We start from the raw sequence: 113,137 nt of genomic DNA on the forward strand, positions 1-113,137 counted from the left end.
AGAGATTGACGATCATGTCATAGTCGAAGGCACGTGTGCGATTGGTGTATTGCGACGTATCGACATTGCGAACGGCGACGTTGATGCCGATCCTCTTGAGGTTTTGCGTATAGGCCAGGACGACCCGCTCCATTGCGGGCGAATCCACGAGAATCTCGAAATCGAAAGGCTGACCCGTCTTGGCATTCACCATGCGGTTGCCCCGCAACTCGTAGCCAGCCTCTTTCATGAGTTTGACGGCCTCGCGCAAGTTGTCGCGTTGCTTGGCAGGATCACCGCCCTGCGGATTGCGATATTCGGTGGTAAAGACCTCTGGCGGCACCTCATCTTTCACTTCTTCGAGGATTTCCAGCTCTTTGCCTTGCGGCAAGCCGGATGAGGCAAGGTCGCTTCCCATGAAGAAGCTGTTGATCCGCTGATACTGACCGAAAAACAGCGTCTTGTTCATATCCTCAAAGTCGTAGGCGAAGTTTAAGGCCTTGCGGACTTTCGGGTCCTTGAACTTGTCGCGACGCGCATTCGGGACGAAAGCCTGCATGATGCCGACAGAGCGGTAAATGTTAGGTAGCTCCTCGCGCTTGATCCGCCCATCTTTAACGGCTGGAAAGTCATAGCCCGTTGCCCACCGTCCAGCGGAATTCTCCTGCCAGAAATCGGTATTGCCCGCCTTGAAGGCCTGAAACTCAACATCGCGATCAGTGTAGAATGTGTAGCTGATTGTCTTGAAGTTGTTCATACCGACATTGACGTTGAGGTTTTTGCCCCAGTAATCGTCACGCAGCTCGTAAGTGATCGTGGAGCCCGGCGCCACAGAGGCAATCCTGTAGGGCCCGGAACCCATGACCGGCTCCAATGTTCCGCGCGAAATGTCACGCGGCTTTCCATCCGGACCGTTGGCCTCCCACCAGTGTTTGGGAACGACGAGCAATTGCCCGACGATCTGCGGAAGTTCGCGATTGTTCTTCTCGTCAAAGGTGAAGGTCACCTCCCGGTCGCCGGTCTTTTCCGCTTTGGTGACGTGCGTGTAGTAGGTTGCGAGCTGCGGATTGAGGTCTTTCGCCTTTTCGAAGCTGAAAATGACGTCTTCGGGAGTGACGGACTTGCCATCGGCGAACTTCGCTTCTGCACGCAATCTAAACGTCGCCTTCGATATATCGTCCGGATAGGTCAATGCTTCGGCAAGAAGCCCGTAGGACGCCGAAAGCTCCTCTTCGGACGACTTCATCAGCGTATCGAATACGACGCCGAGACCGGTCGCCGCGTCTCCCTTCGCGAGAAGCGGATTAAGGGTGTCATAGGTACCCGCTGTCGACAAACGCAACGTGCCACCCTTCGGTGCATTCGGATTGACATAGTCGAAGCGCTCAAAACCCTTGGGGTGTTTCAATTCCCCCACCGTGGCAATGCCCACGCGCCACTGTCCGGCTTCCTGCGCTTGCGTCCCGCTCGAGGACGCGAAAAGCGACACCCCCATTACTAAGAGCAGGAGGGGTTTTGCGCTTGCCAGAGCCATGGGCGGGTGATCCTTTTATCGTGCTTGTTGCCATGAAGCATAAGCCAAACCATGTCAAAAAATAGGGATGCCGGCTCACAAGGCGGTTATTCACAAACATGCTTTCACCAAATTTACGATCCAGCGTAATATCCCATCACAGAATCAACGGGATCGCAGGCGGCGACGAATGAGGTTGAAGACAATGGCAGCGCGCAGGCTTTCGCTCATCGCTTTTTCGGTCATCTCGATGATCGGCGCAGATCTAGCGCCAGCCTATGCGGATGACCAACCCGCAAAGCAGGTCTTCGGCCATATCGATCTCCCCTCTGCCGGGCCTTCAAAGTCTTATGGTTCCTACGCGAAAGGATGCCAGTCAGGCGCAGTTGCTCTGCCGACAGAAGGTCAAGGCTTCCAGGCGATGCGGCTGTCGCGCAACCGGCGCTGGGGTCAACCGCAACTCATTTCTTTTATCGAGCGCTTCGCTCAGGATTCCCAGAAGATCGGCTGGCCAGGCCTCCTGATCGGCGATATTTCGCAGCCCCGTGGTGGTCCGATGCTGACCGGCCATGCCTCGCATCAGATCGGGCTGGATGTGGACATCTGGTGGCGCAAGATGCCCGACCACATCATGAGCGCGCAGGAGCGCGAAGATACTCCCTTCATCTCCATGCTCGACAAGAGCAAGTTCCTGACAGTGGACGACCGTAAGTGGTCGCCGCTCAATGCACGGCTGGTGATGATGGCAGCAAGCTATCCGCAGGTGGAACGCATCTTCGTCAACCCGGCGATCAAGCAGAAGCTTTGCCAGAGCTGGACGGGTGACCGGACATATATGGGCAAGATCCGGCCCATCTACGGCCATGACGAGCATTTCCATGTTCGTCTCGCCTGCCCCGCCGGTGCCACCGACTGCAAGCCGCAGGCTGCGGTTGGGCCAGGTGACGGCTGCGACAAGTCGCTTGCGTGGTGGTTCACCAAGGAGCCTTGGGCCGCGCCAAAGAAGGATCCGAATGCCAAGCCATCAAAGCCTCCACGGCCGATGATGGTATCGGACCTGCCGAAAGCATGCGCTGCCGTCGCATCCGCTCCCGCCGCCGGCCGGGCACAGCCCGCGCTACAGAATGCCTACATCAATTCCGTCGCGCCAGCGGCAGGTGGCTCCCAGGCACCTGGCGCGCCCGTTCCGCCTGCCGACGTTCCAAGGCCATCTGTCCGCCCGTCGATGAATTGATGGCCGATCTTCGCTTTTCAAACGCGAAAGAGTTGCTATAGAAGGCTTCAAATCGATTTAAACGGGTTCATGGGGCGTGTTTTATGGATAGCAAACGCTGTGTGGCGCTGATCGCGCATGATCAGAAAAAAGATGACATGGCGGAGTTTGCTCGAGAGCACCAGGATGCTCTGTCGGCGTTTCGTATCGTCGCGACGGGAACGACCGGTGGGCGCGTGCAGGATGCCTGTCCAGGTCTGGGCGTGATCCGCCTCAAGAGTGGCCCGCTTGGCGGCGATCAGCAGATTGGCGCGATGATTGCGACCGGCGACGTCGATATGCTGATCTTCTTCGTCGATCCTCTAACCTCGATGCCGCATGACGTCGATGTGAAGGCCTTGACACGACTTGCGACCGTCTACGACATACCCATGGCGCTCAATCGCGCAACGGCCGAACGGCTGATCGATTTCAATATACACGGATAGACTCGCGCCGAACGCGGCGGGTCATGTCTTCAAAATCAGGCGGCTTCAGGAGCAGTGATGCCCAATCAGAACGATCATCTTTCCTTTCCGATCCTCATTGGAGACATCGGTGGCACCAATGCCCGTTTCTGCATCCTTCCCGACGCCCTATCTGAAGCCGTTCATCTGACCACGGTCAAAACCGCGGATTACCCCTCCATCGACGCTGCCATCAAAACGGCAGTGCTGAGCAATAGCGCCATCCGACCCGTTTCGGCGCTTCTCGCCGTGGCTGGGCCGATAGAGTCCGACGAGATACCGCTGACCAACTGTCATTGGGTCGTCAAACCGAAGGAGATGCTCAGCAATCTTGGCTTGAGCGACGTTGTTGTCGTCAATGATTTCGAGGCTCAGGCTCTGGCAATTGCAGCGCTCGGCGATGGTGATCGAGAACTGATCGGACCGGACCGTCCCGACATGATGGCGTCTCGCGTCGTGCTTGGCCCAGGCACCGGTCTGGGCGTAGGTGGCCTTGTCTATGCGCGGAACATGTGGTTCCCCGTGCCTGGCGAGGGCGGCCATGTCGATCTCGGGCCTCGGACCGAGCGGGATCGTCAGATCTTTCCGCACCTCGAAGCGATCGAGGGACGTATCTCCGGCGAACAGATTCTCTGCGGTCGCGGCCTCGTCAATCTCTACCGGGCCATTTGCGCCGCAGATGGCATCACACCGAGCTTTTCCGACCCGGCCGATGTAACTGCACACGGTCTCGCCGCGTCGAACGCCCAGGCCGAGGAAACCCTTTCCCTGTTCAGCACCTATCTTGGTCGGGTCGCTGGAGACATGGCGCTGATCTTCATGGCGCGTGGCGGGGTTTACCTTGCAGGTGGCATCTCCCAGAAGATCATTCCGGCGCTAAAGCGTCCCGAATTCCGCGCAGCCTTCGAAGATAAAGCCCCCCACAGCGCCCTCATGCGCTCCATTCCGACCCATGTGGTGACCCACCCGCAGGCAGCCCTTGCAGGCCTTTCGACCTTTGCAAGAACGCCATCCAATTTCGGCGTTACACTGGAAGGCCGACGCTGGCAGCGCTAGGCCCGGAATTCCAGGCTGGTCAAAACCCGGTCCAATGGATATAGACGCCGGTTGAAAAGGCGGCCCGGCTGCCGGAACATCAAAAGGTGGATGAGCGATTGAAAACCGCCAAGTCACGGGGTCCTGTGGACACCGACACGATTGCTGCAGTTCTGAAACGCGTTTTTGCAGAAAATGCGCGCGATCATATCAAGGGCTATGTGCTCGTCGTTTTTTGCCTGCTCATCGTGGCAGGATCGACCGCGTTCACTGCCTGGATCATGGATTCCATTATCAACGAGGCCTTCGTCAACAGACGCGCTGATCTGGCGTTCATGATCTGCGGCGCCATATTTATGGCTTTCTTCCTTCGGGGACTTGCGAGCTACTTTCAATCCGTTGCGCTCTCGAAAATTGGCAACAACATCGTCGCCCGCTATCAAAAGCGACTTTACTCGCATTTGATGACCCTTTCGGTTGGTTACTTGAGCGAATCCCGGTCCGCGCATCTCGCAGCCCAGGTCAGCCAGAACATTGGTGGCATTCGCGATGTCATGAACTTGACGGTCACGTCCGTGGCCCGGGATATGCTGACTTTCATCGCCCTGGTCGGCGTGATGATTTTCAAAGATCCCTTTCTGTCGATCATCATCGTGTTCATCGTGCCGCCGCTCGTCCTTGGCTTACGCTATATATCCAAACGACTTCGGGAAACGACCAAGGAAGCCATTATCCTCGGCAGTCGTGTGCTGGGGTCTATGCAGGAGACGCTTCAGGGCATCGCGATCGTCAAGGCTTTTACGATGGAAAAGCCGCTGGAAGAGCGCGTCTTCTCGACGATCGATGCCGCCGAAAGACGCTCCAACCGTATCGCCCGGCTGTCCGAGCGAACTGCGCCCCTGACGGAAACCATTGCCGGTATCGCCGTATCGAGCGTACTCGCCTACGCCGCCTACCGCGCAATCTACAACAATGTTCCTCCCGGGGCTTTCTTCGCCTTCGTGACGGCCCTTCTGCTGGCATATGATCCAGCGCGACGTCTCGCCCGTCTTCAGGTGTCGCTGGAGCGAGCCGTTGTGAATGCCAAAATGATCTATGAAATCCTCGACATGGAGCCGGTCCAAAGGGAAAAGCCGAACGCCGCTCCACTGAAGATCACCAATGCAACGGTGGAGTTGCGCGACGTCGTCTTCTCCTACAAGGATTCCGGGCCGATCCTCAAAGGCGTAAGCTTCATCGCCGAAGGCGGAAAAACGACGGCACTCGTCGGACCCTCGGGGGCCGGAAAGTCCACCATCATAAACCTCGTGCCGCGCTTCTACGATCCGACAGGCGGCGAGATCTTGATCGATGGGCAGAACATTGCAGACGTGACGACACGCTCGGTGCGCCTCAACCTCGCTTACGTCTCGCAGCAACCCTATCTCTTCGAAGGTACCATCCGCGACAATATTCGCTATGGCCGCCCGGAAGCGACGGATGCGGAAATCGAAGAAGCAGCGAAGCTCGCCTTCGCGCATGACTTCATCCTGGCCCAGCCACTGGGTTACGATACGTCTGTTGGCGAAAACGGTATGACCCTGTCGGGGGGCCAACGTCAGCGCCTGTCGATTGCCCGCGCGCTGGTGCGCAATGCGCCAATCCTTCTGCTTGATGAAGCGACCTCCGCCCTGGACACCGAATCGGAAGCCGTCGTGCAGAAGGCCCTGGATACAGCCATGACCGGACGCACCGTCATCGTCATCGCTCATCGTCTCTCCACCGTCGTCAAGGCGGACAAGATCGTGGTGATGAATGAAGGGCAAGTTGTCGAAGAAGGAACGCATGAGACGCTTGCGCGGCAGGAAAACGGTCTTTACGCTCGCCTCAATAATCTTCAGGCCACAGGCGTGCGCGGACTTTAAGAGTGTAGGGTGATGAAATGAGCGGCAACGACATGAAATTGGTGGTGGTCGGCGCCGCAGGCCGAATGGGGCAGACGCTGATCCGGCTCATACAAGAGACACCGGGCGTAGTGCTCCATGCTGCCATCGAGCGCGAAGGCTCACCTTTCGTCGGACGCGATGCTGGAGAGCTTGCTGGACTTAGCCCAACCGGTGTTCCCGTCACAAGTGATGCACTCGCAGCCTTCGTCGATGCCGAAGGCGTAGTTGATTTCACCTCACCTGCGGCCAGCGTCGTCTTTTCCGGGCTCGCCGCCCAGGCGCGGATTGTCCATGTCATTGGGACCACCGGCTGTTCAGTCGAGGACGAAGAGAAGTTCAAGGCCGCCGCACGCCACGCTCGCATCGTCAAGTCCGGAAATATGAGCCTCGGCGTTAACCTCCTCTCCGTGCTGACGCGCCAGGCCGCCAAAGCACTCGGCCCACAGCACTGGGACATCGAGGTTCTAGAGATGCACCACAAGCACAAGGTCGACGCGCCATCCGGCACGGCGCTCCTGCTTGGCGAGGCCGCAGCTAAGGGTCGCAACATTGATCTGGCCGAACGCTCAGTCAGAGTGCGTGACGGCCATACGGGCGCGCGGGAAGCTGGCACCATCGGATTTGCGACTTTGCGCGGCGGCTCGGTCGTGGGCGATCACTCCGTGATCTTTGCTGGTGAAGGCGAGCAGTTGACCTTCTCGCACCACGCAGCAGACCGCACGATTTTCGGACGCGGCGCGATTGCGGCCGCCCTTTGGGCTTTCGACAAGAAGCCAGACTTCTATTCCATGCTGGACGTTCTCGGTCTGGCCGACAATCAATAAACAACTGGAGAGTATTTATGAGCGGAACCCTCGTCCTCGTTCGTCACGGTCAAAGTGACTGGAACCTCAAGAACCTCTTCACCGGCTGGCGTGACCCGGATCTGACGGAACTTGGCGTGCAGGAAGCCAATGCGGGCGGCAAGGCACTTGCCGATTACGGCATCAAGTTCGATGTCGCCTATACCTCTTCTCTCATCCGTGCGCAGAAGACCTGCCAGATCGTGCTAGACAATGTCGGCCAGTCCGGTCTTGAAACGATCCGAAACGAGGCGCTCAACGAGCGCGATTATGGCGATCTCTCCGGTCTCAACAAGGATGATGCTCGCGAAAAATGGGGTGAAGAGCAGGTGCATATCTGGCGCCGCTCCTACGACATTCCTCCGCCCGGTGGGGAAAGCCTGCGCGACACCGGCGCACGCGTATGGCCCTATTATCTGACGGAAATCCTTCCGCGCGTTCTACGCGGCGAAAAGGTCCTGGTTGCCGCACACGGTAATTCGCTGCGCTCGCTGGTAATGGTTCTCGACAAGCTGAGCAAGGAGGAGATTCTGAAGCTCAATCTGGCGACCGGCGTACCGATGGTCTACACGCTGAACGCTGATTCCACAGTTGCGTCCAAGGACGTGCTAGGCGACATGTCTGCCGCCCATTGACTGATGCAGCGGGACCTTTGACCGTGGCGTCGAGGGTCTCGTCCCCCACCTTCCCTTCCTTTATATCCAAGATCGAGCGATGAAATTCAGCATAGAGACGGCCGAAGATTTTGTTTCCTCAATCTTCGAAAGGAACAAGGTCTTGCCCAAAAACGCCCAATCGGTCGCGCGGGCGTTGGTCGCAGCGGAAGCCTGCGGCCAAGGCGGGCATGGTTTTCGCCGCATTCCTGTCTACGTCGCCCAACTTCATGTTGGGAAGGTCAACGGACAAGCTGTCCCCAACGCCACAAAGGTCCGGCCCGCCGTCCTGTCGATCGATGCAGGCAATGGTTATGCTTATCCGGCTATTGATCTTGCCGTCGAACAACTTGTGCCCTTAGCGCGTGAACAGGGCATCGGTCTTGCGGCAGTCGGGCGCTCGCATCATGCCGGCGTTATGGCTTTGACCGTTGAGCGACTGGCCGAACAAGGTCTCGTCGCCTTCATGGTGGCCAACGCGCCAGCATCCATGGCGCCTTGGGGTGGCATAAAGCCGCTCTATGGCACCAACCCCATTGCTTTTGCAGCGCCGATCAAGGGCGCAGATCCTCTCGTGATCGACCTCGCCCTGTCGAAAGTCGCACGTGGAAAGATCATGGCCGCCCGCCAGAGAGGCACGACCATCCCCGACGATTGGGCTCGCGATGCGCAAGGCCGCCCCACCACAGATCCGAACGAAGCGATCAACGGCACGATGGTTCCAGCTGGCGAAGCCAAGGGGGCAGCACTTGCGCTGATGGTGGAAGTCATGGCCGCGGGCCTCACCGGCGGCAACTTCGGCTTTCAGGCATCGTCGCTTCTCGACGACACCGGCACCGCGCCCTCGCTCGGCCACACGATCATAGCCATCGACCCGACGATTGCGGGTAACGACGTGCTGGCCGAAAGGGTTTCCCTCATGGCGCACGAGATCGAGACCCAGGATAACGCCCGCCTACCAGGTCGGCGCAGTCAGGGAATTCGAAAGCAGTCACTGGAAAACGGAATCGTCATCGAAGACGACATCCTGCGCCAGATACAAGCGCTCTGACATTATAGAAACCCGGCGACCGATTCACGCTGAGGTTTCCTTGAACAAGACGTTCTGGTCGAGGAGATAGCGGGAAAACAGTGGGAGGCTGGCCCCGCCGATGGCACGCGCCTGACTTCCAACAGCGCCCTCGATAATATCCGGTACTGCTACGCCCTGAAGGTCGTGAGAGGTCAAGGCCGAACGCGTCGCCTGCACGATGCGCGAGCGCACCCAACCCGGAAAGCCGCCATCGATGATGACCGTGGAAAAATCGATGATAGAGGCGGCGGCTATCACCGCCTGCGCCAGCGCAGCGCCAGTGTTGCGAACCCATATTTCGAGCGGTTCGCCGAAATCGATCCACTCATCGGTGGAGAACCAAAGCGGCTTGGGATCGATGCCTCTTGCTCGCAGCAGGTCTTCGAGAACGAAAATGGAGGCAATCTTGAGCAATTGCACCGTCTTCCCATCCTGCCCCTGAACCGGCAGGGGTCCGATCGATCCAGCCGATCCAGTTCGCCCCGAGAACAAGGCAGAATTCAAGACGACGCCGCCGCCAATGAAAGAACCGATGAAGACATAGAGAAAGTCCGGATAGGCCTGGCCGTTACCAAAGACCATTTCGGCACCGCAGGCGCTGGTGGCATCGTTTTGAAGGAAGACAGGATATTCGATGGCATCGGCGACCTCCTGGCGCAGATCGATATCACGCCAGACGTCCATTTCGCCTTCCGGCGCGCCGACCTCCTTGGCCCAACTCCACAGCTCGAATGGCGCAGCTATGCCCACGCCAGCAATTTTGTCGCGCTGCTTCTGGCCCAGTCTCGCCTCCATTTCGGCGATTCCTTCGGTGACGAAGGGTAAAATCCATTCCGGCATCGGATAGGGATAGGTGTTACGCAGCTGCATCCGGATTTGCCCTACGAAATCCATCAGTACCAGATCGACGCTGCGACGGCCGATCTTGACACCGAAGGAATAGACCGAGTCCGGGTTGAGCCGCATCGGCGTCGAGGGCTGTCCTACGCGCCCTCGAAGAACTTCGCCTCTGATGAGCAGACCGTCCTTTTCCAGCGAGCGCATGATGACGGAGACTGTCTGGGCAGAGAGGCCGCTACGTCTTGCAATCTCGGCTTTCGAAAGGGCATTGTGTCGGCGCACCAAAGATAGCACCAACCTTTCATTATAGGCGCGAACCCGGACCTGATTGGCGCCACCGGCCAGATCGGTAATGCCCGCAGATGGCGTCTGCGGGATCTCCAGTGATCGCGACATCTCTCCTCCTCCCAACCGTGCGCAAGCTTTAGCGCGGTCGCTCCATTTTTAAAAGCTTCTACGACAGAGCGTCCGGTCTCCTCCCGTTCACTCCTCCATGACGTTCGGAAGAATGACAGAACGAATTAATAATTCAATTGGATTTATTTATTGACAGGCTGTTAATTTGGTGGTTCGATTGCAGTCAGTGGCGCCTGATCTAGGAGGAGAAGGGCCGCAGACCAGTCATCCAAATGGCTGTTTGTTTTCACTGGGAGGATCATATGAAGACAACCGTTTCCGCCTTTTTGGGCGCGCTCGCGCTCGGCGTTTCTTTTGCTTCGGTCGCATCGGCTGCAGATACTTCGGCCTGCCTTATCACCAAGACCGACACCAACCCATTCTTCGTCAAGATGAAGGAAGGCGCGACCGCCAAGGCTAAGGAACTGGGCGTGACGCTCAAGGCTTACGCTGGCAAAGTGGACGGCGACTCCGAAAGCCAGGTTGCAGCTATCGAGTCCTGCATTGCGGACGGCGCCAAGGGCATTCTGATCACCGCGTCTGACACCAAGGGCATCGTTCCGACGGTCAAGAAGGCACGCGATGCGGGCATCCTGGTGATCGCTCTTGACACGCCTCTCGACCCAATCAACTCTGCCGATGCAACATTCGCGACCGACAACCTGCTGGCTGGCAAACTGATCGGCGAATGGGCCAAGGGCACGATGGGCGACAAAGTCAAGGATGCCAAGGTGGGCTTCCTCGATCTTACGCCTGACCAGCCAAGCGTCGACGTTCTTCGCGACCAGGGCTTCATGATCGGCTTCGGTATCGACCCCAAGGACCCGAACAAGATCGGCGACGAAAACGATCCACGCATCGTTGGCCACGACGTGACGAACGGCAATGAAGAAGGCGGTCGCAAGGCCATGGAAAACCTTCTCCAGAAAGACCCAGGCATCAACGTCATTCACACCATCAACGAGCCGGCTGCTGTCGGCGCCTACCAGGCTCTTAAGGCCGTGGGCATGGAGAAGAACGTTCTGATTGTTTCGGTTGACGGCGGTTGCCCAGGCGTGAAGTCGGTCGAAGAGGGCGTCATCGGAGCGACCTCGCAGCAGTATCCGCTGATGATGGCGGCTCTCGGCGTCGAGGCCATCAAGAAGTTTGCCGACTCCGGTGAAAAGCCGAAGCCAACCGAAGGCAAGTCCTTCTTCGACACCGGCGTTTCGCTGGTTACCGACAAGGCGGTTAAAGGTGTGCCTTCGATCAGCGTCAAGGAAGGCCTGGCGAAGTGCTGGGGCTGATGCCCTCAATCACCATCTGAAGAAGACGGCCGGGATTGCTCCCGGCCAACTTCACCGAAAACCATTCGCTTTCGTAATACCCGTCTGACATTTCGGCGCCGCGCATAGATGTTTGGCGAGCGGGAGGAGGAAACATGAGCGGAATTCAAGAATTCGAGCGCGTGCTGGACGGAAGCGACAAGAACGTCGCCTCTTTCGATCAGCAACGCGTTTCCGCGCTCAAACGCGCCCAGCACTTTCTACACTCGACACCGGCCGCCGTGCCACTCATCGTCCTGATCCTGTCGATTGCCATTTTCGGTCTGACGATTGGCGGACGATTCTTTTCATCTTACACTTTGACCCTTATTCTGCAGCAGATTGCGGTCGTCGGCATTCTCGGCTCGGCACAGACGCTGGTCATTCTCACCGCCGGCATCGATCTTTCAATCGGCGTGGTGATGGTCATCTCCTCGGTCGTTATGGGCAATGTGGCGGTAACATACGGGCTGCCAACAGGAATCGCGGTGCTCGCAGGCTTCGTGGTCGGCGGGCTTTGCGGCCTTCTCAATGGCTTTCTTGTGGCCGTGGTCAAGCTGCCGCCCTTCATCGTCACTCTTGGTTCGTGGAATATCGTCATGGCGACGAATTTCATCTACTCCGCGAACGAGACAATCCGCGATGCTGATGTGCAGCAGGCCGCTCCGCTGCTGCAAATCTTCGCTACCAACTTCCGGATCGGTTCTGCCATTTTCACACTCGGCGTCATTGCCATGGTGGCTCTTGTCGCTCTGCTTTGGTACATATTGAACCATACGGCCTGGGGACGTCATGTCTACGCTGTCGGTGACGATCCAGAAGCAGCAAAATTGTCCGGCATTCAGACCCGTCGCGTTCTTCTCAGTGTTTACACCATCGCTGGCGTGATTGCAGCCTTTGCAGCCTGGGTCGCCATCGGTCGTAACGGCTCTATCTCGCCGTCTGCTGCTGTCACCGACTACAACCTTCAGGCCATTACCGCGACGGTTATCGGTGGTATTTCGCTCTTCGGCGGGCGTGGCTCCATTCTCGGAACTCTGTTTGGCGCTATGCTCGTTGGTGTGGTCTCCATGGGCCTCAACATGCTCGGCGCAGACCCGCAGTGGAAGGTTATGTTGACCGGCTGGTTGATCATCGCCGCCGTCGCAGTGGATCAATGGATCAGAAAGGCAGCCGTCTGATGGCCCAGGATACGAACAGACAACCCATTCTTTCTGGTCATGGTCTCGTCAAGCGTTATGGCCGCGTGACCGCGCTGGACAATGCCGACTTCGATCTCTATCCGGGAGAAATCCTGGCGGTGATCGGTGACAACGGGGCAGGCAAGTCCTCGCTCATCAAGGCGCTCTCGGGAGCGATCCGCCCGGATGAAGGCGAGATCCGCCTGGAAGGCAAACCGGTTCAGTTCAAGACGCCGCTCGAGGCCCGCGATGCCGGTATCGAGACGGTCTATCAGAACCTCGCGCTTTCCCCGGCCCTGTCGATTACCGATAACATGTTCCTGGGACGAGAAATCCGCAAGCCGGGCATTCTCGGCTCGGTGTTGCGCAAGCTCGACAATGCGGCAATGGACAAGTTTGCCCGAGAGAAGCTGTCCGAACTTGGTTTGATGACCATTCAGAACATCAATCAGGCGGTCGAAACGCTCTCCGGCGGTCAGCGTCAGGGTGTGGCAGTGGCCAGAGCCGCAGCCTTCGGCTCCAAGGTCGTCATTCTGGACGAACCGACGGCGGCACTTGGCGTCAAGGAAAGCCGACGCGTTCTGGAACTCATTCTAGAGGTGCGTAGCAGAGGCCTGCCGATCGTGCTCATCTCGCACAACATGCCGCATGTGTTCGAGGTGGCCGACCGTATCCATATCCATCGTCTTGGTAGGCGCCTGTGCGTCATCAATCCGAAGGAACATTCAATGTCGGATGCGGTGGCCTTCATGACGGGCGCCAAGGAACCGCCTCGCCAGGAGATTGCGGCGTAAAACGCCAAACGATGGTCTGGGATAATCTTCCGAGATCCTCCAAGGAATCCCCTCATTCGATCATCAGGATTGCCGACCCCTCGGGGTCGGCAATTTTACGTTTGCACATGGCCAAAACACGCTGAGCGGTCGCGTGTAAGGTCGTCTAGAGCATCTGACAGACAACCGGTCCTGTCGCGAGTCCAACATAACGCACGGCGCTTGAAAGGTCAGAACCCAATCATAAAGGAACAGGTCGGACGGCAATGTCCTAATTTGGATTGACGACCTTGCTTGCCAGCTGGAACGGACTTGAAACCGTCGCTCCGACGGCATCTAGAACGAAGGCTCCTGCACGGCCAAGATCGTTGCCGCCGCCACGCCGCTTTTCGTCGAGCTTCGGCAACAGAGCGGCGAGCGCGGCATACCTATCGTGGTTTAAACCGTCAGAGGAATCGAGTTCCGAGATATCTATGAATTGGACACCCTCGCGTTTCGCTGCCGTTCTGATCTTCGGATCATTCACGTCCAGTGCGCCAACCCGGTCTCTTTCGCCAGCCAGGATGGACGCGGCCATCAAGGCCCGGTCGTCCTTGGACACGAGCACGGCGAGCGGCGGATTAAGACGACCGACGACCTCGATCTGCTTGCGAAACACATCTGTGTCGATATCCGGTGCCGCAAGCACCACCTGAAGCTTGGCGATAACGTCGTTACGGCCTTTAAGGCGAAGCTCGCGCAAGGCCTCCATGACCAGCCACGCCCCCATGCTATGGCCGAAGACGATGACATTCTTGCGTGGCGATTTCTGCGCGAGATCGATCAAGAGGTCTGCCAGGGCATCGCGGGAATAGGTGGCCGCTTCCTTGTCCGCAACATATCCTGTGACATTCGCCATGGATGGCCACGAGAAGACGACAGGTGTGCCGTTGATATCCGCATCCGCCGCCATCTGCGTCGCCCGGAAAAGTGCTTCCTGGTAGCTGTAATTATAGCCGTGGACGAAGAGGCCGACATCTTTACCGGAGGTGAGGATATCGGCAAGATCGCGCTTGAACGCATCTTTCGGCAGCATGTCGCGATCTGTCACGACGAAGTTCTTCTGAGGATCGGACTTTCTGGAAGGCCACTCGATCTTGCCCTTCTGGTGAACCGGCGGAATGGAAATTTCAAAGCGCACATAATTCGGCGTCTCGGCACGCCCGTCACCAAAGGCCAATGTTTTGCCCGGCTCGCGCTCACGCGTACTAACGACATAGGCCGTGATGCTCTTGCCCGATGCCACCCTCGTATTGACGGCTTGCAATACTTCGGCGCCAGGCCGTGCGGCACATGACCCAAGCAGGCAGAGGGTGATAAGCAGAGAAACGAACCTGAGCATGAAAAATATCCGCTAAATTAGACAGGCATCGATAGCGACAATTTTCGTGCCTGGCAATCGGACCGACGCGCACGTAAACGTAAGCGACATTTCTGTCGTAAGTTGCTCTGCAACCGGACGCTCTTTCAGTGAAAGCCGTTCCGAAACCGTTCGCGATACTGTAGGTCGTAGGCATGACGATTCTGGATACGGCATGACGGCCAAGGTTTTCCTGTCACGACTGAAGCTCACGGATTTCCGCAACTACGCGGAGGTATCCTTGCGGCTGGATGAACGCCATGTCGTGCTGACTGGCGATAACGGCTCCGGCAAGACGAACCTGCTGGAAGCCGTCTCGTTTCTCTCTCCAGGTCGGGGTTTGCGCCGCGCCGTTCTTTCCGATGTCACCCGTGTCGGCGCGGAGGGGACTGGCTTCTCGGTCTTTGCCGATGTTTCCGGTATGGATGGGGATGTCGCGATCGGTACAGGCATCGAGGGAGATGACGAAACGCCATCTCGACGTCTGCGCCTCAACGGAACCTCGGTCAGATCCGTCGATGAATTGACCGATCACTTGCGGGTCCTTTGGCTGACCCCATCGATGGACGGGCTTTTCACCGGCTCTTCTTCGGATCGTCGCCGTTTCCTCGATCGCCTTGTTCTATCGCTGGATCCGTCGCATGGCCGGCGCGCCAGCGATTTCGAAAAGGCCATGCGCCAACGCAACCGCCTTCTGTCCGACGGCCGCTTCGATCCTGTTTGGCTGGATGGAATCGAAAAACAGATGGCGGAACTCGGTATCGCCATGGCCGTGGCAAGGTCCGAAATGCTGGGGCTCTTGCGTGCTTTGATCGAAAGCCGCTCCGGCGACACCGGCTTTCCAAAAGCAATGCTGACTTTGTCCGGCTTCCTCGATGATGAGTTCCATCGACCGGCGGTGGATCTGGAGGATGAGTATTTCGCCACCTTGCGTGAGAACCGGTATCGGGACGCCGCAGCCGGGCGCACGCTGGACGGACCGCATCGCGCCGATCTTTTTGTGCGGCACGCTGAAAAGGACATGGACGCAGCACGCTGCTCCACTGGCGAACAGAAGGCCCTCCTCGTCGGTCTTGTTCTCGCGCATGCACAACTGACTGCCAATATGACCGGTCACGCTCCGGTGCTGCTTCTGGACGAGATTGCCGCGCATCTGGATGAAGGCCGTCGTGCCGCGCTTTTCGACCTCATCCACGCGCTTGGCGGCCAGAGTTTCATGACAGGGACGGATGCAGCAATGTTTTCGGCATTGCGGGATCGCGCACAGTTTTTCACCGTGTCGCATGGCAGCGTGTCATGATAGGGCTTCTCCTATTGACGTTCCGGAGACAGGATCATGGATGCTCTTAGCCCCGAGGAAATTGAACGCTACAAGCGACATATTCTTCTGCCAGAGATCGGCGGCATGGGGCAGCAGCGACTGAAGACAGCCAAGGTGCTGGTGATCGGCGCAGGCGGCCTCGGCGCGCCGGTGCTCTACTATCTTGCCGCAGCAGGCATAGGGACACTCGGCATTATCGACGATGATGTTGTCTCTTTGTCGAATCTTCAGAGACAGGTCATTCATGACACCGGCACGATCGGCGAGCTAAAAACCGAAAGCGCACGCCGCAGCATTTCCCGGCTCAATCCGCATGTGCGCACGCTGCATTTCGAAGAACGATTTTCCCGTCTCTGGGCCCATGATCACCTGGCGTCCTTCGATCTCGTCATTGACGGATCCGACAATTTCGATACCCGCTATGCGGCGGCCGATGCAGCCGAAGCGGCAAAGGTGCCGCTGGTGACCGGCGCTGTCGGTCGGTTCGATGGCTCTGTGACGGTGCTGAAGCCCTATGCAGAAGGTCCAGACGGCACGTTGCTGCCACGCTACCGCGATCTTTTTCCTGCGCCACCGCCGGAGGGCCTTGTTCCATCATGCGCGGAAACCGGCATTATCGGCGCTCTGACCGGCGTCATCGGTACGACGATGGCCATGGAAGCTATCAAGATCATTACCGGAGCGGGAGAGCCACTGGTTGGCCGGCTGCTTCTCTATGACGCGCTCGCAGCCCGCTACGACACCATTCGCTACAAGAGGCGCCAGGCAGCATGACAGAGATTGTTCGAATCGACGAAAACTTCAACCGCGTAGAGGAATTGCTGGCGCTGATCATGTCGTCATTCGCCAGTATGGACGGCGTGATCGATCCGCCTTCGTCGGCGCATCGGCTGACACCTGATAATCTGCGTCAAAAGATCGGCCAAGAAAGTGCATTCGTCGCTTTCGACGGGGACCAAATGCTCGGATGCATTTTCTGCAAACCGGAAACAAACTCGCTCTATATCGGCAAGCTTGCCGTGTCTCCCGCCGCCCAAGGTCGCGGCATCGGTCGCGCCTTGCTAAGCGCAGCTCAGGATTTGGCGCGTCAGCTGTCGCTGCCAAGTCTTCGTTTGGAAACCCGCATCGAACTCGTCAACAATCACCGGCAGTTCACGTCATGGGGTTTCAGCAAGACAGCCGAGAATTCGCACGACGGATATGATCGTGTGACGTCAATCGAAATGACGAAGCGTCTGGCTTGATCGCACCCTGCCGGGCAAAAGCACTGGGCGATTTTGCAATTACGACATGCGACAAAACCAAGACCTTAAGCGTAGGGAGCGGATATCAAAGATCGCGCCACGCTTCAGGCCCTGCCCGGCAGCACCCGGTTCGGCGGCCTGTGACCATCATAAAATGCGCGGATGTTGATGATGACCTTGTCGCCCATGTCGATGCGGCCTTCGATCGTGGCCGAACTCATATGCGGCAAGAGCACCACCCTGCCCTCCTTGGCGAGTTTGATGAGCTTTGGGTTGACGGCGGGCTCGTTCTCAAACACGTCGAGACCCGCACCGGCAATCTTTCCCTGACGCAGGCACTCGATCATCGCCGCTTCATCGATGATATCGCCGCGCGCCGTGTTGACGATATAGCTCGTCGGCTGCATCAGCGCGAGGCGCCGAGCCGAGATCAGATGATAGGTGGCAGGCGTCGACGGGCAGTTGACGGAGACGATGTCGACGCGCGCCAGCATCTGGTCGAGACTATCCCAATAGGTCGCTTCAAGCTCCGCTTCGGTCGCCGGGCTGACACGCTTGCGATTGTGATAATGGATCGATAGCCCGAAGGCCTTAGCGCGGCGGGCAACGGCAGTACCGATGCGGCCCATGCCGACGATGCCGATACGCTTGCCCGACAGTCGGCGACCCAGCATCCAGGTCGGCGACCAGCCGCGCCAGTCATCCGATCCGTTGGCAAGCACCCGTGTGCCTTCGACAAGGCGGCGCGGAACGGCAAGCACAAGCGCCATCGTCATGTCCGCGCTGTCTTCCGTCAACACGTTCGGCGTATTGGTAACGGTTATGCCCTTGCGTGCCGCCGCGTCCACGTCGATATGATCGATACCGTTTGAAAAACTCGCGATCAATTTCAGTTGAGGACCAGCCTGCTCTATCATGGACGCGGTGATGCGATCGGTCACCGTCGGAACCAGAACATCAACACGCTGCATGGCCGCCAGAAGCTCCGCCTCTGTGCGAGGCGCATCTCCAATATTCAATTCAGCCTCGAACAGTTCCCGCATGCGGGTCTCGACCAGATCCGGCAGTTTTCGGGTCAAATAGACGGTCGGTCTCTTCTTGTTCGTCATAGTCTGCAGGCACCTTGTTCAGAGGTCGTTAACCAGAAAGAGCGATAATTTGTTCAGCAAGGGCGTTTCTACCAGACCCACCGGCGAAGACAAACAAATCTCGCATGTTGTTCCTTCGGCGACAGGACTGGGGTGCCCCTCAAACGTCATTCTCTTCTTTCATGGAAACGGTCAAACGACATGCGTAGCTTTGTCTCCATCCTCTGCATTGCATTGTCATTGGGTTTTCTTCACGCCACCGTCTCACCAGCACTTGCTCAGGGCGCTGCAAAGGGTGCCAGCGGCCTGCCACTACCGCGTTTTGTCAGCCTGAAATCAAAGCGCGTTAACATGCGCATCGGACCAAGCACGGACTATGCCGTATCCTGGATGTATATGAAGTCCGGCATGCCGGTGGAAATCATTCAGGAATATGAAAACTGGCGCCGCATCCGCGATGCGGACGGCACCGAGGGCTGGGTGAATCAGGCGCTGCTCTCTGGCGAAAGAACCGCTGTCGCCGCTCCATGGATGCGCGGCAAGGGCAAGGACGTTTATGTCAATATGCGCCGTGAACCGCAGTCGAGCGCTTCTGTAGTGGCAAAGCTGGAGCCTGGCGTCCAAATCCGCATCGGCGAATGCAATGGCGATTGGTGCAAGGCAGAAGCCGATCACGTGGGCGGCTGGGTTTCGCAGGGCGAAATCTGGGGCGCCTATCCGGGCGAAGCGTTCAAATAAGCGGCCATCCCCGCGCACCTTGGAACCGGCGCACGGAGATCATTGTCATCGAATAATCAAAGAAGCCCGTGCTTCTCGGCCAGCGCCTTCAGCGACGACATGGGACGCGGTCCGATCTGCTGTATGACGGCAGCGGCTGCAAGGCAGCCGAGCTTGCCGCTATCTTCCAGTGAACGCTCCTGCGTGTAGCCAAAAAGGAACCCGGAGGCGAACAGATCGCCGGCGCCCGTCGTGTCGACGACATCGAAAACCGGATAGGCATCGACCTTCACCCGCTCGGTACCGCGCACAATCACAGCGCCCTCTTCGCTCATCGTCACTGCTGCGATCTTGCAGTCCTGTGCGATCTTGGTCAGCGCCAGATCGAAGTCTTCGGTTTCATAGAGCGACAGCGCTTCCTGCTTGTTGGCAAAGACGATATCGACTGTCCCCGAGCGCATCAGATCGAGGAACTCGTCGCGGTAGCGGCCGACGCAGAAACTATCGGACAGCGTCATGGAGACTTCGCGACCGTTTTCATGGGCGATGCGGGCGCAATCACGGATCGCGTCCTTGGCCCGCGGCGGGTCCCAGAGATAGCCTTCGAAATAGGTGACCTTCGATTGTGCAACGATCTCAGGTTCCACGTCTTCCGGTCCAAGCTCGACGCAGGCGCCAAGATAGGTGTTCATTGAACGCTCACCGTCTTCGGTGACGAAGATCATCGAGCGAGCGGTAGGCGGAAAGGTGCCGCGTGGCTTGGTCTCGAAATAGACGCCCTGGGCGCGGATATCGTGCTGGAAAATTTCGCCGAGCTGATCTTCGGCGACCTTGCCGAAATAGGCTGCGGGTGCTCCGAAATTGGCAATGCCTGCCGCCGTATTGCCTGCACTTCCGCCGGAGGCTTCCAGTGCCGGACCCATGAGCGAGTAGAGCAGTTCCGCGCGCTCGGCATCGATCAGGTTCATCGCGCCCTTGGTGATGGCGTTGTCGATGAGAAAGCTGTCATCGCAGCGGGAAATGATATCCACGATGGCGTTGCCAACGGTCAGTACGTCGAATTTTGTCATGAGCCTCTTGTCCGAGCCGCACCGACCCGGTGCGTTATCCGGAACTCGGTCTTAAAGATTTCTGCCGACAAGAAAAGAGAAAAGGCGACTGCGCCTTGCAAGCTCATCCTCGACCGATCTTCCCGCGTCATTTGCATGTCATAAAGTGCTGGTAGAGCATTCCTCGTTCCCGACACGGATGTACTGCCGGGGATGACAGGCTGAAGCGGGGACGATCCCCGCTTTTTCCGTTTTCATGGGCCCGCTGTGGTTTCCAACCCCGGCCAGAAAACGGTTTCGGACGCCCCCCCTTTCCTGTACAGGGTTGAGACATTCCGCAGAGTGCTCGTGAAAGCCCGTCTCCATGTATGCTGTTGCCCTGAATGTCGCGCCGATCTTTCTGCTTATTCTGATCGGTTGGCTGACGGTAAAGGCAAGGCTGTTCAAGGCCGAGGCGAGCGATGTACTGAGCGACTTCGTCTTCAAGATTGCCGTGCCAACGCTGATCTTCCGTACGCTGGCCGAAGCCGATTTTCATGGCGCTTCGCCTTTCAAGCTCTGGATCACCTACTTCGCCGGCGTAGCCATCACCTGGGCTGCGGGTCAGCTTGTGACGACATACATCTTCAAGCAGGACCTGCGCGTTAGCGTCATTGCCGGCATATCCTCGGCTTTCGCCAACAATATTTTCATTGGCCTGCCGCTCGTCGGGCGTTCCGTCGGCAATGACGGCATTGTTGCAATTTCAATCCTTCTGGTCATCCATCTTCCCATCATGATGATTGCCGGAACGATCCTGATGGAAAACGCGACACACAAGGTGGTGGGCGGTGAAAGGCGAAGTGCGTTCGCGGTCTTGAAGCAGGTGGGGCGAAACCTCGCGACCAACCCTCTGGTCATCGCTCTTCTTCTTGGACTTTGCTTCAATATGATCGGAGCATCAATGCCGGTCGTGTTTACGACGGTCATCGATCAGATCGCCGCCATGGCTGGACCTGCGGCGCTTATTTCTCTTGGCATGGCGCTGACCAAATATCCGGTGCGCGGCAATCTGCACATCTCGGCGACGATTACCGCCTTCAAACTCTTGCTTCTCCCGGCCTGCGTCTGGGCGACGGCGCACCTGCTGGGCCTCAACCCCGCCTGGACGTCGGCATTGGTGCTGACATCCTGCGTCCCGACCGGCATCAATTCCTGGCTGCTCGCAAACCGCTTCGGGATCGGACACAGCATCGCCGCCTCGACCATCAGCATATCGACGCTGTTCGGCGTCCTGACGGTATCGCTCTGGGCGTGGCTGCTAAGCTGAGGCTGCAGCTGAACCGCAGCCTCTTTCTCTTGAATGATTATTTCTGGGCGCTGAGGATCTTGAAGCGCGCGTTGCGGCAGACTTCCTCGCTCTTGCGGAACTCGCTGGCGAGCACCGGCTCGTAGGGCAGGCCGCGATTGGCAACCATCAGCAGTTTGCCGCCGCTGCGCAATGCTATCGCAGCTGCCTTTATCATCGCCTGACCGAGGGCCGGTTCGGCGGCCTGGCCACCCGCATGGAAGGGTGGGTTCATAATGATCAGGTCGTATTTTTCCTTTGGCGGCTCGGCGGCCAGATCCTGCCAGAAGAAGCGTGCGGTCAGCCGCGGGCAGTTTTCCAGAAGATTGGTCTTGGCAAATTCCAGCGCGTTGTAGTCGGCCTCGAAAAGATCGATGCGCGCCGTGCGCGGCGACTTCTCAGCCAGCATGACGGAGAGATAGCCCCATCCGGCACCGAAGTCTGCCGCATTGCCATCGAAGTCCGTCGGCATGCGCGAGACGAGCAGTTCGGAACCGTCATCCACACGGTCATGGGAAAACATGCCAGGCATGGCGGTGAAGCGGTTGTCGATAGTGACCGGCTTCTGCTCCAGCTTCGCGACGGCGGCAGAGACATCATCAGGCCTTGCAAACCAGATTGCGACGCCGTGATATTTCGGCGTGGATTCCGCATCGATACCAAGCTTGGCGAGTGTCTTGCGCAGGGTGACGATCCCGTCTTCCTTGGCGCCAGCAGCCAGGATCAGACCGCCCGCCTTCACACGCTTCAAGGCTTCCGCCATGCGGTTTTCGTTTTCGCCGCGGTGCTTACCGCACAGGATCATGGCGGTGTCGTAATCCTCGCCGGAGATCTCCGGTGTGACCTCGGAGCCATGCGCCTGCAGCGCGCGATAGAGCGGCCGCAGGTTTTGAACCGCGACGATCTCAGCCTCGAAACCCTCCAGGCGCGGTGCTCCCGCTTCTGCACCCAGGAACAGCACGCGTTCACCGGCTTTCGGCGCTGGCAGCATATCGGCAGCGAAGGGATGGAACAGGGTTTTGACTGCGTCACGGCTCATCGGGAGCATCCTCAAGAACATGTGCCGGAAAAGCGCCAAGCGGCTTTGCGTCGGGACAATGCGTTCAACAACAATGGAGCAGCTTCACGTTTTAAACGAAGCAACGCTGCTCGGAAAATAGAAAAAAGGCGCGGGAGAGATCCCGCGCCCCGATAGGAATAAGCGCCTGCGCCTTACTCGGCAGCAGCGTCGCCTTCAGCCTTCTTCTCGGCAACGATTTCCTTGCCGGTTGCCTGGTCAACGATCTTCATCGACAGGCGAACCTTGCCGCGCTCGTCAAAGCCCATCAGCTTGACCCAGACCTTGTCGCCTTCCTTGACGACGTCGGAGGTCTTGGCAACGCGCTCGGAAGCCAGCTGCGAGATGTGAACGAGACCGTCACGTGCGCCGAAGAAGTTGACGAATGCGCCGAAGTCGGCGGTCTTGACGACCGTACCTTCGTAGATCTGTCCAACTTCAGGCTCAGCCACGATGGAGTGGATCCACTTGCGGGCTGCTTCGATTTCCTTGCCGGAAGACGAAGCGATCTTGACGGTGCCGTCATCTTCGATGTTGATCTTCGCGCCGGTCTTTTCGACGATTTCGCGAATGACCTTACCGCCCGAACCGATGACTTCACGGATCTTGTCGACCGGAATGTTCATGACTTCGATGCGTGGAGCAAATTCGCCGAGCTGACCACGGCTTTCGGTGATGGCATTGGCCATCTCGTTGAGGATGTGCTTGCGTCCACCCTGTGCCTGATCAAGCGCGACCTTCATGATCTCTTCGGTGATACCGGCGATCTTGATGTCCATCTGAAGCGAGGTGATGCCGTCTGCAGTACCGGCAACCTTGAAGTCCATGTCGCCGAGGTGATCTTCATCACCAAGGATGTCCGACAGAACGGCAAAACGTTCGCCTTCCAGAATCAGACCCATGGCAATACCGGCAACAGGCTTAGCCAGCGGAACACCGGCATCCATCAGAGCAAGCGACGTGCCGCAAACGGTTGCCATGGAGGACGAACCGTTGGACTCGGTGATTTCCGATACGACGCGCAGCGTGTAGGGGAACTGCTCAGCAGACGGAAGCATCGGACGGATTGCGCGCCATGCGAGCTTGCCGTGACCGATTTCGCGGCGACCCGGGGAGCCCATGCGACCTGTTTCACCGACCGAGTAGGGCGGGAAGTTGTAGTGCAGCAGGAAGCGTTCCTTGTACATGCCGGTCAGGCTGTCGACATACTGCTCATCTTCGCCGGTGCCGAGCGTGGCAACGACGATTGCCTGCGTTTCACCACGGGTGAAGAGTGCCGAACCATGGGTGCGCGGCAGAAGGCCAACTTCCGACACGATCGGGCGAACCGTGGAGAGATCGCGACCGTCGATACGGCTCTTGGTGTCGAGAATGTTCCAACGAACAATCTTGGCCTGCAGGTGCTTGAATACAGCGCCGACTTCTTCAGCCGAATACTTGGCTTCGCCGTCTTCCGGCAGGAAGTGCGCCTTGACCTTCGTCTTGACGGCGTCGACAGCAGCGTAACGGGCAGCCTTTTCGGTGATCTTGTAGGCGTCGCGCAGTTCAGCTTCGGCAAGGCCGAGCATTTCGGTTTCGAGAGCCGAGAAATCTTCCGGCTCGAATTCGCGCGGTTCCTTGGCAGCCACTTCAGCGAGCTTGATGATCGCGTCGATGACTGGCTGGAAGCCACGGTGACCGAACATGACGGCGCCGAGCATGACGTCTTCGTTCAGTTCCTTGGCTTCGGATTCGACCATCAGGACGGCGTCCTGCGTACCGGCAACGACGAGGTCGAGAACCGATTCGTCCATCTCGTCGAGATGCGGGTTCAGAACATATTCGCCGTTGATGTAACCGACGCGCGCGCCGCCGACCGGGCCCATGAAGGGAACGCCGGAAAGCGTCAGCGCAGCAGAGGTCGCGATCATGGACAGGATGTCCGGGTTGTTTTCCAGATCGTGCTGGATAACGGTAACAACGACCTGGGTGTCGTTCTTGTAGCCTTCAGGGAAGAGCGGGCGGATCGGGCGGTCGATCAGGCGGGAAACGAGGGTTTCGTTTTCGCTCGGACGGCCTTCACGCTTGAAGTAGCCACCGGGGATCTTGCCGGCTGCGTAGGTCTTTTCCTGGTAGTTGACCGTCAGCGGGAAGAAGTCCTGACCCGGCTTCGGGGCCTTTGCAGAAACGACGGTCGCGAGAACCATGGTTTCGCCGTAGGTTGCGATGACGGCGCCGTCAGCCTGACGAGCAACCTTGCCCGTTTCCAGCTTCAGCGGGCGGCCTGCCCATTCGATTTCCACGGAGTGTTGATTGAACATATCTTGTCCTTCTTGTCGCCGCGGCTCCACCATTGAAGCAGCGGCTTCGACACATCACGGGCAAGACAGCGGGAAGCTTTGGTGTGAGTGCCGACTATGGTGGCACAAGCGTCCTGCAATCCTGCCCCATGACAGGTCTTCGGTTGGTTCAGACGGTTCCGGCCCATCCGGTCCGTCTTGTTATCCGGGGTTACCGGATGAAAAACCGGCGGGCACCTTCAAAGGAAACCCGCCGGTCAAGATGTTAGCGGCGAATGCCCAAGGTACCGATCAGCTTCGAGTAACGGCCTTCGTCCTTCTTCTTCAGATAGTCGAGAAGCGAACGGCGGCTGGAAACCAGCGTCAGAAGACCACGACGAGAGTGGTTGTCCTTCTTGTGGCCCTTGAAGTGTTCGGTCAGGTTGTTGATCCGCTCGGTCAGGATTGCGACCTGAACTTCAGGCGAACCGGTGTCGCCTTCCTTCGTTGCATATTCCTTGATGAGGGCGGCTTTGCGCTCTGCAGTAATCGACATCGTAAAATCCTTTCTATTTTAAGGAAAAATCGGTCGCCAAGGGCCGGGATGTCGTCCAGCGCTGGCCATTCAATAGCAAAGGCAATGCCTAGCTGGCGCTGCCTATAAACCAATTGGCGGCTAAAGGAAAGGGGCGATGGGGATCTGCGCTAAAGCGCCGTGCGTCCTATTGGACGCGCAAAGGACGCTTTACCTTCTTGAATCTGCGCATCGTGCTTTCCGAAAATCGATTCCGGTTTTCGGGCCGAGGCTGTAAATCATGTCCACGCGTCGGTGAGGACAGTCTGTCCGTCTTAATGCCCGTCTTGCGAACGCACGCTTTCCGAAAGCCACTCAAGAAAATCATGGGCGGCTGGCGCCAGGGTTTCGAAACCGCGCACCACGATAAAGAAGGCGCCAAAGGGGAGCGTCTGCTGGAAGGGGCGAATGAGAAGCCCGGAGGCCAGATACTCCCTTGCAAACCGTTCCTCCAGAAGTGCGACGCCCTGCCCGCGCAAGGCCGCCTGAAGCGTCATGCCTTCGTCGGTGTAGATTGGTCCACGCGGATACACGTCCGAGGAAACGCCTGCCCGCTCGAACCAGCTTCGCCACATGTCCCGGCTGTCCTCATATAGAAGCGGAAAGTCCAGAAGATCGACAGGCCGTTGCGGTACCACCCTTCCCTCCAGCAGTCGCGGCGAGAGGCATGGAGTCATCTGCACATCCATCAAATGCCGGCTCTCCGATCGGGGCCAGTTCGTTCTCGTCAGGCTGTGGCGTATGGCAACGACGTCTTCGTTGTGGCGAAACTCTGCAAGGGCGGACTCCGACTCCACCCGTACGTCGATATCGGGATGACTGCGTTGGAAGTCTGACAGATGCGGGGTGAGGAAGCACGCAGCGAAGGACGGCTCAGCATTGATGTTCACCGTAACGGGGCCTTTGCCGCGCTCTACATCTGCAAGGCCATCGGACATCGCGTCGAAGGAAGCCGTCACGACGTGGAGCAACTTTGCCCCTTCCTGCGTCAGCCTGACGGATCGATGACCCCGATCGAAGAGCGGTCGATCAAGCAGCACTTCCAACTCCCGCACCTGACGGCTGATCGCGGCCTGCGAGATGCACAACTCTTCTGCAGCACGCGTAAAGCTCATGAGCCGCCCCGCTGCTTCAAAACTTCTGAGCGCTGTTAAAGGAAGGCGACTGCGCTTCATGCATAACCTCAAGTCATAGGACGACGACGATAATCTCGTTTGAAGCTAGGACGCAACCCGCGTTTTATGCAGCTCAGGTGTGCCGGGCTTGATTGCGACGGGCGCGCTTTACAGCATCGGCCCGAAAATTGGGATCGCTTTTCGGAAAGCACGATGCGTCGAGTCAAAAAGTAAAGCGGATTGAAACGAGAGGCATGGGCTTGGTCACACAATGACGGCTCCGTGGAGGATGTGTCGTGCTTCGAAAAGTGATTGATATTCTACGGGATTTCTTGCGGCTCACCCTGTTTCAGCCGCATGAAAATGCCGACGACCAGCGCGGCCGTCGGCATGATGATTGAGCGTTCCTCAAGAGAGAAGGTGACGCCGATGTCCCGTCAGCCGAAGACGCGCTTGGGGCGGAATTCGCCCTGGCCGATCTCGCCGATCGCCACCAGCCTGCCGCGCGCGGTGGCGTAGGCTTCCGATTCCTGCGTCGGGGCATCGCGTCCGCGCAGGAGGATGGGATTGCCCATCTTCAGGCGGTGTGCCTGATCATCATTGATGATGAGATGCGGCAGTGACGAAAGCGCTTCGGACGTATCGATGAGATAGGCGTCAAGCGCGGCAAGGCGCTCGTCGCGGTCTTCGATCGTCTCCAGTTCGGTGAGCTTTTCCAGTGGCACCATCGCATCTTCCGCGAAGGGCGCGACCATGGCGCGTCGGAGTTCGGAAATGAAGCCGTAACAGCCAAGATCACGACCCATGTCGCGCGCCAGAGCACGAACATAGGTGCCCTTGCCGCACTCCACTTCGAAATGCGCGGTGTTCTCATCCGGGCAGGCCAGCAATGTCAGGCGATGAACCTCGACTTCACGTGCCGGAATTTCGACGACTTCGCCCTCACGTGCCAAGTCATAGGCGCGCTCGCCGGCGATCTTGATGGCGGAGAACTGTGGTGGCGTCTGCAGGATCGTGCCGGTATATTTGGGCAGCAGATCGCGAATATCCTGCTCGCTCGGACGGTTGCCGGAGGCGTTGAGAACCTCGCCTTCCATGTCGTCGGTGGTGCGTTCTTCACCCCAGCTGACAGTGAATTCATAGATCTTGCGGCCATCCATGACGTAAGGGACGGTCTTGGTGGCGTCGCCCAGCGCAATCGGCAGCATGCCCGAGGCGAGCGGGTCGAGCGTACCGGCGTGGCCAGCCTTCTGCGCGTTAAAAAGCCATTTGATCTTGGAGACGGCCTCGGTGGAGCCGAAATCGAACGGCTTGTCGAGGATGAGCCAGCCGGAAACCGGGCGACCCTTGGGTTTGCGTGGTTTGGACATTCTTCAGTTCTGTTCGTCGTCTTTTTCGTTGGAAGATCCAAGATCGCGCTGCACTTCGGGAGAGCGCAGCAGGGCGTCGATCTTCTGATAATTGTCGAAGCTGGTGTCATCGCGGAAGCGCACTTCCGGAACGTATTTCATCTGGCGCAGGTGTGGTCCGAGCCTGCCGCGGATGAACTTCGCATGCCGGTTCAAGGCATCGATGCTCTCGGTATGATCGGCAACGCCAAGCGGTGTTACATAGGCGGTCGCGATCTTGAGATCGGGAGACATGCGCACTTCCGAAATGGAAATGACCGTCTTCTCCAGAAGATCGTCACGCACTTCGCCGCGCTGCAGGATTTGCGTCAAAGCCGCACGAACCTGCTCGCCGACGCGCAGCATGCGTTGTGAAGGGGCTGATGAAGTTGCTTTTGCCATTGTTATTCTTGCCTCAGCAAATTGGAAGAAGATTGTCGGGCGGCTTTGCAGCTTCCCAATTTCTCATTCCAGCACTCTCGGCGGAAGGCCATGTTGGACCCTCTTGTCGGAGTATCTTAAAATTCAGCGAGCGCCGGTTAGCCAGCGCTCGCTCTTAAAATCATACAATCAGGCAGAGCGCTTAGAGCGTTCTGGTAATATGCTCCACGCGGAAGCACTCGATCGTGTCGCCAGCGCGAATGTCTTCGTAGTTCTCGAAGGCCATACCGCATTCCTGACCGACCGGCACTTCGCTGACTTCGTCCTTGAAGCGCTTGAGCGTCTTGAGCTTGCCTTCATGGATGACGACGTTGTCGCGAACCAGACGGACGCCTGCACCACGTTCCACCTTGCCTTCGACGACACGGCAACCGGCAACCTTGCCGACCTTGGTGATGTTGAAGACTTCGAGGATTTCGGCATTTCCGAGGAAGGTCTCGCGACGTTCCGGCGAAAGAAGACCGGACATGGCCGCCTTCACGTCATCCACCAGATCGTAGATGATGTTGTAATAGCGGATCTCGATGCCGGCGCGCTCAGACGCTGTACGGGCCTGGGCATTGGCACGGACGTTGAAGCCGATGATCGCGGCGTTGGATGCTTCTGCCAGAGAAATATCCGATTCCGTGATGGCGCCTGCGCCCGAGTGGACAATGCGTGCGCGGACTTCGTCGGTACCGAGCTTTTCGAGCGATGCGATGATCGCCTCCACGGAACCCTGCACGTCGGCCTTGATGACCAGCGGGAACTCCTTCATGCCGGAGGTCTGTAGCTGGCTCATCATCTGCTCGAGAGAACCGCGCTGGCCAGTTTGGCGAGCAACGGCCTTGTCGCGGGCAAGACGCTGACGGTACTCGGAAATCTCGCGAGCGCGGCTTTCGCTTTCGACGACGGCGAAACGGTCACCGGCAGACGGTGTGCCGGACAGGCCGAGAATTTCGACCGGCATGGCAGGACCCGCTTCCTTGACGTGGTCGCCCTTGTCGTTGACGAGTGCGCGGACGCGGCCCCACTGATCACCAGCAACGATGATCTGGCCAGGCTTCAGCGTACCCTTCTGAACGAGAACGGTCGCTACTGCACCACGACCACGGTCGAGTTCGGCTTCGATGACCGTGCCCTCTGCAGTACGGCTTGGGTCTGCCTTGAGATCGAGGATTTCGGCCTGCAGCAGGATGGCTTCGAGCAGCTTGTCGAGGCCCTGCTTCTTCTTGGCCGAGACTTCGACGTCAAGCACTTCACCGCCCATGGATTCCACGAAGACTTCGTGCTGGAGCAGCTGCTGGCGAACCTTTTCAGGGTTTGCCTCATGCTTGTCGATCTTGTTGATCGCCACGATGATCGGCACGCCGGCTGCCTTGGCGTGATTGATCGATTCGATCGTCTGCGGCATCACGCTGTCGTCAGCCGCAACCACGAGGATCGCGATGTCGGTTGCCTGCGCACCACGGGCACGCATGGCCGTGAAGGCGGCGTGGCCTGGGGTGTCGATGAAGGTGATCTTCTGGCCGTTCTGCTCGACCTGATAGGCACCGATATGCTGGGTGATGCCACCGGCTTCGCCAGCAACCACGTTTGCCTGACGGATGGCGTCGAGCAGCGAGGTCTTGCCGTGGTCGACGTGACCCATGATGGTGACGACCGGAGGACGCGAAACCATGTCGCCTTCGACGTCGGCAACATTGAAGATACCTTCTTCAATGTCGGATTCCGACACGCGCTTGACGGTGTGGCCGAATTCGCCGGCAATCAGTTCGGCCAGATCGGCGTCGATGACGTCGCCCGGCTTCATCATCTGGCCTTCCTTCATCAGGTACTTGATGACGTCCACCGCACGTTCGGACATGCGCTGCGACAGTTCCTGAATGGTGATGGTCTCGGGCAGGACAACTTCGCGGGAAATCTTCTCGCGGGTTTCCTGCATCTGGCTGCGGCGGAACTTCTCCTGGCGACGGCGCATGGAGGCCAGCGAACGGCCGCGCTGCGCACCCTCTTCGTCGAGGTTCGATGTGACGGTGAGCTTGCCGCGACGACGCTCTTCTTCCGTCTTCAGACGGGCAGCGGGCTTTGCGGGCGCAGGGGCTGGCGCCTTGCCGCGCATTGGCATGCCGGTGCGGCGTGCGCCACGATCGTCCTCGTCATCCTTGTCGGTGCGGCGAACGCCCGGAGCGCCACGACCGGGCATCTCCGGCGCAGGTGCAGGCGCCGCTGCTGCGGGCGAGGGACGCGTGGACTGCGGGCGAACGTCACGGCGCACAGGCTGCGCTGTTGCGGCCGTCGGACGAACTGCGGCCTGCTCTTCTCTGGCAGGTGGCTCGTTCTCAGCAGCCTTGGCAGCGGCAGCCTCTTCAGCGGCGCGACGCGCTGCCTCTTCCTTCTCGGCGGCAATGCGGCGCTCTTCTTCCACCTTGCGGCGCGCTTCGTCTTCGGCGCGTTGCTTGGCTTCGACCACGTCGCGAGCCTGAGCTTCCATCAGCGCCCGACGGCGTGCTTCCATCTCACCGGCAGAGAGGTCGTGCAGAACGTTGCCGCGCGGACGATCCTGCTGGCGCGGTTGAGCCGACGGCTGCGGACGCTGCTGGTTGTTGGTCTGTTGGACGCGAGGTGCCGGATGAGCTGGCTGCGGACGCGGTGGAACCGGCGCCGCAGGCGCTGCTGCGCGTGGCTGCTGGGCAACAGGAGCTGCAGCTGCACCACCTTGCTTCTCGTCTTCAGGACGCATGGGGCGACGCTTGCGTGTTTCCACGACAACTGCGTTGGTGCGACCACGACCCATGTCCTGACGCACGGTACCCTGGTTCAACCCGCCCGGCTTGAGGGTGAGAGTCTTCTTGGGTTGTGCGTTGAGTGTCTTGTCGTCGTTGTTATCGGTCATTCCGTTCCCGTTCCTACAGACGAGAGCCGGATGACACCATCAGGCCCTGTCTTTCAATAGCTGCATCCGAACGCGGCGGCCGGTGTTGTCCGATAACCGCGTCATTGTCGTTCTGTCCGGGCAGCGCCAATGTCCGCTGGAGCTTTTTCGCCATGGCGATATCGCTCAAGCATCTTTGCGCGCTTCACTACACCCTCACCCGCCTGTCCTGCAAGCGCGCAGGCATGGATAAAAGCATTCTGGCCCAATAGTTCGTCCATTTCGGCCCCGGTAAAGAGCTTCAAGGACGGTATTTCATCGGCACCCGTACCGAGTGCCCAGGCCTTGCGGGCCTGATCCAGTTTCCGAACGCCATCAGCGGCGGCATCGGTTGCGTGGAAGACCGCCAGCGCCTGTCCGGAACGGACGGCCGCATCGACCTTCATGGCGCCGCTGATGAACTGGCCAGCTTTGCGCGCCATGTTCATCATGCCCGTTACCTGCTGCGTCATCAGCCGGTCCAGCATCTCAAGAAGATCCGGTCCAGCCTTGACGTCCGTTTTCAAGGCGCGCGCAAAGAGCTTCTTTGCGATCGCCTTTTCCACCAGCGCTCGGTCGGCTGTCACCCAGCAACCGCGCCCCGGCAATTGGCGCTTCAGGTCCGGCACGATTTGACCGTCCGGGCCTGCGACGAAGCGGATCAACTCATCTGGCGATCCACTCTGTCGTGTAACAATGCACATACGTCCGTTGACGTTGCCTTCTGCCAGATCCTCATCGGACCCGGCATCCGGTTCATGCGCCTGCGATATCATTCCTCAACGGCGGTATCCGCCTCCTCGGCAGCCTGCTGTTCAGCAGCCAGTTCTTCTTCGGTGATCCAGCCAGCCAGAAGACGAGCCTGCAGAACCATGTTTTCGGCCTCGACGCGAGAGACGTCGAGCTTGGAGAAGATGCCGTCGAACTTCTTGGTCTCGCCATCCTTGCGCTCGGTCCAGCCGACGAGATCGTCCGCTGCGCAGCCGGCAAAGTCTTCGACCGTCTTGATGCCGTCTTCGCCGAGAGCCACCATCATCTGCGATGTCAGGCCGTCGATCTGGCGCAGTTCGTCGGCAACGCCGAGTTCCTTGCGCTTGGCATCCATTTCCGCTTCAACGCGGTCGAGATATTCCTTGGCGCGCGTCTGGATTTCGACAGCGGTGTCTTCATCGAAGCCGTCGATAGAGGAGATTTCATCCAGCTCGACATAGGCCAGTTCCTCGACCTGGGCGAAGCCTTCGGATGCCAGAACCTGGCCGACCATTTCGTCGACGTCCAGCGCTTCCATGAAGAGGTTGGTACGCTCGTTGAATTCCTTCTGACGACGCTCGGACTCTTCCTGCTCCGTCATGATGTCGATATCCCAGCCGGTCAGCTGCGAAGCGAGGCGAACGTTCTGACCGCGACGGCCAATCGCAAGCGACAGCTGCTCGTCGGGAACGACCACTTCGATACGCTCGGACTCTTCATCCAGAACGACCTTGGCCACTTCCGCAGGCTGAAGCGCATTGACGATGAAGCTCGCAGGCTCCTGGCTCCACGGAATGATGTCGATCTTTTCGCCCTGAAGCTCGCCGACGACGGCCTGAACGCGCGAACCGCGCATACCGACGCAAGCACCGACCGGATCGATCGAGCTGTCATTGGAAATCACGGCGATCTTGGCGCGCGAACCCGGATCACGGGCAACCGACTTGATCTGAATGATGCCGTCGTAGATTTCCGGCACTTCCATGGTGAAGAGCTTGACCATGAACTGCGGATGGGTACGCGACAGGAAAATCTGCGGGCCGCGCTGCTCGCGACGAACGTCATAAACATAGGCGCGGACGCGATCGCCGTAGCGCAAGTTTTCGCGCGGGATCATCTCATCACGGCGGATAATGCCTTCGCCACGGCCGAGATCGACAATGACGTTGCCATATTCGACGCGCTTGACCGTGCCGTTGATGATTTCGCCGATACGATCCTTGAACTCGTCGAACTGACGGTCACGCTCGGCTTCGCGAACCTTCTGCACGATGACCTGCTTGGCGGACTGGGCAGCGATACGGCCGAAATCCATCGGCGGCAGCGGATCGGCAATGAAGTCACCGAGCTTGGCATCGGGGTTGCGGTCGCGTGCCAGCTCCAGCGGAATCTGGGTGGAGTAATCTTCGGCCTTGTCTACCACTTCCAGAAGACGCTGAAGGCGGATTTCGCCGGTCTTGGAGTTGATGTCGGCGCGAATATTGGTCTCGGAACCGTAACGCGAACGGGCGGCCTTCTGGATGGCATCGGCCATTGCGGCAAGCACGATCTCGCGGTCGATGACCTTTTCGCGCGCCACAGCATCGGCGATCTGCAGAAGCTCAAGCCGGTTAGCACTCACTGCCATTTTTTTGTCTCCGTAAGTCGCATGTTTGCGTTGGAAGAGCCCCGCAGGGTCTCTCAAAAAATCAATCTTCGTCTGCTTCTTCGTTCTGGTTGGCAGCAGCGGCCTTGGCCTGCTTATCCGCCTTCAGCGCGTCACGAATAAGGTCATCCGTCAAAACCAGTTTGGCATCAGACAGCGTGTTGAACGGGATTGTCACGACCGGCTCTTCGCCATAGCCGATCTGGTCGCGCTCGAGCTTAAAGCTGTCAGCATCAACTTCCGCGATCTTGCCACGGAAGCGCTTGCGATTATCCACCAGGATCGAGGTCTCGACCTTGACGAGATGCCCCTGCCAGCGAACAAAATCGGACTTGCGAACCATCGGACGGTCGATGCCAGGCGAGGACACTTCCAGATGATACGCCTTTTCGACGGGATCTTCCACATCAAGAACCGGCGAAATGGCCATCGAGACGGCTTCGCAATCCTGAACGGTCATGGTCCCGTCTTCACGTTCGGCCATGATCTGCAATGTCGAGCCATTCTGGCTGGAAAGCCGGACCCTGACAAGCACGAAACCCATTCCGGTCAAAATCGGCTCGATGATCTCGGCGATCCGCTGGTCGATGCCTGTTTCGGTTATCAGTCTCGGTTCGGCTGCTGCCATTATGCTCTTCCGGTGTTCTTTGCGCGGAACATCTGCTCCGGTTTGACGATCCGCCTAACGAAAAAGAGCGGGGCCTTGGGGACCCCACTCTTCATCAGACGATCAAGAATTTGAACGGGGATATAAACCCTTCTGTCCGGAAATGCAAGGTTTGCGGCGCAAATCCGAATATTCGATTTTTTCTGCCACAATTTCACCTTTGCAGCGTTTGAATGGGTGGTGTCACCGCCATCGACCTTTATAGTGCCTGCTGCCAGAACAGCAGTTGAAATCAATTGGATCGCTCGTGCCCGACCGTCAATCGCCACTCGCGCCACTCCGGCACCCGACCTACAAACGCATCTGGTTCGCCAGCATCGCGTCCAACTTCGGCGGGCTCATCCAGGCCGTGGGTGCCGCATGGATGATGACGGCACTTTCGACGTCCGAGAACATGATCGCGCTGGTGCAGGCCTCTACCTCGCTGCCGATCATGCTGTTCTCGCTGATTTCCGGCGCGCTTGCCGACAGTTTCGATCGGCGTCGGATCATGCTGTCCGCGCAGTTCCTGATGCTTGCCGCGTCGATCCTGCTGACAGTCTTTGCCTGGGCGAATCTTCTGACCCCATGGCTGCTTCTGTTCTTCACCTTCATGATCGGCTGCGGTACGGCGCTGAACAATCCGTCTTGGCAGGCATCGGTCGGTGAGATGGTGCCGCGGGAGGACCTGCCTGCGGCGGTGACGCTCAACAGCGTCGGTTTCAACATCACCCGTAGCGTCGGCCCTGCCATCGGTGGTGTCATCGTCGCGGCAGCCGGTGCCGCGGCAGCCTTTCTTGTCAATGCGCTTAGCTACTTCACGCTGATCTATGCACTGTTCAAATGGCAACCGCCAAAGAACAATTCGACGCTCCCGCGTGAGCAGTTGCTGGCCGCGATCTCCGCCGGTATGCGCTATGTCGCGATGTCGCCCAATATCGGCAAAGTTCTGGTGCGCGGCTTTCTCTTCGGCCTTTCCGCCAGCGCTATCCTGGCGCTGATGCCGCTCGTGGCGCGCGATCTCGTCGAAGGCGGACCGCTGACCTACGGCATCATGCTCGGCGCCTTCGGCGTTGGCGCTATCGGTGGGGCGCTGATGAGCGCCAGGCTTCGCGAGATGATGAGCAGCGAGTGGATCGTGCGGGTCGCCTTTCTCGGCTTCGCCTTGAGCGCCGGCGTTACCGCCATCAGCACCAATGCGATCATCACCAGCCTGTTTCTGACGATTTCAGGTGCCAGTTGGGTTCTGGCGCTCTCGCTTTTCAACACCATCGTGCAGCTCTCCACCCCCCGGTGGGTCGTTGGGCGTGCGCTCTCGCTCTACCAGACGCTGACCTTCGGCGGCATCGCGGTCGGCAGTTGGCTCTGGGGCTCTCTGGCGGAAGATCATGGCCTGACCTTCTCGCTCCTTTGTTCCTGTGTGCTGATGCTGCTTGGCGTCGTCGTCGGCTTCAAGCTCACCATGCCGGCCTTCGCCTCACTGAACCTCGATCCGCTGAATCGCTTCGTCGAGCCGCCTCTGCGACTGGATGTTAAACCCCGCAGCGGCCCGATTGCGATCATGGTGGATTACGAGATCGACGATGCCGATCTGCCGGAGTTCATGGCGATCATGGCAGAGCGCCGTCGCATCCGCATCCGCGATGGCGCGCGCAACTGGAGCCTGATGCGGGATCTGGAAAACCCGGATGTCTGGACGGAGATCTACCACGTCCCGACCTGGGTCGAATATGTCCGCCACAATCACCGACGGACCCAGGCCGACGCGGAAAGCTGGGATCGCATCCTGACGCTACACAAGGGCAAGACACGCCCCCGCGTCCACCGGATGATCGAGCGCCAGGCGATCCCGCCGCAGGACGATATTTTCCATAAGGCCCATATCGATCCGCATTGAGCGGATCGACAAACTGACCTCGCGTTCAGACGGTTTACCTGAGCTTTGTTTTCAGGGAAGCATCAGGAAAGCAGGTCGGCTTCAAGCCGTTCTTTGCCTGCCAATCACCCAGCGATCGGCGGGTCTTGAAGCCGGCCAGGCCATCGGCCTTGCCGACATCATAGCCCTTGGCGACCAGTGCCTTCTGCATGGCAAGCACGTCGGAGCGGAGCATGGAGCCGACATTGCCCCATTCCGCCTTGAACGGGCCCCCACCATAGGCAATGCGATCAGCGAGATTGCCGATGAAAAGCGCGTAGAGATCGGAGTTGTTATACTCCTTGATGACGTAGAAATTCGGCGTCACGACGAATTCCGGGCCGTGGCGACCGGCGGGAACCAGCATCATGCCATCGGCGCTCAAGTCGTTGGACGGAAAGCCTTTTCCAGAAACGCGGGTGATGCCCATCTTGGCCCATTGAGACACCGGCTTCGCCAGATCCGGACCTTCCTGCGCGCAGGAAACATCGCCTGGTATGGAAACCTCAAAACCCCAGTCGCGGTCGCGCTGCCAGCCGCGTTTCGATAGATAGTTGGCGATGGATGCCAGCGCGTCGGGTACCGAATTCCAGATATCGCGATGGCCGTCTCCGTCGAAATCGACGGCATATTTGAGGTAACTCGACGGCATGAACTGCGGTTGCCCGAGCGCGCCAGCCCAGGATCCCATCATCCGCGAGGGTGGCACGTCGCCGCTTTCGGCAATCTTCAGCGCATCGATCAGCTCGGCCCGGAACATGTCCTTGCGGGTGGAGGCATAGGCCTTGGTCGCCAATACGTCGATGACGGAATTGGGAAGCTTCGCACGACCGAAACCAGACTCACGGCCCCAAATGGCGATAACGATATTGCCAGGAACGCCATAGGTCGCTTCGATACGCTTGAGGGTGGCAGCATGGGTGGCGGCAAGCGAGCGCCCCGTTGCCGCAAGACCCTGAAGCCGCTTTTCGGAAAAATACGCTCCGGGAGAGGAGAACTCGGCCTGGCTTTGCGCCTGCTCCTTGGGTGGCTTCTGGCCCGGCACGAGAACGTCCGGCAGTTTCCAGTTGATCGTCAAACCCGTCAGTGCGGCTTCAAGCGTCTTTTGCGACACCCCGGCCTTTTTCGCTTCCGGCCAGATTTCCCGCTTCAGCCAGGCGTTGAATTCCGCATCGTATTTTGCGGCCGCCGCTCCCGTCGGGATAGACTGGGCAAGTGCTGCGCCTGAAGAGAGAAGAGAAACTGCGGCGGCAACTGCAAGGCCGATGGTGTGAGCGCGCATTCGGTCTCCTTATCGTATGCTATTTAAATCGCGGTGCGGGCGCGAAGGGCTGCGGTCAGCGTTCCTTCGTCGAGATAATCCAACTCGCCACCGACCGGAACGCCATGGGCAAGACGGGTAATCTTGACGTCGAGATCGGTCAGTCGATCGGTGATGTAATGCGCAGTCGCCTGGCCCTCGACGGTGGCGTTGACGGCGATGATCAACTCGCGAATGCCGCCGACACTCACGCGGTCGATCAGGCCCTTGATGTTCAAATCCTCAGGGCCGACCCCATCCAGCGGGGAGAGCGTGCCGCCCAGCACGTGATAGGCTGTGTTCATCGCCCCTGCCCGTTCCAGCGCCCAGAGATCGGACACGTCTTCCACAACGATGATGACCGACTGGTCGCGCTGCACATCGGTACAGACAGTGCAGGGATCGATCGTATCGACATTGCCGCAACAGGAGCAGATCTTGACCTTGTCATAGGCTTCGCCCATGGCGCTCCCAAGCGGGCCGAGTAACTGCTCCTTCTTCTTGATGAGGTGCAGCGCCGCGCGGCGCGCAGAGCGAGGCCCAAGTCCCGGCACCTTTGCCAGAAGCTGGATCAGTTTTTCGATTTCGGGACCGGTGACTCGTTTTGCCATGGAGCGTTTCTACTGCATTAATCGTTGAACGGGAATCGGTAAGGGCAAAAGGCATCTCATGAAAATTCAGGCTATTTGTCGCGCCGATGCACGGGCGCTACCCGGCAAGACATCCAAGACCGGCGTCTTCAAGCACGCTGTAAATGGCCCCGTGATGGTGGACGTACAAGGCATCGTTGGTGACGCAGTCTGTAACCGCAAGCACCATGGAGGACCGGACCAGGCGATCTATGCCATGGGCTCGGGCGACCTCGACTTCTGGACCGGAGACCGCGGTCACCCAATCGAGCCCGGATTCTTCGGCGAAAACCTTGTGATCGAAGGCATGGACAGTGCCGCGCTTTGCGTCGGGGATCGGCTTGAGCTTCAACAGGTGACGCTGGAAGTCACCGCCGCGCGCATCCCCTGCGCCACACTCACTGCCCGTGTCGGCGACCCGCATTTTGCCAAGCGCTTTCGTGAAGCGGGTCATCCCGGGGTTTACTGCCGTGTCCTTCAAACCGGCATGATAGAGGCCGGGGAGAGTGTGACCCTCATACCGTATGCCGGGACGAAACTCCCGATCCCCGTCATCCTCCAGCGTTTTCGGCCCAACCGCTTGACGCAGGAAGAGTGCGCCGCTTTTCTCGGCACGCCCCTTGCCATTCGCTTTCGCGAGATGATCGCCTAAGTCTTGGCGGTCCATGCCGCCAAATAGCGTCGGATCTTAGAATGGAAACTTCATGCCTGGCGGGATCGGCAGGCCAGCCGTAATACCGGCCATCTTCTCCTGAGCCTGGGCCTCACCCTTTTCCTTCGCATCCTTATGGGCTGCAACAATCAGGTCTTCGAGGATTTCGACTTCGTCTTCCTTGAAGAGTGACGGGTCGATCTTCAGGCCGCGCATTTCGCCCTTGCCATTGAGGGTAACGGTCACGAGGCCGCCGCCGGAGCTGCCGTGGACTTCGAGTGCGGCAATTTCTTCCTGCACCTTCTCCATCTTGGCCTGCATTTCCTTGACCTTGCCCATCATGCCCATAATGTCACGCATGGCTGAAACTCCTGTTTTTGTTGTTGGGGCGGTTGATCCGAACACGGCTACGGTCGTCAACTCTGCCGTTTTCTCAAAACTCGATATCGTCGCCGGGAAGAATATCGCCTTCACTCGATTCGGCAACGGAAGGCGGGCTTACGTCTTCGACCTCTTCCTGAACGGCTGCACGAATGCGCACATCGGTGATCTTTGCGCCGGGGAACTGCGAGAGGATGGCTGCAACATCCGGATCCTGTCGCGCATCGACCAGACGCGCGTCACGCGCATTGCCTTCCGCTTCGACGAGAGTCGGCTCACCCTCGTCCTTGCTGAGGCTGACGATCCAGTGGATGCCTGTCCATTCCTTTAGCTTGACGCCAAGTTCGCCGGGGAGCGAGCCTGGCGCGCCTTCGCCAAGACGCATATCAAGACGGCCAGGCTCGATCTTCACCAGACGCACGAAATTGCGGACTTTAGCCCGTATTACGGGATCTCGATTCTTCTGCGCCAGATCGGCAATATCCTGCACCGATTTGACCGGCACTTTCGATTCAGGCCGTTCCTCGGTACGCGGTGCCGCGACCTGCATGTCCTGCGGGCGGCTATCCGGCACGGCGCGCAGCATGGCAGTCGGCTGGGGCGCGGATTGCATCTGCGGCGATGTCTGAGCTGAGGCGACGGCCTGCGTCGAGCCATAGGCGCGTGCGCCTCCACCATGACCATTGCCCCCACTGCCAGCGGAACCGCCAGTTGGCATCGCGCCAGCGCCATTCGCGAGTTCCTCGAGACGGCGGGCCGCATCTTCCGGCGCCGGCAGGTTGGCGGCGTGCGCCAGGCGGATCAATACCATCTCGGCGGCACCGGCAGGGCGCGAAGCGTTCTCCGTTTCGGGAATTCCCTTCAACAGCATCTGCCAGATGCGCGACAGGGTGGAGACCGCAACACTATCGGCAAATTCTGTACCGCGAAGGCGCTCGACCTCCGACAATGACGGATCTTCCGAAGCGTCCGGCACGTATTTCATGCGGGTGACCAGATGAGTAAAGTCAGCCAGATCGTTCAGGACAACAACGGGATTGGCGCCCGCTTCATACTGCGCATTGAATTCGGACAGTGCCGCCGCGACATCGCCCTTGATGATGTGCTGGAAGAGATCGACGATGCGCGCACGATCGGCAAGACCGAGCATGCCGCGCACCGCATCGGCCTCTACGCGTCCGCTGCCATGAGCAATTGCCTGATCCAGCAGCGACAGACCGTCACGCGCCGAACCTTCTGCCGCACGCGCAATCATCGACAGCGCCTGCGGCTCGGCTTCGAAACCTTCCTTGGATGCGATTGCCGTAAACAGGCCGACAAGGTCCGCGGCACTGATGCGGCGAAGATCGAAACGCTGGCAGCGCGATAGAACGGTGATCGGAACTTTGCGGATTTCGGTGGTGGCGAAGATGAATTTCACATGCTCGGGCGGCTCTTCGAGCGTCTTCAGCAGGCCGTTGAAAGCCTGTGTCGAGAGCATGTGCACTTCGTCGATGATGTAGACTTTGTAGCGCGCCGATACAGGGCGATAGCGCACCTGCTCGATGATCTCGCGAATGTCGTCGATGCCGGTGTGCGAGGCGGCGTCCATCTCGATCACATCGACATGACGGCCTTCCATGATCGCCTGGCAATGCTCGCCCGGAACGCGCAGGTCGATGGTGGGCTTGTCGATCTCAGGCGTCTTGTAGTTCAGCGCCCGCGCCAGAATACGAGCCGTGGTGGTTTTTCCCACGCCGCGAACGCCGGTCAGCATATAGGCCTGGGCAATACGGCCGGTTTCGAACGCGTTGGTCAGCGTGCGAACCATCGGCTCCTGCCCGACCATCAGATCGGAGAAATCCTTCGGGCGGTATTTACGCGCCAATACCCGGTAACCCGTACCCTGCTCTTTTGTCTGGGGCATGTTGGTTCCGGTGTCGCTCATCGCCTCGCCAGTTTTCGAAGTGGGGCCCGCTTCAGGCTGAACTGGCCCGGCGAAGCAGAGCGTGTCTTAAGAAGAAAAGGTGGGAGGCTGGCACGGCGACCCGTGCCTGGCTCGTTAGGGCTGCTTCCTTCCGGACCTGACCCGGTTGGCGAGTGGCTCGTCCACCACCAACCTCCCGGCGCCACATATCGGCAATAATAGAAGCAAATGCAAGTCAGGCCTTGAAAAAACTGCTATCTCTGTGAAAACAGGTCACTATTGAGCGCGAACTGCGGCGCAAGACCGCAGATTATTTTAGGGAGGATGCCTTGGGCCCATTCCACCTGGACGAAAGACTGGCGCGCGACAGCGTGCTGATCACCACACTTGGCCTGTGCCAGTTGCGTCTGCAAAACGATTGCCGCTGGCCATGGGTCGTGCTGGTTCCGCAGCGAAACGATGTCAGCGAATTGTTCGATCTAACGCCGCTCGACCAGGCAGTGCTGACGTTTGAGACCAACCTCGTCGCCTCGGCGCTGAAAGAGGTGACGGGAGCGGTCAAAATCAATGTCGGCGCTCTTGGAAACATCGTTCGCCAGCTCCATGTCCATATCATCGCTCGCAACGAGGGCGACCCCTGCTGGCCGGGACCGATCTGGGGACAAGGAACCCCTGTCCCTTATGCGGAACGTGACAAGCAGGATTTCATCAAGAAACTGGCTGGCGCACTCTGATGACTTCACATCGCATTTTCGAGACCACCTCGCCGCATCCCGAACCGTCCGCTCTCACCGCATTCGCCCAGAACGATCTTGAGCGGCTTGCCGAAAACCGCAACGAGACCTGCGTGGCCGACGCCCTCAAGGTAGAGGGGATGCATCTTCTTGCCTTTGCCGGTAACAAGCTGATCCTCAAGCATGACGATCAGGTTCTCGACCCGTTGTTTGCCGCTTACGAGCTGGCAGAACTGGAGCCCGATTTCGAGCAGGCGATCCTGCTCGGCTACAAGCAGAATGGCGAGCCGCGTATCGCTGTCCCGGTCAAGGTGGCAGAAGACACGCTTGCCAGCCATTACAAGGCAGCAGACGCGCGTACGCTGTACCGTGATCAGCTGATCGGCGAAGAACTCTTGGGCGAGGTGGCGCAAGCCGTCAGCCTGGTGAACTGGAACGCCGACAATCGCTTCTGCGGTCGATGCGCCGGTCAGATGGAGCTTCGCATCGGCGGCTACAAGCGAATCTGTTCCGGCTGCGGACATACCATCTTTCCGCGCACCGATCCCGTCGTCATCATGTTGACGATCGATCTGGAGCGGGATCTCTGCCTGCTCGGTCGCGGCGCGCATTTTCCGCCGGGCATGTATTCCTGCCTGGCAGGCTTCGTGGAGCCGGGGGAGACGATCGAAAACGCCGTGCGTCGCGAGACGCGGGAAGAATCCGCCATTCAGGTGGGACGCGTTCGCTACCATGCCTCACAGCCATGGCCGATGCCACACACGCTGATGATCGGCTGCTTTGCCGAAGCGCTGTCCTTCGATATCAGCCGGGACGACGCCGAATTGGAGGATTGCCGCTGGTTTACCCGCGCGGAAGTGGCGGAACTTCTGCAGATGACAGGGGCAAATGGCCAGTTGCCGCCTCCGAAAGGCGCCATCGCCCATCGGCTGATGCGCGATTGGATCGAGTGGGACGGGGCGGCCTAAGCCTCCCCGCCCGCCCACGCAAAAGTCAGACGGTGTTGAATTTTCCGCGCATCGCATGGCCCTTGTAAACGCCGAGAATGCGGACCTTCTCAGAGAAGAACCTTAGCTCTTCCAGTGCATGGCGCACGGCTTCGTCTTCCGGATGCCCTTCGATATCCGCATAGAACTGTGTTGCGACGAATTTGCCACCGATCTGGTAACTTTCGAGCTTCGTCATGTTGATTCCGTTGGTGGCAAAGCCGCCCATGGCCTTGTAGAGCGCTGCCGGAATATTGCGCACATTGAAGACGAAGGTGGTGACAATCAAATCCTGCGCAGACGTCCGCTTCACCCATTGCTCATCGCGCGAGAGCACGACGAAACGGGTGACATTGTTTTCCGAATCCTCGACGTTTTCGGCGATGATATCGAGACCGTAGAGCGAGGAGGCCAAACGCGGCGCAAGGGCCGCCATGGTCCGATCACCCTTTTCCGACACCAGTTTCGCGGCACCGGCGGTATCGCCTGCGACAATCGCCTTCCAGCCATTGGAGCGAATGATCTTGCGGCACTGCCCAAGCGCGTGGATGTGGCTGTGAACCGTCTTGATCTCGTCCTTTTCGACACCAGGCAGCACCATCAGCTGAAAACGGATCGGCATGAAATATTCGCCAATGATATGAAGGCGCGATTCCGGCAGGAGGTGGTGGATATCTGCCACGCGTCCGGCCAGCGTGTTCTCGATCGGGATCATGGCGAGATCGGCTTCACCATTTTCAAGCGCGTTGAACGCATCTTCAAAGGTCGGGCAAGGCAGCGGATCCATATCCGGAAAGACATCCCGGCAGGCCATGTCGGAATTTGCGCCGTAGTCGCCCTGAAAGGCAATGCGATTGCTGCTGGTCATGGTGCGATCTTCAATTCTATCTGTTGGCAAGGATTTTGCGGGCCATTTCGAGCTGCGGCTGCGTGTCGACACCAAGCGGAACCGAATGGACGATTTCCACGTCGATGCGCATTCCCGCTTCCAGCGCGCGCAATTGTTCAAGGCTTTCACGAAGCTCAAGAACAGACGGCTTCATCGACACGAATTTCTCCAGCGCCGCACGCCTGTAGGTGTAAAGCCCGATGTGGTGATAGAGCGGACCGTTGCCGTAAGGTGCGGTCGCCCGGGTGAAATAAAGAGCACGAAGACGGGTCTCGGAAACAGGGCTACCGACGATCTTGACGATGCTCGGATTGGTCTTTTCATCCTCGTCGGTGATCGGCACGGTCAGCGTGGCGATATCGACATCCGGATCGTCCATGGGCAGAAGCGAGGCGCGAATCGTTTCCGGCTCGATGGTCGGAAGGTCGCCTTGAACATTGATGACGAACTCGGCGCGACCGTCCGGATCGGCTTTCTGCAAGGCTTCATAGATGCGATCGGAACCGGATTGATGATCATGACGCGTCATGATGACATCGAAACCGGCATCGTTGACGGCCTGAAAAACGCGCTCATCATCGACCGCAACGACGATGCGTTCGGCACCGGCTTCGCGGGCGCGCATGGCAACCTGAACGATCATCGGCTTGCCGTTTATATCGGCCAGAGGTTTGCCCGGAAGGCGGGTCGAGGCCATTCGCGCGGGAATAAGCACGATGGCTTTTTCGAAATTTCGATTATTCATCCGACACCCTTCAAATTCCGCCGGAAAAGTGGCAATACGTCACGGGGCGGAGAGCATATTCAAGTTGCGCAGGCTGTGCAAAAGCCATAGCTTTCACGCAATTTCAAGATGCCCGTTTCAAGCAAACGGTTGTGAGGGAGCGCAAATCAATGAATTCACGGGTTAACATGGCGGTCGGTGCCCTTCTTGGCACGGTCTTCGTCCTTATGACGGTATCGATAGCGTCGGACGGGATTTTTCATTCCGCTGCCCCGGAAAAGGAAGGCTATACGATCGTTGCGGAGACATCCGGTGGCGAGGCCGCTGGGGGCGCTGCCGAGGCACCTGCAACGCCGATTGCCAAGCTTCTTGCAACTGCAGACGCCGCCAAGGGCGAAACCGTTTTCAAGAAATGCACGAGCTGTCACACCGGGGACAAGGGTGGCCCCAACAAAGTCGGCCCTAACCTTTACGACGTCGTCAACCGCCCGATCGCAAGCCATGAAGGCTTCAGCTATTCCGCGGGCATGAAAGACTTCTCCAAGGGCAGCTCCGAGAAGTGGGATTACGACCACCTCAGCTACTTCATTGAAGCGCCCAAGAAGCATGTGCCGGGCACCGCGATGGGCTTTGCCGGCATCAAGAAGGAAACCGAGCGTGCCGACCTGATCGCCTATCTGCGCACCCTTTCCGACAATCCGGCCCCGCTGCCCGATCCCAATGCACCGGCAGCACCGATGCCAACGAACTGAGCACGTCCGATTTCTTAAAAGCCTGGGAAACCGGGCTTTTTTTGTCTCTACTGATCTGCATCATCACGCAGCCGCTTTGTTTGGCTTGCTATGGATTTCAGTATTGACCTCATGCGCAACCTTGTGACGCCTTGAGAACAGCCGACCGACACCCCGGCCTGCCCGCTCCATCTCGACGAAAATGACGGGGGTGATGAAGAGCGTCAGAACCTGCGACACCAGCAGGCCACCAACCACGGCAATGCCGAGCGGCTGGCGCAGCTCCGAACTGGCACCGGAGCCGAGTGCGATCGGCAGCGCACCGAGAAGCGCGCAGAAGGTCGTCATCATAATCGGGCGGAAACGGCGCACGCAGGCCTCGTGGATGGCAACCGCCGCCTCTTCCCCCTTGCAGCGCATATTGTCGACCGCCACATCGATCATCATGATCGCGTTCTTCTTGACGATACCGATCAGCATCAAGAGACCGATAAGGGCGATGATGGAGAAATCCATCCCCATGATTTCCAGCGCCAGCAGCGCGCCAAAGGCCGCTGCCGGCAGGCCCGACAGAATGGTGAGCGGGTGGATGAAGCTTTCATAGAGAACGCCAAGCACCACATAGATCGTCAGCACCGCCGCCAGGATCAGCAGCCCGGTATTGCCCTGAGACTGCTGGAAGATCGCTGCCGTACCGCCATAGGTGGTGAAGACGTCCGCAGGCAGATCGATCTGCGTCTTGATCTGGTCGATCCGTTGCATGGCCTGGCTGAGCGAAACGCCGTCCGGCAGGTTGAACGAAATGGTGGTCGAGACAAGCTGCCCGGTCTGGTTGATGGTGACGGGTGCCGGCTTGCGCTCCACTGAGGCAAAGTTCGACAGCGGCACCAGGGTGTTCGTCTTGGTGGAGAGGATATTGATGTCGCGCAGGAAATCATCCGTCCAAGGCTTGGAGCGATCGAACTCAACGATCACGTTGTAGCTGTTGCCGGTCGATTGAATCTGCGCGGCGTCATATCCGCCAAAGGCCATCTCCAGCGTCTTGCGCAGCTGATCATTGGTGATGCCGTAGGCCGCAGCCTTTTCCGAATCGACCACGATGGTTGCGGCAATCGCGCCGTTCTGCGCGTCGGATGTAACGGATGTGAAGGTCGGATCCTTGCGCATCTGGTCCATCAGTTTGCCCGACCAGGTGCTCGTGGCATCGGCGCTCAAGCCCTGCACCACAAGCTGATACTGCGAGGCGGAGCTGCGTCCACCGAAGCGCAGGCTCTGTTGAGGCGTAATGTAGGTCCTGATGCCCGGGATCTTGGCGGTCGCCTTCGTCAGCTCCGCCAACGTCTGCGATAGCGGCTCTCTGATTTCCTTCGCCTTCAACTGCACGAACATGGAGCCGTTATTGAGCGGGCTGCGAGAGTTACCGCCGACGATGGAGGTTAGGTGCAGAACTGCGGGATTGGCGCGGATCGCCGCCGCCACCTGATTCTGCAGATCGTTCATGGCCGCATAGGAGATATCCTCACGGGCGCGGGTCGAGACCGATAGCTGGCCAATGTCTTCCTGAGGGAAGAAGCTGGACGGCAGGGTCCAGAACAGCAGGCCGGATGCGGCTACAGAGCCGAGGAAGCACAGAAGAACAAAGCCGCGATGACGCAGGCACCACCCGACGGACCGGTCATAGACGGCAAGTGTGCGATCAAAGCCGGCATTGAACCAGCGGATTATCGCTGGCGGCCTCGACGAATGCGACGACAGGCGCGAGGCGAGCATGGGCGTGACCGTCAAGGACACCAACGTCGATGCCATGATTGCAAGCGTCACGACCATGCCGAATTCGTTGAACAGGCGACCGACCACCCCACCCATCAGGAGAATAGGGATGAACACTGCAACAAGCGAAATCGACATCGATAGAATCGTCGAGCTGACTTCCTCGGCACCTTTCAGCGCCGCCTCGCGCATGGGAAGGCCCTCTTCATGCAGGCGCAGAATGTTCTCCAGCATGACGATCGCATCATCCACCACCAGGCCGACCGACAATGTCAGCCCGAGAAGCGAAATATTGTCGATACTATAACCGAGGACATACATGGCGCCGAAAGCGGCAATCAGCGACAGGGGAACGGCAAGGCCGGGAATGATGGTCGCCGTCAGGTGGCCGGTAAAGAGATAGATGACCAGAACGACAAGAGCGATCGTCAGGAGGAGCGTGAACTGAACGTCGGATACTGCATCCTTGATGGCAACCGACGTGTCGTTCATCACATGAATGTTGATCGAGGGCGGCAATTGCTCGCGTAGCGCCGGCAGCTTGTCCTGAATGGCTTTCACCACATCGACGGTGTTGGCATCCGACTGGCGCTGGACCGCGAGAATGATGGCAGGCTCGCCATCGAACGAGCTGCCCGAATCCGGGTTATCCACGCCATCCTGCACATTGGCGACATCGCCCAAATGGACCGGCGCGCCGTTTGCGGTCGCGATGACCAGCGACTTGAACTCGTCCGCGTTGGTTCTTTGCGTATCGGCATCGATCGTCAGGCGCTGGCTCTGATTTTGTAGCGCACCGACAGGCACCTGATTATTGGCTTGGGCGATCGCTGTCGTGACCGTATCGACACCGATGTTACGCGCTTGCAAGAGAGAGGGCTCAAGACCCACCCGTACCGCATAGGTCTTGGCACCATAGATGCTGACCTGCGCTACGCCTGAAATGGTGGACAGCAGCGGCGAAATCACGTTCTCCGCAATATCGTCCACTTTGCTGGCCGGCATCTCCTTGCTGTTGACGGCAAGAAGCAGAACCGGCGCATCCGCCGGGTTGGTTTTCCGATAACTCGGCGCTGTCGTCATATTGCTCGGCAACTGGCGCTGCGCGCGCGAAATAGCCGCCTGCACGTCCGCAGCCGCGGCATCAATATCGCGATTCAGATCGAACTGGATGACGATGGAGGTGTTGCCGAGGGTATTGCTCGCGCTGATTTCGCTGATGCCGGGGATCGTTTCGAACTGCTTGACGAGCGGCGTCGTGACCGACGTCGCCATGGTTTCCGGCGAAGCGCCGGACAGCGACGCCGATACGTTGATCGTCGGAAAATCCACCTTCGGGAGGGCGGCCACAGGCAGAAGCCTGTAACCCGCAAAGCCAGCGAGCGTCAGTCCGATTGCAAGGAGAATGGTAGCAACGGGCCGATGAATACAAAAGCGCGCAATCACTGGGCATTCTCCGCGGCAGGAGCAATCTGGGCGACTTTGTTTGCCTGATCGGCCGTGGCTCTCGGCGTGTCGACCACCGTCTGCCCGTCCGTCAGCTCCGACTGACCTTCCACGATGATTTTTTGACCGACCGAGATACCGCCGGCAATGGCGGTCATGTCACCGTTCGAGCGGGCGACCTCGACGGGCGTGACGTGAACCTTATGATTGTCATCTACCGTGTAGACGAACGACCCACTTGCGCCTGCTCTCAAGGCGACCGTCGGGATGACGATCTGCCTCTGATTGGACTGGAAGTGGACGGTGACATTGGCAGACTGGCCTGGCCAGACCAGACCCTTGTCGTTCTTGAACTCGGCCTTGACGAGCACTGTACCTGAGGCCTGATCGACAGAGTTGTCGAACAGTGCAAGCTTGCCCAAGACGGGCGTTCCGCCTGTCGCAACCGGATCGATATCAACCGTCGCTCCATTTTTCAGCCCTTCATGGAGTTGCGTCAAATAGCGTTGCGGCAGCCGGAACTGCATGAAGATCGGGTCGTAGCGGGTGATGCTGACAATCGTCACGCCAGCACTGAGATAGGCGCCGGGGCTGATAGTGATGATCCCGAGACGGCCATTATAGGGCGCACGGATTTCCGTATCCTCAAGGATCGCCTGGTCTGATTGGAGGGTCGCCTTGTCGGCATCGACCTTGGCTGCAGCGGAATCGCGTGTCGCACGGGCCTGCTCCAGCACCTGTTGGGATTCAGCACTCTGCCTGGCAAGCGCGGAAGCGCGATCGAAGGCAGCTTGCGCCTGGGCGACGCTTGCCAGATCGGCGGCGATATTGGCCTTGTCCTTGGCAACGGCGGCGCTGGCGGATCGATCGTCCATCTTGACGATGAGATCGCCAGCCTTCACCTCCTGGCCGCTTGTGGCTGCGACCGAGGACACCGTGCCTTGCTCGCGTGGGGCAATATTGGTGGAATCCGCTGCCACGGCCCAGCCTGTCGCCTCGACATCCATCGGCAGTGTCGCTTCTTCTACAGCGATGGTGGAGACCGCCGGTGGCCCGCCATTGCGACGACCGCCACCTTGGACCCTGGAATGATCACGCCCACCACCAGGCTGCGCTTCGGCACCCTTACCCTCGGGCTTGCCGTCTGCGTTGGAAGCAATGCGCGTCGCCTGCCCATGCGACGCAACGAAGGGCAGCGATTTCACATAGGGAATGGAGTCGCGGAACGGCCAAGCGGCCACAGCGGCGACAACGACAATGCTGACGAGTATCCAGAGCTTTTTCATGCGGGCGATCCGACTAGGAGAGAAGGCCGCGACACGCCACCGTACCGGAGAGACCTTGCAGGATCAGGAAACATCATCTCACGGCAAAATCACCTTAAGTTTTGGTAATATGGACAAAGTTTAATTTTGGGGAATCGGGATCAGATCACACTCTTGGGCTGACTTGATGGGGCGCTGAGCAACGATACCGGAGAGCAGCGGGCTTCCAGATGTCAGATCTAAAATGGTCGGAAAATTATTGTTGTGAGATGGCGGACAGGGTGGGATTCGAACCCACGGTACGCTTTCACGCACACACGCGTTCCAGGCGTGCGCCTTAAACCACTCGGCCACCTGTCCTTCATTACAATCTGCATGTTTTGGGAAATGCAAATCACTGGAACGGCGCGATATATACCGATGAATTCGCCGCGATCAACCCGATTCTGACAGTTTTTTAAAATGTCTGTGAAAAGGCTGGTTACGGGGAGATTGCAAACCACGCTCGCGGACCTTATCCAGAACCTAGAGAATGTCGTCTCAAAGGCGGCTGTCCCGTTTTAACGTGTGCCGGGGAGTCCTGCCATGAAAGCATTGTTGCGGTTTTTCAGCTTCCTGCTTCTTCTATGCGCCATCGCTGTCGGCGTCTTCGATTCCATCCGTTCGGTTTCGACTTCGTCCATCGATCTTTTAAGCTTTCGCGAAGGCTGGGCTGAGGTTTTTCCTTCCTCGCTCGCCATGGCAGAAAGCATGACGGCACACTATATTCATCCGGAAGCGTGGCGCTGGATCGAAAACGGCTTGGATGCCGTCCCTGCCTTCGCGGTTCTCCTTGGTCTCTCTCTGCTGTCATGGATGGCGGGTTACAGGAAGCCAAGACCGCATGGTCGTTTTGCGGCCTGACGATACCAGCATCCCGCACGGCAAATGACCGGAGCGCGGCGCCGATCGCCGCAGGGAGACTGCAATGTTTGGATTCGACACTCTTTCCAAGAAGACCGTTATGCCAACACCTGAAACCGCGATTGCGGGTCGCGACGAGGCGGTCGCTGTCCCAGAGCATCATTTCGTCAATGGCAGAAGCCTGAAAGGGCCATACCCCGAAGGCCTGGAGACGATCTATCTGGGGATGGGCTGTTTCTGGGGCGCGGAGCGGCTGTTCTGGAAGACACCCGGCGTCTACGTGACGGCTGTCGGCTACTCCGGCGGCATTACCCGCAACCCCCTTTATCAGGAAACGACAACAGGCCTGACCGGCCACGCGGAAGTGGTCAAGGTCGTCTACGATCCCTCGCAAGTGACGCTTGCCCAGCTTCTGAAGATATTCTTCGAGGAACATGACCCGACGCAGGGCATGCGCCAGGGCAACGATGTCGGCACCACATATCGTTCGGTGATCTATACGACGAATGATGCGCAACTTGCCGAGGCCAAGGCGGCCCGCGATGTCTTCCAGCAGTCGTTGGAGGCTGCGGGGCATCGTCCGAAGATCACCACCGAAATCGAGCCGCTGGATATCTTCTATTACGCCGAGGACTATCATCAGCAATATCTGGCCAAAAACCCTGGCGGCTATTGCGGGTTGAGGGGTACCGGAGTGACCTGCAACATCGCCTAGTTGTGCAGCAACTGCCCGGCGGAAGAGATTAAAAAACCACCAGAAAAGAGGTTTTCCACCGGGCAAAAAAAACGGGTGAATTTTTCTTACAGCCGTGCAAGGATACTCCCCACGCTCAGCCTTATGGGCTGGCTTTTCCGCAGAACATGCCCAGCATAAGGGCTTGCGGGAGGACCCTTTTTATAAAATTAAACTGCAACAACAGGGCTGCAAAATGAAAAAATCCCTTCTGACGCTTTTCGCGCTTGCTGCGATGTCGGCTTCCGCTTTGGCTGCGGATATCAAGCCTGCACTGGTCTACGGAACGGGCGGCAAGTTCGACAAGTCGTTCAACGAGGCTGCCGCTGCAGGTGCCGAGAAGTTCAAGGCTGAAACAGGCACAGAGTTCCGCGATTTCGAGCCGACCAGCGATACGCAGGGCGAGCAGGCGATCCGTAACTTTGCAAGCCGCGGCTTCAACCCGGTTGTTGCCGTGTCGTTTGCATGGACCTCCGCCATGGAGAAAGTGGCTGCTGAGTTTCCCGACACCAAGTTCGTGATCGTCGACTCCGTTGTCGACCTGCCGAACGTCCGCTCGGTCGTCTACAAGGAAGAAGAAGGCTCCTACCTCGTCGGGCTTCTTGCTGGCATGGCTTCCAAGACCGGCAAGGTCGGCTTCATCGGCGGCATGGACATTCCTCTAATCCGCAAGTTCGCCTGCGGTTATGCCCAGGGCGCCAAGGCAGCCAACGACAAGATCGAAGTCTTCCAGAACATGACCGGCACGACGGGTGCAGCATGGAACGACCCGGTGCGTGGCGGTGAGCTCACCAAGAACCAGATCGACCAGGGCGCGGACGTGATTTACGCGGCAGCCGGTGCGACGGGTCTTGGCGTTCTGCAGACTGCAGCCGACAACAAGAAGTTCTCGATCGGCGTCGATTCCAACCAGAACCATCTTCATCCGGGCTCCGTTCTGACCTCGATGGTCAAGCGCGTCGATCTCGCCGTCTACAATGCGTTCAAGGACGTCAAGGACGACAAGTTCACCGCTGGCGTCAACGCGCTCGGCGTCAAGGAAGATGGCGTGGCTTATGCTGTCGATGACAACAACAAGGCTCTGATCACGCCTGAAATGGCGGCTGCAGCCGATAAGGCGAAGGCCGATATCATTTCCGGCGCCGTCAAGGTTCACGACTACATGTCGGACAATTCCTGCCCGAAATGATATGATATTTGACTGGGGCGCATGATGTTTTCATCTTGCGCCCTTTTCATATCCAGCCTTCGGAGAGGTTTCGGTTTGAGTATGAACCCTGCAATCGAGCTCGTGGGCATCGACAAGAAATTCGGTGCCGTTCACGCCAATAAAAATATCAATCTGACCGTTGCCAAGGGTACGATCCACGGGATCATCGGGGAAAACGGTGCTGGCAAGTCGACCCTGATGTCGATCCTCTACGGCTTCTACCAGGCCGATTCCGGTGAAATCCGCGTCAACGGCAAGCCCGTTGCCATCAAGGACAGCCAGGCAGCCATCGACGCCGGTATCGGCATGGTGCATCAGCACTTCATGCTGGTCGAGAATTTCTCCGTGCTGGAAAATGTCATGCTCGGTGCGGAAGGCGGTGCGCTTCTGTCCAAGGGCACGGCCGCTGTGCGCAAAGAGCTGAAGCGTCTGGAAGATGAGTATGGCCTAGAGGTCAACCCGGATGCAATCATCGAGGATTTGCCGGTCGGTCTTCAACAGCGCGTGGAAATCCTGAAAGCGATGTATCGCGGCGCCGAGATCCTGATCCTCGACGAGCCAACGGGCGTTTTGACGCCTGCGGAGGCCGACCATCTGTTCAAAATTCTGAGCGTGTTGCGCGACCAGGGCAAGACGGTCATCCTCATTACCCACAAGCTGCGGGAAATCATGGCGATCACCGACGAGGTATCCGTCATGCGCCGCGGAGAGATGGTAGCGACGCGCAAGACGTCTGAAACCACGGTCGAGGAACTAGCCGAGTTGATGGTCGGTCGCCGGGTTTTGCTTCGGGTGGAAAAGGGCGAAGCCAACCCTGGCGATGTTCTTTTCTCGGTTCGTAACCTGACGGTTAAAGACAGCCGTGGCGTGACGATGGTGGACAATGTGTCCTTCGATGTCCGCGCTGGCGAGATCGTCGGCATTGCAGGTGTTGCCGGAAACGGCCAGTCCGAACTCCTGGAAGCCATCGCCGGTATCCGAAAGCCGCATTCAGGTGATATTCTGATCAATGGCAAGCAGGTGGAGAAGGTCGACCCGGCTATCCTGCGTCAGCTCGGTCTAGCCCACATTCCCGAAGACCGGCACCATATGGGCCTGGTTCTAAAATTCGAGGAATATGAGAACTCCATTCTCGGCTACCATCGTGATGAACGATACGGCAAAGGTCCATTTCTCGATCCGGAAGCGATCCGCAAGGATGCTGCCGAAAAGATCGAGAAATACGATATACGCCCGCCGAACGCCCGGCTGAAGACCGCGAATTTTTCCGGCGGCAATCAGCAGAAAATCGTGGTTGCGCGTGAGATCGAGCGCGATCCGAGCATGCTGATTATCGGTCAGCCGACGCGTGGCGTCGATATCGGTGCCATCGAATTCATTCATCGTCGCATCATCGACATGCGCGATGCTGGCAAGGCGATCCTGCTTGTGTCCGTCGAGCTGGATGAGATCCGTTCGCTTTCGGATCGCATTCTAGTCATGTTCGCGGGTCGGGTTGTCGGAGAAAAGACGGCGGAAGCCGAAGAACAGACGCTTGGCCTGATGATGGCCGGCATTGCCGCATAAGGCCAAATACATATGAGTACAGCTTCCGTACCCCTTCCCGGTTGGATCAATTACGGCCTCCTGCCGTTTCTGAACCTCCTGACCGCCTTTTTCATCTCGGGCCTCGTCGTCTGGTCGATCGGCGAAGATCCCTTCGCTGCTCTTCGTCTGCTGATCGAAGGTGCGCTTGGACGCGGTGACGCCATCGGCTTCACCCTGTTCTACACGACGAGCTTCATCTTCACCGGCCTATCGGTCGCTGTCGCCTTCCATGCCGGGCTGTTCAACATCGGCTCGGAAGGCCAGGCCTATATCGGCGGTCTGGGTGCTGCACTCGTAGCGCTGACGCTCGATCGTTACGTTCCCTGGTATGTGACGATGCCGTTTGCCGTGATCGGCGCGGCACTCTTCGGCGCGGCATGGGCGTTCATCCCCGGCTGGCTGCAGGCCAAACGCGGCAGCCACGTGGTTATCACCACCATCATGTTCAACTTCATCGCTGCAGCCCTGATGGTGTATCTCCTCGTCAACGTGCTGATCGTGCCGGGCAAGATGGCGCCGGAGACACGCACCTTTCTTCCGGGCGGGCAGTTGCCGAAGCTCGACTGGCTGATGGCACTCTTCGGGCTCAAGCTCGGTCCTGCGCCTTTCAACGTGTCTTTTATCATCGCGCTCGTCATGGCGTTTCTGGTGTGGGTGCTGATCTGGCGCACTAAGCTAGGCTATGAGATGCGCACACTCGGCATCAGCCCTTCGGCTGCCGTCTACGCCGGTATTCCCTATTCACGCACGGTCATCATCGCCATGCTGATCTCCGGCGGTCTGGCAGGCATGATGGCACTGAACCCGGTCATGGGGGCGTCCGCGCGCCTTCAGGTGGAGTTCGTGGCCGGTGCCGGTTTCGTCGGGATTGCCGTGTCGCTGATGGGCAGAAGCCATCCGCTCGGGATCGTCTTTGCGGCACTACTCTTCGGCATTCTCTATCAGGGCGGCGCGGACCTTTCGTTCGAAATGCCCAACATTACCCGCGAGATGATCGTCGTCATCCAGGGTCTGGTGATCCTGTTTGCCGGTGCCCTCGAATATATGTATCGCCCCGCGCTTGTGCGCATCTACCAAAACTTTGTGAAGAGGTAAGGCCATGGAAACCTTCGACATGCTGGTCAGCATTCTCGGTTCGACCGTGCGCCTGACCATTCCGCTGTTGTTTACCGCGCTTGCCGGCCTGTTTTCCGAACGCGCCGGCGTGTTCGATATTGGCCTGGAAGGCAAGATGCTGGCGGCCGCCTTCGCATCCGCTTGCGTTGCCTATCTGACCAAAGACCCGTGGGCGGGGCTTGCCGCCGGTGTCGGCATCTCGATCTTCTTCTCGCTGGTGCATGGCTTTGCCGTCATTACCAATCGCGGCAACCAGATCGTCTCCGGCGTCGCCCTGAACTTCGTCGCTGCCGGTCTCACCGTCGTTCTCGGCCAGGCCTGGTTCGGCCAGGGTGGGCGCACGCCGCAGATCACCGGCGAAGGCCGCTTCACGCCGATCATTCTGCCAGGTGCGGACATGATGCGCGACGTGCCCTTCATCGGTCCGCTTTATGCCAACGTGATTTCCGGCAACAATATCCTGACCTATCTCGCCTTCCTCGCGGTGCCGATTTCCTGGTGGGTGCTTTACCGCACGCGCTTCGGTCTTCGCCTGCGTGCTGTCGGTGAGAACCCGGGTGCCGTCGATACGGCTGGCATTTCGGTGGCATGGATGCGCTTCCGCGCCGTCATCGTCGCCGGTTTCCTGTGCGGCTTCGCCGGTACCTACCTTGCCGTGGCCCAATCGGCCGCCTTCATCGCCAACATGTCCGCCGGCAAGGGCTATATCGCACTGGCAGCGCTCATCTTCGCCAAGTGGAAACCCGTCCCGGTCATGTTCGCCTGCCTGCTGTTCGGCTTTCTCGATGCGATGGCGAACTTCATGCAAGGTAAGGCAATCCCCGGTATTGGCGAAGTGCCGGTGCAGATCTTCCAGGCGCTGCCATATATCCTCACCTGCATTCTGCTTGCCGGTTTCATCGGCGTCGCAAAACCGCCGAAGGCCGGTGGCGTTGCCTACTCCAAGGAGCGTTGATTGATGCTGAACGAACCGACGACACATGCGCTCTTCGAAGCCGCCCGTGAGGCCATGGGCTTTGCCCACGCGCCCTACTCGAAGTTTCCGGTAGGCGCTGCCATCCGTGCCGAAGATGGCAAGGTCTATAAGGGTGCCAATATCGAGAACCTGTCCTTCCCACAGGGTTGGTGCGCGGAGCCTACCGCCATCAGTGCCATGGTGATGGGCGGCGCAAGGCAGATCAAGGAGATCGCCGTCATCGCCGAGAAGCTGGCGCTTTGCCCGCCCTGCGGTGGTTGTCGCCAGAAGATCGCCGAATTCGCAAGCGCCGACACGAAGGTCTATCTCTGCGACGAGACCGGCGTGCAGAAGGTGATGACCATGGACGAGCTCCTGCCCTTCAGCTTCAAGACCGAGTTGTAAGATGGATCACGCGATCATCGACGTACTGGTCGAACGGCTGAATGGCCTTGTACCACGCACCGCCATCGTGCTCGGTTCAGGCCTCGGTGCGCTGGTGGACGAAGTGACCGACCCGATCCGCATTCCCTATGGGGATATTCCAGGCTTTCCGGAAAGTGCCGTCTCCGGCCATGCAGGTGAGTTGGTCGCGGGTTATCTTGGTGGCCAGCCGGTCATCATGCTGTCAGGGCGCGTTCATTATTATGAAAAGGGCGATGCGTCCGCCATGCGCCCGGCAATCGAGGCACTGGCCGGCATCGGCGTCCAGTCGCTGATCCTCACCAATTCGGCGGGCTCGGTCCGACAGGACATGCCGCCCGGCTCGGTGATGCAGATTACCGATCACATCAACTATTCGGGCATGAACCCGCTGATCGGCGAGGAGAGCGACAAGCGCTTCGTCGGCATGACCAGCGCTTACGATGCGGATTTGACGCTTGCCATGCGCAATGCGGCGATCCGTGCAACCGTCCCGCTGTTTTCCGGCGTCTATATGTGGTTTTCCGGCCCAAGCTTCGAAACGCCCGCCGAAATTCGCATGGCGCGCACGCTTGGTGCCGATGCTGTGGGCATGTCCACCGTACCGGAAGTGATCCTTGCGCGCTTTTTCGGGATGCGCGTTGCCGCTGCTTCCGTTATTACCAATTACGGTGCCGGAATGACCGGCGCCGAACTGAGCCATGACGAGACCAAGGATATGGCTCCGATCGGCGGCAAACGTCTTGCCGCTGTTTTAACGGAAATGATTTCGGGAGGAAACTGAGCATGGAACTTCAGCGCCCGCGCGAAGCAGCCAGCCTCGCCTTGTCCTTGCTAGACCTGACCAATCTGAAAGACGATTGCACGCCAGGGCAGATTGCAAGCCTCTGCCAGAGAGCCCATACCCAGTTTGGCAACACGGCGGCCATCTGCATCTGGCCGCGCTTCGTCGCCCAGGCGCGTGCGGCCTTCGGCAACAACCATTCGATCCGCATCGCGACCGTCGTGAATTTTCCGTCCGGCGATCTTGATGTCGCCACCGTCGTCGCGGAAACCGAGCGCGCCATCGCCGACGGTGCAGATGAAATCGATCTGGTCATTCCCTATCGCAAGTTCATCGCAGGCGATGAAGCCGCGGTGACGGAGATGGTGGCGGCAGTTCGCCAAGCTTGCCCCGAGCCGATCCTGCTGAAAGTCATCCTTGAAACCGGCGAGTTGAAGGACAAGACCCTTATCCGTCGCGGCAGCGAGATTGCCATCGCCGAAGGCGCTGATTTCATCAAGACTTCCACCGGCAAGGTGGCCGTCAACGCCACGCTTGAGGCGGCAGACATCATGCTGCAGGTGATCCGCGATAGCAGGAAGAAGGTTGGCTTCAAGCCTGCTGGGGGGATCGGCACGGTTGCCGATGCGACGCTTTATCTGCGTCTGGCAGAAACCATCATGCAGCCCAACTGGGCGATGCCCTCCACCTTCCGCTTCGGCGCCTCCAGCCTGCTGGATGATGTTTTGAATGTGCTAGCGGGTGGAGAGCCAGCCAAAGCTGCCACCGGATATTGACGCCTCATGATCCCGCAAGAGATCATCCGCCGCAAGCGTGATGGCGAGACGCTGGCCGCTACCGAGATCGCGGATTTTATCGCGGCACTATCCAACGGGTCTATTTCGGAGGGACAGGCAGCAGCCTTTGCCATGGCGGTGTTCTTTCGCGGCATGACGCGCGAGGAGACGGTTGCGCTGACACTTGCGATGCGCGACAGCGGCGATGTGCTGTCCTGGGCCGACATCGGCAAACCGATCTCGGACAAGCATTCGACCGGGGGCGTCGGAGACAATGTCTCGCTGATGCTGGCACCCATCGTGGCAGCGTGCGGGCTGGCCGTGCCGATGATATCCGGACGCGGTCTTGGTCATACCGGTGGGACGCTGGACAAGCTCGAAGCCATTCCGGGCTATGATGTGATGCCAGATGAGGCCCTGTTTCGCCACACGGTCAGGCACGTCGGCTGCGCCATTATCGGCCAGACGGGAGATTTGGCGCCTGCCGACAAGCGGCTCTACGCCGTTCGCGATGTGACGGCGACAGTCGATTCGATCCCGCTGATCACGGCCTCGATCCTCTCCAAGAAACTCGCCGCCGGGCTTGAAACGCTGGTGCTCGACGTCAAATTCGGCAGCGGCGCTTTCATGCTAAGCGCCGAAGAGGCTGAACTACTCGCCTCCGCCCTGGTTCAGGTGGCGAATGGCGCAGGTGTCAAAACCTGCGCGCTGATCACCGACATGAATGAGCCTCTGGCGGACGCCGCCGGCAACATGCTTGAAATCATCCACTGTCTCGATTTCCTGAATGGCAGGAAAACCGGCACGCGCATTGAAACACTGATTCTCGCTTTTGCCGCGGAAATGCTGGTTCAGGGTGGCGTGGCGGCGACGCTCGCAGGGGCCGAAACAATGGCGCGTGATGCGCTCTCTTCAGGTCGCGCACTTGAACGCTTCGGGCAAATGGTGTCGGCGCTCGGCGGTCCGGTAGATTTTGTGGAGCGTCCTGAGCAGTATCTGACAACAGCCCCGCATGTCGTCCCAGTGCCCGCGCCCAAAAGCGGCTGGCTCTCAACCTGTCAGGCGCGCGATCTAGGCATGGCGGTTGTCGAACTCGGCGGCGGTCGTCGTCATCCAAGCGACAAGATCGATCATCGCGTTGGCCTGTCGGCGATTTTGCCCTTGGGAACGAAGGTGGAAGCGGGCCAGCCGATTGCCCTTGTGCATGCGGCGAGCCGCGAAGACGCCGCGCGCATTGTGGCGTCGGTGCAGCAAGCCTACACGATCTCAGAGGTGCCCGGCACATCTGCAGCCGTGATCGCCAAGCGTGTCGAGTGAGGCTGCGCGGCATCTACCGCCGCGCGCTCGCTACTGTGATTAGAGCATTTCCAGCAAAAGTTTGATCGGTTCTGCGTACCGAAACGAAGAGTTAGAGTAGTGTAGGTGAATCCGTGTTCAGCGGAACTGCTCTAAAGGCCAAGTCCTTCGAACAGTGCCGTGGAAAGATAGCGTTCGGCAAAGGACGGGATGATCACCACGATTGTCTTGCCAGCATTTTCTTCACGCGCACCGATCTTGATGGCGGCGGCAAGCGCTCCACCGGATGAAATGCCCACCGGTACACCTTCCAGCCGCGCAGCAAGACGGGCTGTTTCAAAGGCATCGTCATTGCTGACGGTGACGATCTCGTCATAAATCTTGGTATCGAGAATGGCGGGAGCAAAACCTGCCCCGATACCCTGAATCTTGTGTGGGCCGGGCGTGCCACCAGACAGCACGGGGCTGTCCGTCGGTTCGACAGCCACGACCTTGAGGTCTGGCTTGCGGCCCTTCAGCACCTGGCCGACGCCTGTGATGGTGCCGCCGGTACCGATGCCCGCGACGAAGATATCGACGCTGCCGTTGGTATCGTTCCAGATTTCCTCTGCCGTCGTCTTGCGGTGAATTTCTGGGTTGGCCGGGTTTTCAAACTGCTGCGGAATGATGGCATCGGGCAGCGTTTCGGCCAGTTCGTGCGCCTTGGCAATCGCGCCCTTCATGCCCTTTGGACCTTCGGTCAGAACCAGTTCGGCACCCAGCAATGCGAGCATCTTGCGGCGCTCCACCGACATAGTTTCCGGCATGGTGAGAATGAGCTTGTAGCCCTTGGCGGCGGCGGCGAAGGCAAGCGCAATGCCGGTATTGCCAGACGTCGGCTCGACCAGCGTCGTCTTGCCGGGTGTGATCTTGCCCTGCGCTTCAAGCGATTCGATCATGGCAACACCGATGCGATCCTTGACGGACGCGATGGGGTTGAAGAATTCAAGCTTTGCCAGAATCGTCGCGTGCACGCCCTTTTCGCGCGCCAGCTTGTCCAGACGCACCAGGGGCGTGTCACCGATGGTTTCGGTGATCGAGGAATAGATCCGTCCGCGCCCGGGCTTTTTCACTTCCGACATGCCTGCTCTCCTGCCTTATATCCTCATGCAATTGCGCGCAGGATAGGGCGATCCCGGCGAGGAAGCCAGAGAACAAACGTGCTTATAGGGTGAGGTGCTTGGGATAGATCACCAATCTCAGCGCCGTGCGTGGAAGACTGTTCTCAACTGGTGCGGGTCGCAATCATTGCTGCCGTGCCTGCCAGAATGCCCGCCGCAGTGCGGTTGAGGATCGTCAAGGCGCTCGGACGCTTCAGCAGTGCCCGCGCTTTGGAGGCCAGCAGAATATAGGGCAGCAGCACCGCCATCAGCACGACGAAGGTAACGCCGATCAGTATCGCGTATTCGGATACGCCGATCAGACGGATATCGATAAGTGTCGGCACCAGCGCCACGTAGAAGAGCATGGTCTTGGGGTTTCCGAGTGTGATGAACAGGCCGGAGAGAAACGACATTCCGATACTGGTGCTCTTTTTCGCCTGCAAATCCTGCGGAAGAAGGCCAGCGGTCCAAAGCTTCCAGGCGATGTACAACAGATAGGCGGCACCGGCGAATTTCAGCAGCATGAAGGCTTCCTGAAAAGTCTGCGCCACGAAGGCGAGACCCAGCACGACTGCGGTGAGGTAGACCATATCGCCGAGCACGAGACCAAGCCCCATGAAAAACGTCTCGCGAAAGCCTGAGCCAAGAGCACGGGCCACGATCGCCGTCATGCCAGGACCTGGAATGGCGGCGGCAATAAAAAGGGCCATCGCGTAGGCAAGGATTGTCGTGATCGTCATGGAGATGTCCCTTCCCGTCAGTCTTTGAGACATACTCCAGAACGCGTCGGCTCACAACGTCGTGGTCAGACGCCGGTAGAGCCGAAGCCGCCCGCGCCACGCTCGGTTTCACTGAATTCACTGACCTCCGTCACCGTCATCTGGGTGATCGGTGCGATGACCATCTGGGCGATGCGCATGCCGCGCTCGATGACGAAATCCGCTTGCCCGAGATTGGCGAGGATGACCTTTACCTCGCCGCGATAATCGCTATCCACCGTGCCAGGGGAGTTGAGGCAGGTGATGCCATTCTTGATCGCCAAGCCGGAGCGCGGGCGGATCTGCGCCTCATAGCCAAAAGGTACTTCGAAGATGAAGCCGGTTGGCACCAGCGCCCGTTCACCGGGACGCAGCGTCATCGGTTCGCCTTGCGCAACGGCGGCGCGAAGGTCCATGCCTGCGGCACCTGCCGTCTCATAGGAAGGGAGCTCTATGCCGCCACCATGGGGAAGGCGAATGAGTTTCAGGCCGGGAGACTGGGCGTTTTGCGTGTTCATGCGGCATTAGTTTGCCCTTCATGGGTCAAGGTCAATTGCAAAAGCGGGCTCGAAACGCTAGATAGCCCGCAATTCCACAGGATTTGTTAGATGGCCGAAACACTTGCCGAGGCGGTCTCCCGCCGCCGCACCTTTGCTATTATCGCGCACCCGGATGCGGGTAAGACGACGCTGACCGAAAAGCTCTTGCTGTTCGGCGGTGCGATTCAGCTTGCCGGTGAAGTCAAGGCCAAGAAGGATCGTATCCAGACCCGTTCGGACTGGATGAAGATCGAGCGCGAGCGCGGCATCTCTGTCGTGACCTCGGTCATGACTTTCGAATACAATGATCGCGTCTTCAACATTCTCGATACACCGGGCCACGAAGACTTCGCCGACGATACCTACCGCACGCTGACGGCCGTCGATGCGGCCATCATGGTGATCGATGCCGCCAAGGGTATCGAGCCGCGTACGCTGAAGCTCTTCGAAGTTTGCCGCATGCGCGACATTCCGATCATCACCTTCATCAACAAGATGGACCGCGAAAGCCGCGACGCTTTCGAAATCCTCGACGAGGTGGAAGAGAAGCTGGCGCTCGATACCGCGCCGATCACTTGGCCTGTCGGACGCTCCAAGACCTTCTGCGGCGCCTATAATCTTGCCGAAAACACCTTCCGCGGCAACGATACGCAGGTCGACGGCCTGCCCGTAAACGGCCCACAGGCCGTGGCTGATCGCCTGCCGGAGAACGAGCGTGACGCCTTTATCGAGGAAACGGAACTGGCCATGGAGGCCTGCCGTCCCTTCGACCGTCAGGCGTTTCTCGAAGGCCATATGACGCCGGTTTTCTTCGGCTCGGCGCTTCGCAATTTCGGTGTGCGCGATCTGATCAATGCGCTCGGCGATTTCGCCCCGCCGCCGCGTGACCAAGTGGCCGATACCCGCCTCGTCCATGCCGCTGAAGAAAAGATGACGGCCTTCGTCTTCAAGATCCAGGCCAATATGGACCCGAACCACCGCGACCGCATTGCCTTTGCGCGCATCTGCTCCGGCAAGCTGGAGCGCGGCATGAAGGCGCGTCTTGCCCGTACCGGTAAGCAGATGGGCCTCACTGCGCCGCAATTCTTCTTCGCCTCGCAGCGCCAGTTGGCGGACACGGCCTATGCCGGTGATGTGGTCGGCATTCCCAATCACGGCACGCTTCGTATCGGTGACACGCTGACGGAAGGCGAAAACCTCGTCTTCCAGGGCGTGCCGAACTTCTCGCCGGAAATTCTGCGCCGTGTCCGGCTTGAGGATGCGATGAAGGCGAAGAAGCTGAAGGAGGCGCTGCAGCAGATGGCCGAAGAAGGCGTCGTGCAGCTGTTTTCGCCAGAAGACGGTTCGCCAGCCATCGTCGGCGTCGTCGGCGCACTGCAACTCGACGTCTTGAAGGAACGGCTTATGGGCGAATATGGCCTGCCGGTGTCCTTCGAGATGTCGCGCTTCTCCGTGTGCCGCTGGATTTCGTCCGATCAGCCTGCCGAGTTCGAGAAGTTCTTGAACGTCAAGCGCGGCGATATCGCCCGCGACCTCGACGGCGATCCGGTGTTTCTGGCGCAGGATGCCTTTTCGCTGCGCTATGAAGCCGAGCGTTTCCCGGCGATCAAGATGGTCGCCATCAAGGAATATCACGTCGCCAAGGCGGCGTGATTGCACTTTGCCTACTGACCGCTTAGTTTCCCGATTAAACGGGAAACTGGTCTTTGCGCATGGCTCTGTCAAACAAGCATATTCTGCTCATCATCTCCGGCGGTATTGCCGCTTATAAGAGCCTCGATCTAATCCGCCGCCTGAAAGAGCGCGGCGCGACGGTGACGCCGGTGATGACCAGGGGCGCGCAGGAATTCGTCACGCCGCTTGCCGTCGGGGCGCTGTCCGCCACGCATGTGTTTACCGAACTTTTTTCCCGCCAGGATGAGCAGGATGTCGGCCATATCCGGCTGGCGCGCGGCTGCGACCTCGTTGTGGTGGCACCCGCGACTGCCGATCTTCTGGCGAAGATGGCAAACGGGCTGGCGGACGATCTGGCGTCCACCGTTTTGCTGGCGACCGATCGTCCCGTGCTGGTGGCGCCTGCAATGAACCCGAAAATGTGGGAGGCCAAGGCCACCAAGCGAAACATCGCAACGCTGAAAGGCGATGGCATCAGCTTTATCGGTCCGATGGCGGGCGAGATGGCGGAAAAGGGTGAAGCCGGTGTTGGCCGCATGGCCGAGCCGTTGCAGATCACTGAAGCCGTCGAACGATTGCTGGACGATGCTCCGAAGCCGCTCAGGGGCAAAACGGCCATCGTCACCTCCGGTCCGACGCATGAGCCAATCGATCCCGTAAGATATATCGCCAACCGTTCATCCGGCCAGCAGGGCCACGCCATTGCCTCCGCTCTTGCCAAGCTTGGCGCGGAGGTGACGCTCGTCTCCGGTCCGGTGACTATCCCCGATCCGGCGGGTGTGAACACCATCCATGTGGAACGCGCCGAGGAGATGCGTGACGCCGTGCTTGGCAAGCTGCCCTCGGATATCGCCGTCTTCGTCGCCGCGGTTGCGGACTGGCGGGTGGCGAGTTTGTCGGACCAAAAAATCAAGAAGCAGCCGGGTGACGCGCCGCCAGCGCTGCAACTGACCGAAAACCCGGACATTCTCAAAACCGTCGGCCACCACGAAAAGCGGCCCAAGCTGGTGATCGGCTTTGCGGCGGAAACGCAGAATGTCGAGGAGAATGGTCGCGCCAAGCTTCAGCGAAAGGGTGCCGACTTGATCGTTGCCAATGATGTTTCGCCTGAAACCGGCATCATGGGCGGAGTGCGCAATCAGGTGAAGATCATCTCCAACAGCGGTGTCGATGCCTGGCCCGATCTCTCGAAGGGCGAGGTTGCCGAACGGCTGGCGGCGCTGATCGCGGAACGGCTGCAATGAGCCTCTTCGAGCGAAAAACGTTCGATGCAATGCTTGGTGCCTGGCCGGGTGTGCGCTTCGTCGATCAGTGGGATTCGCATGTTGCCAAGGTCGGCGACAAAGTGTTTGCGGTGCTTGGCGAGCGGGATGACTGGCGGCTTGTCGTCAAATGCTCGGAAGAGAGTTTCGAAATCCTCACATCGATGGAGGGCATCGCCCAGGCACCCTATTTCGCCAAGCGCAAATGGGTATCGATCAGCGATCATGCTCCGCTGGAAGACGAAGAGTTGGAGCACTACGTCCGCCGCTCCTACGAACTCGTGGCGGCGGGGCTGACGAAGAAGCTGCGCACAGAACTTGGCATCGTGCTGGAGACGTGAGGGCAACGGACGCGCGCGACCACGCCCTTCTCAGACGTTATCCTCGCCCTAGAGGCGAGGATCCACGGCAACAACTGAGGCTCTCAGCCCTTACGCGCCAACCTGCGCGATCCAGTCATTGAGATTGTAGTAGTTGGTCACCCGCGCGACCTTGCCATCTTTCAATTCGAAGAAGGCACCGGCTGGCAGGACATAGGTCTGGCCATTGGCTTCCGGCAGGCCTTCATCAGTCTTGAGATATTCGCCGTTGACGATAAACTCCGCGGAAGCGCGCTTGCCGTCTTCGCTCGCCATGATCACCATGTCGGTGAGGTTTTCCTTATAGCAGTGGTTCATGTGCTGCATGAATTTGGCGAAGATGTCCTTTCCGACCTGCCGCTCGCCCTGATTGATGTCATGCACCACATCGTCGGTTAGAAGCGCCAAAAAGGCATCCATATCCTGGCGGTTGAAGGCATCGTAATAGGCGCGGATGGTTTCGAGTGCGGACATGATCCAATCTCCGTGTTCAAGGCTTGCACAGCTTTTCCCTGACGGTATAACCAAGGAAAATCCATGTGAACATGCCCATGACCGTCGAAATCCGTTCCCTTTCCGGCATTGATGCTGCACCGTTCTTCGACGATCTGTCGCGGCTGCGCATCACCATCTTTCGCGCCTTTCCGTACCTCTATGACGGATCGTTCGATTACGAGCACACCTATCTCTCGACCTATGCGAAAGCCGAGGGCGCGGTGTTCGTGCTCGCAATCGATGGCGACAAGATCGTGGGCATGTCGACGGGCATGCCGATGATGGCGGAAACGGATGAGGTGAAGACGCCCTTCATCAATGCCGGATACGAGCTTGAGCAAATCTTCTATTTCGGCGAGAGCGTGCTTTTGCCTGAATACCGTGGCCATGGCCTGGGCGTGCGCTTCTTCGAGGAACGGGAAGCGCATGCGAAGCGCCTTGGCGGTTTAGAATGGTGTACCTTCTGCGCTGTCGAGCGCCCGGTTGATCATCCCCGCCGTCCCGCCGACTATGTGCCATTGAACGATTTCTGGGCAAAGCGTGGCTACACGCACCACCCGGAGCTTCGCACCAGTTTCACATGGCAGGATCTGGATGAAGATGAGCAGAGCGCAAAGCCTCTATCCTTCTGGACGAAGAGGATCGCTGAATGACCCGGCTTGCCGCCTGCCAGTACGCCATGGAGCTGATCGAAACCTGGGAGGACTATGCCCGGCATCTAAGCTCCATCGTTGCGGAGGCCAAGCAAAAGGGCGCGGAACTCCTTCTGCTGCCGGAATATTCCGCCATGGTGCTGACCGGGCAATTGGCCCCGGATATCCGCTCCGATCTGCACGGCTCGATCGAGGCGATGCAAAGCCTGATCCCGCCCTGGGTGGAACTCTGCGAAGAGCTGGCGCGGCAGCATCAGGTTCTTTTTCAGCCGGGCAGCGCGCCGGTGAAGGATGCTGATGGCAAGTTCCGCAACCGCGCCTGGCTTTTCGGTCCTGACGGACTGATCGGTTATCAGGACAAGCAGATCATGACGCGTTTCGAGCGCGAACAATGGTTCATCGATCCAGGCGTGGAAGGTCTCAAAGCCTTTGAGACGAGCATTGGCAAGCTCGGCATCCTGATCTGCTACGATAATGAGTTCCCAATGCTGGGCCGCAGGCTTGCCGAAATGGGTGTGGAACTGGTGCTGGCGCCAAGCTGCACGGACACGCTGGCAGGCTCCTATCGTGTAAGGATCGGCGCGCAGGCGCGAGCGCTGGAAAACCAGTTTGCGGTCTTATCCTCCCCCACCGCCGGGGAAGCGCCGTGGTCGCCAGCGGTCGACGAAAATCGCGGGCGCGCGGCACTTTACGTGCCCTCAGATTATGGCATGCCAGCCAATGGCATCGTGGCGGAAAGCGACAGCGACGCGGTGAGCCACAGCACGCTTCTCATCGTCGATATCGACTTGGCCGATGTGGCGCGTCTGCGCACCGAGGGACAGGTTGCAACGCGGCGTGACTGGAGCGAGCAGTTCCCCGGCTGAAAAGCCGATTTCGCCGCCTCTTGCCACCATAGAACAGCTTCCATTTGGGAGCGAAACCCTCTATAGCGCGGGGCATGAGCACCAATTCGACCCGTACGCCCCTCGACCATATCCGCAACTTCTCCATCGTCGCCCATATCGACCATGGCAAATCTACCCTTGCCGACCGGTTGATCCAGTCGACAGGCGGCCTTGCCGAGCGCGATATGTCCGAGCAGGTGCTGGACAACATGGATATCGAGCGCGAGCGCGGTATTACCATCAAGGCACAGACCGTGCGCCTGCATTACAAGGCGAATAACGGCGAAACCTATGTGCTGAACCTCATCGACACGCCCGGCCACGTTGACTTCGCCTATGAAGTCTCGCGTTCGCTGTCTGCCTGTGAAGGCTCGCTTCTGGTGGTGGATGCCTCTCAGGGCGTCGAAGCGCAGACACTTGCGAATGTCTATCAGGCGATCGACAACAACCACGAGCTGGTGACGGTTCTCAACAAGATCGACCTGCCAGCGGCCGAGCCCGACCGCATCAAGGAACAGATCGAGGAAGTCATCGGTATCGATGCCTCCGAAGCCGTGTTGATTTCGGCAAAGACCGGCCTCGGCATTCCCGACGTATTGGAAGCCATTGTTCATAAGCTCCCACCTCCGAAGAGCGAAGCCGGTGAGAAGGGTGCGTTGAAAGCCCTGCTCGTCGACAGCTGGTACGACACCTATCTCGGCGTCATGGTTCTGGTGCGCATCATCGACGGCGTGTTAACCAAGGGCCAGCAGATCCGGATGATGGGCTCCGGCGCCAAGTACACCATCGAGCGTGTCGGCGTTCTGACCCCGAAGATGGTCACGGTCGATAGTCTCGGCCCAGGTGAAATCGGCTTCATTACCGCCTCGATCAAGGAAGTGGCCGACACGCGCGTGGGCGACACGATCACCGACGACAAGCGCCCGACGGAAAAGGCGCTGCCCGGCTTCAAGCCGGCGCAGCCTGTGGTTTTCTGCGGTCTCTTCCCGGTCGATGCGGCGGATTTCGAAGACCTGCGCGCAGCCGTCGGCAAGCTTCGCCTGAACGACGCTTCCTTCTCCTTCGAAATGGAAAGCTCGGCAGCGCTCGGCTTCGGCTTCCGTTGCGGCTTCCTTGGCCTGTTGCATCTGGAAATCATCCAGGAGCGTCTGGAGCGCGAGTTCAATCTCGATCTCGTCGCCACCGCACCCTCGGTCGTCTACGAAATGACGCTGACGGACGGCACCGAGAAAGAGCTTCACAACCCGGCGGACATGCCGGATGTGGTGAAGATCGATGAAATCCGCGAGCCGTGGATCAAAGCGACGATTTTGACGCCGGACGAATATCTCGGCGGCATTCTCAAGCTTTGCCAGGACCGTCGCGGTATCCAGACGGAGCTGACCTATGTCGGCAACCGCGCCATGATCACTTATGAGCTGCCGCTCAACGAAGTGGTATTCGATTTCTACGACCGCCTGAAGTCGATCTCCAAGGGCTACGCCTCCTTTGACTACACCATCATGGATTACCGTGAAGGCGATCTGGTCAAGATGTCGATCCTCGTCAATGGCGATCCGGTCGATGCGCTTTCCATGCTGGTTCACCGCTCGGCAGCAGACCGTCGTGGACGCGGCATGTGCGAGAAGCTGAAGGAACTTATTCCGCCGCACATGTTCCAGATCCCGATCCAGGCTGCCATCGGCGGCAAGGTCATTGCCCGCGAAACCGTTCGCGCGCTGCGCAAGGACGTAACCGCCAAGTGCTACGGCGGCGACGCCACACGTAAGCGCAAACTGCTGGACAAGCAGAAGGAAGGCAAGAAGCGCATGCGCCAGTTCGGCAAGGTGGAGATTCCACAGGAAGCCTTCATCGCAGCGCTTAAAATGAACGACGAATAGGCGCTTCATCATCTCTGTTTTGAAAATCCCGGCCAATGGTCGGGATTTTCATTTTCATCGGTGGCTATAGATCGGGAAACATCAGCGACCGGTGTGCAGCCGTGCCAGCCATCGCGCCGTCTCCCACCGCGAGCGCCACCGACCCCGCCGGACGAGCGATATCGCCACACGCAAAGACGCCGCGCTTCGTCGTCTGCTTCATTACATCGGTAGGAATGGTGGCACCCATCGGCGTTTCTTCCAGCGTACAACCCAATTCGGCAATCCACGGCGCCGATATTCTCAGAGTTGGCTGGGCGAAAAGCCCGTCCATGACGAGTGTTCGACCATCCGCAAGGACGACGTCTGCTTTGCCGGTGATCTCGTGGATCGCTACCTCCTCCACTACGGTTCCGCGTGCCTCCAATTGAGCGCGCTCGCGCTGATCGGGAGTGAAGGCACCGTTGGTGAAGAGCGTCGTTGCTCCCCAGTCTGGCAGCATCAATCCATGGTGCATGGCAAGCGCGGATGCCGCGATGACCCCGATCTGCCCCTGGTTCAGTTCATAGCCATGGCAATAGGGGCAATGAAACACACTTCTGCCCCAGCGCTCGCTCAAGCCAGGTACTGACGGCAGATCATCCGTCACGCCGGCAGCGAGGATGAGCCTTCGACCCTCATTGCGTCCATCCCCTTCAATCTCGACTTCGAATGCGTCAACCGAGCCGCTGACATTCGTTGCGAGGCCATCGATCCAGTCGATCGTATTATATCTCTCGATTTGGCGGCGGGCCTCGGCCACGATCTCGTCTGGCGCTCTGCCATCCTGGCCAAGAAAGCCATGTGAGTGGCTGGCAAAGCGGTTGCGGCGCGTGCCGGCATCGATGACGAGCACTGACCGTCTTGCCCGCCCGAGCTGAAGCGCTGCGGAGAGACCGGCATAGCTTCCTCCGATAATGATGACGTCGTAGGTCATGAGACGATCCTTCCTCCAACTGACAAGTTTTCGTAACTTATATTGTTACGTGAAAGCGCAAATCAAGATCATGTAACTCATATTGTTACATGCGAGGCGTGGTGATAGGAGGAGAAAACCAGAGAGACCAAATGAGACAAGACACCCGCCTCTCGAGAGTGCTGCACGTGCTGATCCACATGGAAAAGCATGAAAAACCAGCGACATCCGATGCCATCGCCGCCATGCTGCAGACCAACCCAGTGGTCGTCAGGCGCACCATGGCGGGCCTGCGCGACGCCGGTTATGTCACATCGGAAAAGGGTCACGGTGGTGGCTGGGTGCTGGCGAGACCGCTTTCAGACATCACGCTTCTCGATATCTACAAAGCTCTCGGCACCCCTGGACTGTTTTCGATCGGTCTTTCGGGGGACAATCCGGCCTGCGTCATCGAGCAGTCGGTCAATATGGCTTTGGCGGACGGTATGAAAGAGGCGGAGGCAATCCTGCTCGCACGCTTCGCCAAAATTACGCTTGCCGATCTCGCACAAGAATCCTTCAAGCGCTGGGCTCAATCCGGCCATAAGGCATCAGCGATGGAAAATTTTTAACATAGAAAAACCGCCTGACTTCATGACAGGCGGCTCTCTTTCACGACATCACTGCCGATTAAGGCTGGGTCGATGTGCCATTGGTGTTCGGCGAAGCCGGTGCAGCGCCATTAGCCGGCTCGGTTGCCGGGGCCGTCGGCGTCATTGGTGCAGGGGCTGGCGCCTGATCGCTCACAGCTGGCGGCGTCGTAGACGACGTTGTGGTCGGATCCGTCGTGGACGGGCTGCTCATCTGCATCCAGATGAAACCGCCAACCAGCAGAACGACGATGATGGCTGCCCACGGTGCCCAGCCAGCGGACTTGCGATGGGTTTCGGGCGTTGTGCGCAGTTCAGGGCGGTCCGGACGAAGGTTCGGGTCGCGGGGCATGTTTGGATCAAAAGTCATGGTGTTTTCTCCTCTTCCAATGGGGAGAAAATGCACATCTGCGTGAATTGTTCCTAAAATGCCAACGAAGGTGGAGTTCAGCGGCTCGCCTCGGTCATCGCGCGTCTTAGAATCGACGCAAATTGCGGCTGATCGCATTGCGATACATTAAAGCGCATGTAAGTCGACGCCGTATCCGATTGAGAGAAAACGTTGCCGGGTGCCAAGACCATATTCTCGGTCAGAGCATTGCGCGCCATGTGCGCGGCATCAACACCCGAAGGGAGGCGGCACCACAGAAAGATACCCGCCTGGGGATCGGTCCAAGGCTCGATTCCGAGCGAGCGCAGTGTCTGGACCACGTCCGCTTTCGCCTTTGCGAGACGCGCCTTCAGGGCTTCCATGTGCCTGCGGTAGCTACCGTCTTTCAGCACCTCAAGCACCACCGCCTCGGAAATTTGGCTTCCGGCAAAATTCGAGGCAATCTTCATATCCACCAGAGGGTCGAGCCATTCCTTGCGCGTGACGATGTAGCCGCATCGGGCCGAGGCGGAGAGAGTCTTGGAGAAGCTTCCGATCTGAATCACACGGTTCAGAGCATCGAAGGCAGCAAGCCGCGGTGCCTTGGTTATCTCGAAATCGGCAAAGATATCGTCTTCGATGATCGTCAGCCCCGAACGTTCCGAAAGCATCAAGAGGCGGTGAGCTTTAACCGGAGAGAGGACGGCGCCTGTCGGATTGTGGATGGCCGAATTGGTGATGTACAGCCTCGGACGATGCTCCTCCAGGGCCTGCTCAAACAGCTCAATGTCAGGCCCGTCCGCCGTGTAAGGCACGCCGATAACTTTGACCCGATGGGCGCGCAACAGCGCATGAAAGTTGAAATAGCAGGGGTCGTCTACGAGTACGGTCTGACCGGGTTCCAGCAGGAAACGGCAAATCATGTCGATCGCCTGCGTTCCTGAATCCACCAGCAGGATCTGATCGGCCCCGACCATCAGGCCGGACTCCGCCAAACGTCTCGCCAGCAATTGGCGAAGCGCAGGTAGTCCCAGTGGCATGGCATAGCCCGTCAGCACGTCGGCATTGGCGCGCGCGAGCGCGCGCAGTGCCTTGCGCAAGGCGTCCTCCGGCATCCATGATGGCGGCAGCCATCCGCAGCCGGGCATGGCAAGCCCCCGCCCGCCCTCCAATGCCAGGCGCGATACCCAGAAGGGGTCAACTTGCCTGTCGAGCTTTGGGCCAATATCCGCCAGCGAAAGCGGGGCCAGCGCACTGGCAACAAAAAAGCCCGAGCCAGGACGCGACCGTATTGCCCCCTCGGCAACCAGCCTCTCATAGGCTTCGACGACGGTGGAGGTTGAAACAGCCTGCGCCTTTGCCAAGGCTCTGACGGAGGGAAGCTTTGCGCCGGGCGTCAAAACCCGCGCGGCAATGCGGCGTCTTATCTCCATCATCACCGCATCGATGCGTGGGGAGGCGCTCGTCCGTGCGCTATGACCTAGGTCCATCTGTGGTGCTCAATCTACCATAACAGTTTCGCACAACTGTACGTCACCGTTTCTGGCAGAGCCAGGCTTTTCCGGACATAAAAACTGAGAAGGAGCGCCATGCATGAACAAATTATCGAGCGGTTGGTTGAGCGGTTTTATCGGGATCATAATCTTCAGCGGATCTCTGCCGGCCACGCGCCTGGCGGTAACAGGTTTCGATCCACTGTTCCTGACACTTGCCCGCGCCAGTATTGCAGGGATGTTGGGGGCTGCCCTTCTCCTCACCTTTCGGCAGGCGAAACCGGCGCGAGGCGATCTGTCCTCGCTCATCATCGTCTCGCTCGGCGTGGTCGTAGGCTTTCCGCTATTGACTGCGCTGGCCCTGAAGCAGGTCACCTCTGCTCACTCCACAGTGTTCATCGGGCTTTTGCCGCTGTCTACCGCCCTTTTTGCCGTTCTGCGCGGCGGAGAGCGCCCTCGCCTCGCCTTCTGGATATTCTCCGGCCTCGGTAGCCTGCTCGTCGCAGGCTTTGCTCTGAGCCTCAATGGCGAGGGCAATCTTACCGGCGATCTTTTGATGGTGGCAGCGATCCTCGTCTGCGGGCTAGGCTATGCGGAAGGCGCCGCGCTCTCCCGGCGGCTTGGCGGGTGGCAGGTCATTTCCTGGGCGCTTGTTATTTCGCTGCCGATCATGCTTCCACTCGCGCTCTTCTCCATGCCCTCCACATGGAGTGGCATCGCCGCATCGGCCTGGGGTGGGCTTGCGTACGTCTCGCTGTTCAGCATGCTGATCGGCTTCATTTTCTGGTATCGCGGACTAGCTTTGGGTGGCATTGCAGCCGTTGGCCAGCTGCAACTGCTGCAACCGTTTTTTGCGCTGCTGCTTGCCGCCACGTTACTGGGCGAGCCCATCAGCTTCACCATGCTGGTAGTTACGCTCGGCGTGGTGGCCTGCGTTGCAGGTGCGCGGAGATTTGCAAGATAGGCGTCAGCCGTTCCCGCCGCGGCCGATCCAACGGTGCCAGTCTTCTTCTCTGCCGTTAAAGACATTGAGATCGATCTTGCCTTCGACGCCATGGGACAGGCCTGAGCCGGAATACTGCCAGAACAGCCACTTGCGGTCAGGGTAGACCCGCGAGGGATGCTGGGCGACGGCACGCAGCCAGAAGGGATAGTCGCGCAACTCGCCGGACAGGTGATCCTTGTAGAAATCCGGCGCGGTATAGATGATCGGGCGCTTGCCATAATGGCGCTCGAGCCTGTCCATGAAGACCTGCATCTTTTCCAGAACCTGGGCGCGGGAGAGGCGCATCTTGCAGGAGGACTCGCCGTTATATTCCACGTCGATTACCGGCGGCAGCGCATCTGGATCTCTCGGCACGTTGCGAATGAACCAGTCTGCCTGATGGCTTGCCGGGCGGCACCAGTAGAAGAAGTGGTATGCGCCACGGCGAACGCCTGCGGCCTTGGCCCGCTCCCAGTTGGTGCGGAACATCGGGTCCAGATGATCACCGCCATCGGTCGCCTTGATGAAGGCGAAGTTGGCGCCGCGTGTTCTCAAACGTTCCCAGTCGATATTCGCCTGCCAACGCGAGACATCGACACCGTGAACTTCAAAGTGCTTCGGCTGTACCCTGCCAAAATTGATTGGCTTTGCATCCGAGAAGGCCGGACGAAACACGCGTGAGCGCGCCGAAGATCCCGCACTCATGGCAACACTGCCTGCCATGGCAAGCTGGACCGGTCTGTCTTGTGGAAGATTCACACGAGCTTGGGGAACGACCGGTGGCGCGATGACAGGTGCTGCACGCTGCTGCGTCGACATCTGCTTGTCGACGGCTGCAAAGGCGGGTGAACCACTTGGCATCGGCCCGCCCCAGGCGAGCACCTCTTGATGCGGCTGCCTGTTCAAAGCGACTTTCTGGCTGGCTTCACCGACACTTGCCTGCGGAACCGGTGCGGATGGTGTGACGGAACTCGTTATTTCCTTCGAAGGCAAACCCGCCATGAGGGCATCCGGCCCGGAACTGGAGGTACAGCCTGTGAGAGATAGGCAGGCGAGAACAAAAGCTGGCACTGTCGATCGAAGCATGTGAACCCGTACGCAAAACAAAATCGGGACATGCGCAAAACTGGCCCGTCCTGATAACCAAAAGGTATGACTAACAGGACATTATCAAAAAAGACTGAATCCAATCTTTACGACGGGATTGGGCTTATGCAGGTAAAAAAGCGTCATGGCTCAATTATCCGTGAGAAGCCCGCTCATCAGACTCGAGCCAAACTGGCGACGAACGGCTGCCCCGGCGTCAATTGCCCATCAGAATATCGAGAAGGGTCGTCTGCTTCGGTCCACCTTGTCGTGGCTGAGCACCGCCGCCGATATCTGCAGGCGGGACCGGCCCACCGGATTGCTGTGGTGGATAGGCTTGTTGCGGATATTCGGAGGGCGGCGCCGGGACCGTGCCTGCGGTCTGTTCAGCACCAACGGGTGCGGGCGGATACTCCGCCGGCGTGGGCGCAGAGCCACCGCCCAACGCATTGGAGATAATGTCGCCGATCGTCGCGGGTGCTTGCGGGCTTTGCGCCATGGGCTGACCGATTTCCTGGCCGCCATAAGCGCCAAGCCCAAAGAGTGGCGATGGCGACAGGCCGCTATGGGCTGCCGTCATGAATTCCTTCCAGGCTTTGGCCGGCAGACCACCACCCGTTACCTTCTTCATCGACGTGCCGTCATCATTGCCGAACCAGACACCGGTGGTTAGCTGGCTGGTGTAGCCGACAAAAAGCGCATCGCGGAAAGACTGGGTCGTGCCAGATTTACCGGCTGCCTGCCAACCTTTAAGACGCGCAGCCTTGCCGGTACCCTCATTGATGACGCCCGTCAGCATGCCGTTCATCGTTGCGGCGATGCCCTCATCCAGAACGCGGGGCGGGTTGTCGTATTTGTTTTCGTAGAGAACCTTGCCATCGGCATCGGTGATACGCTTGACGATATGAGGCGTTGCCTTGAAACCGCCATTCATCATCGGCGCATAGGCAGACGTCAGTTCCAGCAGCGAAACTTCGGACGTGCCGAGCGCAATCGAGGCATTGGCCTGAAGGTCGGATTCGATACCCATGCGATGCGCCACCTGCGTAACCTTGTTGGGTCCGACCTCCATGACGAGCTGCGCGGCAATCGTGTTGAGCGAATTGGCAATTGCGGTCGCAAGCGTCACTTCGCCACGATATTTCTGATCGTAATTTTCCGGCGTCCAGTTTCCGATCCTGACCGGCGCGTCGTTGCGCACGGAGTTCGGTGTCAGCCCGGATTCAAGCGCGGCGATATAGACGAAGGGCTTGAAGGCGGAGCCTGGCTGGCGTTTGGCCTTGGTGGCACGATTGAACTGGCTTTCGGCATAATCTGCACCGCCGACGACGGCGCGCACGGCACCTGCCCCGTCCATCGAGACGAGCGCCGCCTGCGAAGCACCGAGCTTCTTGCCTTCGCTCTTCAGTACATCGTTCAGCGCCTTCTCGGCATCCTTCTCAAGATTGAGATCGATGGTCGTATCAATCGTCAGATCCTGCTTCACGTCGCCGATCAGGCTTTTGACCTCATCCATGACCATATCGGCCGCATAGTGCTCGGCACCCGACCAGAAGCGCTTGGCCTTGGTGGGTGGCTGCGACATGGCGGTCTTGATCTCGTCTTCGGAGATGAAACCGACATCGCGCATGGATTGCAGCACCACCTGCGCCCGTTCTTCCGCCGCCTGCGGATCACGCGCAGGAGACAGGCGCGAGGGCGCTTTCAACAATCCCGCTAGCATCGCCGCTTCGCCGAGGTTCACGTCACGCGCCGATTTGTTGAAGTATCGGCGCGAGGCGGCCTCGACGCCATAGGCGTTCGAACCGAAATAGACGCGGTTCAGATACATCGCCAGAATCTGATCCTTGGTGTATTTCTGCTCCAGCCAGATGGCGAGAAGCGCTTCCTGGATCTTGCGCTCCAGCGTCTGCTCCGGAGAGAGGAAGAGGTTCTTGGCCAATTGCTGCGTCAGGGTCGAGCCGCCCTGAACCGTGCGACCATGCAGAAGATTGGTGACCACTGCGCGCCCGAGGCCGAGCGGATCGACACCGAAGTGCGAGTAGAATCGGCGATCTTCGATCGCAATCACCGCCTGCGGGATATAGGGCGACATATCTTCGAGCGCCAAAGCCTCGCCGCCTGTCGTGCCTCTGTTGGCCAGGATTGTGCCGTCAACCGCGACAATTTTCAGGTTCGGCGGGCGCTCTGGAATGGCCCAAGTGCTGGCGTTCGGCATGCGTGCGCCATAATAAATGACGACACCGGCGACCGCGATACCGCCCCAGATTCCGAGCACGATGCACCAATAGATGATCCGCCGGAAAAAGCCGGTGATCCCGCCGCGCTCACGCGTTTCTCGCCTCGATTTCGATTTCGATTTCGACGGCTTCGTTCCGCGCTTTTTAGGCGGCGGCGCATCGGAGGGACCTGACTTTCGGCTACCCGCATTGGTGCCGGCAACCCGATCACTGGCATCGAGACGCAGATCATCGCCGGAATCATGAAAATCCCCAAAAGAAGGTTCGACTCTCTGGCGTGATTTTCCGCTACCGGCCATCTGTGAGAAACTGCTCCATGATAACTAATGTCGCGCCGGACATCGCGTGACACCGAAGGTGAATCCCGTTGAAGCTTAAATGCGGCGATTTAAGGTGGCGTTAAGGCGCAACCGGCTTCACTTTGGCGTCACCGCGAACGGGGGTCACTGGCAGACGTCGACCCACTCGGCCTTGGTCAAGCTCACCAGGCGCTCTGGCGAAATCCGCACCGCCGCGTTAATCGCACCTGCCGCAGGCACGACCTCGGCATAATCCTTCAGTGACACATCGCAATAGACCGGTAAATCGGAAGGCAAGCCAAAAGGACAAACGCCACCGACTGGATGGCTCGTTACCTCGACCACCTCTTGCGCATCCGGCATGCGAGGCTTGGCGGAGAAGCGATCCCTGAATTTCCGGTTGTCCAGACGCTTCATACCAGCGGTGACGACGAGGAGAATGGTTTCTCCCGCCCTAACGCAGATCGTCTTGGCTATCTGATCCGGATCGACGCCATGCGCTTCCGAGGCAAGTGCCACGGTGGCAGAACTGGCTTCGGTCTCCAGAACCTCAATATCTGGAGCATGGGTCGCGAAATAGTCTTGGACGGAACGAAGGCTCATGCGCAATCTTTAGGCGCACCCGGCCATGGAGGCAAGAGGACGCCTCATAGCTATGCGCAAAACGCAATGCTGCGCTGCAATGATATGTCTGTTTTCGGACGGGAACTCCTGTATCTTACAAGCATCGAAGCGACGCACTCCTCCTCCCAGCGTCGCCCGATTGGACTGACAGCACTCCTCCTCCCAGTTGTCAGTCAGTTTTAAAAACCCGGCGCACCTCCTCCCGCGCCGGGTTTTTTATTGCCTTGATGGCAGAAGCTCCCTTCATTTCATCATCTCAGTATCCGGGGTATGCTCGCAGATCCCTCGGCCTCACAACAACCGCGAGCGCGATGCCTTTTGATGCAGGACAACGCGACGCGCTCTATTGAAATTTGCCCGTGAGATTTGTCGTGAAACGGTGTTGAGGGGAAACTTGACTTATTCGTTCACCCGCCCTACTTCTCTCGCATCGATATTTGTTTGACGACCAGAGCTTCGGCGTCCCAAAGACGCTCAGACGATCTTTCTTTCCTTCAAATTCGACCAAAACCGCGCTGGCTTTCAGTGCAAAAGTAATACGCCAACGGAAGGAACTCGTTATGGCTACTGGTACAGTTAAGTGGTTCAACGCAACCAAGGGCTACGGCTTCATTCAGCCTGACGACGGCGCACAGGACGTGTTCGTACACATCTCTGCAGTCGAGCGCGCTGGCATGAGCGGTCTGAAGGACGGTCAGAAGATCTCCTACGAACTCGTTCAGGACCGTCGTTCTGGCAAGATGTCTGCAGACAGCCTCGTCGCTGCCTGATCATGATTTGGCTGGTTTGACCAGTCTGTCAGTTGAAAAGCCGAGATCTCGCGTCTCGGCTTTTTGCGTTTTAAAGGCATCTGACGAATAATGGGCCCTTGTCCTTGTAAAAGAGATCATGCCAACCAATATAAGGTACATCAGTGTTTCGGCAGTTCCCGATGAGGCTTTGATGAGCCGCCGCGTTGCAGCCCGTTAATGAAAAATTAACCAAAGCGCGCAATGATGAAAGGGAAGACATGAGCGACAGTAAATATGCTGGCGCCGTGCTGAGACACAAAACCGTTTTTGCACTTTGACCACGGATGTACTGGCACTGATCGCATAAACGGAAATGAAAGGTCGGGCTTGCCCGGCCTTTTTGCTTTTCTGGGTCTACCCCCCGAGGATCAGTGCCGCCAAAGGCGGCACTGTCTGTCTCCCATTCGATTATTTGGCGCTTAATGCCGATAGGATCCGCACCCATGAGCGCGTTCCCTTGTGGAAAGACTTGAGCTCGTACTTCTCATTGGGCGAGTGAATGCGGTCGTCGGTGAGGCCGAAGCCAATCATCAGCGAATCCATGCCGAGCATCTTCTGGAAGTCGCCAACAATCGGGATCGATCCACCCATGCCGATGACCACGGCAGGCTTTGCCCATTCATCCGACAGCGCCGACTTCGCCTTGGTCAAGGCTGGCGAGTCGTACGAGAGATGGATGGCTGGCGAGCCGCCATGTTCGTGGAATTCGACCGAGCAATCTGCCGGAATCTTAGAACGTACATAGGCGCGGAAGCTCTCGCGGATTGCGGCTGGATCCTGATGGCCGACAAGGCGGAAGGACACCTTTGCAGAGGATTTTGCGGCGATAACGGTCTTGAAGCCTTCGCCTGTATAACCGCCAGTGATGCCGTTCACTTCCGCCGTCGGGCGCGCCCAAGTCAGCTCGAGGACAGAACGTCCTTTTTCTCCAGCCGGAACGGAAAGACCAACTTCGCCGAGGAAGGATTCTGCCGTGCGGCCGAGACTGTCCCACGAAGCCTTGATGTTGGCAGGGGTTTCCTCCACGCCATCATAAAAGCCGGGCAATGTCACGCGACCCGTTTCATCATGCAGCCCGGCGAGAATGTCGGTCAGAATATGGATCGGGTTGGCGGCAGCACCGCCGAAGAGGCCGGAATGCAGGTCGCGATCGGCAGCGGTGATGACGATTTCCTCGCCGACGAGCCCACGAAGGGCCGCAGCAATTGCGGGCGTTTCGTGGTCCCACATGCTGGTATCGCAGACCAGAGCGTAATCGGCTTTCAGCTCGCCTGAGTTGGCGTCCAGAAACGGTTTTAGCGAGGGCGAGCCGGATTCCTCTTCGCCTTCGAAGAGAATGGTGACGCGGATCGGCAGCGAACCGCTGGTCTGCTTATAGGCGCGACACGCTTCGACAAAGGTCATCAACTGGCCCTTGTCGTCTGATGTGCCGCGACCCGAAATCACCTGACGACCGCCGCCGATATCCTTCAACTTGGCATCGAAGGGATCATCCTGCCATAGATCGATCGGATCGACAGGCTGAACATCGTAGTGGCCGTAAAACAGCACATGCGGCGCGTCGGCTGTTGCTCCATCATGATGCGCGACGACCATGGGATGGCCTGCGGTGTCACGAATGGAAGCGTCGAAGCCGATGCTGGTCAGATCGCGCACCAGCCATTCGGCCGCCTTGCGGCACTCCGCCTTGTAGGCCGGATCGGTGGAGATGGACTTGATGCGAACGAGTTCGAAAAGTCTCTCAAGGCTGGAGGGAAGATTGTCGTCAACTGCCGAGAGAACGGGGGAAATATCTGTCATTGCATGATCCTGTCATGTCGGGCGCGCCATAGGTCTTCCAACTGCGCTCCACCTTCTGGAAATCTGCGCATCTGGCGTCGCGATCATCCAAGTCAGATCATGGCGCCCATGCACAAGATGGCGGCACGATAGAGCAATTGACCAGCAGTTTCGAGCCGGAAAATATCATCTTTCGGATTTGGCCGCCTCAATGGCCCGCGACATATATTCGAGCAGCAATTGCCGCTCGAACTTCAAAAGGTCCTTGAGCAGCGCCTCTTCCGTTTCGTTCGAAGCGGCGATCGCCGCCTCTTCCAAAGCGGCCCCCGCTTGCGTCAGCATGATGATCTGCGAGCGGCGATCAGTGGGATGGGGCTTTCGCTCGACAAGGCCATCGCGCTGCATGCGCGCGAGAGTATTGGCCAGCGTCGCCTGCTCTATGTCGACCCGGTCGAGCAACTGGCGCTGCGTCAACCTGTCCTCCTTCCACAGTTCCAGCAGAACGGGAAACTGGCCAGGCGAGAACCCAAGCTCTGCTGTGCGTCTTTGCAGCGCAAGCGAAAAACCTTTTGCCAGTTGCGCCGCAAGATAGGCTACCGAGTCCTGTCGAGAAAATCCCATCGGGCAGATCGTCCGGATCATTTACATATCGTACGATGTACAGCGGCATGCTTTCGCGAGGCATGCGCGAGCCAGGAGGACGCGCAAAAGAAAACCGCCATGACCGGGAGGGGACGGTCATGGCGGCCATATTGAGGGACAAAGGCCCGGAGAGGGGGAAAGGCCTTTGTCCGGTCTGACGCGGCGGGGGACGAGCCAGCTATCAGACTACGGCGTGATCAGTCGCCGTCCTCTAAGAAATGAGGCGGCAAATGCGGCTTTTCAAGGGAAGAACGGATTACAAATCGGTAACGTTCCGGTGAGATTATTTGGCGTTATTTCTGGGCTTTTGCTGAAGCCAGGTGATGCCTGTCAGCGCACCACCAATCAGAGCCGTGATCCAAATAAAATCCATCACCATGCGGGCCGCGGCACTATCGGCACGAGCGACGATGATGACGACAAAGCCGGCCAGGAGTGCTGCGTCTGCGAACTGAAACTTTGCCACTTCCCACATATTTGTATTCACTTCGGGATTATCGGGAAAATACGTGCGCAGACCTTTGGTCGCCAGCAGGTAAAGGGGAACGATGGCCGTCTTTGCCACTGTCAATGAGGCGGCATCACCCAAGAACCAGGATGTTGCAGCAACACCCGCCATCAGGACGATCGAAACGAGCAAGGCCGTTGTGGTAGATGTTGTATGCATCAAGAACCTCGCGAGACCGTGGAAGAAACTTGCTGGGTACTTGAGGGCGACGATAGACCTTTTTGCCGTCTCGCGCTATCCATGCTTCCCATGAAAAAAGGCGATCATCTCTTCCTCGTGGACGGCTCCGGTTTCATTTTCCGCGCTTTCCATGCCATCCCCCCGCTCAACCGCAAGTCCGATGGATTGCCGGTCAATGCTGTATCCGGCTTCTGCAACATGCTGTGGAAGCTGTTGAAGGATGCGCGCAACACCGATGTGGGGGTGACGCCAACGCATTTCGCGGTGATCTTCGATTACTCGTCCAAGACCTTCCGCAATGAGCTCTACGACCTCTACAAGGCCAATCGCTCAGCACCGCCGGAAGATCTCGTTCCGCAATTCGGCCTGATCCGCCATGCGACCCGCGCCTTCAACCTGCCCTGCATCGAGACCGAAGGTTTCGAGGCCGATGATATCATCGCCACCTATGCCCGCCAGGCGGAAGCGATCGGTGCGGATGTCACCATCATTTCCTCCGATAAGGACCTGATGCAGCTCGTCACGCCCAATGTGCATATGTACGACGCGATGAAGGACAAGCAGATCGGCGTGCCGGACGTCATCGAAAAATGGGGCGTGGCCCCGGAAAAGATGATCGACTTGCAGGCGATGACCGGCGATTCCACCGATAATATTCCGGGCATTCCCGGCATCGGGCCGAAGACGGCGGCGCAATTGCTGGAGGAATATGGCAACCTCGATACGCTGCTGGAGCGCGCGGGCGAAATCAAGCAACAAAAGCGCCGGGAAAACATCATCGCCAATGCGGAACTGGCCCGCCTCTCCCGTCAGCTCGTTTCGCTCAGGACCGACGTGCCGCTGGAGCTTGCGCTGGATGCGCTGACCCTTGAGCCGCAGGATGGCCCGAAGCTCATCGCCTTTCTGAAGGCGATGGAGTTTACCACGCTGACACGCCGCGTGGCGGAAGCGACCGGCGCCGATGCCGCCGCGATAGAACCCGCGCATGTTCCGGTGGAGCGCGGCGCGGAGGCCCATGGTCCTGATCTCGATGCTATCACGGATGCGCCGGATGCTGCATCCGTTCCGCTTGGCGAAGAGTCCGTGTCCGATGTCGGCGCCGTTCTCTCCAAAGCAGAAGGCGATACGCCGCAGGCGCTTGCCTCGGCGCGCGAAACCATATTCGCCGCCGCCAAGATCGATACGACCGCTTACCAGACCATCCGCAGCATCGAGGAACTGGATCGATGGGTCGCCATGGCGCGAGAGACGGGCGTGGTTGCCTTCGATACCGAGACGACCTCGCTTGATCCGATGATGGCGGAGTTGGTCGGCTTCTCGCTTGCGATTGCCGATAACAGCAAGAATGCCAGCGGTACGGACATCATCGCAGCCTATGTTCCCTTGACCCACAAGACGGGCTCCGGCGGCGATCTCTTCAGCGACGGCATCAAGCTGGCCCCCGACCAAATCCCTTTCGACCTGGCGCTTTCACGGCTGAAAGACCTGCTCGAAGATCCGGCGGTTCTGAAGGTCGCGCAAAACCTCAAATATGATTACCTGCTCGTCAAGCGCCTCGGCATCGTGATGCAGAGCTACGACGATACTATGCTGCTCTCCTACGTCTTGGAGGCTGGCAAGGGCGCGCATGGCATGGATGCGCTTTCCGAGCGCTGGCTGGGCCACAAGCCGATTGCCTACAAGGACGTTGCAGGTTCCGGGAAATCCGGCGTGACTTTCGACTTCGTCGATATCGACAAGGCCACCGCCTATGCTGCCGAAGATGCCGACGTAACGCTCAGGCTCTGGATGGTGCTGAAACCCCGCCTCGTCGCTGATCGTCTAACGAGCGTCTACGAGCGGCTGGAGCGACCGCTGGTGCCGGTTCTGGCCCATATGGAAGAGCGCGGCATTTCTGTTGACCGACAGATCCTGTCGCGGCTTTCCGGCGAACTGGCCCAGAAGGCCGCTGCCTTCGAGGAAGACGTTTACGAGCTTGCCGGCGAGAAATTCAATATCGGTTCGCCCAAGCAGCTTGGCGATATCCTGTTCGGCAAGATGGGTCTGCCCGGCGGTTCCAAGACCAAGACCGGGCAATGGTCTACCTCCGCCTCCGTGCTGGAAGACCTCGCCGCCGAAGGTATGGAACTGCCGCGCAAGATCGTCGACTGGCGCCAGCTGACCAAGCTCAAATCCACCTATACGGATGCGCTGCCGGGTTACATTCATGCCGATACCAAACGGGTGCATACCTCCTATTCTCTGGCATCAACGACGACTGGGCGTCTATCCTCTTCGGAACCCAACCTTCAGAACATTCCGGTACGCACCGCCGAGGGCCGCAAGATCAGGACGGCCTTCGTTTCCACGCCCGGCAACAAGCTTCTTTCGGCCGACTATAGTCAGATCGAATTGCGCGTGCTCGCGCATGTCGCCGATATCCCGCAGTTGAGAAATGCCTTCGAGAACGGCATCGATATTCATGCTATGACGGCATCGGAAATGTTCGGTGTCCCGGTGGAAGGCATGCCGTCTGAGGTGCGTCGCCGCGCCAAGGCGATCAATTTCGGCATCATTTATGGCATTTCTTCCTTCGGTCTTGCCAATCAGCTCAGCATCGGTCGCTCGGAGGCGGGTGAGTACATCAAGAAGTATTTCGAGCGTTTCCCCGGCATTCGCGACTACATGGAAAACACCAAGGCCTATGCCCGCGAGCATGGCTATGTTGAAACCATCTTCGGTCGTCGTATCCATTATCCGGAAATCAAGTCTTCAAACCCCTCGGTCAGAGCGTTCAACGAACGGGCCGCAATCAATGCGCCAATCCAGGGCTCTGCTGCCGATATCATTCGCCGCGCAATGATCCGCATGGAGCCCGCGCTGGAACAGGCGAAGCTTTCGGCCCGCATGCTGCTTCAGGTGCATGACGAACTGATCTTCGAGGTTGAAGACGGCGAGATCGAAAAAACGCTGCCGGTTGTGGTGTCCATAATGGAAAACGCCGCAATGCCCGCCATCGATATGAAGGTGCCGTTGCAGGTGGACGCACGCGCTGCCGATAACTGGGATGAGGCGCACTAAAGCATGATCCGCGTAAAAGTGTGCAGCGGTTCGGATGTCACGCGCCTGTCGCGCATGAAGCGTAGGTGAAGGCTTCTAACAAGGAGCCTTCCCATGCACGCCCCGCTCGTTTCACCAACGCTTGCCAAGTTCTCGACAACCTATCAGACGACACCACCCCGCCATCTGGGAACGCGCTATTCTCCGGAAGGAGAATTTCTGCCCGAGCCGGGCAACACGGTTGTCTGCCATCTGGTCGAAGGGTCGCAATCTCAAAAGGCGATCATTGCCGCCCGTCAGCGGCTTCTCGATATGCCGAAAGCTGACACACACCTTGCCTTCACGCCCGTCTCCAGCCTGCATATGACGGTGTTTCAGGGCATCATCGAGCATCGCCGCTCCTGGCCTTACTGGCCCAAGGAGATGCCGCAAGACAGCGCGATCGACGCGATGACGGCTTTTTATCTGGAGCGCCTTGCAGACTTTCCAAAGCTGCCAGCCTTCCACATGCAGGCAACCTGCGTCACGCCGCTTGGTTTGCGGCTGACAGGTGCGAGCGTTGAAGACGACAGGATAATCGCCACATGGCGGGATGCATTTGCCGATGCCTTTGGTTATCGTCACCCAGACCACGAGACTTACGAATTCCACATCACATTCGCCTATACTCGCCGCTGGTTTGAGCCGGATAGCCTGCCCCGGTGGCAGGTAATGCTGGATGACTGCCTCGACGAATTGCGAGCGGCGGCACCGGTCATCGAAATGCGTCCACCAGCCTTCTGTGCATTTGCCGACATGAACCACTTTGAGGAGTTGCTTGTCTTCAATCCCGTCTGATAAGGATGTCGCCCAAGGATGCCGATTTTCGATTGCATATCGGTATCTCTCGAAAAAATGCGTGTCAGGGCTGGTCAAAGCCCCATGAGGCATGTATAAGCGCGCCAAATTTCCGATATCGAGACATGCGACATTCGGCCTAAGGTTTGGCTGGTTCCCGTGTTTCGCCGCTTCAGTGGAGTAACACAAATGGCAGTTCCTAAAAGAAAAACGAGCCCGTCCAAGCGCGGTATGCGCCGTTCGGCAGACGCCCTCAAGGCAGCAACATACGTCGAAGACAAGAACTCCGGCGAACTGCGTCGCCCGCACCACATCGACCTGAAGACAGGCATGTACCGCGGCCGTCAGGTTTTGACGCCGAAGGAAAGCGCATAATCAGCGCTTCCTGATACACTTGCATGACGAACGAGCCGGCCTTTGGGTCGGCTTTTTTGTTACCTTGTCGTGTCTTCGCAATGCCGCTTGGAAAATAGTTCACCCACACATACTATCCTCAATAGGAGGGCAGATTTTCGGGATGTGCCATGTGGAGGGGTTTGAGTGAGATATCGGCGGGTTGGCATCCTTCTGCTTTGCCTGGCTCTGTGCGGCTTCGCCTTCACCAAGGGACGCGAACTGCTGGCGGAAAGCTACCTCAACGAGGCTGCCGAACAGGGCGGAACAACTTTACGCCTCGCCGTCTCCGCCCTTGGCGGGCATCTCAACCGGTACGAGCCGTTGCCGGCATTGATGGCCGATCACGATGACATCGAAGAGCTGGTTGCGCATCCCGAAGACCAGCGTCTCAGAGAGCGCGCCAATATCTATCTGAAGTCGATCAACGACCTTCTTAAATCCTCCGACATCTACATCATGACGCTGGACGGTGAAACAATCGCCGCCAGCAACTATGACGGCCCCGCGAGCTTCATCGGGCAAAATTTCAGCTATCGACCGTATTTCCAGGATGCCGCCAAGGGCCTGCAATCGCGCTTCTTTGCACTTGGCACCACGTCGCACAAGCGCGGCTATTATTTTGCCTCGCCCATTCTGTTCAACGATGTCATCAAAGGCGTCATTGTCTTCAAGGTGGATATCGAAGGCATTGAAGCCTCCTTCGGCACCGGCGAAAACCGCATCGTCGTCACCGATCCGGAAGGCATCATCTTCATGACCGGGGTGCCGCAGTGGCTCTATTCGGCAATCTTGCCGCTGACGCCGGACAGAATTGCCCGAACCGAAGCCTCCCGCCGCTATGCGGACGCCAAGCTCAGCCAGCTGCCGGTGACTGAAGGGACTTTCGGCAGTCATCGCTTGATGGCGGTCCGCGAAGGGCAGCAGGACCGGGAATATCTCGTTCTCTCCCAGCCCATGCCGGAAGCAGGCTGGACCGTAAATGTGCTGATGGATACCGGTTCGGTGCGGACACAGGTGCAGACTATGCTGCTGGCCGCCCTGCTTTGCCTTGGCCTCGCCGGCGCTTTGCTCGCGGCCATGCTGCAAAGACGAAGGCGCTTGCAGGACCGCCTCGTGCATCAGGCGGAGGCCCAGGCCGAGCTGGAGCGTCGCGTGGAGGAACGCACTGCCGATCTGGCGCGGATGAACTGCGACATCAAGCGCGAGATCGCCGAGCGTCGACAGACCGAAAAGCAATTGCGCAAGACCCAGAAGGATCTGATCCAGGCGGGCAAGCTTGCAGCCCTTGGTCAGATGTCGGCGGCCCTCTCGCACGAATTCAACCAGCCGCTCGCGGCAGCAAAGACCTATGCCGAAAGCGCCTCGCTCTTGATCGAACGCGGACGCGTGGAGGAGGCAAGCTCCAACCTGTCGCGTATCTCCGCCCTGATCGACAGGATGGCTTCGATCAGCAAGCATTTGCGCAACTTCGCCCGCAAACCCAACGAGCATGTGGGACCTGTTCCGCTGGATATGGTGGTGGCTGATACGCTGGAAATCGTCAGCGCCCGGCTAAAGGCGGCAGATGCGCAATTGCATGTGTCCCTTGGACCGGAGACACTCTTCGTCAAGGCCGGGCCGGTGCGCCTGCAGCAGGTGCTGGTCAACATCATCTCCAATGCCGCCGATGCGGTCGAGGGTCTAGACGACAGACGTATCGATCTCACCGCACACAAGAGCGAGGGCAAGGTCATCGTTTCCGTGCGCGATCACGGTCCCGGCGTGCCGCCTGCGATCATGGAGCGTATCTTCGACCCGTTCTTTTCCACCAAAGGCGTCGGCAAGGGTCTCGGTCTCGGCTTGTCGATCTCCTATAATATCGTCAAGGATTTCGGCGGACGGCTGATCGTCACCAACCTTGAGAACGGCGGCGCGCGTTTCGATATTGAACTCGACGCCGAAACACCGATGGAGATTGCCGCGGAATGAGCCTGTCCCGCGTATTGCTGATTGACGATGAAGAGGATTTGCGCCTTTCCACTGCTCAGGCGCTGGAACTTGCGGGGCTGGATGTCATCACCATCGACAATGCCGATCATGTCTTCGAACTGATCGGCTATAGCTTCGATGGCGTGATCGTCAGCGACATCCGCATGCCGGGTATCGATGGCATGAGCCTGTTGCAAAAGGTTCGGGAGTTGGATGCCGAAATTCCCGTCATCCTCGTCACCGGTCACGGCGACGTGCAGCTTGCGGTGAGCGCCATGCGCAACGGCGCCTATGACTTTATCGAAAAGCCCTTCAGTATCCAGTATCTCGCCAGCATCATCAAACGCGCCATGGATCGGCGCTCGCTTGTGCTGGAAAATCGCCGCCTGCGCGCCGTTGCAGGAAAGCGCGACGACCTGGAAACGCGCCTGCCCGGACGCACTCAAGCCATGGTTGATCTGCGCTACCGCATCCGCGCCATAGGAGCTGCCGATGCCGATACTTTGATCATTGGCGATACCGGTGCGGGCAAGGAGGTCGTGGCGCGGGCGCTGCACGATATCAGTGCGCGTGCCGACCGTCCCTTCGTTGCCATCAACTGCGCGGCTCTGCCGCAGCATTTGATCGAAAGCGAACTCTTCGGTCATGAAGCGGGTGCCTTTCCAGGGGCACTCAGAGCCCGCTACGGCAAGTTCGAGCATGCGCGTGGTGGCACCATACTTCTCGACGAGATTGGCTCCATGCCGTCCGATATGCAGGGCAAGCTGCTGCGCGTCCTTCAGGAGCGCACCATCACACGCCTCGGCTCCAACGAGACAGTAGAGCTCGATGTCCGCTTCATAGCCACCAGCAAGACGGACCTTGCGCAGGAAGCACTTGCCGGGCGCTTCCGGCAGGATTTGCTTTATCGGTTGAATGTCGCGACCATCCATGTCCCGTCACTGGCGCAACGGCAAAGCGATATTCCCCTGCTTTTCCTACACTTGGTGAGAGAAGCCGCCGCGCGCTACGGGCGCGACGACATGGAGGTCCCGTCCACCATCATTTCATCGCTTCCTATGCGTGAGTGGCCGGGCAATGTCCGTGAGCTGAGAAACGAAGCTGACCGGTTCGTTCTTGGCCTTGATGGTCGTTCCGGCGAAGGATCGCAAAGCGATCCACTTGGGGGTCACGGTCTTTCCGCCAAGGTAGCAGAATTCGAAAAGGGCATCATCGCAAGAACAATCGCGACCCATAAAGGCAATCTGAAAGCCGTCTATGAGACGCTCGGAATATCGCGCAAGACGCTCTATGAAAAGATGCAGAAATACGCTTTGACCAAGAACGCTCCCATCGACGAAGACATGACGAACTCCTGAGTTTACTCTCTTCTTATCGTCATGGGTAGAAATCCACCCACGTCACGACACCAATGTTTCGGATTCCACCCATTCGGACCGTTAGCCGACACTCTTTTAAAGATTTGTTTTCCTCCCTCAATTGCGTGACGCGCGATCTCGACTGCAAATGAACCTACCCCGGCGAGCGCAGAGGAGTGCGTTTCGTTGCTGAGGCCATATTCATCGGGAGGAAAAGATGAAACTTCTGAAATCCGTCACGGGTGCAGTTGCTGCCGCCGCCGTATCGCTCTTTGCGCTTTCCGCAGCCGCACAGGATTATCCTGGCCGCAACATCACCATGGTCGTGCCATTCTCCGCGGGTGGTCCGACGGATACCGTGGCACGCCTCGTTGCTGAATCCATGTCCAAGGATCTCGGCCAGCAGATCATCGTCGAAAATGTCGGCGGCGCAGGCGGAACGCTCGGTGCAGGTCGCGTGGCATCCGCTGATCCGGACGGCTACACCATCCTTCTGCATCACATTGGTATGGCGACCAGCGACACGCTTTATCGCAAGCTGGCCTACAAGACACTCGACGCCTTCGACTATGTCGGCCTCGTGACCGAAGTCCCGATGACGATCCTCTCGCGCAAGAACCTTGAGACCAAGGACCTGAAGGGCCTGATCGATTACGCCAAGGCAAACAAGGATACGGTTACCGTCGCCAATGCCGGCATCGGCGCTGCCTCTCATCTGTGCGGCATGCTGTTCATGAGCGCAATTCAAACGCCGCTTGTGACTGTTCCCTACAAGGGTACGGGCCCGGCAATGACCGACCTTCTTGGCGGCCAGGTCGACATCATGTGCGACCAGACCACCAACACCACAAAGCAGATCCAGGGCGGCACCGTGAAGGCTTACGCGGTCACGACACCGGCGCGCCTCAGCGTTCTGCCAGACGTCCCGACGGCAACGGAAGCGGGCCTGCCCAACTTCGAAGTTGGCATCTGGCACGGCATCTACACGCCGAAGGGCACGCCTGCCGCTGTGAATGAGCGTCTCTCCAAGTCGCTTCAGGTGGCACTGAAGGATCAGAATGTTGCCGCACGCTTTGCCGAGCTTGGTACAACGCCTTCTCCAGAAACGGATGCAACGCCTGCCGCGCTAAAGGCAAAGCTCGAAAGCGAAATCGCACGCTGGAAGCCGGTCATCGAATCCGCTGGCCAATACGCCGACTAATCCTGCCTGAGGCCGGGGATGACCGATGTCCTCCCCGGCATCCGCTTGAAAACGACATCGATCCTTAAAGACCTCATCGAACTCTACAGACATCGGGCCAAAGACGGCACTGATGCACAGGCGGGGACGGCCATGAAATCAGTCAGTTTCGATGCCACAGAAGCCATCTGCGGCGCAATTTTCATCTGCCTCGGCATCTTCTTTGCCTGGCAAGCCTATGATCTTGATCTGGGAACGACATTCCGCATGGGGCCGGGCTATTTCCCGCTTGCCCTGTCCTTGATCCTCATATTGCTCGGCGGCGTCATTTTTCTTCGCGCCGGCAAGGTTGCAAACGAGCCGATGACCTCCATTGCTTGGCGCGGCATCTTTTTCATCCTGCCAGCACCGATCTTCTTCGGCCTGACGGTGCGTGGGCTGGGTTTCGTGCCGTCGCTGTTCCTCAGCGCTCTAATCGCCTCGTTTGCATCGCACAAGATGAAACCAATGATGGCCGTCCTGCTCTCCGCTGCGATCACGGTCTTTTCGGTTCTCGTCTTCGATTACGGTCTTGGCCTGCCTTTCCAGCGCTTCGGCCCTTGGCTCAACTTCTGAGGTCGCGTCATGGAACTCTTCGATAATCTGGCGCTTGGCTTTTACACGGCCTCAACGCTTCATAACCTGTTCTTCTGCCTGATCGGCGTACTGCTCGGAACGCTCATCGGCGTTCTGCCGGGTATCGGCGCCACCGCAACAATCGCCATGCTGCTGCCGATCACTTTCCAGCTGGAGCCCGTTTCCTCGCTGATCATGCTCGCCGGCATCTATTACGGCGCGCAATATGGCGGCTCGACCACGGCTATCCTGATCAACATGCCGGGTGAATCTTCCTCCGCCGTGACGGCCATCGACGGCTACCAGATGGCGCGCAAGGGAAAGGCGGGCGCAGCTCTTGCAATTGCTGCCATCGGCTCCTTCTTTGCCGGCACGGTCGCGACCTTTCTCGTCGCAGTCTTCGCTCCACCCCTGACGGCGATCGCGCTCGAATTCGGTGCGGCGGAATATTTCTCGCTGATGGTCGTCGGTCTCGTGTCATCTATTGCGCTGGCGCACGGCTCCATCGTCAAGGCGCTTGCCATGGTCGTCCTCGGCCTGCTGCTAGGCCTCGTCGGTACCGACATCTATAGCGGCACGCCGCGCTTCACGCTTGGCATTCGCGAATATGCCGATGGCCTGAACTTCGTTGCGGTTGCCGTCGGTGTCTTCGGTATTGCCGAAATCCTGCGTAATCTGGAAGACGAAAAGACCCGTACCGTGCTGATGGCCAAGGTTTCCGGCCTTCTGCCCACCAAGGATGACTTCAAGAAGATGGTTGCGCCCGTCCTGCGCGGAACTGTTATCGGCTCGGCGCTGGGCATCCTGCCGGGCGGTGGTGCCATTCTCGCGGCCTTCGCCTCCTATACGGTGGAAAAGCGCGTCTCGAAGAACCCGGAAGAATTCGGCCACGGCGCAATCGCCGGTGTCGCAGGTCCGGAATCGGCCAACAATGCCGGTGCTCAGACCTCCTTCATCCCGCTCCTGACACTTGGCATTCCTGCCAACCCGGTCATGGCGCTGATGGTCGGCGCGATGATCATCCAGGGCATCGTTCCCGGTCCGAATGTTGCGACCGAGCAGCCGGCGCTCTTCTGGGGCATCATCGCCTCCATGTGGATCGGCAACCTGATGCTGGTGGTGTTGAACCTCCCGCTCATCGGGCTCTGGGTGAAGCTTCTGACGATCCCTTACTACGTGCTCTTCCCGATCATCATGGCCTTCTGCGCCATCGGGGTTTACAGCGTCAACTCCAACGTCTTCGATCTCTATGCCGTCGCCTTCTTCGGCTTCATCGGGTACGCCTTGGTAAAACTGCGCTGCGAGCCTGCACCGCTGCTGCTCGGCTTCGTGCTTGGGCCGCTCCTGGAAGAGAACCTGCGGCGTGCGATGATCCTGTCGCGTGGCGATCCAAGCACCTTCGTCACCAGGCCGATCAGCGCCACGCTGCTTCTGATCGCCCTTCTGGTCCTCGTTGTCGTCTTTCTGCCGAGCGTCAAGAAGAAGCGCGAAGAGGTTTTCCAGGACGAAGGCTGATATAGTCTCACGCTTTACAGCATACCATCACTGGCCGGGCACCATGTGTCCGGCCTTTGTCTTGTTTATCCTTTATAAAACTGCGAAAGCAGCGTGAGTGAAAACGGAGGTCTTCATGGCAGATCACAACGAAGCGCGGATCATCGCTTTGGAAGAGACGGTGGCATACCAGGCCAAGACGATCGAGGAACTGTCCGATCAGTTGGCTGAGCAGTGGAAGGTCGTCGAGCAGACCCGTGCGAAGCTCGATCGTCTCACCGAGCGGTTCTTGAGCCTTGAGGAGCAGTCGCTCGACGCGCCAGCCATAACCAAGCCGCCGCACTACTGATAGCGTAGATGCGCGCCAGCAGAGACCGAGACATTGAGGAACTGAGATGACAGAAATCGCGATACCCACACCAGCCGCCGAAGTCCTGTCCTTCTGGAACGAGGCCGGCCCGGAAAAATGGTTTGAGAAGAACGCCCATTTCGACAGTTCCTTCCACGCCCGCTTTCACGATCTGCACTTTGCGGCGGCCCGTCAGGAATTGACCGACTGGCTAGATGCGCCGGAAAGCAGCCTTGCGCTGCTGCTTCTCCTCGATCAGTTTCCCCGCAACTGCTTCCGCGATACGGCGCATATGTATGCGACCGATCCGCTGGCGCTGCATTATGCCCGCGATGCCATTTCGCGCGGTCATGATGTGGCGATCGATCCCGAATTACGGATCTTCTTCTACCTGCCTTTCATGCATTCGGAAGACCTGGCCGATCAGGAGCTTTGTTGTAAAATGTGCGAGCCTCTGGGCGAACGCTACGTGCCCTTTGCCATTGAACATCGCGACATTGTCCAGCGTTTCGGCCGCTTCCCACATCGCAACGACATCCTGCTTCGCAAGACGACAGCTGAAGAACGTGTCTTTCTCGATGAAGGCGGCTTCGCTGGCTAAGACAAACAAAAACGCCGCCAACCTCTGTGGGTGGCGGCGTCCGAACCATTTGAGCGGCCAAAGGCGTCAGCCGTCGAAAAATTCCTTCATCCGGGCAAAGAAGCCAGTCGATTCCGGATTGTTGTCCTTCGAAGAGATTTCCTCGAATTCCTGCAACAATTCGCGCTGACGTTTGGTCAGCTTTTGCGGCGTTTCGATCTGGATCTGGATGTAGAGGTCACCCGTCTGTGCCGAACGCAGCACTGGCATGCCTTTGCCCTTCAGGCGGAACTGCTTGCCTGGCTGCGTGCCTTCCGGCACCGTCACGCGGGACTTCGTTCCATCCAGTGTCGTCACATCGAATGTGCCGCCGAGCGCTGCCGTCGTCATAGAGATCGGTACTGCGCAATAGAGATCCGCGCCATCGCGCTGGAAGAACTCATGCGGACGCACCGACAGGAAAATGTAAAGGTCTCCCGAGGGGCCTCCGCGCATTCCTGCTTCGCCTTCGCCTTGCAGGCGGATGCGGGTTCCGTCCTCAATACCGGCTGGAATGTTAACAGAGAGCGAGCGCTCCTCCGTCACACGGCCCTGACCGTGGCACTTTGTGCAAGGATCGGTGATCGTCTGGCCGCGACCATGGCAGGTCGGGCAGGTACGCTCCACCGAGAAGAAGCCCTGTGCTGCACGCACACGGCCTGAACCCTGGCAGGTGCCACAGGTCTTTGGACTTGTACCGGGCTTTGCGCCGGAGCCGGAACAGACATCGCAGGTTATGGATGTTGGCACCCTGATCTGCGCCGTCTTTCCGGTGAAAGCCTCTTCCAGCGAGATTTCCATGTTATAGCGCAGATCGGCGCCACGCTCGCGACCGCCGGATGAACGGCGCGCACGGCCACCGCCCATCATCTCGCCGAAAATGTCTTCGAAAATGTCGGAGAAACCACCGTTGGCAAACCCGCCACCGCCGAAGCCCCCGCCGCCGCCCATGCCGCCCTGCTCGAAGGCTGCGTGGCCAAAGCGATCATAAGCTGCGCGCTTTTGCGGATCTTTCAGCGTTTCATAGGCTTCGTTGATTTCCTTGAACTTCTTCTCGGATTCAGCGTCATCGGGATTTTTGTCCGGATGATACTTCATCGCAAGTTTGCGGAAGGCGCTCTTCAGCTCCTTTTCATCGGCGGATCTGCTCACGCCCAATGTCTCGTAAAAGTCTGCTTTCGCCATGAAGATAACACACCCCGAAATGGATTTCCGGCTGCACGAGGCAGCCGGAGTCAGTCTCATTTACCCAAGTTCAAGAGCAAGAACCACAATTAAGCGGACTTCTTGTCGTCCTTGATTTCCTCATAGTCGGCGTCGACCACACCATCGTCCTTGCCGCCTGCTGCGCCTTCACCGGCTTCCGCCTGCTGGGCTTCGTAGATGGCCTGACCGAGCTTCATGGACACTTCCATGAGGGTCTGGGTCTTCGCCTGGATGTCGTCTGCATCCGGCTCGGATGCTTCGACAGCCGTCTTGAGGGCAGCGATGGCATCTTCAATTGCCTTGCGGTCGGTTTCGGAAACCTTGTCACCATACTCCTGAACCGACTTCTCGGTGGAGTGGATCAGGCTTTCCGCCTGGTTCTTGGCTTCTACGCCCGCACGGCGCTTCTTGTCTGCTTCAGCATTGGCTTCAGCATCCTTGACCATCTTCTCGATGTCGGCGTCGGAGAGACCACCGGAGGCCTGGATACGGATCTGCTGTTCCTTGCCGGTGCCCTTGTCCTTGGCCGAAACCTGGACAATGCCGTTCGCGTCGATATCGAAGGTCACTTCGATCTGCGGAACGCCACGGGGAGATGGCGGCAGGCCAACGAGGTCGAACTGGCCGAGCAGCTTGTTGTCGGCTGCCATTTCGCGCTCACCCTGCGAGACGCGGATTGTCACGGCAGACTGGTTGTCTTCGGCGGTCGAGAAGGTCTGGCTTTTCTTCGTCGGGATCGTCGTGTTACGGTCGATCAGACGGGTGAAGACGCCGCCCAGCGTTTCGATGCCGAGAGACAGCGGGGTTACGTCGAGAAGCAGAACGTCCTTGACGTCGCCCTGCAGAACGCCTGCTTGGATGGCAGCGCCCATGGCAACCACTTCGTCCGGGTTCACGCCCTTGTGGGGCTCCTTGCCGAACAGCTGCTTGACGACTTCCTGCACCTTCGGCATGCGGCTCATACCACCGACCAGAACGACTTCGTCGATCTCGGAAGCAGACACGCCGGCATCCTTCAACGCTGCCTTGCACGGCGCGACAGTGCGCTGAACCAGGTCGTCGACCAGGCTTTCGAACTTGGCGCGCGTCAGCTTCAGAGTCAGGTGCTTCGGACCGGAGGCGTCTGCCGTAATGAATGGCAGGTTGATTTCGGTCTGCTGCGAAGACGACAGCTCGATCTTTGCCTTTTCGGCAGCTTCCTTGAGGCGCTGCAAAGCCAGCTTGTCGGACTTCAGGTCGATGCCGTTGTCCTTCTTGAACTCGGCTGCAAGATACTCGACCAGACGCATGTCGAAGTCTTCACCACCGAGGAAGGTATCACCATTGGTGGACTTCACTTCGAAGACGCCGTCGCCGATTTCCAGGATGGAGATATCGAAGGTACCACCGCCAAGGTCGTATACGGCAATCGTCTTGCCGTCCTTCTTGTCCAGACCGTAAGCGAGAGCGGCAGCCGTCGGCTCGTTGATGATGCGCAGCACTTCGAGACCAGCGATGCGGCCGGCATCCTTAGTGGCCTGACGCTGGGCGTCGTTGAAGTAGGCCGGAACGGTGATGACGGCCTTTTCGACCTTTTCACCAAGATAGGATTCAGCCGTTTCCTTCATCTTCTGAAGGATCATCGCGGAAATCTGCGAAGGGGAGTAACCCTTGCCCTGCGCTTGTACCCATGCGTCGCCATTGTCGCCCTTGACGATCTCGAAGGGAACGAGGCCCTTGTCCTTTTCGACGGTCGGGTCGTCATAGCGACGGCCGATGAGGCGCTTGACTGCGAAAAGCGTGTTGGTCGGGTTGGTCACGGCCTGACGCTTTGCAGGCTGACCGACCAGACGCTCGCCATCGTCGCTGAATGCGACCATGGAAGGGGTCGTGCGCGCACCTTCCGCGTTTTCGATCACTTTGGTGTCCTTGCCGTCCATCACTGCGACGCAGGAATTGGTCGTGCCAAGGTCGATACCGATTACTTTTGCCATTTTCTTCTCTCCTTGAAGCGAGTCATCGGAACCCCGGGAGGCATTCCACTGACGACTCCTTGACTTGGATGGTCTTGCCGTTTTGTCAGCATTTCTGCTGGTATGCGGCGTATATAAGGAGCGATTTTTCTGGCTGCAAGGCGAATGGCGCCAGCGAAGGCAGCAAAAAGAAAGATTTGCTGCACTTCTTCATCATGCTTCTAAGGCTTGTGTGACGGACCAGCAAACGACACAACAGGTCGTGTATCGCTTCAAGTCGGCACCTTACCTTTGCGGCTTAATGAGACTTTTGACCCTCTGGGCAAAGACATCAAGTTGGAAGGGCTTCGTCATCACGTGCATGCCATGTTCAAGGTGGCCGTGATTGAGCACCGCATTTTCGGCATATCCGGTGATGAACAGCACCTCAAGATCCGGTCGACTAACGCGTGCCGCATCCGCCAGCTGACGTCCATTCATGCCGCCAGGCAGTCCCACATCGGTGATCAGAAGGCTGATCTGTCTGCGGGAATTGAGCAGCCGCAAGGCCGATGGCCCATCTTCGGCTTCGATGACCGCGTAACCCAGATCTTGAAGTTCCTCCACGGCCAGCATTCTGACCAGGGGCTCGTCATCGACCACCAGGATCGTTTCGCCGCCCTCGGCGCGCGGTGCATCCATCTGGACTTGCACTTCCGGATCCTCAGCGTCTATGTCACCAGCGTAACGTGGCAGATAGATGCAGATCATCGTGCCTTTACCGATCTCGGAGTAAATCCGGGCCGCGCCGCCGGACTGGCCGGCAAAACCATAGACCATGGAAAGGCCGAGCCCGGTGCCTTGACCGATAGGTTTCGTGGTGAAGAACGGGTCGAAAGCGCGCTCGATAATGTCCTGCGACATTCCCGTTCCCGTGTCGGAAACGCAAAGCGACACATATTGCCCTGGTTCCAGCCCGCGCATGCGGGCGGCCCGCTCATCCATCCAGCGATTTCCTGTCTCGATGGTGAGACTTCCACCATTCGGCATGGCATCTCGCGCATTGATGCACAGGTTGAGAAGCGCGTTTTCCAGCTGGCCAGCGTCGACAAATGTCGGCCATAGGCCCGCAGCGCCAACCGTTTCCACCTTGATCCCTGGGCCAACGCTGCGGACCACAAGTTCCAGCATGCTGTCGACGAGGGTATTGATATTGAGTGGTTTGGGATCGAGTGTCTGGCGGCGCGAGAAGGCCAGAAGACGTTGCGTCAGTGCAGACGCCCGCTTGGTGGCACCCATGGCACCATTGATGTAGCGCGAAAGGTCGCCCACCCGGCCCTGCGCCAGCCGGGTATTCATCATCTCCAGACTGCCGCTGATACCAGCGAGAATGTTGTTGAAGTCGTGTGCAAGCCCGCCCGTCAACTGGCCGACGGCTTCCATCTTCTGGGCCTGGCGCAGAGCCTCCTCCGCGACCATCAATTCGGCAGTGCGCTCCTCAACCTGTTGCTCAAGAGTTGCGTTCAGGGTTTCGAGCGCGAGTTCGGCTCGTCTGCGTGCCGTAATATCTTGAAAAAGAACGGCAACCTGGCGGCGCTCTTTGGGCTCGATGCGAACGGCGGCAAGCTCCAGATAGCGCCCGGTCGCAACCAGTTCCTGTTGAAAGCGAATGGGCTCGCCGGTTTTCAAAACCGCGCCATATCGTGCGATCCAGGCATCAGCTTCATCCGGTACCATTTCACGCAATTTCTGGCCGACCACGTTCGGTATTCCGGCATGTCGCGCATATGCGTCGTTTGCCTGGATATGCACATAGTCGCTATCCGGCCCGTGTGGCCCATCCAAGAATTCGATAATGCAAAAGCCTTCGTCGATCGCATCGAAGAGGCCTTTGTAGAGGTCTTCGCTGTCGCGTCTTGCACGGTCTGAGAGAGTGCGTTCCGTGACGTCCGAGCCTTCGACGAAAATAGCGCAGACCTCGCCGTTCTCATCGCGGATCGGCTGATAGAGAAAGTCGAGATAACATTCCCTGCCAGATCCATCCTCATCGGCATGGATGACGAAAAGAGCACCGAGAGCTTTATAGGGTCTGCCCGTTGTGTAGACCTCATCGAGAATGTTGACGAAGCCTTGCTCTGCAGCCTCAGGAAGCGCTTCCGCGACCGTTCGTCCAACAATATCGTGACGTCCGACGAGATTCATATAGCTCGGATTGGCAAGCTCGAAGCGGTGGTTTGGACCCCGCAAAAGCGCAATGAAGGTCGGCGCCTGCTCAAAAAGCTGAGTCAGGATCGGACCGATATTCCCAGGATCGTTATTCACAGTCATCGCACTTAAGACGTCGTTGTTAGCGGCATGATCAGGTTCGGCGGCACGACAAGCCCATCCTTGCCGCTGATCATGGCGTCCAGATAGCCAAGTGCGTTTTGCAAGCCATTGACGGTGTAAGGCTTTTCGATAGCGCCGACAGCGCCGGCAAAATCGGGCGGAATGCGTTTGATATTGCCGCTGACAAAGACATAGGGGACATTTTTGCTGGCGAGAAACCTGCCGACGTCCACGCCGGTCGGACCATCGAGAAGATGAATATCGACAAAAGCAAAGTCGGCACTTTCCTTTTCAATCAGAGCAATGGCCGATGCGCTATCGGCTGCGACGCCGACAACGCTATGCCCTGCTGCCTCAACTTCGCTTTCCAGTTCGAGTGCCAGAAGTGCCTCATCCTCCACGATGATAATGCGCAATTCATGATTCCTTCTTATGTCCAACCAACAGCGTCACGCTTACAATCGTCTGCCGGCCATTCTGTTCTCGTTTAATATCTGCGCTGACCTGACGCGCACAGGTTTCCAGCAACATCTGACTGAAGCGCTGCTCCTCTTCATCGACCTTCACAGGATCGACCGTGTCGGCGACCTGGATGAGGAAATGTCCGTTCAGCCTCTTTACGGTCACCTTGATGTCACCGCCACCATCGCCCAGCCCGCGTCTGACGACATCGCCCACCAACTCGTTGACGATAAGCGACAGAGGCGATGCCTTGTCTGCAGGGACGTAAACCGGCGACAGGTCCAGTGTGACATTGATATCGGTGCGCTTCAGTTGACTTGTCAGGTTGACCACGAGGTCTTCTGCGAAGTCGGCCACGTCGAAACGGGCGATGTTATCGAGCGTGAACAGCTTGCGGTGAACGGTGCTGAGCGCCTCGATGCGGTTAAGCACCGATTTCAGTGTTGCACTCGCCGTCTCATTCTTCGTCATCCGCTCTTGCAGCTTCACGATGGACGCCATCGTCATAAGGTTATTCTTGACGCGATGATCGACTTCGTGAACCAGCACGGTCTTGGCGTCTAAGGCATCGCGCAGGTCTTTGGTGCGGCGACCGACTTCTTCCTCGGCAAGATTGCGGGCTTCGGCAAGCTCGGCCTCCTTATCCTTTATGCGGGTAAAGTCCAGCTGGGACGCGAAGTAGTAGATCACCTCTCCCTTGTCGTCTCTTACGGGGCTGACGAACAAGGCATTCCAGAACTCGGCACCATCCTTTCGATAGTTCAGAATGTCGACGGATACGGACATCCCTGCACTGATCGCCTCACGTATCTTAGCGACAGCGTTGCGGTCGGTCTTCTCCCCTTGAAGAAGGCGACAATTGCGCCCAATCAGCTCGTCACTGGAATAGCCGGTGAGGTCGTTGAAGGCCTTGTTGCAAAAGATAATCGGGTTATCGTCTTGCTTTGGATCGGTGATGATCATCGGCATACGGGTTGCCTTGAAGGCTGCCGCAAAAGGGTCGCCCGAGGCGTGATCGGCAAGCAAACGCTCACCCGCCTTACGCGCTTCCGAGGGCAATAAGTAATCAACCATGAATTTTCCCGCATTCCACCTCATGCGTAATTGTTCTGCGGTGAAAAGGTTCCAGAGGGAAGCGCTTTTCGATATATGGTCGTCGATGCAGCTGCGAGAAACTTTTGTTCTGCGAAGGCGTTCGAACGCAACGTCTGCAGTGGCCATTTGCAAAATGCGAATTCTCTGCAAGATGCTGTTCTCACAATACGGGCCGCCGCTGCGAGCTTGAACGAGGATCACCGAAATGGATGAAACCGCAAAGCCCCGAATCGCGATTACCTATTGCACGCAGTGTAACTGGCTGTTGCGGTCGGCGTGGATGGCGCAAGAGCTGCTCAGCACGTTTGCCGACAGCCTCGGCGAGGTCGCGCTCATCCCCGCAACAGGCGGACGCTTCGACATCACCGTGGATGGGAAGCTTCTATGGGAACGTAAACGCGATGGTGGCTTTCCGGGTCCGAAGGAACTGAAGCAGCGCCTGCGCGATATGATCGACCCTGATCGCGATCTCGGCCATCTCGACAGGCAAAAGAACGAAGGATTGGATACGTAGAGCCTGCCCCTTGCGACCAAAACAAAGGTGCCAGCCCGATGATGTCCTGTCGGTGTAACGGACAGGTCCGCCCGCTTGGCGCATGACGATGCTTGAAGACCAGTTGGCAACAGGTGAAAGCATGTTTTTTGATGAAAAAACAAGGATCGTCATAAAACTTCAAAATCCCTGTTGACACCAGCCGCTCGCCCCCGTACATGGCTCCTCGTCGCCCAGATGGCGGAATTGGTAGACGCGCCAGCTTCAGGTGCTGGTACTCGAAAGGGTGTGGAGGTTCGAGTCCTCTTCTGGGCACCATTCCTTATTTGATCCTAGCCAGATCAATAGTTTAGCCGAAAAACTTGGATTATTGCTCCCCTCCTGGGGTAGACGATTTTCTTGCTTCGCAGCACCGATCCTCGGCATGTTATGCCAAGAGCGCTGGCTCCACTGCCAAGTGTCGAGAACACAGGATTTCAGTGGCAAGATGGGCTCAGGACGAATCTTTAACACCTCGATTTCACGTCAAGCCTAGACGCAGGGCGGAGCCGGCGTTTGATGCTTGGTGTCGAAAATCATGATCAGGGATTGGTTAGCGACGACAGATTGCAATCGTCACACGGTTCAGTTCTGCGAATTTGCTTCACATGCTGGCGTACAGGACAAAACGCTTCTGTCAGTCTGGCGGAACACCCGCACCGTATTGCCTTCGTCGATCGAAACCAGCACCCGTTCATCGACGATCGCGTTGCCCTGCGCATCCAGCAGGACGAGATTGGTCGTGCCGAAGCTGCGGCCGGTTAACACTATGGTCGTCGCATCGGCAACGGTCGCATCGGCGACTTTCGAATTGCCGACGATAACCTTGCTGACAGCGCGATCCAGCTTCAGGACGCGAGCCTGATTCATCGATACGCGCAATACGTCCTCGTCCGCTGACAGTGCGAAAGCGGGAGCAATGCCCAGTACCGCCGCAGCGACTGCGAATCTTTTGATACGGGAAGACAGCATGAGCGGCAAAGACCTTCATTTGCGCTTGGCGCATTTCATCACGCTCAACATGAATGGGAATGGTAAATGAAGATTTAAAAGGCGCGGTACAACAAAGAATACGACCTGGGTAATCAGCGACGACGTTCTGGCGTAATGTCGCATAATCAAAGGACTTCGGCGCCGCGAAAGCACGGTGATCGCATCACTTTATTAAAGAAACAGCTGATATGCCAAAGCACGTAATATAGGTCAAATTTTAAATAATAAACTTACGCGTTATTTCTAAACAACTCCGCATTACTCATTTAACGTTACGTTAAGCGCATTCTTTAATTCACTGGAAAGCGGCATCTTCTAAGGTGGCCTCAACCGAACAACGAAAAACAGTTGTCGGCGTGCTGACCAAAACAACGACCCAGGAGAAACCGCATGACAACGATTTTCGCTCGCTTCCTGAAAGACGAATCCGGTGCGACCGCTATTGAATATGGCCTGATCGCTGGCCTGATCTCTGTTGCAATCATTACATCTGCAACCAATCTCGGAGCAAAACTGACGAGCGTCTTCACGAACATCAATACAAAGCTCGACCCAGCTACGAAGTGATTGGATAGCATTTGCGAATGCCGCCCTACAGGGCGGCATTTTTATTGCAAGAACAGCAGCCCCCGGAAACAGAGGTGAGATATGATCATTGCTTCAATCTTTCTTGTATTTCCGCTATGCCTCGCGCTTGCAGCCCTGACTGACCTCTTCACGATGACGATTCCCAACCGCGTTTCTGTCATTCTCCTGGCCACATTCATCATCGTGGCTCCCCTGTCGGGCATGGATTGGCAAAGTTTTGTCATGAGCCTTGCGGCAGGACTTGTCGTGCTCTTCGCTTGCTTCATCCTGTTTGCCTTCAACACCATGGGCGGAGGCGATGCGAAACTTCTGGCGGCATGCGCCGTATGGTTCGGCTTCAATGGTTCACTCGCTGCTTTTTTACTTGTAGTGGCTTTTTCCGGCGGGGCTTTGACTCTGTTCATTCTGCTCTTGCGCTCCAGATCGCAGCAGATCATGGCCACGGGTCTTCCTATCCCAGACTCATTGCTTGTCGCCAAAAAGGTTCCCTATGGTATTGCCATTGCAACTGCGGGTTTGCTGACCTATCCAGAGGCGCCGATCGTACAGGCTGCCATGCGCGCTCTTCTCTAATCAACATGCGCAAAGCGAATTTGAACCTGCCAATCCAGCAGATTAATTTCTGATTAACCCTAAGCGCACAGTTTTTATTAACCATAATTACACGAATGGCGGGCCATCTTCAGGAGAAGAGATTCTATCCTTCTCAAAGGCCCAGCATGAAGTCCTCACGTGTCGTTATCCTTTCCGTCGCCGTCGTGGCCGCTGGTCTAGCGGGCCTGCTCGCCATGCAATTGTCTGCTCCGCAGATGGTAGTGGAGAAGGCGGAAGCCATCATCGAGAAAGAGCCGACCGTCAACGTACTCGTTTCGGCTGCCAATCTACCAGTGGGAAGCCGGCTCGATTCGAACTCCGTACGCTGGGCACGATGGCCGCAAGGCAGCATCAATGAGAACTATATCACCGAAGACAAACGTCCTGATGCGGTCAACGAGCTGAACGGGACCATCGTTCGACTTCCGCTTTTCGAAGGCGAACCCGTTCGTTCCGAGAAGGTCGTTGATTCCAGTACACGCATCATGTCCTCGCTTCTGCCGGCGGGAAAACGCGCGGTTGCGACTGAGATTTCTGTGGCGACAGGCGCTGGCGGCTTTGTTCTTCCCAATGACCGCGTGGATGTGATCATGGTCCGCAAGAACGGCGGTGGCGGCTTTCTGACCGAGAATGTGCTCAACAATGTGCGCGTTCTGGCGATCGACCAACAGATCAAGGAAGGGCCTGACGGTACGTCATCGGTTATCGGCGCCACCGCTACGCTGGAGCTTACCCCCGAACAGGCAAAGATCATCACCGTCGCCCATCAAATGGCCGATCGCCTGACCCTTTCCCTGCGATCAATTGCCGATGTGCAGGATAGCGACACGGCGTCGGCCGATTACCTGCTCAACGGCGAATCCGGCAGACCGGCGATCCAAGTGATCAAGTCTGGCTCGATCGTGCGTGAAAATGAAGGAACCGCACAATGAGCAAGATGACACCGATCCGCCACGCGCTCAAAACATCGCTTCTCGGCGGACTGGCTTTCAGCATCAGCTTCGCCGGTGTCCCCGGCGCATCGCCATTTGGCGTGGGGATGGCGCAAGCGCAGGCCCAGAACGCAAGTATTCTGCGGATCAGCGAAAGCGGTACGGGCGTTCGCAAACGCGTCAAGCTTGGTCTGAACAAGGCTCTGGTCATCGACCTTCCACAGGACGCACACGATATTCTCGTTGCCGACCCAAGCATGGCCGATGCCGTGACGCGAACGTCGCGCCGCATTTACCTGTTCGGCAAGTCGGTTGGCCAAACCAACATCTTCATCTTCGGAGCGGGTGGCGAGGAAATCGTCAGCCTCGACCTGGAAGTCGAACGCGATATCACTGGTCTTGAGGCCAATCTGCGCCGTTTCATTCCGGAATCGGACATCCGGGTGGAAATCGTATCGGACAACATCGTGCTCTCCGGCTCAGTTCGCACACCGCAGGATTCGGCGCGCGCGGTTCAGCTTGCCACGGCCTTTCTTCAGGGCGGCGAAGCCACGACCCGCAACATCACCGCCACCAGCCAGAGCAACGGCGATGGCGCCGTCGCGATCTTTGCGGAAAACCGGCAGCGGTCGTCCATCGTCAATATGCTGACGATCGAAGGAGAAGATCAGGTCACGCTGAAGGTGACCGTTGCGGAAGTCAGCCGTCAGGTCCTCAAGCAGCTTGGTTTCAACGGCTCTATTAGCGGTGGCGGTTCCGACTTTGGTGGGTCGGTTGCGTTTTCCAACCCCGCCAACCTTGGCAATGCGCTCGCCATCGGGGGCACCGGCAATCTGGCCGGCACCATCGGTAAGGTAGCGCTGTCCAGCTACTTCAACGCCATGGAGCAGGCGGGCGTAATGCGCACGCTTGCCGAACCGAGCCTGACTGCAATCTCCGGCGAGCAGGCAAAATTCTATGTGGGTGGCGACTTCCGTCTCGCCGGCGTTCAGAACGTCACCTTCGACGATAAGAATGTTCCAACGGTCACGCGGCAAACCGACACCGTCGAATACGGTATCGAACTGAATTTCCGCCCGGTCGTCCTGTCTCCCGGGCGTATCAGCCTGAAGATCGAGACGAACGTTTCGGAGCCCACCTATGAGGGCAACGTGGTGTCGGGCAATGGCAATACCACCCGATTGCCCGGCAGCACCTATCTCTCCATCCGCAAGCGCGAGGCATCGACGAGCGTCGAGTTGCCCTCGGGCGGCTCCATCGTCATTGCCGGTCTGGTGCAGGATAATGTTCGTCAGGCCATGTCCGGCTTGCCCGGCGCTTCGAAGGTTCCGATCCTCGGCACGCTCTTCCGCAGCAAGGACTTCATCCGCAACGAAACCGAGCTCGTCATCATCGCGACCCCCTATCTGGTGAGACCTGTGGCGCGCAACCAGATCGCCCGGCCGGATGACAATTTCAATCCGGAAAGCGATGCCGCGACGTTCTTCATGAACCGGGTGAACAAGGTTTACGGAAACAACAGGCAGCAGGTACAGGCGCAGCCGTATCAGGGCTCGGTAGGATTTATCTACAAATGACAAAAACGCACCCGATCACCCATTCCGGTTCCGCCTGGCGCATTGCCAGGCTGGCGCTGACCTTTGCAGCAGTGGCAGCCCTTTCTCAAGGGTGCGCTCGCGATCCGCAGACGACGGGGGCCGTCCCCGATGACTATCGCACACGCCATCCGATCACCCTTTCGGAAGCGCAACATTCGCTCGATATCCCTGTGTCTGCCGCAGACAACCGGTTGACAATCGCAATGGCGGACAACGTGAAAGGTTTTGCACAGAACTATGCGGCGACATCGTCCAGCGTCGTTCAGATCCAGGTGCCGTCCGGCTCTGCCAATGCCGCCTCCGCATCAATCCTAAAACGCCAGATACGCTCTGTTCTGACATCCTCCGGTATTCCCGCCGGAAAGATCGTCGAGGTACCCTATGGTGCGGCTCCTAGCGGGGACGCCGCGCCGATCAGGCTGTCATATGTGGCCATCACCGCCATGACGGGCCAATGTGGCCAGTGGCCGGAAGATCTCAACGCCAACACCTACTCGAACAAGAACTGGTACAATTTCGGCTGCGCCTCGCAAAATAATCTTGCTGCCCAGATCGCCAATCCCATGGATCTGGTCGGACCGCGCGGTATGAGCCCGATCGATGCGGAACGCCGATCCGTGGTGCTCGGCAATTATCGCGCCGGCAAGAATACTGCCGCGGCGGATTAGACGAGCTTTCCAGCTTGAACGACAGGACCTGACATGAACCCGGTGAATTACGATATTCGGCCCAACAATTCAGACGCGATCAGCGGCGCGGAAACGTTGCGGCCTGGAGAGCTGGAAAGCGTCAGGCCCCTGCCGCGTATCTCCATCCATGCGTTTTGCGAAAGCGAAACCATGCAGCAGATCATGGAGCGTCTGGCCAGCGACCGGCGGATGAACAAGGTCAGCATGCGGGTGACGAATGGCGAGATCGAAGCTGCGGCGAGAACGTTCTCATCCATGGCAACGCCAAACCTCGTCATTCTCGAGACCCACCGCGAGCCGTCCACTCTGCTCAACGACCTGAGGCCGCTTGCGGAGGTTTGCGATCCGACGACACGTGTCATCATCATCGGACGTCATAACGACATCTCCCTCTATCGCGACCTCATGCGCAACGGCATCTCGGAATATCTGGTCGCGCCGATCAAGGTAGCCGACCTGATGACATCCATCGCGGCAATCTTCGTTGACCCCGAAGCCGAGCCGCTTGGTCGCAGCATCGCCTTCATTGGCGCCAAGGGCGGCGTGGGCTCTTCCACGATCGCGCATAATTGTGCCTTCGGGATTTCAAATCTTTTTTCAACCGAAACCGTTCTTGCGGATATGGACCTGCCTTTCGGTACGGCCAATATCGATTTCGACCAAGATCCTGCGCAGGGAATAGCCGAAGCCATATTCGCACCGGAGCGGCTCGATGAGGTTTTTCTCGATCGTCTGCTCACCAAATGTTCTGACCATCTGTCGATTCTGGCTGCACCGTCACTTCTCGACAGAGCCTATGACTTCGATGGAGCCGCCTTCCAACCTTTGACGGAACTGCTGCAACGAAGCGCGCCCGTGGCCGTACTGGACGTACCCCATGTCTGGTCGCACTGGACGCAGTCGGTGCTGTCGGATGCCGATGAAGTGGTGATCACCGCAGTTCCCGATCTTGCCAATTTGAGAAACACGAAGAACATCCTGGATGCGCTCAAGCGTCTGCGCCCGAACGACAAGGCGCCTCATCTCATTCTCAACCAGGTCGGCATGGTCAAACGACCGGAGATCGAGCCCTCGGATTTCTTCGAGCCGCTGGAGATCGAACCGCTCGCCATCATTCCCTTCGATGCCCAGCTGTTCGGGTCTGCCGCCAATAGCGGACGCATGATCAGCGAAATCGATGCGAAATCACCGATTGCAGAAACGTTTTCACAGCTCTCGCATGTGCTGACGGGACGCTCGTCGGCACGCAAGGCGAAAAAACCTGGAATCGGCAAGTTCATGGATCTCCTGAAACGCAAATAAACGTGGACCTTCCACGAAAAGACAGACCGGAAGACAAGAGATGTTTGGAAAACGTGGCAGCGACAGCTTCGGACGAAGCGGAACCATCGGGCGAGTGGCTTCACCGCCGCCCGCGCCGTTGCCTGCCATGAGTTCGCCTCCGCTCATGGATGACATGGAGCCTGCGGAGCTCACGGTGCTTCAACCACCTGCCCCGCGGCCATCCCCAGTACCGAAGGATAACGGCCCGCAGCGCAAACGTGCCCGCACGGATGACTATTATCAGACGAAGTCGCAGGTGTTTTCAGCGCTGATCGACACGATCGATCTGTCGCAGCTTTCCAAACTCGATACGGAAAGCGCTCGAGAAGAAATTCGTGATATCGTCAACGATATCATCACAATCAAGAACTTTGCGATGTCGATCTCCGAGCAGGAAGAACTGCTGGAAGATATTTGCAACGACGTGCTCGGCTATGGACCACTGGAGCCGCTTCTGGCGCGCGACGACATTGCCGATATCATGGTCAACGGTGCGGGCCAGACCTTCATCGAAGTGAACGGCAAGACGATCGAATCCGACATCCGTTTCCGCGACAACGCGCAGCTTCTTTCGATTTGCCAGCGCATCGTCAGCCAGGTCGGCCGCCGCGTCGATGAATCCAGTCCGATCTGCGATGCGCGCCTGCCGGACGGGTCGCGTGTGAACGTGATTGCGCCGCCCCTGTCGATCGATGGTCCGGCGCTGACGATCCGAAAGTTCAAGAAAGACAAGCTGACGCTCGATCAGCTGGTGCGCTTCGGTGCCATCACGCCTGAGGGCGCTGTCCTGTTGCAGATCATCGGACGTGTTCGCTGCAACGTCGTCATTTCGGGAGGAACCGGTTCGGGTAAAACGACGCTGCTCAACTGCCTGACGAGCTATATCGAAAAGGACGAGCGCGTCATTACCTGCGAGGACACCGCCGAACTCCAACTGCAGCAGCCGCATGTCGTCCGCCTGGAAACCCGCCCGCCCAATATCGAGGGCGAGGGCGAAATCACAATGCGCGATCTGATCAAGAACTGCTTGCGCATGCGTCCCGAGCGCATCATCGTCGGCGAAGTACGCGGACCCGAAGTGTTCGACCTGCTTCAGGCGATGAATACCGGCCATGACGGGTCCATGGGCACGATCCATGCCAATACGCCCCGGGAATGCCTCAGCCGTATGGAGTCGATGATCGCAATGGGCGGCTTCACCCTGCCGGCGAGAACCGTCCGGGAAATCATCTCCACATCCGTCGATATCATCATCCAGGCAGCCCGCCTTCGCGATGGCTCAAGGCGCATCACCCAGGTGACGGAGGTCGTCGGCATGGAAGGTGACGTGATTATTACGCAGGACCTGATCAAGTACGAAATCGAAGGGGAGGATGCCAATGGACGGCTGATCGGGCGCCACGTCTCTACCGGCATCACCAAGCCCCACTTTTTCGATCGCGTCCGCTACTACAACGAAGGCGGACGTCTTGTCGCGGCGCTTGAGGCGATGGAGCGTAGCAGCCAATGAACATAACTGTAGTGCTTCTTGTCGTTCTGGTCGCCATATCGGCAGGGGCGCTGGCCTATGTCTTCCTGTTCCCGCAGATCGAAACGGAGAAGAAGACGGCAAGCCGCGTTACCCGCGTCAAGGCAGCCGAAACGGACAGGGTCAAGATCAAAGCTGCGCGTGATCGCGTTCAGGAACTCAGCAAGCGTCGCAAATCGACGCAGGAAATGCTGAAAGACCTGGAGAAAAAGCAGAACGAAAAGACGAAGAAACGCAACAATGCCAGCATTCAAAGTCTCATTCTCCAGGCCGACCTTCCAATTTCGGTAAAGCGGTTCCATCTCTTCAGCATTGGCATCGCAGTTTTCGTCGCCCTTATGTCCCTGCTCTATGGCATGCCTTTTCTCGTGGGGATCGGCATCGCTTTCGTCGGTATTCTGGGCGCGCCACGTTGGGTGCTGCGCTATCTGGTCAAACGGCGTCAAACCAAATTCCTGGAAGAATTTCCAAACGCGCTCGATGTGATGTGTCGTTCGATACGAGCCGGGCTCCCTCTCAATGAGGCGGTGCGGCTGATCGCGTCCGATGGACAGGAACCGGTTAAAAGAGAGTTCCAGCGCATTGTCGAATCGCAGCAGGTGGGCATGTCCCTTGCCGAAGCCATTGAACGCATGGCATTGACGATGCCTCTGCCGGAGGTAAATTTCTTCGGCATTGTCATTTCGATGCAGGCTCAGGCAGGTGGCAACCTGTCGGAAACGCTTGGCAACGTTTCCAAGGTTCTGCGCGACCGGCGCAAGATGAAGGCTAAAGTCAACGCATTGTCGATGGAAGCGAAGGCGTCCGCCGTCATCATCGGCTCCCTGCCTTTCATCGTCTCGCTTCTGGTCTATTTCACGGCGCCGGACTATCTGATGGTCCTGTTTACCGATCAGCGCGGGCATATCATTCTCGGTTGCTCTGCAGTTTGGATGTCGATCGGTATCGTTATCATGCGCAATATGATCAACTTCGAGATCTGAGGCGGTCCCATGCTCGATACGCTCATGCAACGCCTCCTCGATCCGCATTTCCTTATCGCGGTTCTTGTCGCTGTGGCGGCCTTTTCCACCGTCTACACCGTCGCCACGCCCTATCTTACTCGTGCAGATCTCAACAGGCGCACACGAGCCGTTTCGACAGAGCGGGAGCGCCTGAGGAGCCGCAATCAGGAGCGCTTGAACGCACCCAGTCCAACGGGCAAGGCTTCGCTTCGCGCCAACCATAGCAAATCGGCCACCAAGATCGTCGAACGCTTCAACCTGCGCGAGGCGCTGGTGGATGCCAATACGGTGAACAAGCTGAAGTCTGCGGGCTTTCGCTCCCAAAACGCGCTCAACACCTTCCTGGCTGCGCGTTTCATCCTGCCATTCGTGTTTCTGCTTGTCGGGGGCCTGTGGGTCTTCGGTCTTAACAACTTCCCCAATTACAGCTTCATGACCCGTCTCGTGGGAGTGCTGGTGTTCGGTTATCTGGGCTTCTACGCTCCCAATATCTATGTCTCCAATCGCATTACCAAGCGGCAGAAGTCGATCAAACGCAACTGGCCGGATGCGCTGGACCTCATGCTCATCTGCGTGGAATCCGGCACCTCCATGGAGGTTGCCATGCGACGCGTGGCCGAGGAAATGACGGAGCAATCGCCGGAGCTTGCCGAAGAAATGGTGCTGACGGTGGCCGAGCTGTCGTTTTTGCAGGATCGCCGCGTGGCGCTGGAAAATTTAGGGCTTCGCACTCAGCTGGATAATGTGAAAAATGTCGTCCAGGCGCTGATCCAGGCGGAACGCTATGGCACACCGCTCTCGCAGGCTTTGCGCGTGATGTCGCAGGAAGGTCGCGACGAGCGCATGAACGAAGCAGAAAAAAAAGCAGCTGCGCTGCCGCCCAAGCTGACTGTACCGATGATCCTGTTTTTCCTGCCGGTGCTCGTCGCTGTCATTCTGGGACCTGCGGGCATTCGGGTCGCCGATACGTTTTGACCATGCAGCCATGAGGTTGGAGAGCAGCCTTACGTCGGCCTAGACGAACAGGGCGCACTGGCCGGCCAGCACGGTTATGAAGCGATTGGTCGGAAGAGACGCGGGTAGATCCAAGGAGATCGAGCGTCCTCACTGCGCCCAACGGGACGCACGGCGCTCTAGATGAAGGTCCTAACGAACTTCGGTCTTCTTGTTCTTGTCGGCAAGTTGTGACCACGCGTTCTGCTGAGACAGCATGCCGCGCAGATAAGCGAGATTGGCCTGCGCCTGCTGGGGAGACAACTCCTGCATGGCAATGCGTTGCGCTTCATCGAAGCGCCCCTGAAGGCCGACGACCAGTGCGAGGTTCTGGCGGATGCGGCTGTCGGCACCGGGTTGCGATGCCGCCGAGCGAAGATAGGTTTCTGCCGTGCGCGGATCATTTTGCAGCACGTAGGACATTCCGAGGTTTGACAGGATGCTCGGATCGTTGGGTTTGAGATCGAGCGCTTGACGATACTTCGCTCTGGCTTCGTTGGAGCGTCCCAACTGATCCAGAACCGCGCCTTCTGCGGAGTAAAGACGCCAATCCGGCCTATCGGGGGTTTGCGCTCGCTGGATGGTATTGAGCGCCTGCTCAAGCTGGCCGGCAGCAGCCTGAGACTTGCCGTAGGCCGCCAGCACTTCACGATCAGATGGATAGGCAATCGCAACCTGCTGCATGACCGCCAGTGCCTGCGTGTTCTTGCCTGTCATCATCAGGATGTTGGCGTAGTTCATCCCCGTGTTGCGGTCTTTGGGATTGCGCGCATAAGCTGCCCCGACCGATGCTTCGGCCTGGCGCAGTTGGTCCATGTTCATCTGATCGTAGGAATGCGAGACAGCAGGAGAAATCGATCCCGTCGACATTCGGTCCGGGCGATCCGTACGGTTTGTGGAGCAGGCCGCGAGGCTTAAAGCCACAGCAGCGACGCATGCACCCCGAAGAAGGATGCGTTTGCTGGCATGACGTGAGGAAATCGCAATCATGATGTCGCCCCGGGCCTATGTTCGGATATTTCGTTGACGCGGCGTGCGCCACGCAACTTTCGCTCCAGCAATAATCTGTTAACCCTAACAGAGTGTTAATTTGGCCGGTTCAGGCGTTTACGAAAGCAGACAATGGTCCCCTATCAGTTCATAGAGCGCGCCTCGCCCTTCAGTTCGAAGTCTGGCGCAACGCTTCCCGTCTTTGCAGTGACGCCTGCCCATATAGAACAGGGGGCTATCGATCCTGTGGCGCTCGATTGGGCGCGCAAGGCAGGCTTCAAGGCAGAGGCTGGCGCCATTCTGCTCATTCCCTCTGCGGAAGGTGCCCTGGGCGGCGCCCTCCTCGGCCTTGGGACGAATCCATCCGAAATTCCCTTCATTACCGGAAAGCTGGCACATGAGCTTCCCGAGGGCGACTGGCATATCGAAACCGCGCCACTGACTGTAAACCGGCTGACGCTCGGATTCGGTCTCGGCGCCTATCGCTTCGACAAGTACCGCGCCACGAAGAACAACGGGCCGAAGCTTCTCATTCCTCGCGATGCCGAGGACGCCGAAATCAAGCGTATTCTCGCCGGTGTCTATCTGGCCCGTGACCTCATCAACGTCCCGGCCAACAACATGGGACCGGATGAGCTGGAAATTGCCTTTCGCAGTCTCGGTGCGCATTACAAGGCGCAAGTCTCGGTCGTGGCCGGCGACGATCTCCTGAAGGAAAATTTTCCTCTGGTCCATGCTGTGGGTCGCGCCAGCGCCAGCGCACCACGCCTTCTGGAAATGTCGTGGGGCAAGAAGAACCATCCGCGACTGACCCTGGTCGGCAAGGGTGTATGCTTTGATACCGGTGGGCTCGACATCAAGCCATCCTCATCAATGGCGCTGATGAAAAAGGATATGGGCGGGGCAGCGAATGTGCTTGGTCTTGCGCTGATGATCATGGATGCGCGTCTGCCGATCAATCTGCGCGTCATCGTTCCAGCAGTGGAGAACTCCATTTCCGCCAGCGCCTTCCGACCCGGTGACATTTACAAG

At 58.4% G+C, this 113,137-nt stretch carries 105 protein-coding genes, 2 tRNA genes and 1 other RNA gene (2 of these 108 cut by a window edge); 61 read left to right on the top strand and 47 right to left on the bottom strand.

Going from position 1 to position 113,137, the window contains the following annotated elements:
• A protein-coding gene (locus ACQZ5M_RS06920; RefSeq protein ID WP_296078690.1) for an extracellular solute-binding protein crosses the window boundary here: on the bottom strand, window positions 1-1,513 show its 5' portion. The gene continues 332 nt to the left of window position 1, outside the view; the window shows 1,513 of its 1,845 coding nt (coding positions 1-1,513); its start codon is at window positions 1,511-1,513; its stop codon lies off the left edge, out of view.
• A gap of 169 nt (window positions 1,514-1,682) precedes the next feature.
• On the opposite strand from ACQZ5M_RS06920, the gene mepA reads away from it, so the two are divergent.
• From mepA to ACQZ5M_RS06955, 7 genes are all read left to right on the top strand, one after another.
• Entirely contained in the window at window positions 1,683-2,726 is a 1,044-nt protein-coding gene (gene mepA / locus ACQZ5M_RS06925; RefSeq protein WP_296078691.1) for a penicillin-insensitive murein endopeptidase, read from the top strand.
• 83 nt (window positions 2,727-2,809) lie between these two features.
• Window positions 2,810-3,193, top strand: coding sequence for a methylglyoxal synthase (locus tag ACQZ5M_RS06930; protein WP_296078692.1), 384 nt, complete (start codon window positions 2,810-2,812; stop codon window positions 3,191-3,193).
• A gap of 57 nt (window positions 3,194-3,250) precedes the next feature.
• Window positions 3,251-4,267 (top strand): glucokinase, encoded by a 1,017-nt coding sequence (locus ACQZ5M_RS06935; RefSeq protein ID WP_449079309.1) that lies wholly within the window; start codon window positions 3,251-3,253, stop codon window positions 4,265-4,267.
• A 98-nt stretch (window positions 4,268-4,365) separates the two neighbouring features.
• Entirely contained in the window at window positions 4,366-6,150 is a 1,785-nt protein-coding gene (locus ACQZ5M_RS06940; RefSeq protein ID WP_296015946.1) for an ABC transporter ATP-binding protein, read from the top strand.
• 17 nt (window positions 6,151-6,167) lie between these two features.
• Window positions 6,168-6,995: a 4-hydroxy-tetrahydrodipicolinate reductase gene (gene dapB, locus ACQZ5M_RS06945; RefSeq protein WP_449079310.1), complete on the top strand. Its 828-nt coding sequence runs from the start codon at window positions 6,168-6,170 to the stop codon at window positions 6,993-6,995.
• A 17-nt stretch (window positions 6,996-7,012) separates the two neighbouring features.
• Window positions 7,013-7,648, top strand: coding sequence for a 2,3-bisphosphoglycerate-dependent phosphoglycerate mutase (locus tag ACQZ5M_RS06950; protein WP_296015941.1), 636 nt, complete (start codon window positions 7,013-7,015; stop codon window positions 7,646-7,648).
• Window positions 7,649-7,727: 79 nt separating this feature from the next.
• A complete protein-coding gene (locus ACQZ5M_RS06955; RefSeq protein WP_449079311.1) occupies window positions 7,728-8,717 on the top strand; it encodes an Ldh family oxidoreductase in 990 nt (329 codons plus the stop codon).
• 24 nt (window positions 8,718-8,741) lie between these two features.
• Here the strand turns inward: ACQZ5M_RS06955 and ACQZ5M_RS06960 are convergent, their stop codons facing one another.
• Window positions 8,742-9,974 carry an ROK family transcriptional regulator gene (locus ACQZ5M_RS06960; RefSeq protein ID WP_449079312.1) on the bottom strand — a complete coding sequence of 411 codons (1,233 nt, stop codon included), beginning with the start codon at window positions 9,972-9,974 and terminating at the stop codon, window positions 8,742-8,744.
• A 263-nt stretch (window positions 9,975-10,237) separates the two neighbouring features.
• Here ACQZ5M_RS06960 and ACQZ5M_RS06965 point away from each other — a divergent pair, with 263 nt between their 5' ends.
• From ACQZ5M_RS06965 to ACQZ5M_RS06975, 3 genes are all read left to right on the top strand, one after another.
• Window positions 10,238-11,260 carry a substrate-binding domain-containing protein gene (locus ACQZ5M_RS06965; protein WP_449079313.1) on the top strand — a complete coding sequence of 341 codons (1,023 nt, stop codon included), beginning with the start codon at window positions 10,238-10,240 and terminating at the stop codon, window positions 11,258-11,260.
• A gap of 134 nt (window positions 11,261-11,394) precedes the next feature.
• On the top strand, window positions 11,395-12,459 hold the full coding sequence (locus ACQZ5M_RS06970) for an ABC transporter permease (RefSeq protein ID WP_296015932.1): 1,065 nt from the start codon (window positions 11,395-11,397) through the stop codon (window positions 12,457-12,459).
• Window positions 12,435-13,253 (top strand): ATP-binding cassette domain-containing protein, encoded by an 819-nt coding sequence (locus ACQZ5M_RS06975; RefSeq protein WP_449079314.1) that lies wholly within the window; start codon window positions 12,435-12,437, stop codon window positions 13,251-13,253. Before ACQZ5M_RS06970 ends, ACQZ5M_RS06975 begins: the two co-directional genes overlap by 25 nt.
• 250 nt (window positions 13,254-13,503) lie before the next feature.
• On the opposite strand, the gene ACQZ5M_RS06980 is transcribed toward ACQZ5M_RS06975, so the two are convergent.
• Window positions 13,504-14,613, bottom strand: a complete 1,110-nt coding sequence (locus ACQZ5M_RS06980; protein ID WP_449079315.1) for an alpha/beta hydrolase — start codon at window positions 14,611-14,613, stop codon at window positions 13,504-13,506.
• 193 nt (window positions 14,614-14,806) lie between these two features.
• Here ACQZ5M_RS06980 and recF point away from each other — a divergent pair, with 193 nt between their 5' ends.
• The 3 genes from recF to ACQZ5M_RS06995 are packed head-to-tail and all read left to right on the top strand — an operon-like array spanning window position 14,807 to window position 17,196.
• Window positions 14,807-15,931 (top strand): DNA replication/repair protein RecF, encoded by a 1,125-nt coding sequence (recF, locus tag ACQZ5M_RS06985; protein WP_296040920.1) that lies wholly within the window; start codon window positions 14,807-14,809, stop codon window positions 15,929-15,931.
• 36 nt (window positions 15,932-15,967) lie between these two features.
• Window positions 15,968-16,726, top strand: a complete 759-nt coding sequence (locus ACQZ5M_RS06990; protein ID WP_296078698.1) for a molybdopterin-synthase adenylyltransferase MoeB — start codon at window positions 15,968-15,970, stop codon at window positions 16,724-16,726.
• Window positions 16,723-17,196: a GNAT family N-acetyltransferase gene (locus ACQZ5M_RS06995; RefSeq protein ID WP_449079316.1), complete on the top strand. Its 474-nt coding sequence runs from the start codon at window positions 16,723-16,725 to the stop codon at window positions 17,194-17,196. Before ACQZ5M_RS06990 ends, ACQZ5M_RS06995 begins: the two co-directional genes overlap by 4 nt.
• A gap of 104 nt (window positions 17,197-17,300) precedes the next feature.
• Here the strand turns inward: ACQZ5M_RS06995 and ACQZ5M_RS07000 are convergent, their stop codons facing one another.
• Window positions 17,301-18,305: a 2-hydroxyacid dehydrogenase gene (locus tag ACQZ5M_RS07000; protein ID WP_296040928.1), complete on the bottom strand. Its 1,005-nt coding sequence runs from the start codon at window positions 18,303-18,305 to the stop codon at window positions 17,301-17,303.
• 180 nt (window positions 18,306-18,485) lie between these two features.
• On the opposite strand from ACQZ5M_RS07000, the gene ACQZ5M_RS07005 reads away from it, so the two are divergent.
• Window positions 18,486-19,022, top strand: coding sequence for an SH3 domain-containing protein (locus ACQZ5M_RS07005; RefSeq protein WP_296040930.1), 537 nt, complete (start codon window positions 18,486-18,488; stop codon window positions 19,020-19,022).
• Window positions 19,023-19,078: 56 nt separating this feature from the next.
• Here the strand turns inward: ACQZ5M_RS07005 and ACQZ5M_RS07010 are convergent, their stop codons facing one another.
• Window positions 19,079-20,071 carry an adenosine kinase gene (locus ACQZ5M_RS07010; RefSeq protein WP_449079317.1) on the bottom strand — a complete coding sequence of 331 codons (993 nt, stop codon included), beginning with the start codon at window positions 20,069-20,071 and terminating at the stop codon, window positions 19,079-19,081.
• Window positions 20,072-20,414: 343 nt separating this feature from the next.
• On the opposite strand from ACQZ5M_RS07010, the gene ACQZ5M_RS07015 reads away from it, so the two are divergent.
• A complete protein-coding gene (locus ACQZ5M_RS07015) occupies window positions 20,415-21,359 on the top strand; it encodes an AEC family transporter (protein WP_449079318.1) in 945 nt (314 codons plus the stop codon).
• Window positions 21,360-21,396: 37 nt separating this feature from the next.
• Here ACQZ5M_RS07015 and ACQZ5M_RS07020 read toward each other — a convergent pair whose 3' ends face one another.
• From ACQZ5M_RS07020 to ACQZ5M_RS07070, 11 genes are all read right to left on the bottom strand, one after another.
• Window positions 21,397-22,416, bottom strand: coding sequence for a class I SAM-dependent methyltransferase (locus tag ACQZ5M_RS07020; RefSeq protein WP_449079319.1), 1,020 nt, complete (start codon window positions 22,414-22,416; stop codon window positions 21,397-21,399).
• Window positions 22,417-22,589: 173 nt separating this feature from the next.
• Window positions 22,590-24,734, bottom strand: a complete 2,145-nt coding sequence (pnp, locus tag ACQZ5M_RS07025) for a polyribonucleotide nucleotidyltransferase (protein WP_296015911.1) — start codon at window positions 24,732-24,734, stop codon at window positions 22,590-22,592.
• Window positions 24,735-24,978: 244 nt separating this feature from the next.
• Window positions 24,979-25,248 carry a 30S ribosomal protein S15 gene (rpsO, locus tag ACQZ5M_RS07030; protein ID WP_062427177.1) on the bottom strand — a complete coding sequence of 90 codons (270 nt, stop codon included), beginning with the start codon at window positions 25,246-25,248 and terminating at the stop codon, window positions 24,979-24,981.
• A gap of 293 nt (window positions 25,249-25,541) precedes the next feature.
• Window positions 25,542-26,441 (bottom strand): LysR substrate-binding domain-containing protein, encoded by a 900-nt coding sequence (locus tag ACQZ5M_RS07035; protein ID WP_296040942.1) that lies wholly within the window; start codon window positions 26,439-26,441, stop codon window positions 25,542-25,544.
• Between the two features lie 377 nt (window positions 26,442-26,818).
• The gene (gene truB, locus ACQZ5M_RS07040) at window positions 26,819-27,751 is read right to left on the bottom strand and encodes a tRNA pseudouridine(55) synthase TruB (protein WP_296040944.1); all 933 of its coding nucleotides are present in this window, start codon (window positions 27,749-27,751) and stop codon (window positions 26,819-26,821) included.
• Window positions 27,752-27,754: 3 nt separating this feature from the next.
• The gene (gene rbfA / locus ACQZ5M_RS07045) at window positions 27,755-28,171 is read right to left on the bottom strand and encodes a 30S ribosome-binding factor RbfA (RefSeq protein WP_440598381.1); all 417 of its coding nucleotides are present in this window, start codon (window positions 28,169-28,171) and stop codon (window positions 27,755-27,757) included.
• A 181-nt stretch (window positions 28,172-28,352) separates the two neighbouring features.
• Window positions 28,353-31,085 (bottom strand): translation initiation factor IF-2, encoded by a 2,733-nt coding sequence (infB, locus tag ACQZ5M_RS07050; RefSeq protein WP_296076833.1) that lies wholly within the window; start codon window positions 31,083-31,085, stop codon window positions 28,353-28,355.
• Window positions 31,086-31,186: 101 nt separating this feature from the next.
• Window positions 31,187-31,879 (bottom strand): RNA-binding protein, encoded by a 693-nt coding sequence (locus tag ACQZ5M_RS07055; RefSeq protein ID WP_296015899.1) that lies wholly within the window; start codon window positions 31,877-31,879, stop codon window positions 31,187-31,189.
• Window positions 31,876-33,480 carry a transcription termination factor NusA gene (nusA, locus tag ACQZ5M_RS07060; RefSeq protein WP_296015896.1) on the bottom strand — a complete coding sequence of 535 codons (1,605 nt, stop codon included), beginning with the start codon at window positions 33,478-33,480 and terminating at the stop codon, window positions 31,876-31,878. Before nusA ends, ACQZ5M_RS07055 begins: the two co-directional genes overlap by 4 nt.
• Window positions 33,481-33,541: 61 nt before the next feature.
• Window positions 33,542-34,126 (bottom strand): ribosome maturation factor RimP, encoded by a 585-nt coding sequence (gene rimP / locus ACQZ5M_RS07065; protein WP_062443144.1) that lies wholly within the window; start codon window positions 34,124-34,126, stop codon window positions 33,542-33,544.
• A complete protein-coding gene (locus ACQZ5M_RS07070) occupies window positions 34,126-34,434 on the bottom strand; it encodes a hypothetical protein (protein WP_296015892.1) in 309 nt (102 codons plus the stop codon). Before ACQZ5M_RS07070 ends, rimP begins: the two co-directional genes overlap by 1 nt.
• On the opposite strand from ACQZ5M_RS07070, the gene ACQZ5M_RS07075 reads away from it, so the two are divergent.
• Window positions 34,413-36,041: an MFS transporter gene (locus ACQZ5M_RS07075; protein WP_296015890.1), complete on the top strand. Its 1,629-nt coding sequence runs from the start codon at window positions 34,413-34,415 to the stop codon at window positions 36,039-36,041. The two genes, ACQZ5M_RS07070 and ACQZ5M_RS07075, sit on opposite strands and share 22 nt — an antisense overlap.
• Before the next feature lie 34 nt (window positions 36,042-36,075).
• Here ACQZ5M_RS07075 and ACQZ5M_RS07080 read toward each other — a convergent pair whose 3' ends face one another.
• Window positions 36,076-37,341: a lytic murein transglycosylase gene (locus ACQZ5M_RS07080; protein ID WP_449079320.1), complete on the bottom strand. Its 1,266-nt coding sequence runs from the start codon at window positions 37,339-37,341 to the stop codon at window positions 36,076-36,078.
• 23 nt (window positions 37,342-37,364) lie between these two features.
• Window positions 37,365-37,970, bottom strand: coding sequence for a recombination mediator RecR (gene recR / locus ACQZ5M_RS07085; protein WP_296015888.1), 606 nt, complete (start codon window positions 37,968-37,970; stop codon window positions 37,365-37,367).
• A gap of 58 nt (window positions 37,971-38,028) precedes the next feature.
• On the opposite strand from recR, the gene ACQZ5M_RS07090 reads away from it, so the two are divergent.
• Entirely contained in the window at window positions 38,029-38,640 is a 612-nt protein-coding gene (locus tag ACQZ5M_RS07090; RefSeq protein WP_449079321.1) for an MOSC domain-containing protein, read from the top strand.
• 36 nt (window positions 38,641-38,676) lie between these two features.
• Here the strand turns inward: ACQZ5M_RS07090 and ACQZ5M_RS07095 are convergent, their stop codons facing one another.
• The 3 genes from ACQZ5M_RS07095 to ffs form a co-directional block, all read right to left on the bottom strand.
• Window positions 38,677-39,000, bottom strand: a complete 324-nt coding sequence (locus ACQZ5M_RS07095) for a YbaB/EbfC family nucleoid-associated protein (protein ID WP_296015885.1) — start codon at window positions 38,998-39,000, stop codon at window positions 38,677-38,679.
• 73 nt (window positions 39,001-39,073) lie between these two features.
• Window positions 39,074-40,948: a DNA polymerase III subunit gamma/tau gene (locus tag ACQZ5M_RS07100; protein ID WP_449079322.1), complete on the bottom strand. Its 1,875-nt coding sequence runs from the start codon at window positions 40,946-40,948 to the stop codon at window positions 39,074-39,076.
• Between the two features lie 79 nt (window positions 40,949-41,027).
• Window positions 41,028-41,124, bottom strand: an RNA gene (ffs, locus tag ACQZ5M_RS07105) — signal recognition particle sRNA small type.
• Between the two features lie 132 nt (window positions 41,125-41,256).
• On the opposite strand from ffs, the gene ACQZ5M_RS07110 reads away from it, so the two are divergent.
• Together ACQZ5M_RS07110 and nudC are read left to right on the top strand one after the other, a co-directional pair.
• The gene (locus ACQZ5M_RS07110; RefSeq protein WP_449079323.1) at window positions 41,257-41,661 is read left to right on the top strand and encodes an HIT domain-containing protein; all 405 of its coding nucleotides are present in this window, start codon (window positions 41,257-41,259) and stop codon (window positions 41,659-41,661) included.
• Window positions 41,661-42,629: an NAD(+) diphosphatase gene (gene nudC / locus ACQZ5M_RS07115; protein WP_296040965.1), complete on the top strand. Its 969-nt coding sequence runs from the start codon at window positions 41,661-41,663 to the stop codon at window positions 42,627-42,629. The genes ACQZ5M_RS07110 and nudC overlap by 1 nt, the downstream gene beginning before the upstream one ends.
• Before the next feature lie 25 nt (window positions 42,630-42,654).
• Here nudC and ACQZ5M_RS07120 read toward each other — a convergent pair whose 3' ends face one another.
• Both ACQZ5M_RS07120 and ACQZ5M_RS07125 read right to left on the bottom strand, forming a co-directional pair.
• Window positions 42,655-43,515: a prephenate dehydratase gene (locus ACQZ5M_RS07120; RefSeq protein ID WP_449079324.1), complete on the bottom strand. Its 861-nt coding sequence runs from the start codon at window positions 43,513-43,515 to the stop codon at window positions 42,655-42,657.
• Window positions 43,516-43,531: 16 nt separating this feature from the next.
• Window positions 43,532-44,281: a 3-deoxy-manno-octulosonate cytidylyltransferase gene (locus ACQZ5M_RS07125; RefSeq protein WP_296040969.1), complete on the bottom strand. Its 750-nt coding sequence runs from the start codon at window positions 44,279-44,281 to the stop codon at window positions 43,532-43,534.
• Between the two features lie 149 nt (window positions 44,282-44,430).
• On the opposite strand from ACQZ5M_RS07125, the gene ACQZ5M_RS07130 reads away from it, so the two are divergent.
• On the top strand, window positions 44,431-45,012 hold the full coding sequence (locus tag ACQZ5M_RS07130) for a c-type cytochrome (RefSeq protein ID WP_296015874.1): 582 nt from the start codon (window positions 44,431-44,433) through the stop codon (window positions 45,010-45,012).
• 63 nt (window positions 45,013-45,075) lie between these two features.
• On the opposite strand, the gene ACQZ5M_RS07135 is transcribed toward ACQZ5M_RS07130, so the two are convergent.
• The 3 genes from ACQZ5M_RS07135 to ACQZ5M_RS07145 all read right to left on the bottom strand — a co-directional run bounded on the left by ACQZ5M_RS07135 (window position 45,076) and on the right by ACQZ5M_RS07145 (window position 49,832).
• Complete coding sequence (locus ACQZ5M_RS07135; protein WP_449079325.1) at window positions 45,076-48,207, bottom strand: efflux RND transporter permease subunit; 3,132 nt, start codon at window positions 48,205-48,207, stop codon at window positions 45,076-45,078.
• Window positions 48,204-49,493: an efflux RND transporter periplasmic adaptor subunit gene (locus tag ACQZ5M_RS07140; protein WP_449079326.1), complete on the bottom strand. Its 1,290-nt coding sequence runs from the start codon at window positions 49,491-49,493 to the stop codon at window positions 48,204-48,206. The genes ACQZ5M_RS07135 and ACQZ5M_RS07140 overlap by 4 nt, the downstream gene beginning before the upstream one ends.
• Before the next feature lie 249 nt (window positions 49,494-49,742).
• Window positions 49,743-49,832, bottom strand: a tRNA-Ser gene (locus tag ACQZ5M_RS07145).
• 225 nt (window positions 49,833-50,057) lie between these two features.
• On the opposite strand from ACQZ5M_RS07145, the gene ACQZ5M_RS07150 reads away from it, so the two are divergent.
• The 10 genes from ACQZ5M_RS07150 (at window position 50,058) to deoA (ending at window position 59,276) form a co-directional block, all read left to right on the top strand.
• Entirely contained in the window at window positions 50,058-50,375 is a 318-nt protein-coding gene (locus ACQZ5M_RS07150; protein WP_296015868.1) for a hypothetical protein, read from the top strand.
• 64 nt (window positions 50,376-50,439) lie between these two features.
• Window positions 50,440-51,090: a peptide-methionine (S)-S-oxide reductase MsrA gene (msrA, locus tag ACQZ5M_RS07155; RefSeq protein WP_296073906.1), complete on the top strand. Its 651-nt coding sequence runs from the start codon at window positions 50,440-50,442 to the stop codon at window positions 51,088-51,090.
• Window positions 51,091-51,304: 214 nt separating this feature from the next.
• Window positions 51,305-52,297, top strand: a complete 993-nt coding sequence (locus ACQZ5M_RS07160) for a BMP family lipoprotein (RefSeq protein ID WP_296015861.1) — start codon at window positions 51,305-51,307, stop codon at window positions 52,295-52,297.
• A gap of 81 nt (window positions 52,298-52,378) precedes the next feature.
• Entirely contained in the window at window positions 52,379-53,884 is a 1,506-nt protein-coding gene (locus ACQZ5M_RS07165; protein ID WP_296016023.1) for an ABC transporter ATP-binding protein, read from the top strand.
• A gap of 12 nt (window positions 53,885-53,896) precedes the next feature.
• Window positions 53,897-55,000 (top strand): ABC transporter permease, encoded by a 1,104-nt coding sequence (locus ACQZ5M_RS07170; protein WP_296015860.1) that lies wholly within the window; start codon window positions 53,897-53,899, stop codon window positions 54,998-55,000.
• Window positions 55,001-55,004: 4 nt separating this feature from the next.
• Window positions 55,005-55,976 (top strand): ABC transporter permease, encoded by a 972-nt coding sequence (locus tag ACQZ5M_RS07175; protein WP_296015858.1) that lies wholly within the window; start codon window positions 55,005-55,007, stop codon window positions 55,974-55,976.
• Between the two features lie 3 nt (window positions 55,977-55,979).
• The gene (locus ACQZ5M_RS07180; protein ID WP_449079327.1) at window positions 55,980-56,381 is read left to right on the top strand and encodes a cytidine deaminase; all 402 of its coding nucleotides are present in this window, start codon (window positions 55,980-55,982) and stop codon (window positions 56,379-56,381) included.
• A gap of 1 nt (window position 56,382) precedes the next feature.
• A complete protein-coding gene (locus ACQZ5M_RS07185) occupies window positions 56,383-57,183 on the top strand; it encodes a purine-nucleoside phosphorylase (protein ID WP_449079328.1) in 801 nt (266 codons plus the stop codon).
• A gap of 2 nt (window positions 57,184-57,185) precedes the next feature.
• Window positions 57,186-57,959: a deoxyribose-phosphate aldolase gene (gene deoC / locus ACQZ5M_RS07190; protein ID WP_449079329.1), complete on the top strand. Its 774-nt coding sequence runs from the start codon at window positions 57,186-57,188 to the stop codon at window positions 57,957-57,959.
• Window positions 57,960-57,965: 6 nt separating this feature from the next.
• Entirely contained in the window at window positions 57,966-59,276 is a 1,311-nt protein-coding gene (gene deoA, locus ACQZ5M_RS07195) for a thymidine phosphorylase (protein WP_449079330.1), read from the top strand.
• A gap of 131 nt (window positions 59,277-59,407) precedes the next feature.
• Here the strand turns inward: deoA and cysK are convergent, their stop codons facing one another.
• The 3 genes from cysK to dut all read right to left on the bottom strand — a co-directional run bounded on the left by cysK (window position 59,408) and on the right by dut (window position 61,673).
• Entirely contained in the window at window positions 59,408-60,376 is a 969-nt protein-coding gene (gene cysK, locus ACQZ5M_RS07200) for a cysteine synthase A (protein WP_296015848.1), read from the bottom strand.
• Window positions 60,377-60,519: 143 nt separating this feature from the next.
• Entirely contained in the window at window positions 60,520-61,137 is a 618-nt protein-coding gene (locus tag ACQZ5M_RS07205) for a LysE family translocator (RefSeq protein WP_296015845.1), read from the bottom strand.
• Window positions 61,138-61,202: 65 nt separating this feature from the next.
• Window positions 61,203-61,673 (bottom strand): dUTP diphosphatase, encoded by a 471-nt coding sequence (gene dut / locus ACQZ5M_RS07210; RefSeq protein WP_449079331.1) that lies wholly within the window; start codon window positions 61,671-61,673, stop codon window positions 61,203-61,205.
• 90 nt (window positions 61,674-61,763) lie between these two features.
• Here dut and ACQZ5M_RS07215 point away from each other — a divergent pair, with 90 nt between their 5' ends.
• The 3 genes from ACQZ5M_RS07215 to ACQZ5M_RS07225 are packed head-to-tail and all read left to right on the top strand — an operon-like array spanning window position 61,764 to window position 64,971.
• Entirely contained in the window at window positions 61,764-63,347 is a 1,584-nt protein-coding gene (locus ACQZ5M_RS07215; protein WP_296015841.1) for a peptide chain release factor 3, read from the top strand.
• Between the two features lie 59 nt (window positions 63,348-63,406).
• Window positions 63,407-64,612, top strand: coding sequence for a bifunctional phosphopantothenoylcysteine decarboxylase/phosphopantothenate--cysteine ligase CoaBC (gene coaBC / locus ACQZ5M_RS07220; RefSeq protein WP_449079332.1), 1,206 nt, complete (start codon window positions 63,407-63,409; stop codon window positions 64,610-64,612).
• Complete coding sequence (locus ACQZ5M_RS07225; RefSeq protein WP_449079333.1) at window positions 64,609-64,971, top strand: MmcQ/YjbR family DNA-binding protein; 363 nt, start codon at window positions 64,609-64,611, stop codon at window positions 64,969-64,971. Before coaBC ends, ACQZ5M_RS07225 begins: the two co-directional genes overlap by 4 nt.
• A gap of 90 nt (window positions 64,972-65,061) precedes the next feature.
• Here the strand turns inward: ACQZ5M_RS07225 and ACQZ5M_RS07230 are convergent, their stop codons facing one another.
• Window positions 65,062-65,463 carry a ketosteroid isomerase-related protein gene (locus tag ACQZ5M_RS07230; RefSeq protein WP_296084725.1) on the bottom strand — a complete coding sequence of 134 codons (402 nt, stop codon included), beginning with the start codon at window positions 65,461-65,463 and terminating at the stop codon, window positions 65,062-65,064.
• A 77-nt stretch (window positions 65,464-65,540) separates the two neighbouring features.
• On the opposite strand from ACQZ5M_RS07230, the gene ACQZ5M_RS07235 reads away from it, so the two are divergent.
• The 3 genes from ACQZ5M_RS07235 (at window position 65,541) to lepA (ending at window position 68,904) form a co-directional block, all read left to right on the top strand.
• The gene (locus ACQZ5M_RS07235) at window positions 65,541-66,137 is read left to right on the top strand and encodes a GNAT family N-acetyltransferase (protein ID WP_296041177.1); all 597 of its coding nucleotides are present in this window, start codon (window positions 65,541-65,543) and stop codon (window positions 66,135-66,137) included.
• Window positions 66,134-67,003 (top strand): carbon-nitrogen hydrolase family protein, encoded by an 870-nt coding sequence (locus tag ACQZ5M_RS07240; protein ID WP_449079334.1) that lies wholly within the window; start codon window positions 66,134-66,136, stop codon window positions 67,001-67,003. Before ACQZ5M_RS07235 ends, ACQZ5M_RS07240 begins: the two co-directional genes overlap by 4 nt.
• A 62-nt stretch (window positions 67,004-67,065) precedes the next feature.
• On the top strand, window positions 67,066-68,904 hold the full coding sequence (gene lepA, locus ACQZ5M_RS07245) for a translation elongation factor 4 (RefSeq protein ID WP_296041180.1): 1,839 nt from the start codon (window positions 67,066-67,068) through the stop codon (window positions 68,902-68,904).
• A 64-nt stretch (window positions 68,905-68,968) separates the two neighbouring features.
• On the opposite strand, the gene ACQZ5M_RS07250 is transcribed toward lepA, so the two are convergent.
• A complete protein-coding gene (locus ACQZ5M_RS07250) occupies window positions 68,969-69,859 on the bottom strand; it encodes an NAD(P)/FAD-dependent oxidoreductase (protein ID WP_296077973.1) in 891 nt (296 codons plus the stop codon).
• Between the two features lie 131 nt (window positions 69,860-69,990).
• Here ACQZ5M_RS07250 and ACQZ5M_RS07255 point away from each other — a divergent pair, with 131 nt between their 5' ends.
• On the top strand, window positions 69,991-70,449 hold the full coding sequence (locus tag ACQZ5M_RS07255; protein WP_296077975.1) for an Rrf2 family transcriptional regulator: 459 nt from the start codon (window positions 69,991-69,993) through the stop codon (window positions 70,447-70,449).
• A 58-nt stretch (window positions 70,450-70,507) separates the two neighbouring features.
• Here the strand turns inward: ACQZ5M_RS07255 and ACQZ5M_RS07260 are convergent, their stop codons facing one another.
• Window positions 70,508-70,837, bottom strand: coding sequence for a hypothetical protein (locus tag ACQZ5M_RS07260; RefSeq protein ID WP_296077976.1), 330 nt, complete (start codon window positions 70,835-70,837; stop codon window positions 70,508-70,510).
• A 77-nt stretch (window positions 70,838-70,914) separates the two neighbouring features.
• Window positions 70,915-72,327: an aminotransferase-like domain-containing protein gene (locus ACQZ5M_RS07265; protein ID WP_296077978.1), complete on the bottom strand. Its 1,413-nt coding sequence runs from the start codon at window positions 72,325-72,327 to the stop codon at window positions 70,915-70,917.
• 103 nt (window positions 72,328-72,430) lie between these two features.
• Between ACQZ5M_RS07265 and ACQZ5M_RS07270 the strand changes: the two genes are divergently transcribed.
• Window positions 72,431-73,294, top strand: coding sequence for a DMT family transporter (locus ACQZ5M_RS07270; RefSeq protein ID WP_296077980.1), 864 nt, complete (start codon window positions 72,431-72,433; stop codon window positions 73,292-73,294).
• Between the two features lie 3 nt (window positions 73,295-73,297).
• On the opposite strand, the gene ACQZ5M_RS07275 is transcribed toward ACQZ5M_RS07270, so the two are convergent.
• The 3 genes from ACQZ5M_RS07275 to ACQZ5M_RS07285 all read right to left on the bottom strand — a co-directional run bounded on the left by ACQZ5M_RS07275 (window position 73,298) and on the right by ACQZ5M_RS07285 (window position 77,543).
• Complete coding sequence (locus tag ACQZ5M_RS07275; RefSeq protein WP_296041055.1) at window positions 73,298-74,401, bottom strand: glycoside hydrolase family 25 protein; 1,104 nt, start codon at window positions 74,399-74,401, stop codon at window positions 73,298-73,300.
• A gap of 217 nt (window positions 74,402-74,618) precedes the next feature.
• On the bottom strand, window positions 74,619-76,940 hold the full coding sequence (locus tag ACQZ5M_RS07280) for a transglycosylase domain-containing protein (protein ID WP_296041058.1): 2,322 nt from the start codon (window positions 76,938-76,940) through the stop codon (window positions 74,619-74,621).
• 144 nt (window positions 76,941-77,084) lie between these two features.
• Window positions 77,085-77,543, bottom strand: coding sequence for a YbaK/EbsC family protein (locus ACQZ5M_RS07285; RefSeq protein ID WP_449079335.1), 459 nt, complete (start codon window positions 77,541-77,543; stop codon window positions 77,085-77,087).
• 581 nt (window positions 77,544-78,124) lie between these two features.
• Here ACQZ5M_RS07285 and ACQZ5M_RS07290 point away from each other — a divergent pair.
• A complete protein-coding gene (locus tag ACQZ5M_RS07290; protein ID WP_296015816.1) occupies window positions 78,125-78,334 on the top strand; it encodes a cold-shock protein in 210 nt (69 codons plus the stop codon).
• 70 nt (window positions 78,335-78,404) lie between these two features.
• On the opposite strand, the gene ACQZ5M_RS07295 is transcribed toward ACQZ5M_RS07290, so the two are convergent.
• The 4 genes from ACQZ5M_RS07295 to ACQZ5M_RS07310 all read right to left on the bottom strand — a co-directional run bounded on the left by ACQZ5M_RS07295 (window position 78,405) and on the right by ACQZ5M_RS07310 (window position 81,443).
• Entirely contained in the window at window positions 78,405-78,800 is a 396-nt protein-coding gene (locus ACQZ5M_RS07295; RefSeq protein ID WP_449079336.1) for a hypothetical protein, read from the bottom strand.
• Window positions 78,764-80,155 carry a M20/M25/M40 family metallo-hydrolase gene (locus ACQZ5M_RS07300; RefSeq protein ID WP_296077984.1) on the bottom strand — a complete coding sequence of 464 codons (1,392 nt, stop codon included), beginning with the start codon at window positions 80,153-80,155 and terminating at the stop codon, window positions 78,764-78,766. Before ACQZ5M_RS07300 ends, ACQZ5M_RS07295 begins: the two co-directional genes overlap by 37 nt.
• A 165-nt stretch (window positions 80,156-80,320) precedes the next feature.
• The gene (locus ACQZ5M_RS07305; RefSeq protein ID WP_296077992.1) at window positions 80,321-80,755 is read right to left on the bottom strand and encodes a MarR family winged helix-turn-helix transcriptional regulator; all 435 of its coding nucleotides are present in this window, start codon (window positions 80,753-80,755) and stop codon (window positions 80,321-80,323) included.
• A gap of 304 nt (window positions 80,756-81,059) precedes the next feature.
• Window positions 81,060-81,443 (bottom strand): hypothetical protein, encoded by a 384-nt coding sequence (locus ACQZ5M_RS07310; protein ID WP_449079337.1) that lies wholly within the window; start codon window positions 81,441-81,443, stop codon window positions 81,060-81,062.
• Between the two features lie 90 nt (window positions 81,444-81,533).
• Between ACQZ5M_RS07310 and polA the strand changes: the two genes are divergently transcribed.
• The 10 genes from polA (at window position 81,534) to ACQZ5M_RS07360 (ending at window position 93,301) form a co-directional block, all read left to right on the top strand.
• Entirely contained in the window at window positions 81,534-84,524 is a 2,991-nt protein-coding gene (polA, locus tag ACQZ5M_RS07315; RefSeq protein WP_296077993.1) for a DNA polymerase I, read from the top strand.
• Window positions 84,525-84,617: 93 nt separating this feature from the next.
• Window positions 84,618-85,340 (top strand): DUF1868 domain-containing protein, encoded by a 723-nt coding sequence (locus tag ACQZ5M_RS07320; protein WP_449079338.1) that lies wholly within the window; start codon window positions 84,618-84,620, stop codon window positions 85,338-85,340.
• A 189-nt stretch (window positions 85,341-85,529) separates the two neighbouring features.
• On the top strand, window positions 85,530-85,715 hold the full coding sequence (gene rpmF / locus ACQZ5M_RS07325; RefSeq protein WP_016556742.1) for a 50S ribosomal protein L32: 186 nt from the start codon (window positions 85,530-85,532) through the stop codon (window positions 85,713-85,715).
• A gap of 165 nt (window positions 85,716-85,880) precedes the next feature.
• On the top strand, window positions 85,881-87,704 hold the full coding sequence (locus ACQZ5M_RS07330; protein ID WP_449079339.1) for a sensor histidine kinase: 1,824 nt from the start codon (window positions 85,881-85,883) through the stop codon (window positions 87,702-87,704).
• On the top strand, window positions 87,701-89,062 hold the full coding sequence (locus ACQZ5M_RS07335) for a sigma-54-dependent transcriptional regulator (RefSeq protein ID WP_449079340.1): 1,362 nt from the start codon (window positions 87,701-87,703) through the stop codon (window positions 89,060-89,062). The genes ACQZ5M_RS07330 and ACQZ5M_RS07335 overlap by 4 nt, the downstream gene beginning before the upstream one ends.
• Window positions 89,063-89,279: 217 nt before the next feature.
• Complete coding sequence (locus ACQZ5M_RS07340) at window positions 89,280-90,263, top strand: tripartite tricarboxylate transporter substrate-binding protein (protein ID WP_296084690.1); 984 nt, start codon at window positions 89,280-89,282, stop codon at window positions 90,261-90,263.
• Window positions 90,264-90,395: 132 nt separating this feature from the next.
• Complete coding sequence (locus ACQZ5M_RS07345; RefSeq protein WP_449079369.1) at window positions 90,396-90,857, top strand: tripartite tricarboxylate transporter TctB family protein; 462 nt, start codon at window positions 90,396-90,398, stop codon at window positions 90,855-90,857.
• A gap of 9 nt (window positions 90,858-90,866) precedes the next feature.
• Complete coding sequence (locus ACQZ5M_RS07350) at window positions 90,867-92,372, top strand: tripartite tricarboxylate transporter permease (RefSeq protein WP_296015781.1); 1,506 nt, start codon at window positions 90,867-90,869, stop codon at window positions 92,370-92,372.
• A 115-nt stretch (window positions 92,373-92,487) separates the two neighbouring features.
• The gene (locus ACQZ5M_RS07355) at window positions 92,488-92,700 is read left to right on the top strand and encodes a SlyX family protein (protein ID WP_062599116.1); all 213 of its coding nucleotides are present in this window, start codon (window positions 92,488-92,490) and stop codon (window positions 92,698-92,700) included.
• A 46-nt stretch (window positions 92,701-92,746) separates the two neighbouring features.
• A complete protein-coding gene (locus ACQZ5M_RS07360; protein ID WP_296105502.1) occupies window positions 92,747-93,301 on the top strand; it encodes a DUF924 family protein in 555 nt (184 codons plus the stop codon).
• A gap of 66 nt (window positions 93,302-93,367) precedes the next feature.
• Here ACQZ5M_RS07360 and dnaJ read toward each other — a convergent pair whose 3' ends face one another.
• The 5 genes from dnaJ to ACQZ5M_RS07385 form a co-directional block, all read right to left on the bottom strand.
• On the bottom strand, window positions 93,368-94,504 hold the full coding sequence (gene dnaJ / locus ACQZ5M_RS07365; RefSeq protein WP_296015776.1) for a molecular chaperone DnaJ: 1,137 nt from the start codon (window positions 94,502-94,504) through the stop codon (window positions 93,368-93,370).
• Between the two features lie 89 nt (window positions 94,505-94,593).
• The gene (gene dnaK, locus ACQZ5M_RS07370; protein WP_296015774.1) at window positions 94,594-96,498 is read right to left on the bottom strand and encodes a molecular chaperone DnaK; all 1,905 of its coding nucleotides are present in this window, start codon (window positions 96,496-96,498) and stop codon (window positions 94,594-94,596) included.
• Between the two features lie 264 nt (window positions 96,499-96,762).
• Complete coding sequence (locus ACQZ5M_RS07375; protein WP_449079341.1) at window positions 96,763-98,784, bottom strand: PAS domain-containing protein; 2,022 nt, start codon at window positions 98,782-98,784, stop codon at window positions 96,763-96,765.
• A gap of 5 nt (window positions 98,785-98,789) precedes the next feature.
• Window positions 98,790-99,200, bottom strand: a complete 411-nt coding sequence (locus tag ACQZ5M_RS07380) for a response regulator (protein ID WP_296084678.1) — start codon at window positions 99,198-99,200, stop codon at window positions 98,790-98,792.
• Between the two features lies 1 nt (window position 99,201).
• Entirely contained in the window at window positions 99,202-100,320 is a 1,119-nt protein-coding gene (locus ACQZ5M_RS07385; RefSeq protein ID WP_449079342.1) for a PAS domain-containing protein, read from the bottom strand.
• Window positions 100,321-100,546: 226 nt separating this feature from the next.
• Between ACQZ5M_RS07385 and ACQZ5M_RS07390 the strand changes: the two genes are divergently transcribed.
• Both ACQZ5M_RS07390 and ACQZ5M_RS07395 read left to right on the top strand, forming a co-directional pair.
• Complete coding sequence (locus tag ACQZ5M_RS07390; protein ID WP_296101615.1) at window positions 100,547-100,855, top strand: Rdx family protein; 309 nt, start codon at window positions 100,547-100,549, stop codon at window positions 100,853-100,855.
• Between the two features lie 210 nt (window positions 100,856-101,065).
• Window positions 101,066-101,152 (top strand) — tRNA-Leu (locus tag ACQZ5M_RS07395).
• Window positions 101,153-101,458: 306 nt separating this feature from the next.
• Here the strand turns inward: ACQZ5M_RS07395 and ACQZ5M_RS07400 are convergent.
• Window positions 101,459-101,845 carry a pilus assembly protein N-terminal domain-containing protein gene (locus ACQZ5M_RS07400; RefSeq protein WP_296084675.1) on the bottom strand — a complete coding sequence of 129 codons (387 nt, stop codon included), beginning with the start codon at window positions 101,843-101,845 and terminating at the stop codon, window positions 101,459-101,461.
• A 411-nt stretch (window positions 101,846-102,256) separates the two neighbouring features.
• On the opposite strand from ACQZ5M_RS07400, the gene ACQZ5M_RS07405 reads away from it, so the two are divergent.
• The 9 genes from ACQZ5M_RS07405 (at window position 102,257) to ACQZ5M_RS07445 (ending at window position 111,097) form a co-directional block, all read left to right on the top strand.
• A complete protein-coding gene (locus ACQZ5M_RS07405; protein WP_296015763.1) occupies window positions 102,257-102,433 on the top strand; it encodes a Flp family type IVb pilin in 177 nt (58 codons plus the stop codon).
• Window positions 102,434-102,514: 81 nt separating this feature from the next.
• Entirely contained in the window at window positions 102,515-103,027 is a 513-nt protein-coding gene (locus tag ACQZ5M_RS07410; protein ID WP_296015761.1) for an A24 family peptidase, read from the top strand.
• 146 nt (window positions 103,028-103,173) lie between these two features.
• Window positions 103,174-103,980, top strand: a complete 807-nt coding sequence (gene cpaB, locus ACQZ5M_RS07415; RefSeq protein WP_449079343.1) for a Flp pilus assembly protein CpaB — start codon at window positions 103,174-103,176, stop codon at window positions 103,978-103,980.
• A 5-nt stretch (window positions 103,981-103,985) separates the two neighbouring features.
• Window positions 103,986-105,557 (top strand): type II and III secretion system protein family protein, encoded by a 1,572-nt coding sequence (locus tag ACQZ5M_RS07420; protein WP_296077115.1) that lies wholly within the window; start codon window positions 103,986-103,988, stop codon window positions 105,555-105,557.
• Window positions 105,554-106,246 carry a CpaD family pilus assembly protein gene (locus ACQZ5M_RS07425; RefSeq protein WP_296084667.1) on the top strand — a complete coding sequence of 231 codons (693 nt, stop codon included), beginning with the start codon at window positions 105,554-105,556 and terminating at the stop codon, window positions 106,244-106,246. Before ACQZ5M_RS07420 ends, ACQZ5M_RS07425 begins: the two co-directional genes overlap by 4 nt.
• A gap of 33 nt (window positions 106,247-106,279) precedes the next feature.
• On the top strand, window positions 106,280-107,569 hold the full coding sequence (locus ACQZ5M_RS07430) for an AAA family ATPase (RefSeq protein WP_296077084.1): 1,290 nt from the start codon (window positions 106,280-106,282) through the stop codon (window positions 107,567-107,569).
• 40 nt (window positions 107,570-107,609) lie between these two features.
• Complete coding sequence (locus ACQZ5M_RS07435) at window positions 107,610-109,100, top strand: CpaF family protein (protein ID WP_296077081.1); 1,491 nt, start codon at window positions 107,610-107,612, stop codon at window positions 109,098-109,100.
• On the top strand, window positions 109,097-110,101 hold the full coding sequence (locus tag ACQZ5M_RS07440; protein ID WP_296077077.1) for a type II secretion system F family protein: 1,005 nt from the start codon (window positions 109,097-109,099) through the stop codon (window positions 110,099-110,101). The genes ACQZ5M_RS07435 and ACQZ5M_RS07440 overlap by 4 nt, the downstream gene beginning before the upstream one ends.
• A gap of 9 nt (window positions 110,102-110,110) precedes the next feature.
• A complete protein-coding gene (locus ACQZ5M_RS07445; protein WP_296041121.1) occupies window positions 110,111-111,097 on the top strand; it encodes a type II secretion system F family protein in 987 nt (328 codons plus the stop codon).
• A 171-nt stretch (window positions 111,098-111,268) separates the two neighbouring features.
• Here the strand turns inward: ACQZ5M_RS07445 and ACQZ5M_RS07450 are convergent, their stop codons facing one another.
• Window positions 111,269-111,985 carry a tetratricopeptide repeat protein gene (locus ACQZ5M_RS07450; protein WP_296077073.1) on the bottom strand — a complete coding sequence of 239 codons (717 nt, stop codon included), beginning with the start codon at window positions 111,983-111,985 and terminating at the stop codon, window positions 111,269-111,271.
• 252 nt (window positions 111,986-112,237) lie between these two features.
• Here ACQZ5M_RS07450 and ACQZ5M_RS07455 point away from each other — a divergent pair, with 252 nt between their 5' ends.
• A protein-coding gene (locus tag ACQZ5M_RS07455) for a leucyl aminopeptidase family protein (protein ID WP_296077070.1) crosses the window boundary here: on the top strand, window positions 112,238-113,137 show its 5' portion. Its footprint extends 498 nt past the window's final position; the window shows 900 of its 1,398 coding nt (coding positions 1-900); its start codon is at window positions 112,238-112,240; its stop codon lies beyond the right edge, outside the window.

The organism is Rhizobium sp. 22-785-1 (genome assembly GCF_053521965.1).

Bases quoted from the DNA above. Each gene is read 5' to 3' on its own strand.
- ACQZ5M_RS07120 (WP_449079324.1), bottom strand. From the start codon at position 43,515: ATGACCAGCAGCAATCGCATTGCCTTTCAGGGCGACTACGGCGCAAAT.
- coaBC (WP_449079332.1), top strand. From the start codon at position 63,407: ATGGCTCTGTCAAACAAGCATATTCTGCTCATCATCTCCGGCGGTATT.
- ACQZ5M_RS07015 (WP_449079318.1), top strand. From the start codon at position 20,415: ATGTATGCTGTTGCCCTGAATGTCGCGCCGATCTTTCTGCTTATTCTG.
- rpsO (WP_062427177.1), bottom strand. From the start codon at position 25,248: ATGTCGATTACTGCAGAGCGCAAAGCCGCCCTCATCAAGGAATATGCA.
- ACQZ5M_RS07180 (WP_449079327.1), top strand. From the start codon at position 55,980: ATGCTGAACGAACCGACGACACATGCGCTCTTCGAAGCCGCCCGTGAG.
- ACQZ5M_RS07360 (WP_296105502.1), top strand. From the start codon at position 92,747: ATGACAGAAATCGCGATACCCACACCAGCCGCCGAAGTCCTGTCCTTC.
- ACQZ5M_RS07260 (WP_296077976.1), bottom strand. From the start codon at position 70,837: ATGACTTTTGATCCAAACATGCCCCGCGACCCGAACCTTCGTCCGGAC.
- ACQZ5M_RS07215 (WP_296015841.1), top strand. From the start codon at position 61,764: ATGGCCGAAACACTTGCCGAGGCGGTCTCCCGCCGCCGCACCTTTGCT.
- ACQZ5M_RS07080 (WP_449079320.1), bottom strand. From the start codon at position 37,341: ATGCGCGCTCACACCATCGGCCTTGCAGTTGCCGCCGCAGTTTCTCTT.
- ACQZ5M_RS07175 (WP_296015858.1), top strand. From the start codon at position 55,005: ATGGAAACCTTCGACATGCTGGTCAGCATTCTCGGTTCGACCGTGCGC.
- ACQZ5M_RS07255 (WP_296077975.1), top strand. From the start codon at position 69,991: ATGAGACAAGACACCCGCCTCTCGAGAGTGCTGCACGTGCTGATCCAC.
- ACQZ5M_RS07170 (WP_296015860.1), top strand. From the start codon at position 53,897: ATGAGTACAGCTTCCGTACCCCTTCCCGGTTGGATCAATTACGGCCTC.
- ACQZ5M_RS07285 (WP_449079335.1), bottom strand. From the start codon at position 77,543: ATGAGCCTTCGTTCCGTCCAAGACTATTTCGCGACCCATGCTCCAGAT.
- ACQZ5M_RS07430 (WP_296077084.1), top strand. From the start codon at position 106,280: ATGAACCCGGTGAATTACGATATTCGGCCCAACAATTCAGACGCGATC.
- ACQZ5M_RS07165 (WP_296016023.1), top strand. From the start codon at position 52,379: ATGAACCCTGCAATCGAGCTCGTGGGCATCGACAAGAAATTCGGTGCC.
- ACQZ5M_RS07005 (WP_296040930.1), top strand. From the start codon at position 18,486: ATGCGTAGCTTTGTCTCCATCCTCTGCATTGCATTGTCATTGGGTTTT.
- ACQZ5M_RS06970 (WP_296015932.1), top strand. From the start codon at position 11,395: ATGAGCGGAATTCAAGAATTCGAGCGCGTGCTGGACGGAAGCGACAAG.
- ACQZ5M_RS06990 (WP_296078698.1), top strand. From the start codon at position 15,968: ATGGATGCTCTTAGCCCCGAGGAAATTGAACGCTACAAGCGACATATT.
- dapB (WP_449079310.1), top strand. From the start codon at position 6,168: ATGAGCGGCAACGACATGAAATTGGTGGTGGTCGGCGCCGCAGGCCGA.
- mepA (WP_296078691.1), top strand. From the start codon at position 1,683: ATGAGGTTGAAGACAATGGCAGCGCGCAGGCTTTCGCTCATCGCTTTT.
- ACQZ5M_RS07290 (WP_296015816.1), top strand. From the start codon at position 78,125: ATGGCTACTGGTACAGTTAAGTGGTTCAACGCAACCAAGGGCTACGGC.
- ACQZ5M_RS07185 (WP_449079328.1), top strand. From the start codon at position 56,383: ATGGATCACGCGATCATCGACGTACTGGTCGAACGGCTGAATGGCCTT.
- ACQZ5M_RS07280 (WP_296041058.1), bottom strand. From the start codon at position 76,940: ATGGCCGGTAGCGGAAAATCACGCCAGAGAGTCGAACCTTCTTTTGGG.
- ACQZ5M_RS06975 (WP_449079314.1), top strand. From the start codon at position 12,435: ATGGATCAGAAAGGCAGCCGTCTGATGGCCCAGGATACGAACAGACAA.
- ACQZ5M_RS07235 (WP_296041177.1), top strand. From the start codon at position 65,541: ATGACCGTCGAAATCCGTTCCCTTTCCGGCATTGATGCTGCACCGTTC.
- polA (WP_296077993.1), top strand. From the start codon at position 81,534: ATGAAAAAAGGCGATCATCTCTTCCTCGTGGACGGCTCCGGTTTCATT.
- pnp (WP_296015911.1), bottom strand. From the start codon at position 24,734: ATGTTCAATCAACACTCCGTGGAAATCGAATGGGCAGGCCGCCCGCTG.
- ACQZ5M_RS07150 (WP_296015868.1), top strand. From the start codon at position 50,058: ATGAAAGCATTGTTGCGGTTTTTCAGCTTCCTGCTTCTTCTATGCGCC.
- cpaB (WP_449079343.1), top strand. From the start codon at position 103,174: ATGAAGTCCTCACGTGTCGTTATCCTTTCCGTCGCCGTCGTGGCCGCT.
- deoC (WP_449079329.1), top strand. From the start codon at position 57,186: ATGGAACTTCAGCGCCCGCGCGAAGCAGCCAGCCTCGCCTTGTCCTTG.
- ACQZ5M_RS07420 (WP_296077115.1), top strand. From the start codon at position 103,986: ATGACACCGATCCGCCACGCGCTCAAAACATCGCTTCTCGGCGGACTG.
- ACQZ5M_RS07345 (WP_449079369.1), top strand. From the start codon at position 90,396: ATGAAATCAGTCAGTTTCGATGCCACAGAAGCCATCTGCGGCGCAATT.
- nudC (WP_296040965.1), top strand. From the start codon at position 41,661: ATGACTTCACATCGCATTTTCGAGACCACCTCGCCGCATCCCGAACCG.
- ACQZ5M_RS07335 (WP_449079340.1), top strand. From the start codon at position 87,701: ATGAGCCTGTCCCGCGTATTGCTGATTGACGATGAAGAGGATTTGCGC.
- ACQZ5M_RS06960 (WP_449079312.1), bottom strand. From the start codon at position 9,974: ATGTCGCGATCACTGGAGATCCCGCAGACGCCATCTGCGGGCATTACC.
- ACQZ5M_RS07035 (WP_296040942.1), bottom strand. From the start codon at position 26,441: ATGAAGCGCAGTCGCCTTCCTTTAACAGCGCTCAGAAGTTTTGAAGCA.
- ACQZ5M_RS07445 (WP_296041121.1), top strand. From the start codon at position 110,111: ATGCTCGATACGCTCATGCAACGCCTCCTCGATCCGCATTTCCTTATC.
- ACQZ5M_RS07265 (WP_296077978.1), bottom strand. From the start codon at position 72,327: ATGGACCTAGGTCATAGCGCACGGACGAGCGCCTCCCCACGCATCGAT.
- cysK (WP_296015848.1), bottom strand. From the start codon at position 60,376: ATGTCGGAAGTGAAAAAGCCCGGGCGCGGACGGATCTATTCCTCGATC.
- ACQZ5M_RS07355 (WP_062599116.1), top strand. From the start codon at position 92,488: ATGGCAGATCACAACGAAGCGCGGATCATCGCTTTGGAAGAGACGGTG.
- rimP (WP_062443144.1), bottom strand. From the start codon at position 34,126: ATGGCAGCAGCCGAACCGAGACTGATAACCGAAACAGGCATCGACCAG.
- ACQZ5M_RS07250 (WP_296077973.1), bottom strand. From the start codon at position 69,859: ATGACCTACGACGTCATCATTATCGGAGGAAGCTATGCCGGTCTCTCC.
- ACQZ5M_RS07010 (WP_449079317.1), bottom strand. From the start codon at position 20,071: ATGACAAAATTCGACGTACTGACCGTTGGCAACGCCATCGTGGATATC.
- ACQZ5M_RS07240 (WP_449079334.1), top strand. From the start codon at position 66,134: ATGACCCGGCTTGCCGCCTGCCAGTACGCCATGGAGCTGATCGAAACC.
- ACQZ5M_RS07130 (WP_296015874.1), top strand. From the start codon at position 44,431: ATGAATTCACGGGTTAACATGGCGGTCGGTGCCCTTCTTGGCACGGTC.
- truB (WP_296040944.1), bottom strand. From the start codon at position 27,751: ATGTCCAAACCACGCAAACCCAAGGGTCGCCCGGTTTCCGGCTGGCTC.
- ACQZ5M_RS07400 (WP_296084675.1), bottom strand. From the start codon at position 101,845: ATGCTGTCTTCCCGTATCAAAAGATTCGCAGTCGCTGCGGCGGTACTG.
- ACQZ5M_RS07390 (WP_296101615.1), top strand. From the start codon at position 100,547: ATGGATGAAACCGCAAAGCCCCGAATCGCGATTACCTATTGCACGCAG.
- ACQZ5M_RS07425 (WP_296084667.1), top strand. From the start codon at position 105,554: ATGACAAAAACGCACCCGATCACCCATTCCGGTTCCGCCTGGCGCATT.
- ACQZ5M_RS07270 (WP_296077980.1), top strand. From the start codon at position 72,431: ATGAACAAATTATCGAGCGGTTGGTTGAGCGGTTTTATCGGGATCATA.
- deoA (WP_449079330.1), top strand. From the start codon at position 57,966: ATGATCCCGCAAGAGATCATCCGCCGCAAGCGTGATGGCGAGACGCTG.
- ACQZ5M_RS07205 (WP_296015845.1), bottom strand. From the start codon at position 61,137: ATGACGATCACGACAATCCTTGCCTACGCGATGGCCCTTTTTATTGCC.
- dut (WP_449079331.1), bottom strand. From the start codon at position 61,673: ATGAACACGCAAAACGCCCAGTCTCCCGGCCTGAAACTCATTCGCCTT.
- ACQZ5M_RS06930 (WP_296078692.1), top strand. From the start codon at position 2,810: ATGGATAGCAAACGCTGTGTGGCGCTGATCGCGCATGATCAGAAAAAA.
- ACQZ5M_RS07305 (WP_296077992.1), bottom strand. From the start codon at position 80,755: ATGGGATTTTCTCGACAGGACTCGGTAGCCTATCTTGCGGCGCAACTG.
- ACQZ5M_RS07375 (WP_449079341.1), bottom strand. From the start codon at position 98,784: ATGACTGTGAATAACGATCCTGGGAATATCGGTCCGATCCTGACTCAG.
- ACQZ5M_RS07310 (WP_449079337.1), bottom strand. From the start codon at position 81,443: ATGCATACAACATCTACCACAACGGCCTTGCTCGTTTCGATCGTCCTG.
- ACQZ5M_RS06995 (WP_449079316.1), top strand. From the start codon at position 16,723: ATGACAGAGATTGTTCGAATCGACGAAAACTTCAACCGCGTAGAGGAA.
- ACQZ5M_RS07295 (WP_449079336.1), bottom strand. From the start codon at position 78,800: ATGGGTGCGGATCCTATCGGCATTAAGCGCCAAATAATCGAATGGGAG.
- ACQZ5M_RS07160 (WP_296015861.1), top strand. From the start codon at position 51,305: ATGAAAAAATCCCTTCTGACGCTTTTCGCGCTTGCTGCGATGTCGGCT.
- dnaK (WP_296015774.1), bottom strand. From the start codon at position 96,498: ATGGCAAAAGTAATCGGTATCGACCTTGGCACGACCAATTCCTGCGTC.
- ACQZ5M_RS07095 (WP_296015885.1), bottom strand. From the start codon at position 39,000: ATGCGTGACATTATGGGCATGATGGGCAAGGTCAAGGAAATGCAGGCC.
- ACQZ5M_RS07230 (WP_296084725.1), bottom strand. From the start codon at position 65,463: ATGTCCGCACTCGAAACCATCCGCGCCTATTACGATGCCTTCAACCGC.
- ACQZ5M_RS07140 (WP_449079326.1), bottom strand. From the start codon at position 49,493: ATGAAAAAGCTCTGGATACTCGTCAGCATTGTCGTTGTCGCCGCTGTG.
- ACQZ5M_RS07275 (WP_296041055.1), bottom strand. From the start codon at position 74,401: ATGCTTCGATCGACAGTGCCAGCTTTTGTTCTCGCCTGCCTATCTCTC.
- nusA (WP_296015896.1), bottom strand. From the start codon at position 33,480: ATGGCAGTGAGTGCTAACCGGCTTGAGCTTCTGCAGATCGCCGATGCT.
- ACQZ5M_RS07090 (WP_449079321.1), top strand. From the start codon at position 38,029: ATGAAAATTCAGGCTATTTGTCGCGCCGATGCACGGGCGCTACCCGGC.
- ACQZ5M_RS06965 (WP_449079313.1), top strand. From the start codon at position 10,238: ATGAAGACAACCGTTTCCGCCTTTTTGGGCGCGCTCGCGCTCGGCGTT.
- ACQZ5M_RS06950 (WP_296015941.1), top strand. From the start codon at position 7,013: ATGAGCGGAACCCTCGTCCTCGTTCGTCACGGTCAAAGTGACTGGAAC.
- recR (WP_296015888.1), bottom strand. From the start codon at position 37,970: ATGGCAAAACGAGTCACCGGTCCCGAAATCGAAAAACTGATCCAGCTT.
- ACQZ5M_RS07300 (WP_296077984.1), bottom strand. From the start codon at position 80,155: ATGACAGATATTTCCCCCGTTCTCTCGGCAGTTGACGACAATCTTCCC.
- rbfA (WP_440598381.1), bottom strand. From the start codon at position 28,171: ATGGCAAAAGCAACTTCATCAGCCCCTTCACAACGCATGCTGCGCGTC.
- ACQZ5M_RS06935 (WP_449079309.1), top strand. From the start codon at position 3,251: ATGCCCAATCAGAACGATCATCTTTCCTTTCCGATCCTCATTGGAGAC.
- dnaJ (WP_296015776.1), bottom strand. From the start codon at position 94,504: ATGGCGAAAGCAGACTTTTACGAGACATTGGGCGTGAGCAGATCCGCC.
- ACQZ5M_RS07100 (WP_449079322.1), bottom strand. From the start codon at position 40,948: ATGAGCGACACCGGAACCAACATGCCCCAGACAAAAGAGCAGGGTACG.
- ACQZ5M_RS07440 (WP_296077077.1), top strand. From the start codon at position 109,097: ATGAACATAACTGTAGTGCTTCTTGTCGTTCTGGTCGCCATATCGGCA.
- recF (WP_296040920.1), top strand. From the start codon at position 14,807: ATGACGGCCAAGGTTTTCCTGTCACGACTGAAGCTCACGGATTTCCGC.
- ACQZ5M_RS07350 (WP_296015781.1), top strand. From the start codon at position 90,867: ATGGAACTCTTCGATAATCTGGCGCTTGGCTTTTACACGGCCTCAACG.
- ACQZ5M_RS07435 (WP_296077081.1), top strand. From the start codon at position 107,610: ATGTTTGGAAAACGTGGCAGCGACAGCTTCGGACGAAGCGGAACCATC.
- ACQZ5M_RS07320 (WP_449079338.1), top strand. From the start codon at position 84,618: ATGCACGCCCCGCTCGTTTCACCAACGCTTGCCAAGTTCTCGACAACC.
- ACQZ5M_RS07225 (WP_449079333.1), top strand. From the start codon at position 64,609: ATGAGCCTCTTCGAGCGAAAAACGTTCGATGCAATGCTTGGTGCCTGG.
- ACQZ5M_RS07450 (WP_296077073.1), bottom strand. From the start codon at position 111,985: ATGTCGACGGGATCGATTTCTCCTGCTGTCTCGCATTCCTACGATCAG.
- ACQZ5M_RS07020 (WP_449079319.1), bottom strand. From the start codon at position 22,416: ATGAGCCGTGACGCAGTCAAAACCCTGTTCCATCCCTTCGCTGCCGAT.
- ACQZ5M_RS07125 (WP_296040969.1), bottom strand. From the start codon at position 44,281: ATGAATAATCGAAATTTCGAAAAAGCCATCGTGCTTATTCCCGCGCGA.
- ACQZ5M_RS07410 (WP_296015761.1), top strand. From the start codon at position 102,515: ATGATCATTGCTTCAATCTTTCTTGTATTTCCGCTATGCCTCGCGCTT.
- ACQZ5M_RS07055 (WP_296015899.1), bottom strand. From the start codon at position 31,879: ATGATATCGCAGGCGCATGAACCGGATGCCGGGTCCGATGAGGATCTG.
- ACQZ5M_RS06980 (WP_449079315.1), bottom strand. From the start codon at position 14,613: ATGCTCAGGTTCGTTTCTCTGCTTATCACCCTCTGCCTGCTTGGGTCA.
- ACQZ5M_RS07340 (WP_296084690.1), top strand. From the start codon at position 89,280: ATGAAACTTCTGAAATCCGTCACGGGTGCAGTTGCTGCCGCCGCCGTA.
- ACQZ5M_RS07405 (WP_296015763.1), top strand. From the start codon at position 102,257: ATGACAACGATTTTCGCTCGCTTCCTGAAAGACGAATCCGGTGCGACC.
- msrA (WP_296073906.1), top strand. From the start codon at position 50,440: ATGTTTGGATTCGACACTCTTTCCAAGAAGACCGTTATGCCAACACCT.
- ACQZ5M_RS06955 (WP_449079311.1), top strand. From the start codon at position 7,728: ATGAAATTCAGCATAGAGACGGCCGAAGATTTTGTTTCCTCAATCTTC.
- infB (WP_296076833.1), bottom strand. From the start codon at position 31,085: ATGACCGATAACAACGACGACAAGACACTCAACGCACAACCCAAGAAG.
- rpmF (WP_016556742.1), top strand. From the start codon at position 85,530: ATGGCAGTTCCTAAAAGAAAAACGAGCCCGTCCAAGCGCGGTATGCGC.
- ACQZ5M_RS07385 (WP_449079342.1), bottom strand. From the start codon at position 100,320: ATGGTTGATTACTTATTGCCCTCGGAAGCGCGTAAGGCGGGTGAGCGT.
- ACQZ5M_RS07000 (WP_296040928.1), bottom strand. From the start codon at position 18,305: ATGACGAACAAGAAGAGACCGACCGTCTATTTGACCCGAAAACTGCCG.